Source organism: Arthrobacter sp. SAFR-044 (assembly GCF_051965175.1).
Lineage (GTDB): Bacteria > Actinomycetota > Actinomycetes > Actinomycetales > Micrococcaceae > Arthrobacter.
Genome location: NZ_JBQCMK010000011.1, coordinates 1 through 114065, shown reverse-complemented (window position 1 = coordinate 114065; position 114065 = coordinate 1). Strand labels below are relative to the sequence as shown.

Sequence of the window (114065 nt, the reverse complement as noted above, 5' to 3'; positions counted from 1 at the left end):
CCACCACCAAGCCATGGCCACCCGGTTTGTACCGAAGAGGCTCTCTTCCAGCCCGGCTCCGGCGTCCTCCGTGGCCACGGTTGCCGGCGGGCCGGCCTTCGAATCCCGCTGCTCCTTGAGCCGCTCCCAGAAGGAGGCGGCCGTGGCGTTCTCAAAGTCGAGCTTCCCGTCCCCGGAATACAGGTTTTCGCCGTGCTGGCGCAGCCAGATGATCAGGTCGGCCTCGTTGCTGCCATAGGCGGCCCCATAGGACTTCCCATCACCTGCGGCGCTGATCTTCGCCGCGGTGGCCTCGAAGTCCTGCCACGTCCAGGTCTTGTCGTCCGGGATGGGAACCCCCGCCGCTTCAAACACCTTGGTGTTGGCCATGATGACATAGGCGTTCCCGCCGGTGCTCAGCCCGTACTGCGCGCCGTCATACTGGCCCGAGGCAAGGGCCTCCTTGTCCAGTCTTGCGGTGTCGATGCCGTTTTGCTTGGCGAGGTCCAGCAGCGCGCCGCGGCCGCCGTATTCGGCAATATACTTCTGGTCCATCTGGATGACGTCGGGTGCATCGTTGGCGGCAGTCTTTGTTGCCAGTTTGTCCCAGTAGCTGGACCATTCTCCGGGCTCGGCCTTGATCTTGATGTTCGGGTGGGAGGCTTCGAACGCGGCGATGACCTTGTCCGTCTGTCCGTTCAGGTACTCGTTGCCCCACTGCAGTGCCTTTCTCAAAACTGCGCGGGAGCGTCAGAAACCGCTTTCTCGCACGATGTTGCGATTGTTTCGCGCATTCCAGGGCACGTCAAGAATGTTTGGTAAACGTTTTCCTGCGGGCGGTTGGTACGCGTGTCAGTTGCTTCTGGCAGGATGGACCGGTGACGATTACTGCAGCGGCTGATGGTTCGGCCTTGGGAAACCCCGGCCCGGCCGGCTGGGCCTGGTATGTGAATGACGATTGCTGGCGCGCGGGCGGTTGGCCCCACGGGACCAACAACCAGGGAGAGCTGATGGCTGTCCTTGACCTGCTGCGCGCCACGGCCCACCTGCCCGGGGAAGACCTGCGCATTCTTTGCGACAGCCAGTACGTGATCAACTCCATTACCAAATGGATGCCCGGATGGAAGCGCAAGGGCTGGCGCAAGGCCGATGGAAAACCCGTCCTGAACGTGGAACTGCTGAAGGAACTTGACCGGGAATTGGCCGGCAGGACCTACACCTTCGAATGGGTCAAAGGGCACGCCGGCCATGACCTGAACGAGGCAGCCGACGAGCGTGCCAGGGCGGCCGCCACGGCCTACCAGCAGGGGGTGGCAGCAAGGTCGGGTCCGGGGTTCCCGGGCGGCCACCACCCTGGCACCTCCGGGCGTCCAGCGGCCGCGCAGCCTGCATCCGGCGTCGGACTCCCGTCCGCCACGCTGGACATTCCGTCCACTGGGCAGGCCCGCCCCGCGGCAGCGCCGGCCGGCAGGGCGCCTGCAGCCGGCGTCAACGTTCCTGCAGCTGGCGGCGCTGGTGCCGCGGGAACGCCGCGGGCAACTCCTGCCCCGGTCTCAGCCTTCGAGGAACTTGACCTGTTCAGTGAACTCGGAAACGAAGCCCTTGAAGTTGCGGAGGCAACCCAACATGCCGGCTCCATCCCGCCCGAAGCGCTGGTGGAAGAGCTCGAACGTGAGCTGCTGGGCCCCCTGGTGCGGGGAGACATCGGCCGGACCGCCGTCCTGCTCCACCCCGACTTCATGGAGATCGGCAGTTCGGGAAGGGTGTGGACCCGGGATGCCATGATGATGGCCCTGGAAGAGGACCCGGGCGAACGGACCGATATTGAAATCCTGGGTGCTGACCGCATCGGCACCGGCGCGGTCCTGCTGACGTACCGAAGCTTCGCACGTTCCGGCACGATCCTCCGCAGCTCGCTGTGGGTTCTCGACGGGGGCCGGTGGCGGCTCCGGTTCCACCAGGGAACTCCGGAGGCCTGACGGTACCCTCAGGCCATGGCGTCAGCTGAACCGCTGCGCGTTTCCCTGCTCCGCCTGGGCATAGGTGGCGGCGGCGGACGCCAGTGCCGCGTTGATGGAGGCGAGAGATGCCTCCACCCTGCCCTGGGTGATGGTCCACTCGGTCACGAGCGCCTGGAAGTTGGTGGCTGCGGCACCCCGCCACGAACCCTGCAGCTCGTCCAGTCCGCGCTTCATGGATTGCACGTCCGCGCTGATCCGGTCCACGGTTGCCTGCACGTTGGCGGACTTCAGCTGCAGTAATTCTGTGTCGACGGAAATGATGCTCATGGCTGTGCCTTTCGGATTCGGCGGGCGGAGCGCCCCGCGCCCGGGGGTTCCCGGCTGCTGGGACGAGCCTACGGAGCAGCGGCAGGCCTGGGCGATGGCCGGTTGGCTATATGTGGATAACCGATCCGTCGCTGCCCTTGGCGCCTGCGGTACTGCCGGCGGATGCTTCCTGTCCGTCCACGCTGCCCTCCCGTGGCGCGTCTTCGCGCCGGGGCAGGCTGACCACCAGGGTGGCGCCGCCGCCGTCGGTCTTCTCAACCCGCACCGAGCCTCCGTGGGACCCCACGATTGCCGCCACGATGGCGAGCCCAAGGCCGCTGCCTCCTGTCTCCCTGGTGCGGGACGTATCCGCCCGGTAGAAGCGTTCAAAGACCTTGGCTGCGTCCTCTTCCGAGATGCCGGGTCCGTGGTCCCGCACCTCGATGACGGACCGCTCCCCGCCGTCAGTCCTGCGGACTCCGACGGCGAGTTCGATGGGGCTGCCTTCGGGGGTGTAGCGCAAGGCATTGCCCACGAGGTTTCCCACCACTTGCCGCAGCTTGGCCTCATCGCCGAGCACCGGGGAAGGCGCCGCCGGTCCGCCGTCGAGCCCGGTCAGCGAGATCACCCTGGAACGGTCACTGGCCTGCGTGTCCACCACGGCATCGTGGGCGATGAGCTGCAGGTCCACCGGCTTTTGCTGCAGGGGACGCTGCTCGTCAAGCCGCGCCAGCAGGAGCAGATCCTCAACCATGGACCCCATGCGCTTGGCTTCGCTTTCGATCCGGCCCATGGCCGTGGCCACGTCCTCATCCGTTGCCAGGGCGCCGTGGCGGTACAGCTCGGAGAAACCGCGGATGGTGACCAGCGGAGTGCGCAGCTCGTGGGAGGCGTCGGCGGCGAAGCGGCGCATCCTTGCTTCCGAGGCGGTCCGCGCTGCGAACGCGGTCTCGATATGGGCCAGCATGGCGTTCAGGGAGCTGCTCAGCCGGCCCAGCTCGGTGGTGGGGTTTTCCACCTCCACGCGGCGGGAGAGGTCGCCCGCGGCAATGGCGGCGGCCGTTTTCTCAACCCGGGCAAGAGGCCGGAAGGAACGCGACACGGTCCAGCTCGCAATGAGCGATGCCAGCAGCAGCGTCAGCAGGCCTACCCCGGTGACCACCAGGGTGGCATGCTTGAGGACGTCGTCCACGCTCTCCAACGGCAGCCCAATCACCACCACGGCAGTGCTTTGGCCGTTCTGGACCGTCACCGCCACTACGCGCCAGTTCTCCCCGTCCGTCCCACGGACCTGGAAGGGGGCCAGCCCGCGGGCCTGCGCCTGCTCCACGGTCATGGAGCTGATATCCGGGTGGTCGTCGGGATCGCCGCCGAACGTGTACGGCTGCTCGCCCGGAGCGAAGAGCATCAGCGAATAGTCGGTGGGTATGGAACTGGGAGCCTGCAGCTGGGTGAAGGAGCGTTGTTTCCGGGCGGAGTCGACGGCGGCGTTCAGTTTGTCATCCACCTGGCCCTGGAGGTAGCTGTGCAGCAGTGTCAGGGTCACTGCGCCGGTCACCGTCAGGGCCACAATCAGCAGGGCCATGATCATGGCCACCAGCTGCGACCTGAGTGAGGCCGACTTCCACCGCTTCAGCAAGGTCAGCGCTTTTCAGCCGTCCGCAGGACGTAGCCCACGCCGCGCTTGGTCTGGATCAGGGCCGGCGCCTCGGGGTCGATGTCCACCTTCCGCCGCAGGTAGGAGATATAGGACTCCACGATGGACGCGTCGCCGTTGAAGTTGTACTCCCAGACGTGGTCCAGTATCTGCGACTTGGACAGGACCCGGTTGGGATTGAGCATGAGGTAGCGCAGGAGCTTGAACTCGGTGGGGGAGAGCTCAATGACGGTGCCGCCGCGCCGCACCTCGTGGGCGTCGTCGTCGAGTTCGAGGTCGTCCACGCGGATGACCGCGTCGTCGTCGAGCAGGGGCTGCGTGCGGCGGAGCACGGCCCGGATCCTTGCCACCACTTCGTCGAGGCTGAAGGGTTTGGTGACATAGTCATCGCCGCCCACCGTCAGGCCGGTGACCTTGTCCTCCGTGTCATCCTTGGCGGTCAGGAAGAGAACGGGGAAGTGCTTGCCCGAGGCGCGAAGCCGCCGGGTCACGGTGAAGCCGTCCATGTCGGGGAGCATGACGTCCAGCACGGCCAGGTCAGGGGCGTGGGTGTCGGCCGCGGCGAGGGCGTCGCGGCCGTTTGCGGCGGAAACCACTTCAAAGCCGGCGAACCGCAGCGACGTGGAGAGGAGCTCGCGGATGTTGGGTTCATCATCGACGACGAGCAGCCTGGCTTCTGGACCGTTCTTGTTCATGCTCCCATCATGCTCCCAGTCTCTGGGAGTTGTCTGGATATTGCTTGTGAGCATGATGGAGATGGGCTTGCGGTTACCAGCCCATGGTTCCCGGCTCGCCCTTGAACGGGCCCACCACACGGGCGGTGATCCAGCCGCCGTAGAAGCGGCCGGGCTGCGGCTTGACCCGCTCTCCATCCACTTCGCAGTAGTCCATCCGGCCGGGGTAGACGGCCACCCGGTCCGCGAGCGCCTCAAAACCGGACGCGGGGTCAGGATAGGACCAGGCGGCGCTGTCCGCTTCCTTGCCGCCGCCGCGAACGGTCAGGTACTTTGCCGAGCCTTTGAACTCGCAGAAGCTGCTGCCCGAGGCAGGCTCCAGTGCGCCGGCGGCGAATGCAGACTTGGGGACGTAGTACACCGGCGGGTGGCTGGTTTCGAGGACGCGCAGGGAATCGGTCGTATCGAGAATCAACTCACCGCCCAAAACAATGCGTATCCGTTCACTGCTGGGTTCGATCCGCGGGGGCCGGGGATAGTCCCACACGGACTCCTGCCCCGGCCCGGGCACAGCCGGAATGACTCGTATGCTCATGCTTCCAGTGTGCGCTCCGGCGGCTGCTGTGCGCACCGGCGGATTCCTACTCCGAGGCGTGCACGTCCTTCGCGTCCATGATCCGGTAGGCGTAGCCCTGCTCGGCAAGGAACCTTTGGCGCTTGGCGGCGAACTCCTGGTCGAGGGTGTCCCGTGCCACCAGGGAGTAGAAACGGGCGGCCCGGCCGTCCTTCTTGGGCCGCAGGAGCCGGCCCAGCCGCTGCGCCTCCTCCTGCCGGGACCCAAAGGAGCCCGAGACCTGGATGGCCACGGAGGCCTCGGGAAGGTCGATGGAGAAGTTGGCCACCTTGGACACCACCAGGGTCTGCAGCTCCCCGGTACGGAACGCATCAAAGAGCTTCTGCCGGACCTTGACCGAGGTATCACCCTTGATCACGGGCGCCTGCAGCCGCTCCCCAAGGTCATCCAGCTGGTCGATGTACTGGCCGATCACCAGCAGCTGCTCCCCGGAGTGCCGTGCCACCAGTTGTTCCACCACCTGGGTCTTTGACTCCGACGTGGCGCACAAACGGTACTTGTCGGCGTCATCCGCCATGGCATAGGCAACCCGCTCATCCTTGGGCAGGTCCACCCGGACCTCCACGCAGTCCGCCGGGGCGATGTAGCCCTGCGACTCGATGTCCTTCCAGGGCGCGTCATACCGCTTCGGCCCGATCAGGCTGAAGACCTCGCCCTCGCGGCCGTCCTCCCGGACCAGGGTGGCGGTCAGCCCAAGCCGGCGGCGGGCCTGCAGGTCGGCGGTCATCCGGAAGATCGGTGCCGGAAGGAGGTGCACCTCGTCGTAGATGATCAGGCCCCAGTCGTGGCCGTCCACCAGTTCCAGGTGCGGGTAGATGCCGCCGCGCTTGGTGGTGAGCACCTGGTAGGTGGCGATGGTCACCGGCCGGACCTCCTTCAGGGCGCCGGAGTACTCACCCACCTCGTCCTCGGTAAGGGAGGTGCGCCGGAGCAGTTCGTCCTTCCACTGCCGGGCAGCCACCGTGTTGGTGACCAGGATCAGCGTGGTGGTGGAACCGGTGGCCATGGCCGCGGCGCCCACCAGGGTCTTGCCGGCGCCGCAGGGCAGGACCACCACGCCGCTGCCGCCTGCCCAGAAGTTTTCGCTGGCCAGGCGCTGGTACGGCCGGAGCTGCCAGCCGTCCTCGTTGAGCGAAATCAGGTGCGGGGTGCCGTCCACGTACCCGGCGAGGTCCTCCGCAGGCCAGCCGATCTTCAGCAGCAGCTGTTTGAGCTGGCCGCGCTGGGAGGCGTGCACCACCACCGTTTCGCCGTCGATCCTCGGCCCCAGCAGCGGCGCGATCTTCTTGGCCCGGATCACTTCCTCCAGGACGGGGTAGTCGTCGGTGCGCATGACCAGCCCGTGCCGGGGGTCCTTTTCGAGGCGCAGCCGGCCGTACCGGGACATGGTTTCCTCGACATCGATCAACAGGGAATGCGGCACCGGGAAGCGGGAGTATTTCAGCAGCGCGTCCAGCACCTTTTCCGCGTCCAGCCCGGCGGCACGTGCGTTCCACAGCCCAAGCGGGGTCAGCCGGTAGCTGTGCATGTGCTCAGGTGCCCGTTCCAGCTCGGCGAACGGCGCGATGGCGTGCCGGGCCTCGGTGGCGAGTTCGTGGTCCACCTCGAGGAGGATGGTCTTGTCGCTTTGGACAATCAGGGGTCCGTCGGTCACGCGGGGGATTCCTTCACTGGCGCAGTTCCTCTGCCGCCTCGATATCGATAATGCGGTGCACGGACAGGACCCGCTCCGTGTCCTTGGCAGGATCGAAGACGCGGACCCTGCCCCCGCTCACAGAGAGCGGAACAACGACTTCCTGGCTGGCATTCCCCAGGCTGTCCACCACGTTCATGTGGATCCGTTGCTTCAGCCGGATGGCCCTTTGCAGTGCCTCAAGCCCCAGCTGCGTCGCGGCCTCGCTGCCGGCAGCGGTGCCGGGGTGGTGCCCGACGCCGGCACCCGCCTGCCGCAGGACGTCCAGTTGGGCGTCGACTTCCTCCGCCGGGGGCGCCATCCGCGGGGCGGTGTAGACGGGGCGGGAGGTTTCCTGCGGCGTGGAAGGGCGGCGCAGATGCGTGACCGGTTCGGCCCCGTCCACGGACGGGGACAGGCCCAAGCTGCGAAGCGCGGCGGCGAGTTCACGCGGCGGCGACGAGGAGGCCACCACCGTGGGTGAGAGGCTGACCAGGCCCAGCTGGGTGGCTTTCGGTCCAGCCAGCAGCTCGCGCAGGGCCGCTTCATCGTCGCTTTGGATGAAGCTGGCGGCCTGGCCCACGCGGAGGCTGCCGTGGCGGGAGGCCGTGTCCTCCACCAGGTACTCCAGCGGCTGCGGTAGGGCGGTGGCCGAGTGTTCACGGAGAAACGCCAGCAGGCCGGAGGCGTCGTAGCCGTGGTCGAGTGCCCGCTTGATGGTCTCCGCGGAGAACCGGTAGATGGTGGCCGGTCCCTGGCCCTCCGCGTCGGCCATGACCAAGAGCTTTTCGGTCAGGGCCGGGGCGAGGTAGCCCGGCGCAACGGCTGTGAGGTCCGCCTGCAGCAGCACGTGGTTCAGGGCTGCAGGCAGGTGCTCGCCCAGGATGGCAATGGCAGCATCCGGGTTGTCCTCGGCGATGGCGCTGCCCAGCTGGCTCAGGGCACCCGAACCCACCAGGCCCAGTATTTCGGCTTCGGCGAGGACCCCGCGGATCAGCGAGCTGAACCGCCTGGCCATCCGCGGCTGCGACCACTCCGCGCGCTGCAGGACGGCGGCGGCGTCCAGAACGGGCGCCGCACCGTCGGCCGCAGGCGCCTCCTGGGTGAGCTCGTGCAGGATCTCGAGGATCCGCTTGCGGACCACGGGAGCGTCGGGCCGCTGCGCTCCGGCGGACAACGCGGCGATGGTGGTTCCCGACGCCGAGCGCCCGGCCGGTGTGCCCGGAGCCGAATTCACCGGCTGGCCCACCATCGAGGGCACGCGCTCGCTGGCCAGCCAGGCGTTCACCAGCCACAGCCATTGTTCCTGCCGGGGAAGGACCAGCCATTCCAGCTGCGGCGGCTGCACCCATGATGAGGAGTCGACATCGAGCCGGATGAGGCCGGCCAGCCCGCACAGCTCCAGCAGCAGGTTCACCCTGCCCTGGTCAACCCGCAGGTGCTCGGCCAGGCGGCGGATTTCGCGGACTCCCACGCCTCCGCTGCGCAGCGTTGCCAGCGGATGTTCCTTGACCGCGTGGAGCAGCTCGGCGGCCAGCCGCAGGGTGTCCGAGATGGCGCTCAGGGCCGCATTCCGGCGCAGCGCGGCCGTGGTCCGGCCCAGCTCGGGGACCGGTGGCGCAAGGGTGAAGTCGTTGATGATCGCGCCGCCGCGCAGGGCCAGTCCCACGCTGTGGGGCAGTTCCACGTGGGCGGCGTCGAGCGGAACCAGCAGCCCGCGGGCGAGGAGCCAGTCAACGGGCCCGACGTCGGCCCCCTCCGTGGTGACCGACGCTTTCCGCTGTGCCTGGGGGACGGCACCCATGGCCCAGTTCCGGAACCTGGCGAGCAGCGCCGTCGTCCGTTCCGGGGCGCCGGCGAGGATGTCCTGCAGTGCCTCGGGGGAGGACGTCCAGTGCTGAAGGGCCAGGGCAGCCTCCATGGGCGTGGTGGCTTCGTGGATTGCGAACCCGCTGCGGTGCAGTTCGGACACCAGCTGTACCGCCCGCTGGGCGAAGGCGGGTTGCAAGCGGACCAGTTCGGTATAGCTGCGGCCCAGGCCGGCCGGGTAGATTCCCACCACGTCCTTGAGTGACCCCACCGGAAGGTAGAAGGGCTGGCCGGCGGCCGGGGAAGGGGTGCCGTGCGGGGGAGCGGCGGGGTGCACCAGCGCCAGCTCCTGCAGGGTGCCCAGGATCTGGTTGACTGTGGCCAGGGCGGAGCCGTGGATTAGTTTGTGCACCCCCTCAGCGGAGGCACTGTGCCCGGTGTCGGTGTTGGTGCACAGATGCAGGGTCTCCAGGACCTGCATCTGCGGCCGGTTGAGCCGCTCAAGGGCGCGCTGGACGCTGACGCGGGATGTGGCCCGTGCCGCCAGGGCAGCGAAGTCCGGAACGGAAGGGGAAATGAGGTCCGGCCGCGCGGCGAACAGCGCACGCAACGAATCGTCGCTGCGTGCCTCCAGGTCCTTGCCAAGCGCGCGAATGAGGGACATCAGTCCAACGTTACCGCTGCTGCGTCCTTCCCGCCCGCCGCCGGGCGGCAACACCGTCCAGGACCAGCAGGAGCATCAGGATGAATGCCACCGGGAGGCCGTACAGCGCGGTGTAGGTGACCCAGGCAGGAGCCACCGAGCCGGCGAAGGCAAGCGCCATGACAGCTGCCACGGCTATCAGGGACAGCACGGCAACAACTGCGGCGAGGACCATCAGCGGCCGCCGGTAACGCGAGGGAGTCATGGACGCAACGCTACCGCGCCGGGAACGGCGCGGGTTAAAGCCGGGGCCTTGCGCCTGGGGCGGAACAGCGCTGCCCAACGCATCAATAGGCCATGCGGCAGGATAACCTTGAAGCATACAGACCAACACGGTTTACGTTTGCCATACCCTGAACCCGCACAACAATGCGGATGCGGTGGCAGCGGGCCGTGTCTCATGACAGCAGAACGAAGAAGGTTGATTACGTGCCTACCGGCAAGGTCAAGTGGTATGACAAGGACAAGGGCTTTGGGTTCCTGGCGGGCGAAGACGGCCAGGAGGTTTTCCTGCCCAAGTCGTCGCTGCCCGAGGGCGTTACGGAGCTGAAAGCCGGCACCCGCGTGGAGTTCGGAGTGGCGGACGGGCGCAAGGGTGCCCAGGCCCTGGGCCTGCGGGTACTGGACAAGACCCCTTCCATCGCCAAGGCCAAGCGTCCCAGCGCCAAGGACCTCGCCCCCCTGGTGCAGGACCTGGTGACCGTCCTGGACAACCTGTCCGGGACCCTGTCCAAGGGCAAGTACCCGGACGGCAACAAGGGCAAGGCCATTGCTGCCGCCCTCCGCAAGGTCGCCGACGAGCTGGACGTTTAGGCGCCCATGACTCCCGATTCTGAACAGCCGGGCACGCCAGTGCAGGAGCAGGCTGCCAAGACTCCGCCCAAGCGCAAGGCCGGCGTGCCCGTGTGGCGCACGGGCAAGCCGGATGCTTTCCTGGCTGCTGCGGTGGACACTGCCCGGGCCGCCGTGGAGGGCATCACGCCGGCGGCGACCGTCGGCGCGCACCTGGCGGCCAAGAGCGAGGGCGACCGGCTGGTCACGCACCTGTTCGAGTCCAGGCTGCCCGGTTACGCAGGATGGCAGTGGTACGCGGTATTGACCCGCAACTCGCGCTCCAAGGTGGTCACCGTCAACGAGCTGGGCCTGCTTCCATCCGAGGATTCGATCCTCGCCCCCGAGTGGGTGCCGTGGGCCGAACGCGTCCGCCCCGAGGACCAGCAGCAGGAGGAGGACCAGCAGCAGGAGTCCGAAGCCGACAGCGGGGAAGCAGCCGCCCCCGAAGCAGCCCGGCCTGCAGCGGACGGCCAGGAAACAGCGGAAGCGGCGGAGGATTCCACGGACGACGCCGGCACGCAGCCGGGAGCCTGACCGCACCTTTGCCGGGAAACCGGCCAGCCCTTGCGGGCGACAACGAAAACGGCGCCGTCCGGGAAGAACCCGGGCGGCGCCGTCGTACGTTACCTGTAGCTGCTGCCGTACCTACTTGCGCAGCTCGCCCACAACGTAGTCGATGCTGGACAGCAGGGCGGAGACATCGCTGGGCTCGATGGCCACGAAGGTGGCGATGCGGAGCTGGTTGCGGCCCAGCTTCCGGTAGGGCTCAGTGTCCACGACGCCGTTGGCGCGCAGGACCTTGGCAACAGCCGCGGCATCAACCGACTCGTCGAAGTCGATGGTGGCGATGACGTTGGAGCGTTCCTCCGCCTTGGCCACGAACGGGGTGGCAAAGTCGGAGGCCTCGGCCCAGCTGTAGATGCGTCCGGCCGAGTCAGCTGTGCGCGCTGCGGAAAAGTCCAGGCCGCCGTTGGAGTTCAGCCACTGGACCTGGGCGTCCAGCGTGACCAGCGTGGACAGCGAGGGCGTGTTGTACGTCTGGTTGAGGCGGGAGTTGTCGATGGCGGTCTGGAGATCCAGGAAATCCGGGATCCAGCGGCCGCTGGCCTTGATCCGTGCAGCACGCTCGATGGCGGCGGGGGAGAACAAGCCAAGCCACAGGCCGCCGTCGGAAGCAAAGTTCTTCTGCGGGGCAAAGTAGTAGACATCGCTCTGTGCAACGTCCACGTCCAGGCCGCCGGCCGCGGAGGTGGCGTCAACCAGGACCAGGGAGCCTTCGTCGGCTCCGGCTACCCGCTGGACCGGGGCGGCCACGCCGGTGGAGGTCTCATTCTGCGGCCAGGCGTAGACGTCCACCCCGGCCTCTGCCCGGGCTGCAGGGCGCGTGCCCGGCTCTGACGTGATAATCGAGGAGGCATCCAGGAAGGGCGCCTTGTTGGTGGCCGAGGCGAACTTGGAGCCGAACTCGCCGAAGGACAGGTGCTGGGCCTTCTTCTCGACGAGCCCGAAGCTCGCGATGTCCCAGAACGCCGTGGAGCCGCCGACGCCGAGGACTACCTCATAGCCCTCCGGGGCGCGGAAGAACTGGTTCAGCCCTTCCCGGACCGATCCAACCAGGTTCTTGACGGGCGCCTGGCGGTGGGACGTGCCGAGGATGGTCTTGGACGCTGCTGCCAGGGCATCGATCTGTTCCTGGCGGACCTTTGACGGGCCGGCGCCGAACCGCCCGTCCTTGGGCAGGAGGTCGGCGGGGATCGTGATGCTGGTGTCGCTCACAGGTGCTCCAATTCGGCGGGGACGAAAGCTTTGGTCCGGACGGGCGGGTTAAAGGTGGCCGGTGGCGCGCAGTGGCTGCGCAACAGGGCCTTCCCCATTCTGCCTGAATGGCAGTGGGGGCGGGAGCCGGAGGGATCAAAGTCCAGACAATGAGACGCGCCGCACGCTGTCAGGCTGCCCGGGGCGCGGCTATTCGGACAAAGTCAAAATAGGCTAAGCTGGCCCCCGGACTACCTCGCGGCAAGAGGCGATACGGTGGGACAACGCAAGGTACTGCGCTCGAGGAGCTGAGCTGGATGACGGATCTGATCGACACTACGGAGATGTACCTCAGGACCATCCTGGAGCTTGAGGAAGAGAACATCGTTGCCCTCCGGGCCCGTATCGCCGAGCGCCTGCGCCACTCGGGCCCCACCGTGTCCCAGACCATCGGCAGGATGGAACGCGACGGACTGGTTGTCGTCTCCGGTGACAGGCACCTGGAACTCACGGATACGGGCCGCAAGCGGGCCACCGAAGTCATGCGCAAGCACCGGTTGGCCGAGCGCCTGCTGGCCGACGTCATCGGACTGGACTGGGCCTACGTGCATGACGAAGCCTGCCGCTGGGAACATGTCATGAGCGAGCGTGTTGAGCGGCGCATTTACGAGATGCTGGACCATCCCACGGAATCGCCCTACGGCAACCCGATCCCCGGCCTCGCGGCGCTGGGCGGACAGCCGGCCACCGGGTTGGCCGACGGCGCCATCAGCCTGGTCGAGGCAATGAAGAGTTATGCGCCCGCCTCCGTGGTGACCATCAGCCGGTTGGCGGAACCGATCCAGGTGGAACCGGAACTGCTGGCGCAACTGGACGAAGGCGGAATCCGGCCCGGGGCTGCCGTAGGCCTGGAGCGCGTGGGGGATTACATCTCCGTGCGCGTCTCCGGAATCGAAGGCGCACTGGAGCTCCCGCCCGAGGTTGCAGCCCACGTTTTTGTCGCCATGCGCCGGTCCTGAGGCGGGCCCTATAGCCCAGCGCCGTCGTTCCACGCAAAGATAACGGAATTGTTACCTAGGGTCTTAAGGCCCTATAGTGGAACCAATCGTTGATACTTAAGCGTTACCCGATCCGGAGCCGAGCTCTGCCAGCGGATCGGGTGCACGAGTCGTTACTGGCAGAGGCGGGGGAACCACAAACGGCAGCGGGGGGCTGCCTTGGGGTGAAGTCCGTCAGCAGCAAGCCTCTCCAGTGAAGGATTCTTCCGGGAACACCCCTGTGCAGAAGCTTGCCCTGACGGGCCGGGTCTTTGATCTCTCTGACCCGAATCCGACAGCTAACTCCGCAGGCTTTTCCAGAGAGGAACCCTTCTTGACCATGCAGACCTCCCGGGGCCGGCGCCGCGCGGCCGGCACCCCTTCGGCACCCCGGGTTGTCGAAGATGTCGCAGCGGAGCGCCCCCGTGATCTGCATCGCGACGCGCGCCGGCGCCGGGGTCCGTTCCGGCAGGTGACGGAGTTTGCCGCCGCCAGCGGTATCGGCCAGAAAGCTGGAATCGCCCTGGCCGCCACCGGCCTGGTGCTGACGGTCACGGTGCCCGCCACCAGTCCTGTCATGGCAACGGACGCGTCAGGCAACGCGCCGTTGGCGGCCTCCGCCGTCAGTCCCCAGATTTCCGCTGATATCGGGGCCCAGATCGACTTCAGCCGCTCAGCCGTAGTGACCCAGGCCGACCCCGACGGGAAGCTGAAGCAACTCCTGAGCGCCCAGTCCGCCGGTTCCGTAACGCGGGCCGCGTCGGCCGGTACCCTGGCCGCGCCGCTGGCCTCGCTCACCACTGCGTCACCCTTCGGTTACCGGGTGAGCCCGATCACCGGTGGCTCCGGGGACTTCCACCGCGGCCAGGACTTCGTGGCCCAGTGCGGAACCTCCGTCCTTGCTGCCGCGACGGGCACCGTGACCTTCGCGGGCTGGCACCAGTTCGGCGGCGGAAACCGGGTGGTCATCGACCACGGCAACGGGCTCGAGACTACCTACAACCACCTGTCGTCCTTCAACGTCAAGGTGGGCCAGACGGTCTCCCGGGGCGACGTTGTGGCGCTCAGCGGCACGACAGGGGCGTCCACCGGCTGCCACCTGCACTTCGAGGTGCAGGTCAACGGCGAAGTGGTCGACCCGATGGGCTGGCTGTAACCAAATGATTGACCACTCTCAGATCGCATCCACGCGCTGTGACCTGAATGTGACATTGAAAGAAAACTGCTGTACCGTCTAACTCGCGTCAACTTTTCCGAAGTTGACGCTCTTGAGTGGATTGCCTAACTCTGCCACCGCTCAAGGTCCGTTCGCATTTCATCGTCTGGCAGGGGCGGGGGAACCAATTTTGGCCTTCACGTTCAGAAGGCCTTGGGGTTAAGTCACGAGCTTCCCAGGAAGCAGTGTGGCCGGGTGACTCCCATCCGAATCCGACAGCTCACCTCGCAGGCATTGGGAGAGGCTACCTTCGTGTCTTCACGCCATAATTCTGCGCGCCACCGTGCGCAAACGGTTCGCACCAGCCCCTTGGACGCCGTGTCCAAGGCCGTGAGTGCAAATGCCGGGCCCGTAGGCCGCCAGGCTGCCGTTGTGGCAGCGGCGTCGGGCCTCATCCTGAGCATGGGCCTGCCGGCCACCGCAGCAGACACCACCGCTGGTGTCTCTGCCTCCACCGAGTCCGGTTCGGCCCAGACGGCCCTCGCTGTCACCGCCGCCCCGACGGCCACGGTTTCCTTCGAGCGCCCCGTCGTCAAGACCACCGCCGCTCCAAAGGTGGAAGCGGTGCGTACCCAGTCCACCGCTACGGCCGAACGCGCTGCCACGGCCACCGCAGGCCAGGACGCTGCCCCGGCCGCGAAAGCCGCAGAGACCGTATCCGCGGCAACGTCCGGCATTGCAGCCATCGCCTACACCGGCATCGGACACTCCTACGTGTGGGGCGGCACCAGCCCCGTCACCGGCTGGGACTGCTCCGGGTTCGTTCAGTGGGTTTACGCCCAGGCCGGCATCAGCATCCCCCGCACCAACGCGTGGAACATCATGACCCCCACCTCCACCCCGCAGCCTGGCGACGTTGTCGTCCAGAACGGCGGCGCGCACGTGGGCATCTACGTCGGCAACGGCATGATGATCAGCGCACTCAACCCGTCCCAGGGCACGCTGCTGCACTCGCCTGCAGCCACCGGTACCTCGTCGTACTACCACCTCAACAAGTAGTTCTTGGACTTCATGCTCCAAGGGCTATTTCTTTGCCCAAAGCCTTTTCGCTAGAAACCACATCCCCGTTCGGGATGCGCCGGCGTACCCCCAAGATGCCGGCGCGTCCAGTTCCCTTTGCCTGCCTACACGCGGTCCGAAGGAAAAACGAAAGAGAGAACTCATGACGACTCGTGCTACCGCACGGCACCGCGCCGAGGTCACCAAAACCAACTCGATCGCAATCATTGCCAAAGCTGTCAGCGACAACGCCGGTGGCATGGGCCGCCAGGCTGCTGTTATCGCCGCGGCTTCCGGCCTGGTCCTGACCAGCGGAATTGCTGCGAACGCTGCCGACGCCAACGTCAAGCGCGATTCCGCTCCGGCATCCCAGCTGGAGGTTGAATCGGTCGTTGATGCTCCTATCTCCGCGGCTTCCACCATCGCCATCAGCTACGAGAAGCCTGCCGTCACCACCACGCCGGCTCCCGTCGCCGAGCCTGAGCCCCAGGTGGAGGTGCAGGAGGCTGCACCTGCTGCCCAGCCCGCTGCCGCTCCCAAGGTCACGGCCAAGGTTGCCACCGCTGCTGCTCCGGCTGCTCCTGCAGCCCAGGCTTCCGCGAGCGGGAAGGGTGCAGCCATTCTCTCCGCCGCCTATGCCCAGCTTGGCGTGCACCAGGACTGCACCATGCTGGTGACCAACGCCTTGGCCGCCGTTGGCATCCACTTCCATGACTGGCCTGCCGGCTACCTGTCACTGGGTGACACCGTGCCCATGTCCCAGGCCCAGCCCGGCGACCTCCTGTACTACGCTGATGGCGGCGGCGGCATGGCCCACATTGCCGTCTACGCCGGAAATGGCATGGCCGTGCACGGCGGCTACAACGGCAACGACACCGTGGTCTTCAGTGCCAATGTTGGTTCCGGACCCGTTGCCATCCGCGTAAGGTAACATTTTTCGTGCCGGCCTGAACCAGCGTCGGCCACGAATTGCAGCAAAGGACCCCTGCCGGAAGGCGGGGGTCCTTTTCGTTTTGAGCCTTCCGCGCCCGCATGGCTGCCTGTCCTTGTCTTTGGGGCTGGAACGGGCCCAGGGGCCGCGATTACCCGATTCTGCACTTCTTTGCTTACTCTTGTGATGTCGATCCATAGCCCGGACATGCCGGGGGCAGCCGGCCCTCGTGCCCCTGACGGGTGCGGCCGTGAAGAGGTAAGTGCATGCGCACTCTCGTTCTGAATGCTGGATATGAACCGCTGGCGGTAATCACTTTCCGCCGGGCGCTGGTGCTTGTGCTCACGGGCAAGGCAAGCGTGGTGGCCGAAGGGGACGACCCCGTGGTAGGCCCCACCGACGTACTGGGCCGCCCGTCCGTTATTCTCCTCAACCGCTACATCCGGCCCCGGTACAACCACTCCACGGCAGTCAGCCGCAGGGGTGTGCTCCGCCGCGACGGGCATAAATGTGCTTACTGCGGCAAAGCCGCGCACACGATCGACCACGTGCACCCGAAGTCACGGGGCGGGGCCGATTCATGGGAGAACCTGGTGGCTGCCTGCCTGCGGTGCAACAACGTCAAGGGCGACCACACTCCCGCTGAAATGGGTTGGACCCTTCGGTTCGTTCCTGAACCCCCGCACGGAATGATCTGGCAGATCAAGGAGCTTGAGAAGCCGACGCCCGCCTGGGATCCGTTCCTGCTGCCGGAGCGCGCTGCCTGATTACCTGCGCTGCATCACCACCTGCCCCGTGTGGCCAAGGCGCTCCCCGGCCACCTGCCGGTCACCTGACCCTATGATCCAGCCCCGGTCTGCGGCTTTGGCTGCCCGGTACCGTGTTGATCTATAGGCTGGGGGAGTGCAAGAGAACAGGTTGGCTTTCGACGCCTTGATCCTGGCCGGAGGGCGGTCATCCCGGCTGGGCGGCGTGCCCAAGCAGTCGCTTGTCTTCCAAGGTCAGACCCTGCTTGAACGTGCCATCGCCGCGGCGGAAGGTGCGCGGCACACCGTGGTTGTCGGCGATGCGGGGTCCCTGCCGGACGGGGCCCTGGCCGCCGGCCTGCTGCGCCCGCCGACCAGGCCTTCCCGCCTGCTGATGTGCCGGGAGGAGCCGCCGTTCGCTGGTCCCGCAGCTGCGATTGCCGCGGGCCTGGACGCCCTGGCCAGGAACGGCGAAGAGGCTCCCTACTCCCTTGTGCTGGCCTGCGACATGCCGCTGGCTTCCCTGGCGGTGACAGCGCTGCGGGATGTACTGGCGCAATCCGCTGCCGCAGGGGGTGGCGGGGACGGCGTGATCGCCTGTGCCCAGGACGGCCGCGTGCAGCCGCTGGCAGGTTTATACGGCACGGCTGGGTTAACAAAAGCCTGCAGGAACCTCGCTTCCCGCAACGCCCTGGTCAACGGCTCTGTCAGGGCGCTCCTTGCTAGTCTGGACGTGCAGCTTGTCACAGTCCCCGCCGGGTCCACTTCCGATGTGGATACCTGGGACGATGCTGCCGCGCTGGGGGTTGCCGCCGGGAAGCAGCGCGTATGCCAGGACCGGCAAGCGGGCGGAGACAACGTGGGAGGCAAGTCGTGAAAAGCCAGGACGAGACGCTGGAAGAGTGGTGCAGGGCGCTGCTCCAGGCATACAAGCTTGAGGATGCCCAGGTGGATGTCAATGCCGTACTGTCGCTTGCCGGCGTCGCTGCCCATGCGGTTGTCCGCCCGGCCGCGCCATTGACCACCTTCATCGCAGGCTTCGCAGCGGGACTGGCTGCCGCTCCAGGCAGGGAAATGGACGCAGCTTCGATGGACGCCGCGCTGGCCGTTGCCCGTTCACTGGCCGCAGACTACGACGCTGAAGCCGCCGGGACCGCCGGCGAATGACAGCAGAACCCCACGACGATCCGGAGGCGCCGCCGGGCAGTGAAGCAGAGGCGCACCCGGTTACAACTGAACAGGGGCATGCTGACCACCACCATGCGGCCCACACCTGGGAAGAGGCGCGGCAGGCTGCGTTCGATGCAGCCACGCCCATTCCCCCCGGACCGGTGGGGCTGCGGATAGCCGTGGGCCGCAAACTTGACCGGGACATCGTGGCCCTTCAGGACATGCCCCACTACGCGTCCTCAGCGATGGACGGCTGGGCAGTCAATGGAAGCGGCCCGTGGATTCCGGTGGAGCCCGGGACCCGGCTGGCACCGCACCAGGCGAGCCCCATTGCCACAGGTGGGCTGATCCCGCCCGGGGCCAAGGCTGTTCTGCGCACCGAGAATGCCGTCCTCGGCCAGGACGATGAGGGGCTCCCCGTCCTGATGACCGGCGGCAAGGCGCGACCCGGCGAGCCCCGCGCGGGGGAGCACATCAGGAAGGCCGGGGAGGAAGCCCTGGAAGGGGACACCCTGGTCAAGGCGGGGGTGGAACTCAACCCGGCACACCTGGCCCTGGCCGCCCTGGCCGGCTACGACGAAGTGCAGGTCCAGGGGAAGCCGGTGGTCCGGCTGGTGCTGACCGGGTCAGAGGTGGTTGAGCACGGCACGCCCGCCCCCGGCCAGGTGCGCGACACATTCGGCCCGCAGTTGCCGGACGTCGTTGCCATGCTGGGCGGCATCGCCGGCGGCCAGCAGCGGATCGGCGACTCCTACGCCGAATGGCTGGCGGCGCTTGAGGACGTACTGCCTGAGGTACCCGACGCTCCGGACCTGCCTGCCGACGTCGTCATCACCACCGGGGGCACTGGACGCTCGGGAACTGACCACCTCCGGCGGGCAGTGGCTGAACTCGGCGGCCGGCTCATCATCGACGGCGTGGCAATGCGGCCCGGACATCCGGCGGTTCTCGCGGAACTTCCGGACGGCCGCTTTGTCCTGGGACTTCCAGGCAACCCGCTGGCGGCCATGATGGCCCTCTCCACCGTGGGGGCTCCGCTGCTGGCCGCACTGGGGCACCGCGCCATGCCCCCAGTGGAGGAGGTGCCGTGCGGGACGATGATCGAGCCGGACCCCGGACGCACCCGCCTGATGCCGTTCCGGCTGCTGTACGGCATGGCCTCCCCGGCGCAGCATACGGGACCGGGCATGATGCGCGGGCTCGCCGCCGCCGACGGGGTACTGGTGGTGCCGCCGCACGGAGTCCAGCTGGGCGAAGTGGTGCCCGCCTTCGCGCTGCCGTGGGGGCCGCCCATTCCCCGTCCCCGCGAAGGGGGCGCAAAACCCCGAAGCAATGCCCGCACCGGCCAGCCCAAGGCCAAACCGGCACCCAGCGGGCCCGTCGACTGGAGCGCACTCCTGGGCTAAGGGGCCAGGCAGCTGGGGCTGGAGCGCTCGGGCCAAGCGCCCCGGGCTGCGCCTTTTGGGCAAGGGGAGGCTCTGTTGGTGCCATGATGGAGTAATGAACAGGCAGGGTGGAACATGGGACGAGTGACCCAGCGCCGCAAGGTGCACAAGTATCTTCTGGACGGTTCTCCGGCCGCCCTGGAGTACCCGGTCCGGCACCGCGAAGATGTCCTCGCCGTGGAGGAACCGCTGGAAATCCGGCTGGGCAGGCTTTCCTACTCTGTCACCATGCGGACACCCGGCGACGACTTTGACCTGGTGGCCGGATTCCTGGTGTCCGAGGGCGTTATCTGGGCGCCCGAACAGCTGGTGTCGCTGCGCTTCTGCGCCGGCGAGGACGAAAACGGCGTCCAGACATTCAACGTGGTGGAGGCCCAGTTGCGGCCGGACGTCCCACTCCCCGACACTGGCCGCAGGGTCTACACGTCCAGCTCCTGCGGCATCTGCGGAACGGACTCCATCGAAGCTGTCCAAAAGTCCTCCCACCACAGTCCTCAGGCGGACCCGCTGACGTTGGACGCCAAGGTCCTGGCCTCCCTGCCGGGGCTGCTGCGCGAGTCCCAGCGCGTCTTTGACGATACCGGCGGAGTACACGCGGCGGGCCTGTTCAGGATCGACGACGACGGCGAGCCACGGCTCCTGTGCCTGCGGGAGGACGTGGGACGGCATAACGCCGTGGACAAAGTGGTGGGCTGGGCGCTGCGCGAAGGCCTCCTGCCGTTGGCCGGGACAGTCCTCCAGGTGTCCGGCAGGGCGTCCTTCGAACTGGTGCAGAAAGCCTCGCTCGCCGGAATTCCCGTCCTGGCAGCCGTCAGTGCCCCTTCCAGCCTTGCCGTGGAACTGGCAGAGGCGAACGGGCTGACGGTGGCGGGATTCAGCCGGGGCGCCAGTTTCAATGTCTACGCCGGGAACGCCCGGATCCTGAGGCCCGAAGCGGCCGTTCCAAGAACGTAGGGGTGCCGACACCTGGGACGGTCCGCTGGATGTGCCCAGGGGGTTGGATGCAGTGCTGCCAGCGGGTAGATTTGTCCATCGAATGGACGCGATGATCCAGTCTCCAGCCTAAAGAGGACCTATATTGCATGACGACCGCAGGATCACGGAAGTCCGCCTCGCGAGATTTGTGCGCGAGCGCATTGTCCCTGCCGTTTACAGCAGGACAGTCCCGCTTACCCTGAGCAGCTGGGAAGTGCCCGGTGAACCGGTCCCCGCGCTCGAGGCGATGAGGCAGGAGTTCCAGCCGCAGGAGCACGGTGCGCCCTGGGGACGGCCGTGGGGCACCACGTGGCTGCGGCTTCAGGGGGAAGTGCCCGAATCCTGGGGCGGCGGCCCGGACACCACCGTGGAGGTGGTGGTGGACCTGGGGTTCACCACAGAAGCGCCCGGGTTCCAGTGCGAAGGCATCGCCTGGCGGTCCGACGGCAGCATCATCAAGGCAATATCGCCCCGCAACCAGTACATCCCGCTCAAGCTGCTGGGCAGCGGCATGGCGGTGGACTTCTACGTGGAAGCGGCTGCGAACCCGGACATGGCGCAGGGCTGGACCTTTGCCGCTACCCCGCTGGGGGACAAGGCAACCGCCGGGGACGCCCCGCAGTACCGGCTGGGAAACATCGCCATCGCCGAACTGAACCAGAGCGTGTGGGAACTCCAGCAGGACATCTGGACCCTTGCAGGCCTCATGGAGCAGCTTCCGGTCGAGCTCCCGCGCCGCCACGAGATCCTCCGGGCACTCGAACGCATGATGGACGTGATGGACCCGGACGATGTTGCCGGAACCGCCGCCGCCGGACGGCGGGCGCTCGCCGGCGTCCTGGCCAGGCCGGCGTACGCTTCGGCGCACCAACTGGTCGCCACGGGGCATGCGCACATCGACTCCGCCTGGCTGTGGCCGGTCCGGGAAACCATCCGCAAATGCGCCAGGACGTTCTCCAACGTGGTGGCCCTGATGGATGAAGACCCAGGCTTTGTCTTCTCCTGTTCGTCGGCCCAGCAGTTGGCCTGGATCAAGGAGCAGTACCCGGACCTGTTCAGCCGGATCCGGGAAAAGGTCCGGGCGGGGCAGTTCGTCCCGGTCGGCGGCATGTGGGTGGAGTCGGACACCAACATGCCCGGCGGCGAAGCCATGGCCCGGCAGTTCGTCGAGGGCAAGGGCTTCTTCCTGGCGGAGTTTGGCATCGAGTGCAGGGAAGCGTGGCTCCCGGATTCGTTCGGCTACAGTGCGGCCCTGCCGCAGATCGTGAAGGCCGCCGGCAGCCGCTGGTTCCTCACCCAGAAGATCTCCTGGAACCAGACCAACAGGATGCCCCACCACACTTTCAACTGGGAGGGAATCGACGGCACCCGGCTGTTCACCCACTTCCCGCCGGTGGACACTTACAACTCGGATCTCAGCGCCAGGGACCTGGCCCACGCGGAGCGGAACTACCGGGACCATGGCCGCGGCACGGTGTCGCTGGTGCCGTTCGGGTATGGCGACGGCGGCGGCGGTCCCACCCGCGAAATGCTTGCCGCCGCTGCTCGTACGGCCGACCTGGAAGGATCCGCGAAGGTCAGGATCGGCTCCGCGGAAAGCTTCTTCCGGCAGGCCGAGGAAGAGTACCCCGCCCTGCCGGTCTGGGTGGGTGAGATGTACCTGGAGCTGCACCGCGGCACCTACACCAGCCAGGCACGCACCAAGAAAGGCAACCGGCGCAGCGAGCACCTGCTGCGTGAAGCGGAACTCTGGTGCGCCACCGCTGCCGTGCGCGCCGGCGGCGCCTATGACTACCCCGGCGCCGAGCTCAAGCGACTTTGGCAGCTGGTCCTGCTGCAGCAGTTCCATGACATTCTTCCCGGCAGCGCCATTGCCTGGGTCCACCAGGACGCCGAGCGGAACTACCAGGCCATCGAAACTGCCCTCGAGTCACTGATCAACCGCGCCGCTGCGGCCATGCTGGGCTCCGGCGACCGCCAATTCCTGCTCAACGCCGCACCGCATGCCCGGGACGGGGTCCCCGCCCTGGCGGCGGGGGAGCCCGCGTTGAGGCCGGAGCCCGTGCAGGCCACGCCGCACGACGGCGGCTACATCCTGGACAACGGAATCATCCGGGCCGTGGTGGACGCCAACGGACTCCTCTCCTCCCTGCGCGACCACGCCAGCGGCCGCGAAGCGATCGCCCCCGGCCAACACGGCAACCTGCTGGAACTGCACCGGGATACCCCGAATGAGTGGGATGCCTGGGACATCGACGAGTTTTACCGGCGCAACGTCACGCCGCTGGTCCAGGCGGAATCGGTAGGGCTTGCCAGCGAAGGCGGCAGCGCCGTCGTTGTGGTGCAGCGGTTGGCGGGCACGTCGCCGCTGACCCAGCGCCTCACCCTCGCTCCCGGCAGTCCGTCACTGGAAATCACCACCTCGGTGGACTGGCAGGAGCGTGAGAAGCTGCTGAAGCTTGGGTTCGCCCTCGACGTGCGGGCGGACCGCTCGGCGGCCGAGACGCAGTTCGGCCACGTCTTCCGGCCCACCCACACCAACACCTCGTGGGAGGCCGCCAAGTTCGAAATCTGCGCCCACCGGTGGATCCATGTGGGCGAACCCGGCTACGGCGTGGCCGTGTCCAACTCCTCCACCTACGGCCACGACGTGGGCAGGAGCATCAGGGAAGCCGACGGCGGGACCACCACCACGGTGCGCCTTTCCCTGCTGCGGGCACCCAAGTTCCCCGACCCGGACGCAGACCGTGGACAGCACGAGTTGACGGTGGCCATCCGCCCGGGTGCCGATATTGCCGATGCGGTCCAGGAAGGCTACCGGACAAACCTGCGGCCCCGGCTGGTCAGCGGCGCCGCCGGCGTGGAGCCGCTTTTCTGCGTCAGCAATCCTGCCCTGGTCATTGAAGCGGTCAAACAGGCGCAGGACGGTTCGGGCGACGTGGTGGTCCGGCTTTACGAGTCACTGGGGCAGCGTTCCACGGGGAGTATTACGGCGAACTTCCCGGTGCGGGACATTGTGCCCACGGACCTCCTGGAGCGCGCCGCCGAAGCTCCTGGAGTTGAGCCCACCGGCACCGGTGCCGTGCTTACGCTCCGGCCGTTCCAGCTGGTGACGTTGAGGTTTGCCCGGAAGTAGTTGCCCGCCTGTGTGGGCCGGCCCTGCTGATATGGCCTGCTGAAAGGGGCCTTAAACAGGCTGAGTGGGGGCGGTCCCCAACGATCCGCCACCACTCATCCCCCCAATGTGTGCAAAGGCCCCCGGGCCGGCGGCGATTTGGAATTTATCCCCGTTCGAAAGCGCTTGGCGGCCCCGCCTTCACACATTCATGATTGTGTCACAGTCTAATGATTTTGTGAAAGCGGCAGGAGGTTATGTTTCAGAAGATGTCCTCTTGCGGGCCGTGCTGCGGCCGTTGACCACCCTTGCTGCCCAGATCAAGGCTAATCCGACGACGAAGCACAGGATCGCCGTGTAATTGATGATGAACTCAATTTGCCCCAGTTCGGGCGGGATCACCGGAAAGAGTAGCGTGAGGGCAACCGCCGCTCCGCCCAGCGCCAGCAGCCCGGCACCGGTGCGCACCAGGGCAGGAAGCCGGTCCCGCGCCGCCCCCACCAAGGCCGGAACCAAGGCCAGGGCCACATAGGCGGGATAAGCCCGGCCTGCCGCACCGTAGTACTCCACGAGCGCGAAGTGACGGGCGTCTTTCGCGGAAATGGCGCTTAGGCCCGCCGAGGAACCGGCCGTGTCCATCGAGAAGAACAGCGCCACCATAACCGTGGAGATCACCAAGAGAACCAGCATCCCCGTTTTCCCCGTGATATGCCGATAGGCGCCATCTGCACCGAAGCCCCTGGAGATGCGGATGCCCATGAAGTAGATGGCCCCGAAGATCACGAACCGCAGCAGCAGGTTGGCGAGGTTGATCCCTCCCAGCGCCTGGTCGATCACCAGATAGGGACCCTGGATGCTCAACAGGATGGCCAGCGTCATCATGGCAAAAATGCCAAACAGGGAGCGGTTCTCGCCGCGGAGGGTGCTGGGAACGCGGGCCACTGCAACGAATGCGCAGATGGCCAGCGTGGTCCATTGAAGGGTCTCGATCATCCCAGGTTCTCCCAAATCTTTTCTGTCTGCGCCTGGTCCTGCTCCTGCCGGCGCAATACTTTGCCCAGTGCCTGGAGCCTGTCTCCTGCAAGCGCGGTAAGTTCTCCGTCGGAGAGGCTGTCCAGTGCCGCCTGCCGGGCTCCGGGAGGCCAGCCGGCCTCCTCCTCCGTGATGACCCCGGTGGCCACCAGGCCGCCGGCAGGTCCCACCCCGGCCGCCGACGCCGTAGCCATGGCAAGCTCGGGGGACAACCGGTTGGCCGTCAACTGGGCGGAATAGTTTTGCGGGGCCACCCCGGTGGAGGCCGAAACGCGGTGCCGGACCTCGCCGTCGTCAATGGCGTCAACCCAGTTCTTCACGGAAGTGGCGTGCGGGGCGGGGCTGAGGGCGGGAGCCGCTGCTCCCCGGTCGGCATCCATGGCGGGGCGGGCCAGCAGCGCCCGGAGGAGGTCTGCGGTTGAAATCTGGCTCACCAGCTCGTTCCTGGTGGGCGGACGCGGCGGCCCAGCGAGGGCGCTGTAGGCGTCGAACCCGGCCAGTGCCGTGACGGGGTTGATCCTGTAGGCGCGGCTGATGCTGACCACAGTGCTCACGGAGACCTTGCCGCGGACCAGTTGCTGGGCCAGCGTGGTCCGCTTGATCCCCGAGACCCGGCAGACGTCTGCGGTGCTGGCATCTGGTGCGATGCCTTGCAGCCAGCGCTGGAACGCCTTGGCGGAAAGGGTCATGGAGGACTCTCTGCAGAACGGGTGGTGCTGACGATTTTACCGCGCCCGCGTGCGGCGTCCGGCCGGGCGCCGTGTACCTCGGATTTTGTCCATGGCCCACATTCGTCTATAGTTGATGGTCGAGCCCGTTGGTCCGTACACCCCCCAAGTCCGGACCAGCGGGTTCTTCTATGTCCTGCAGCCCCAGCGGCGCCGCGGCCCGCTTTTCGCCGCCTCTGCCGGCCGTCAACGGCTGTCCGGGCAGCGGCGAAAGGACGAATCGATGACTGCAACCCTTGTTGCCAAGGACATCTCCGGCGGGCACGGCCACCGCACGCTTTTTTCCGGGCTCTCGCTCTCAGTGGCTCCCGGTGACGTGGTGGGCGTCGTGGGCGCGAACGGCGCCGGAAAGTCCACGCTGCTGCGGCTCCTCGCAGCTGTGGACCAGCCCCAGCAGGGCTCTGTCAGCCTTGCCCCGTCGGATGCATTTGTGGGTTGGCTGCCGCAGGAACATGAACGCGTTCCGGGTGAAACAGTGGCCGCCTACGTCGCCCGCCGGACCGGCTGCGCGGAAGCCACCCTTGAGATGGAATCCACCGCGGAGGGTTTGGGCTCCGGTGCTCCCGGGGCAGATGATGCCTACGCCCGGGCGTTCGACCGCTGGATGGCCTCCGGCGCCGCCGACCTGGATGACCGCCTTCCTGCCGTGCTTGCAGAGCTGGGTCTGGACGCCGGCCCTGACGCACTCATGACCGGGCTTTCCGGCGGCCAGGCGGCCCGGGTGGCGCTGGCTGCCCTGCTGCTGAGCCGCTTCGATGTGGTGCTCCTGGACGAGCCCACCAACGACCTCGACCTCGCAGGCCTTGCCACCCTTGAAAACTTCGTGACGGGATTGCGCGGCGGGGTGGTCCTGGTCAGCCATGACCGTGAGTTCCTTGCCCGCTGCGTGACCAGGGTGGTTGAGCTGGACCTGGCCCAGAACAGCGTGGACGTGTACGACGGCGGCTACGACGCCTTCCTCGAAGAACGCGCAGTGGCGCGGCGGCACGCGCGCGAGAAGTACGAGGACTTCGCCGCCACCAAGGCAGACCTGGTGTCCCGGGCACGGACCCAGCGTGAGTGGAGTTCCCAGGGCGTCCGCAACGCCATGAAGAAGAACCCGGACAACGACAAGATCCGCCGCGCCGCCAGCACCGAGTCCTCCGAGAAGCAGGCGCAGAAGGTCCGGCAGATGGAATCCCGGATCGCCAGGCTGGACGTGGTGGAGGAGCCCCGGAAGGAATGGCAGCTCCAGTTCAGCATCGGCCAGGCACCCCGCTCCAGCGCCGTCGTCGCCACCTTGCGCAACGTGGTGGCACGCCAGGGCGACTTCACGCTGGGACCGGTCAACCTCCAGCTCAATGGCGGCGAACGGATCGGCATCACCGGCCCCAACGGCGCCGGCAAGTCCACGTTGCTGCGCCTCCTGCTGGGAACCCAGGCCCCGGACGACGGCGACGCCTCCATGGGTGCGTCCGTCGCCGTCGGCGAAATTGACCAGGCCCGCGGCCTGCTGGATGGCAGCCTGCCGCTGGGCGACGCCGTCGAAGCAGTGCTGGCGGACTGGACCGGCGCCGACGTCCGCACGCTCCTGGCGAAGTTCGGCCTCAAAGCCGACCACACGTCGCGGGCCGTGGATTCCCTGTCACCGGGGGAGCGGACACGGGCAGCCCTGGCCCTGCTCCAGGCCCGGGGCGTGAACCTGCTGGTGCTGGATGAACCCACCAACCACCTCGACCTGCCGGCCATTGAGCAGCTGGAAGAGGCCCTTGAAAGCTACGACGGCGCCCTGCTGTTGGTCACCCACGACCGCCGCCTGCTGGAAAACGTCCGACTCGACTATCGGTGGCACCTGGAAAACGGGAACGTCCAGGAACTCCACCACGCTGCTAGCCAGGAGAAATAACCATGAGCATGGACCGCGTGGCCTGGAGCTCGCTTTACAACATCAGCACCGCAAAGAGCGCTTCCAAGCCGTTCTCGAAGGAAACCCTGAAGCGGGTGCTTGCCTTCGCCGCCCCGCACAAGGGCAAGCTCATCGCCTTTGTGCTCTCCTCCATCGTGGCTGCCTTCCTGGCGGTCGCCACCCCGGTGCTCGCCGGACAGGTGGTGGACGCCATCATCGCCAAGGCAGGCGTTGACACGGTCATCTGGCTCGCGGTGCTGATTGCCATCGTGGCCGTCGGGGAAGCCGGGGTGGGACTGCTGACCCGTTGGCTGTCCTCCACCATCGGCGAGGGCGTCATCGTGGATTTGCGCACGCGGGTGTTCGACCACGTGCAGCGCATGCCCATTGCCTTCTTCACACGCACCCGGACAGGGGCGCTGGTCAGCCGCCTCAACAACGATGTCATCGGGGCACAGTCAGCCTTCGCCGGCACCCTCTCCGGCGTCGTGAGCAACTCGGTGGCGCTGGCACTGACGCTGGCCGTGATGCTCAATACGTCCTGGCTGGTGACCGTGCTCGCCATGGTGCTGCTGCCCATCTTCCTGATCCCGGCCCGGCGCATGGGCTCCAAGCTCGCAGACCTGCGCCGCGAAGCCGCCGCCCACAACGCCGCCATGGGCACCCAGATGACGGAGCGGTTCTCCGCGCCCGGCGCCACGCTGGTCAAGCTGTTCGGCCGGCCGGATGAGGAGTCGCGTGAATTCGCCGCCCGGGCGGGGCGCGTCCGTGACATTGGTGTCCGCATGGCGATGCTGCAGTTCACGTTCGTCACGGCACTGACCCTGGTCTCCGCGCTCGCACTGGCGCTGGTCTACGGCCTGGGCGGCTGGCTCGCCCTGGGCGGCCAGCTCGCGCCCGGCGACGTGGTGGTCCTGGCGCTGCTCCTGACCCGGCTCTACGCCCCGCTCACGGCGCTGTCCAACGCCCGGGTGGAAGTCATGAGCGCGCTGGTCAGCTTTGAACGGGTATTTGAAATCCTGGACCTGAAGCCGCTTATCCAACAGAAACCGGACGCCGTGGCGGTGCCGGCCGGGCCGGTATCCGTTGAGTTCGACAACGTCCGCTTCGCGTACCCTTCGGCGGACAAGGTGTCCCTGGCCTCCCTGGAAGAGGTCTCTACCCTTGACACCCGGGGCGGCGAGGAAGTGCTGCACGGCGTCAGCTTCCGGGTGGAGCCCGGCCAGACGGTGGCTTTGGTGGGTTCTTCCGGCGCCGGCAAATCCACCATCGCCCAGCTGCTGTCACGGCTGTACGACGTCGACTCGGGCGCTGTGCGGCTCGGCGGCACCATGCCGGGTACGGGCCTGGACGTCCGGGACGTCACCTTCGATTCCCTGCGGGACACCCTGGGCATGGTGACCCAGGACGGCCACCTGTTCCACGAAAGCATCGCCTCCAACCTCCGGCTTGCCCGGCCGGACGCCACGGACGAAGACATGTGGGACGTCCTGCGGCAGGCCCGGTTGGAGACCATGATCAGGTCTCTGCCGGACGGCCTGGAGACAGTGGTGGGGGAGCGCGGCTACCGGCTCTCCGGCGGTGAACGCCAGCGGCTCACCATCGCCCGGCTCCTGATCGCCCAGCCACGGGTCGTCATCCTCGACGAAGCCACCGCCGCGCTCGACTCCACGAACGAAGCCGCCGTGCAGGCAGCCCTGGGCGCCGCGCTCGAGGGCCGGACCGCCGTCGTGATTGCCCACCGGCTCTCCACTGTCCGTGCGGCCGATGCCATCCTGGTGGTGGAGGGCGGGCGGATCGTCGAACGCGGAACCCACACCGAACTCCTGGCAGCCGAGGGCCGCTACGCCGAGCTGTACCGGACGCAGTTTGCCGAGGCCACGGCAGTGGCGCAGGAAGCCGTCCCCGAGTTTTAGCCGGACTTCGTGGCCTGTGCCGCCAGCAGGGGCAGGATGTGGTCCGTCAGCAGCGGTGCGAGGTCCTGGGGGAGGGCCGTGCTGACGGCGGGTGGGCTGATGTCCAGCCACCGGATCTCGGCGATTTCGGCAGCAGGCGAGGCCTGCCAGGTACCCGGGGCGATGAAGACGGTGGCTTCGATGTCCGTGGCGGCCTCGTTGGCGGCGTCGGCGATCCACACCCCCATCAGTTCCAGCTCCCCGGGGTGGACGATGATGCCCACCTCTTCGGCGAGTTCCCTCGCAGCGGCCTGCACGGCCGTTTCACCCGGCTCGGGCTTGCCGCCGGGGTGCATGAACATGCCGGTCCCGCGCTTCCGCACCGTCAGGAGGCGCCCGGCCTTATCAAACACGCAGACGGCGGAGACCACGATCCGGTCCTTCACGGGGCGATCCTGGCAAGGCGCGAGACCAGCAGCAAATCCTTGCGGGGACCGGTCACGTCCCAGCTGTAGCTGAACGCGTCCGGGCCCAGGCGGGTGTAGGACACGCGGTACGTGTCGGGGTCGCACCAGTGGGTGTCCTGGCTGGTGTCCGGTGTGAAGCTCATGCGGTGGAACGGCCTGCCGTCGGGAAAGAACACGTCCAGCGCATCGGGCTCCGGCACGGGTTCCAGGACGTACTCACGCGAGGCGGGGCCGGTAAAAGCAGGCCAGCGCATGGTGCCTTCCTCGCGAAGGGCCAGGCTGCCGTCGTCAATTGGTGTGAAAGTGACGACGCCGGAAAAGGTTCCGCGGGTGCCGTCCGACCTGTCCAGCAGGTCCCGCTCCAGCCGCCAGCGGCCCGGGCGCCCGGGTTGGCCGGTTGGAGAGCTGCCCAGGAGGTAGGCGCGGAGGCTTGGCTCCGGGGAGGGAGAATTCAAGTGCCCTCGATTGGAATCGAACCAACGACACCGGCTTTAGGAGAGCCGTGCTCTATCCACTGAGCTACGAGGGCGGGTGTCCGGTGGGGTTCGGCGGGGCCGGTCCGTCCGGACACGGTTACAAGCATACAAGGTGCCGGGCCGTACTACGCTCAAGGCATGAGTCCAGCCCCCACTGCCGCTCCCGCCACTGCCTTCATCCCGAACATTGCGTCCACCCGGCAGTACATCGGCGCGTGGGCAGTGCTGAGCGTGCTGCAGTATTTCGCCGCTGAGGCAGCCGTGGCCATGGCCTGGGCGGGACCGCGTCCGTACGACCTGAGGACCGGGTACATCAGTGACCTGGGGGCGCTCCACTGCGGGATCTTTTCCGGCCGGGATGTCTGCTCGCCGTTGAACTGGCTGATGAACGCCTCGTTTGTGGTCCAGGGCCTGGGGCTGCTGCTGGGGGCGGTACTGCTGACGTCGGGACTGTTGCGCGTGGCCGCACGGCCTGGCACGCGGGTGGACTGGGGGCGCAGGGAGCCTTGGCTCGCGGCCTCAGCCGTCCGGCTGCTCACCGGAGCCGCCGGTGTTGGAACCGTCGTGGTGGGGCTGGTCCCCGAAGACGTTGGCTCCCCTTGGCACTATGCGGGAGCCGTCATGTACTTCATCACCGGGGGCACGGCACTGCTGGTGCTCGGCCTGCTGTGGCTGCGGAAGACAGGGATGGCGTGGTTCATCCTGGCGTGCGGCGGCGTCTCCGTGGCGGCAACAGCCACCGGGGGGCTTACCCACATGATGGTTCCCGAGTCAGGCACCCTGGAGCGGTTGATGGCCTATCCGGTAACCGTGGGAATGGCCGCCGCCGGGCTGGTCGTTGCGCAGCGGGTGCACAGGCACCGGAAGCAGCTGCGGGCAGCCGCTGCTGCTGCAAGGGCAACTGCCGCCTAGCGCTCTTTCCGTTTCCGGCTGTTGAGGAATACCGCCGCCGCCCCGGCCAGCAGGCTCAGCACCAGAAGCACCCAGCCTGCAACGGTGAGGCCGGACGCCAAGGCCACCTGGCCGGCGTCGGGACCTGCCGTGCCCAGCATGGCGTCGATGGCCACGTTGCCCCACAGCCGGACCACCACGAACAGCATGGGCAACGCCCAGAGCGCCCAGCGGACCGCCTTCCGTGCCACGTTGGTGCCAATGAGCAGCAGCCACGTGAACCCGAAGATCAATGGGAAGAGTGTGCCGGCGGTCTTGTGCACGTAGTTCAGCTGGCCCAGCGCATCGCCGTTCATGGCGCCCTGAAGCCGGCTGATGTAGCCGGCATCGAAACCGCCCACCAGCGAGTCCGGCATGGCCATGTCCTGGGAAAGCTGCGTGAGCTGGTTCAGGGTCAGCAGGTGCAGGTACCAGAAGAGGAACAGGCTGGCCACCACGCCGGCGATGACGATCAGGTTGCTGTTGCCCTGCGCCTTCTCCGGTGTTCGCGCCGTGGTGGGATTGACCACCGGTGGCAGGTGATGCTGCGGCACGGCCGCGTTGGCGCCGTGCTTTTTGATCCGCTGGGCAGGGGTTTTGGCCATGGCACCATTATCCCGCCCCATAAACTGAACGCATGACCACTGGCCGACACAGCGCAGCTGTTCTTGACCCCTCATTGAATGACTACGACCTGGCGGCCGCGCTGGTCCGTGAAGCGGGACAGCTGGCGCTCCTCATGCGCATGGCCGGGCTGGAGTCCGAGCAAAAAACTTCTGTCTCCGACGTGGTGACCGCGGCCGACCACGCCGCCGAGGCCTACGTGCTGGAACAGCTGAGGCGCTGCCGGCCGGAGGATGGGATCGTGGGCGAGGAAGGCGCCTCCGTCCAGGGGACCAGCGGCCGCACCTGGGTGATAGACCCCGTGGACGGTACCTACAACTTCCTGCACGGCTCCACCTACTGGTGCTCAGCCATCGCGCTCAAGGACCGCCGCGATGTGCTGCTGGGCGCTGTTTTCCAGCCTGAGGAGGACAAGTTGTGGCTTGGCGGCCATGACCGGCCTGCCACCTTGAACGGTGAAGCGCTGACGTCGTTTGCCGACGCCGGAGGCAGGCGCAACACCACCAGCGTTGCCGAACTTGGTGCTGCCACCTACATCCATCCCACGTGGCTGATGGACCCTATGTGCGCCATGCCCTGGCACGCCGCCGCGACCTCCGCCGCGTCCCTCCGCATGCTGGGATCCGGTTCGTGCGACCTGGGCCGGGTGGCCGACGGGCAGCTGGGGTGCTGGTTCCAGCACAGCTGTCCGGAATGGGACTGGCTCCCCGGAAAGGCCATCGTCCTTGCGGCCGGCGGTGCCGTGGACACCGTCCGGGTCAACGGGCTGGAGTGGTTTATCGCAGGAGGAACGACGGCGGTGCGCGAGTTGCGCGCGGCCCTTGAGTCAGCGTCGGTGGGCTAGGCATATGTTGCCCTGGCATGGGCGCATACCGTTTCCGGCCGGTGGATAAGGGCCAGTAATCCACAGGCTGGAAGGCGGTGTCGGTCCCACCGCCTAGACTTGTAGGCACCATGGATATGTTGTTTGACCCGTACTCTGACGGACCGTTCAAGGCCGCCCCCGCCGTCACCGCCCGCACCAGGACGGGGTCCGAGGGCGTTGTCACCACCGCCGGGCCGGGCGGAATGCCGGACCCGCAAGGCGGCGGCCAGCACCGCTCCGGCGGCTGGCAACAGTCCAACCCGAACGGCGGGAACAGGCACGACGACGGCGGCCACCATGGCAGCCGCCGCCCCGATGCTGCCCAGTTGCTGCAGGGGTTGAACCCGCAGCAGGAGGAAGCGGTCAAGCATGGCGGATCGGCGCTGCTGATCGTCGCCGGCGCCGGATCGGGCAAGACCCGCGTGCTCAGTAACCGGATCGCCTACCTGATTGCCACCGGCCGTGCCCACCACGGCGAGATCCTGGCCATTACGTTTACCAACAAGGCGGCCGCGGAGATGCGGGAACGCATTGAGGCGCTGGTGGGCGGACGCGCCAAGATCATGTGGATCTCCACGTTCCACTCCTCCTGCGTCCGGATCCTGCGGCAGGAAGCGGCGAACGTCGGCCTGAAATCCAATTTCTCCATCTACGACTCCGCCGACTCCCTGCGCTTGGTTACCCAGGTTTCCAAATCCCTTGACCTGGACCCCAAGAAGTTTGCGCCCAAGGCCATCCAGCACAAGATTTCCGCGTTGAAGAACGAACTGATCGACGCCGACTCCTTCGCCTCCGCGGCCAACTACAACGACCCCTTCGAACATGCGGTGGCGGACGTCTACAAGGGCTACACGCAGCGCCTGCGCCAGGCCAACGCCATGGACTTCGATGACCTCATCGCCGAGACGGTCTACATGTTCCGGGCCTTCCCGGCGCTGGCCGAGTCCTACCGCCGCCGGTTCCGCCACGTCCTTGTGGACGAATACCAGGACACCAACCACGCCCAGTACGCCCTGGTGCGCGAGATCGTGGGTGAGGGCCCCGGCGCGTCGGAGCTCACCGTCGTGGGTGACTCGGACCAGTCCATCTACGCCTTCCGCGGCGCTGACATCCGCAACATCGTGGAGTTCGAAAAGGACTACCCCGAAGCGCGCACCATCAAGCTGGAGCAGAACTACCGCTCCACCCAGAACATCCTGAGTGCCGCCAACTCCGTCATCTCCCGCAATCCCAACCGGCCCGAAAAGCGGCTGTGGACTGCCGAGGGCGAAGGCCACAAGATCATCGGCTACGTTGGCGAAAATGAACACGACGAAGCGCAGTTCATCGCCAAGGAAATCGACCGGCTCCAGGACGAAGAGAACCTCCGCCCCGGTGATGTGGCCATTTTCTACCGGACCAACGCGCAGTCCCGCTCCATCGAGGACGTGCTGGTGCGCGTGGGTTTGCCGTACAAAGTGGTGGGCGGCACGCGCTTCTACGAGCGCAAGGAAATCAAGGACGCGTTGGCCTACCTGCGCGTGCTGGTGAACCCGGACGACGACGTCAACCTCCGCCGGGTGCTCAACGAACCCAAGCGCGGCATCGGTGACCGCGCGGAAGGTGCCGTGGCGGCCCTCGCCAGCCGTGAACGCACCTCCTTCATGGCGGCCGCACGCCGCGCGGACCAGGCGCCCGCCATGGCCACCCGCTCGGTCAACGCCGTCCTGGGCTTCGTGAAAATGCTTGACGACCTCGCCGAGGTGGCCGCCGGGTCGGGGGCTGCCGCGGCCCTCGAAGCCGTGCTGGAACAGACCGGCTACCTTGCCGCACTCCGCTCCAGCACCGACCCGCAGGATGAGTCCCGCGTGGAGAACCTCGCCGAACTTGTGGCCGTGGTGCGCGAGTACGAGCAGGAGAATCCCGAGGGCAGCCTCGGCGCATTCCTGGAACAAGTCTCACTGGTGGCCGACGCCGACCAGATCCCGGATGCCCCCGGTGCGGACATCGACGCCGCCGTGGCCGAAGCCAAGCGGTTGGGCGTGGTGACGCTCATGACCCTGCATACGGCCAAGGGCCTGGAATTCCCGGTGGTGTTCCTCACCGGCATGGAACACGGGCTCTTCCCGCACCAACGCTCCGCCACCGACCCCAAGGAACTGGCCGAGGAACGCCGGCTGGCCTACGTAGGCCTCACCCGTGCCCGGAAGCGGCTGTACGTGACCCGGTCCGAGGTACGCAGCATGTGGGGCCAGAGCCAGTACAACCCTGCCAGCCAGTTCCTCGAGGAAATCCCCGCCGAGCTCCTGGAATGGAAACGGGAAGGAACCAGCCGGCAGTCGTGGGCAGGGGGCGGCTCGATTGGTTCGGGCCGGTACAGCGGATCGTTCTGGGGCGCCGGTACCGCCCGCGGAGCCGCGGCAGATTCTTCAGCCGGCTTCAATGCCGACGTCCCGGCGTTCATCGCCAAGAACCGGGTGCAGCCGCAGAAGGAAATCATCGCCGTCAGCGTGGGGGACAAGGTCAACCACACCAGCTTCGGCAACGGAACCGTCCTGGCCCTCGAAGGCGCAGGAGACAAGACCGTGGCAAAGGTGAAGTTCGACGTCGGTGAAAAGCGCCTGCTGCTGCGCTACGCCCCGCTCACCAAACTCGACGCCTAGAAACGCCCGCGCCCGCGCCGCCCTGCCAGCGTGGGGTCCGGTGGGTGCAGCATCAGCTACGTGCCGGGCAGGACCCGGCCACGAGGCGGCGGGCCATGGCCACTGCCCGGGCCCCGTACGCAGCGCCGTCCAGGACCGCGGCCGTGGCATATGCGCCGTTAAGGACAATGAGGAGTTCCTCGGCAAGCTGGTCGGGATCCTGGACGCCGGCGTCGGCCGCCAGTTCGCGGAACCAGTCGCGGACCTGCTGCTTGTGCGCGACGGCTGCCAGATGAGCCGGGTGCGACCCCTCGGGGAACTCGGTATTGGTGTTCAACATGGGGCACCCCCGGTAGCCGCTCCCGGCGCAGTCCGTGGCCAGTACTTCGAAGACGGCAACGAGCTTGTCCTGCGGAGCCGCTTCCCCGCCGGCGGCATCACGCATGCGTTCGAACCAGGCGTCGGCCCGGCCCTGGACGTAGGCGGTGGCCAGTGCATCCTTGGTAGGAAACTGCCGGTAGACGGTGGCGTTGCCCACCCCGCACTCTTTGACGACGGCATCCATTCCCACAGCCCGGATACCGTGCGCATAAAACAGGCGCGTGGCAACTTCCAGAACATTACGCCGATTTTCCTCAGCAGTCCTGCGCACCACAACACTCCTCTCGTTCGCTCCGACATCGACGCACCAAGTTTGACAGACGGAACGATCCGTCACAAACTTGAGAACGATCCGTCACATTGAGTGGGTGGACCACGCGCGAACAGGAGAACAGCATGAAGTCAGCAGTACTGGGGACCGGCATGGTCGGCCGGACCATCGCAGCACGCCTCGCAGAGCTCGGCCATTCCGTCACCGTCGGCACCCGCGATCCTGACGCCGCCATGGCCCGGAACGGGGCGGATGAAATGGGCAACCCGGCCTTCGCTGCCTGGGCCGCGGAACACCCGGACATCAAGGTTGCACGATTCTCCGACGTTGCGGCAGGCGCCGAGCTTATCGTCAACGCCACCAACGGCGGAGCATCCCTTGACGTTCTGGGGCAGGTTGGTGCTCGAAGCCTCGATGGCAGGGTGATCCTGGACATTGCCAACCCGCTCGACTTCAGCAACGGCATGCCGGCAACCCTTTTTGTGAAGGACACCGATTCGCTGGCTGAGCAAATCCAGCGTGCCTTCCCCACTGCCCGGGTGGTGAAGGCGCTGAACACCCTGAATGCGGACCTGATGGCCCGTCCCGGACTGCTGCCTGACCCTGGTTCCGTCTTCGTTTCCGGTAACGATGCGGAGGCGAAGGCCATTGTCACCGGGATCCTGAAGGACTTCGGCCACCAGGACGTCATCGATCTCGGCGACATTACTACCGCCCGTGGAACCGAAATGCTGCTGCCTGTCTGGCTGCGCCTTTGGGGTGCACTTGGAACGCCGGCCTTCAACTTCAAGATCGTCCGCTGACGGGCCGGACCCGGCAGTCACACGCGGGTTGCCTGAGGACCGCGCCGGCAAACACCAGCGGCTGAGCGTCCCCGACTTTCCGCGGCCGGGCATAATGGAGGCCATGCGACGGACTGTATGGGGGATGCTGGCCGCCCTTTTCCTGATCACCGCCACAGGCTGCACCGTGACCACCAAGGACCCGTCCTACGTTCCGCCGGCTCCTCTGCAACCCATGGAACAGCTGGAAAAGGCGCCACTGGCCGATGCGAAGACGTTCTCCAGCGGTGCAGATGTCCTCTCTTTCATCACCGCCGACCGGACCATCGCGTGCTCGCTCACGTCCGCCCGCGGGGAACACCTCAACCTCCCCTACGAGCAGAACCGCTACAGCGACGCCGCCAACAACAAGCTGCCCATCGTCCCGGTGGCCCACTGCGAGCTCGCCTCCTACCCGGCGCCCGAGCCAGGCGATATCAAGGACGACTGCGCCGGGACCCATCTTGGCTACCTGGGCGGTGTGGCCCTCCTGTCGCCGGACACCGCCCGGTACGGTGAATGCCGCTCCGGCGTCACATCCATGGAAGGAACCTACGGGCCCAAGGGGAACAAGCAGGGAGCGCTGACCCAGTTGCCTGTGCTTGCGGACGGGCAGAACCTGGAGCGCAACGGGCTCCGCTGCTCGGCCTACAACGGCGGGGTGGCGTGCGGAAATGTTTCCGGGGGCGTCGGATTCTTCGTTTCCCCCGAACGTTACGAGCTGGTTCCGGGGCCGGCCAAAAGCAGCCAGCCGCCGCAGCCGGAGGGTCAAAAAACCCCGTGATTCCGCGGTTTTTCTACGCCCCATAGAATAGTGTGCTTACTCACATAAGAGGTAGTCTGGGACGGCCCGGTCCCTCCAAAGGACTAGAGTTCCCCATGGAGCATTACGCCGCGTGGCTCGTTTCCAGACAGGCCGCCGGTGCGTGCAATCCGCAGCCCGGTCATCGTCTTTTCCGATGGTGTCCGACTGTACAGAAACTACTTCGACGTAGAAGGACACTAAACCGTGGACCTGTTTGAATACCAGGCGCGCGATATGTTCGAGGCGCACGGTGTACCCGTGCTTGCCGGCATCGTGGCGTACACCCCAGAAGAAGCAAAGGCAGCTGCCGAGAAGATCGGCGGCGTTACCGTTGTCAAGGCACAGGTCAAGGTAGGCGGCCGTGGCAAGGCCGGCGGCGTCAAGGTCGCAAAGTCCGCTGATGAGGCGTTTGAGCACGCCTCCAACATCCTCGGCATGGACATCAAGGGCCACACCGTCAAAAAGGTGATGATTGCCCAGGGTGCGGACATCGCCGAGGAGTTCTACTTCTCCGTCCTGCTGGACCGCGCCAACCGCAACTACCTGGCCATGTGCTCGGTTGAAGGCGGCATGGAGATCGAACAGCTCGCCGTCGAACGTCCCGAAGCGCTGGCCAAGATTGCCATCGATCCCGCCGTGGGCATCGACCAGGCCAAGGCCGACGAAATCGTCGCAGCCGCCGGCTTCGCCGAGGAACTGCGCGGCAAGGTCGCCGCCGTGATCCTCAAGCTCTGGGATGTCTTCAAGAAGGAAGACGCCACCCTGGTGGAGGTCAACCCGCTGGTCAAGACCGGCGCCGGCGACATCGTGGCACTGGACGGCAAGGTTTCCCTGGACGAGAACGCCGACTTCCGTCACGCCAAGCACGCGCAGCTCGAGGACAAGGACGCTGCAGACCCGCTTGAGGCCAAGGCAAAGGCGCAGGACCTCAACTACGTCAAGCTCGACGGCGAAGTGGGCATCATCGGCAACGGTGCAGGCCTGGTCATGTCCACCCTGGACGTCGTTGCCTACGCCGGTGAAAACCACGGCAACGTCAAGCCCGCCAACTTCCTGGACATCGGCGGCGGGGCCTCGGCAGAGGTCATGGCCGCCGGCTTGGACGTCATCCTGGGCGACGAGCAGGTCAAGTCGGTGTTCGTCAACGTCTTCGGCGGCATCACCGCATGTGACGCCGTCGCCAAGGGCATCGTCGGCGCACTGGCCGAACTGGGCCACACCGCGAACAAGCCGCTGGTAGTCCGCCTCGACGGCAACAACGTCGAGGAAGGCCGCCGCATCCTCAACGAGGCCAACCACCCGCTGGTTACCCTGGCCGCCACCATGGACGAGGGCGCCGACAAGGCCGCCGAGCTCGCCAACGCAGCGAAGTAAAGGGACGCACCATGTCTATCTATCTGAACAAAGACTCCAAGGTCATCGTCCAGGGCATCACCGGCGGCGAAGGCACCAAGCACACCGCCCTGATGCTCAAGGCCGGCACCAACATCGTTGGCGGCGTCAACGCCCGCAAGGCTGGCACCACGGTCCTGCACGGCGACAAGGAAATCAACGTCTACGGCACCGTCAAGGAAGCCATGGCTGAAACCGGCGCCGACGTCTCCATCGTCTTCGTGCCGCCGGCTTTCACCAAGAACGCCGTTGTCGAAGCCATCGAGGCCGGCATCGGCCTGGTCGTGGTCATCACCGAAGGTGTTCCCGTCCAGGACTCGGCCGAATTCTGGGCCCTGGCCCAGTCCAAGGTGGACGCCGACGGCAACCAGGTCACCCGCATCATCGGCCCGAACTGCCCCGGCATCATCACCCCCGGCGAAGCACTGGTTGGCATCACCCCCGCCAACATCACCGGCAAGGGCCCCATCGGCCTGGTCTCCAAGTCCGGCACGCTGACCTACCAGATGATGTACGAACTGCGCGACCTGGGCTTCTCCACCGCCATCGGCATCGGCGGCGACCCCATCATCGGCACCACGCACATCGACGCCCTGGCCGCGTTCGAGGCTGACCCCGAGACCAAGGCCATCGTCATGATCGGCGAGATCGGCGGCGACGCCGAAGAGCGTGCGGCCGACTTCATCAAGGCCAACGTCACCAAACCGGTCGTCGGCTACGTGGCCGGCTTCACCGCGCCCGAGGGCAAAACCATGGGCCACGCAGGCGCCATCGTCTCCGGCTCGGCCGGTACCGCACAGGCCAAGAAGGAAGCCCTCGAGGCTGCCGGCGTAAAGGTCGGCAAGACGCCGTCCGAGACCGCCAAGCTGCTCCGCGAGGTCTACGCAGCCCTGTAGGCAATACGTCGCAACGCGGGGCCACCCCGGTCCGTTCCCCCTCCACGGGACGGACTTACGGGTGGCCCCGCGTTTGTTGTTTAACGAATGACGACGACGGCGGGCGGCGCCTGCCCACCCCGGTCGAGTAATGTTGGGGAAGGAAAATCGGGGCGCCTTGGGCGCGCAGGCAGGGGAATGACGATGGCAGAAAAGCGACCCACTCTGGTCGACGCCGTCGTTGACAAGGTCCTCGAGCACATCATCAGCGGGGACATAAAGGCCGACGACGCCCTGCCGCCGGAGGCTGATATCGCCAAGGAATCGGGTGTCAGCAGGCTGACGGCCCGGGAAGCCATGAAGGTGCTCAAAGCGCAGGATGTTGTCTACGTCAAGCGCGGCCTGGGCACGTTCGTCAATCCGCCCGAGCGCTGGACCGGGTTGGACGCCATCATGCGCGCAGCCTCCAGGGGAGTGGCCTCGGACCAGGTGGCACTTCGCCTGCTCGAGGTCCGCCGGATGGTGGAGACCGGGGCAGCAGAACTCGCGGCCTCCCGCCATAGACCCGTTGACCTTGCCGCCCTGCAGGACAGCGTGGAGCAAATGGAAGCGGCGCACCAGGCCGGAGACGTCGATGCGCTGACAGTGGCCGATATCGCCTTCCATGACACCGTGCTGCGGGCGTCCGGCAATCCGTTCGTACCCGCACTGCTGGGCCAGCTTTCCACCCTGCTGTACGCCATGCGCAGGGAAACCTCCGCATTTCCGGACGTTCAGCGCCACGCCATCCATCACCACAAGATGGTCCTTGCCGCCATCGCTGCCGGTGATCCTGCCACGGCGCGCTCCACCATGGACGCCCATATCACGCAGACCTTTGAGGACTACGAGCAGTTCCTTGCCATGTCCAGCCGCCGGGGAACCACTGCCCGCTAGGCATGCCGCCCCCGCGGACCCGGGTTCGCCGCGCCTTCCCTCCTGGACCCGAGGGTGCTTCGCTTGTGTTGACGGCCGCATGGACCTGTGACTAGAATCTCAGTCAGACATCAGACATCTGATATCACCCCCCAAAATGCCGCCAGCCAAAGGAGTCTTCATGCGCGCGCATTCCCCTTTTGAGGGTCCCCGCACCACGACGGGAGGCACCCGATGACCTCCCGTGCTACCGCCCCCGCACTCAGCGAACTCGGCAGGACCACCCTCCGCAAGGTACGCCGGCGGCTGATGCCCCTGATCGTCCTTCTCTACTTCGTCGCCTACCTGGACCGGAACAATGTGGGCTTTGCCAAGCTCGGCATGCAGGGCGACATCGGCCTGACCGAGGCCGCCTACGGCCTGGGCGCCGGCATCTTCTTCCTGGGATACGCCCTGCTGGAGATCCCCTCCAACGGCGGCATGTACCGCTTCGGCGCCCGCAAGTGGATCGCCCGCATCCTGATCAGCTGGGGCATCTTCGCCACCGCCATGTTCCTGGTGAACGGCGAGGCCACTTTCTACGTCATCCGTTTCCTCCTTGGCGCGGCCGAAGCCGGCTTCTTCCCGGCGATCCTCTTCTACCTGACCCTCTGGTTCCCGGCCGCCCAGCGGGTGACGGTGCTTGGCATCTTCATCCTCGCCCAGCCCATCTCCAACGCCCTCGGTGCACCGGTGTCCGGCATGCTCCTGAACCTGGAAGGTTTGGCCGGCCTGCACGGCTGGCAGTGGCTCTACATCCTCGAAGGCATCCCCGCAATCATCCTGGGCATCATCACGCCGTTCGTCATGACGGACCGCCCGGAACACGCCAAGTGGCTCAAGCCGGAAGAGCGCGAATGGCTCTCCACCACCATGGCCGCGGAACTGGCCAACAAGCAAAAGGCCGGCAACCACAACTTCCTTGCCGGCCTGAAGGACCCCCGCACCATCGCCTACTCCGCGCTGTACTTCGGCCTGGTCTGCGGCATCTACGGCCTGGGGCTCTGGCTGCCCACCATCGTCAAGGCACTGGGGAAGTTCGACTCAACGCAGGTGGGATTCATTGTCTTCATCCCGTACGCCATCGCCGCGGTGTTCGTTTACTTCTGGAGCAAGCGCTCTGACCGCACCGGCAACCGCGTCTGGCATGCGTCCGTCAGCATGGTGCTCGCCGCCATCGGCCTCCTGGGCGCAGGGTTCCTGCTCCCCGTCAACGCCGTGCTCGCCATGGTCTTCCTGACCCTCGCGGCCATGGGCATCTACTCCGCGATTGCGCCCTTCCTGGCCATGCCTTCCGCAGCCCTCACCGGTGCCGCGGCAGCCGCTGGCCTGGCAATGGTCAACTCGCTCGGCAACCTGGGCGGCTTCGTGGCCCCCTACATCGTGGGCATCCTCAAGGACGCCACCGGAAACAGCCAGACCGGCCTGGTCTTCCTGGCCGCCTGCCTCGCCGTGACCGCCGTCGCCACCTACCTTTACGCACGCAAGCGGCCCGAAGGTGTCTCCGCGCCCGGAGCCACCGTTCCTGCCGCCGAAACCCACTAGGAAACAGCAATGACAACTCAGAACACTTTCCCCGCAGAACGTACCGCGGTCCTGACCGGGGCGGCATCGGCCCGCGGCATCGGCCGCGCAACCGCCGACCGCCTGGCCAGCGAGGGCTGGTCCATCGCCATCCTGGACATCAACGCCGAAGACGCCCAGGCGGCAGCGGCGGAAATTGGCTCCAGCCGTGCCGTCAAGGCCATCGGAGTGGGCGCCGACGTCTCGGACGAGGCGTCGGTGGACCGGGCCATCACGGAGATCGAGCAGTCCCTTCCGCCCATCGTGGGACTGGTCAACCTGGCCGGAATCAGTTCCCCCACTCCCTTCATGGAAACCACCGTGGCGGAATGGGACAAGGTCTTCGCCATCAACATGCGCGGCACCTTCGTGGTATCCCAGCGCGTCCTTAAGGGCATGATCGAGCGGGAACTGGGGCGGATTGTCAGCATCTCCTCCATCTCCGCCCAGCGCGGCGGAGGAACCTACTCCAAGGTTGCCTACAGTGCCTCCAAAGCCGGCATCCTCGGGTTTACCCGTGCGCTGGCGCGTGAAGTGGGCGAGCACAACATCACCGTGAACGCCATCGCGCCGGGCCCGATCGACACGGACATCATGGGCGGAACGCTGAGCGATGAGCGCAAAGCCCAGATGTCCGAGGGGATCATGATGGGCCGCGTAGGAACCCGCGAGGAAGTGGCTGCCCTGATTGCATTCCTCCTGGGCGAGGATGCGGGCTATATCACTGCCGCCACCTATGACATCAACGGCGGCCTGCAGGTCTCCTGACGCTCCTTGCGTTCCTGACCCACTGCGCAATGGTGCCGTGCGGATTACCCCCGCACGGCACCATTTCCGGAGCGCCGTCCTCCGCAACGTCCCGCCCCTTCAGCGGCTATAGGATTTCTACATGGCAACCAAGAACCAAGCCACCGGCGGGGTGAGCAGGCAGGTCCTCGCCGACCACGTCTACGAGGCGCTCTTGGTTGCCCTGATGGACGGCCGCCTGGAAGCAGGCACGCCGGTCAGTATCGACGGGATGGCCAGGGAACTGGACGTCTCACCGACGCCCGTACGGGAGGCGCTTGCCCGGCTGGAGGCCACCGGCATGGTCCGGCGGATGGCCCTGCGTGGCTACCGCGTGGCCCCGCTGTTCTCCCCGGAAGAGCTGGCAGACCTGATGGACGCCCGGCTGGTGATCGAACCCGCCAACGCCTTCATGGCCTGCAAGCACGCAGACCAGGAGCTGACAGGGCAGCTCCAGCAGGCCATCGAGGACTTGAAAGCCGCGCCGCGAGGCCCGTCGTTTGCCGAGTTCCGTGCCTACTGGGAGGCCGACGAACGTTTCCACCGTCTGATCGCCGAATCCGCGGATAACCAGTTCCTGCTGTCCGCCTACAACGCGCTGGGCGGCCAGGTGCAGCGTTTCCGCTTCTTCGGCGGCCTGGGCGTGACCGACGCCGACTACGCCATCGCCGAACACGCTGAGATCCTCAAAGCCATTGAAGCAGGCGACGCCGAGCTCGCCCGCCAAAAAATGATCGACCATATCGAGGGCGTTAAGCAGCGCTCGCAGCACGACAGCGAAGTCCGCAGCTAGCAGGACGCCCAGGGGCCGGACCGGCCCCTTCCTTCCTGGACTCCACAGCTGGAGTCCACAAACCAACCCTTGACAGGATCCCCAAGCAGCGTAGATCCTATAGGAAATGCGATTCTAGATCTGGAGTGACAATGCCGTACACAGCCGAAAACTGGCCCATCGCCGCAGCCCTGCTGCAGTTCCCCGGAACCAAACCCGATGGAACCGCCGTCCAGGACGCCCCTGCCAGTGACTGGCAGCAGGTCTTCGAGGAAGTGGCCGACGCCGGCTTCACCAACGCGGACCTCACCGACAGCTGGGTCCGCCCCGGTGACCTCTCCAGCGCACGCCTCGATGAGCTGAAGTCCGCAGCCACCGCCGCAGGCCTTGGATTGCCCTCCATCTCTGCCATCCGCCGCAGCGTGATCGAAGAGGGCAACTGGGAGGACAACCTGGCCTACACCCACCGCACCATCGAGGCCGCCGCACAGCTTGGCTGTGAGGTTGTCTCCATCGGGCTGCACCAAGCCATTACCCCGGAGCAGAAAAAGCAGCTGTGGTTCTGGACCGTCGAAGGCCACAAGGACCCCGTGGGGGACAAAGAAGCGTGGAACAACGCCGTCACCCGCATCCGCGAGGTGGGCAAGCACGCCGCCGAACTCGGCCTCCTGGTGTCCCTGGAGATGTACGAGGACACGTACCTGGGAACAGGGGACTCCTCCGTGCAGCTCGTCCAGGACATCGGCCTTGCCAACGTTGGACTGAACCCGGACCTGGGCAACCTGATCCGCCTGCACCGTCCCATCGAGGACTGGCGCGAACTGGTACACAAGACCCTGCCGTATTCCAACTACTGGCACGTCAAGAATTACATCCGCGATGAGGACCAGGCCCGGAACCAGTACGTGGCCATGCCGGCCCCCATGGAATCCGGCCTCATCAGCTACCGCGAGGCTTTCCAGTTCGCCATCTCCGTCGGCTTCCAGGGCGTCATCTGCACCGAGCACTACGGTGGCGACGGCCTGAGCGTCACCGCCGCCAACCAGGACTACCTGCGCCGCCAGGTCCTGCCCAAGCGCGACGGCTACGCCGTGGGCACCAGCCTCGTGGCCCAGGGCCGGCAGGCACCCGCAGCGGTTCCAGCACGCTAAGCCGCCAGGCATCCCAGCCGACCCAACCGGTTCAACGAGGAATCATGACAAAGATATTTGACGATCCAGCGCAGTTTGCAGACGACGCCCTCGACGGCTTCGTCGCCGCCAACCGCCAGTACGTGGCCCGCGTTGATGGCGGCGTGGTCCGCTCCACCGAGTCTCCGCAGGGCCAGGTGGCGCTGGTCATCGGTGGCGGATCCGGGCACTACCCGGCCTTTGCCGGCTTGGTGGGTGCCGGACTCGCGGCCGGAAGTGCCTGTGGAAACATGTTCGCTTCCCCCTCGGCGGGGCAGGTGTACCGCGTGGCCAAGGCCTCCCAGGCCGGCGGCGGCGTCCTGCTCAGCTACGGCAACTACGCAGGTGACGTCCTCCACTTCGGCCAGGCGCAGGACAAGCTGAACGCCGAGGGCATCGAAACCCGGACCGTCCTGGTCACCGATGACATCGCCAGCGCCCCGCTCGCAGAGATCGGCAAGCGCCGCGGCATCGCCGGCGACCTCACGGTCTTCAAGGTGGCCGGGGCGGCGGCGGAAGCCGGCCTGGACCTGGACGAGGTGGAGCGCCTTGCCATCAAGGCCAACCTCCACACCCGCTCGCTCGGCGTGGCCTTCGCCGGCTGCACCCTGCCCGGAGCAGGGGAGCCCCTGTTTACGGTGCCCGACGGCATGATGTCCGTCGGACTTGGCATCCACGGCGAGCCGGGTATTTCGGAGCAGCCGCTGCCCACCGCCAGCGAGCTTGCCAAGCTGCTGGTGGACGGGCTGCTGAAGGACAGGCCCCACGCCGCGGGCACCAGGGTGGTGCCCATCCTCAACGGCCTGGGCACGGTCAAGTACGACGAACTCTTCCTGCTGTTCGGCAAAATCGAGGCCTTGCTGACCGCAGCCGGACTTGAGATCGTGGAGCCCGAATGCGGCGAACTGGTGACCAGCCTGGACATGTCCGGACTGTCCCTGACGCTGTTCTGGCTGGATGAGGAACTGGAGAAATTCTGGGCCGCGCCGGCTGATACCCCCGCCTTCCGGAAGGGCAACCTGGCTCCCCGCCGGGCCCGTTCGCTGGAGGCCCTGGAAGACGCCGAAGCTACTCCGGCGCTGGTTGCCACGGCAGCCTCCACCGCCCTGGCGGCTACCGCGGTGGGCGCCCTGAAGGAGGCCCAGGCCGTCGTCGTCGAACACGAAGAGGCACTCGGGAAGCTTGACGCCATTGCCGGGGACGGGGACCACGGCATCGGCATGCGCCGCGGGGTGGATGCCGCCGTCGCCGCCGCTGAAAAATCCCACGCTGCCGGCGCCGGCCTCGAGGAACTCCTCGCGGCGGCGGGGGAGCAGTGGGCCGAACGTGCCGGCGGCACTTCCGGTGCCCTCTGGGGCGCGGCCGTCACCGCTGTCGGAAGGACCCTGGGCAGCAAGGATTCCTACACTGCCGCAGACGCAGCTGCAGCCGTCAACGCCCTCCGCGACGCCATTGTCACCCTGGGCAAGGCCGAAGCCGGAGACAAGACCATGGTGGACGCGCTGCTTCCCTTCGCCGACACCTTCACCAAGGCAATTGACGACGGCGGCAGCCTGGCCGGCAGCCTTCGTGCGGCAGCGCAGGCGGCGGCAGAGGCCGCTGACGCGACTGCCGCGCTCAGCCCGAAGAAAGGCCGCGCCCGGCCTTTGGCGGAAAAGAGCCTGGGCCACCCCGATCCCGGGGCAGTGTCCTTCGGCCTCATCGCCCGCCGGGTGGCCGAGTACGCCGCCTCGATCGAAAGCAACTAAGGAGACCCATGACTGAGAACACCCAGCCAGGCTGGCGCATCGTCGTCGGCAATGACGAAGCCGGCGTCGAATACAAGAACGCCCTGCGCGAATTGCTGGAGGCGGACCCCCGGGTCGCTTCCGTGGAGGATGTGGGAGTCGGCGCCGACGACACCACTGCCTACCCGCACCTGGCCGTCGCCGCGGCCCGCAAGGTGGCCGCCGGTGAAGCCGACCGCGCCCTGCTGATCTGCGGGACGGGCCTCGGTGTCGCCATTTCGGCCAACAAGGTACCGGGAATCCGGGCGGTCACGGCCCACGACAGCTACTCCGTGGAACGCTCCGTGCTGTCCAACAACGCCCAAGTGCTGACCCTGGGCCAGCGCGTCATCGGCCTTGAACTGGCCAAGAAGCTGGTGGGCGAGTGGCTCAACTACCGCTTCGATGAAAACTCCGCATCCGCGGCCAAAGTAGACGCCATCTGCTCCTATGAGGGCGCGTCGGAAGGACTTGAAACCAAATGAGCATCCGTAAAATCGCCGTCGTCGGTTCAGGCTACATGGGCGGCGGCATCGCCCAGGTCCTGGCACTCGCCGGAGCCCGCGTGGCCCTGGCCGACGTCTCGGCCGAAATAGCCCAAAGCAACTACGAACGGCTGCTGAAGGAATCCGACGAATTCGTGGCAGCCGGCCTCTTCCCTGCCAACGCCACGGACCTGCTCAAGGAGAACCTCTGGGCCGCCAAGGACATCGAAGAAGCGGTGGCGGACGCGGAGTACATCGAGGAGGCGGTGCCGGAAGTCCTCGAGATCAAGCACGCTACCCTCGGCCGGATCAGCGCCGCCGCCCGTCCCGACGCCATCATCGGCTCCAATACCTCCACCATCTCCATCGCCAAGCTGGCCGAGGTGGTGGACAGCCCGGAGCGCTTCCTGGGCGTCCACTTCTCCAACCCCGCGCCCTTCATCCCCGGCGTGGAAGTCATCCCGCACGAGGGGACCTCCGAGGCCACCGTGGAGGCCGCCCGCACCATCGTGGGGGAGACCGGCAAGGAAACCGCCACCGTCAAGGACGTCACCGGGTTCGTGCTGAACCGCCTCCAGTACGCGCTCTTCCACGAGGCTGCACAAGTGGTGGAGGAAGGCATCGCCACTGCCGAGGACGTGGACACGCTGGTGCGCACCACCTTCGGCTTCCGCCTCCCGTTCTTCGGTCCCTTCGCCATCGCGGACATGGCAGGGCTGGACGTCTACGCCTTCTGCTATAAGTCGCTGCAGACCGGCTTCCCCGAACGGTTCGCCACCCCGAAGATCCTGCAGGAAAAGGTCGACGCCGGCCAGCTCGGCACCAAGACCGGTTCGGGTTTCCTCGACGTCCCCGCCGACCGCACGGCAGCCTTGGTTGCCTACCGGAACAAGGCGTACGTCGCCATGCAGAAGCTCGTTGAGGAACTGGGCCCGGCCCCGCTGTCCTGAGTTTTTGGACTGCAGGCCGCCGGCCCCCATCAGAAGGAACACTTCATGACAGCATTTCCCGCAGACCGCACGGTGATCGTCACCGGCGCAGTCTCCGAACGCGGCATCGGCCGCGCCACCGCGGACTACCTCGCCGAGCGCGGCTGGAACATCGGCGTGATCGACCTTGACGACGCCGCCAGCAAGAACCTGGCCAAGGAACTGGCCGAAAAGCACGGCGTCAAGGCCCACGGAGCCGGAGCCAACATTGGCGACGAAGCCTCGGTCCGCGCCGCCATCGACGAGATCGAGGCCGAGCTTCCCCAGCTGGTGGCCCTGGCGAACATCGCAGGCGTCAGCTCCCCGGTTCCCTACCTGGAACTCGACGCCGCCGAGTGGGACCGCGTGGTGAACATCAACATGAACGGCGTCCACTACGCTACCCGCCGTGCGGCCGAATCAATGGCCAAAAACCGGCTGGGCCGGATCGTGAACATCTCTTCGGTCTCCGCGCAGCGCGGTGGCGGAACCTTCAGCAAGACCCCGTACTCCGTGGCGAAGGCCGGCGTCATTGGCCTTACCCGCGCCACCGCCCGGGAACTGGGCGAGTACGACATCACGGTCAACGCCATCTCACCCGGTCCGATCGACACCGACATCATGGGCGGCACCCTCAGCGAGGAACGCAAGGATGAACTCGTGAAGGATCTGGTGGTGAACCGTGTGGGCACCACCCGCGACATCGCGGCGGCCATTTCCTTCCTCATCGGCGAGGACGCCGGCTACATCTCGGGCCAGACGCTGAACGTCGACGGCGGCCTGTACATGCACTGACGGCACCCACGCGGGATGCCATAAGTCCCGCGGGCCGCCGGCCCGCGGGGAAACACCAACGTCACCACTCGAAGGAGAGTGTTGTGTCAGAAACCACCGCAACATCCAAGGAACTTCTGGCCCGTCCGGTCCTGAAGTCCGCGATTTCCAAGGCGGCCCGCCGGCTCATGCCGATGCTGGTCATCCTGTACGTCGTGTCATTCCTTGACCGCACCAACGTGGGCTTCGCCGAGGCGGCACTGGGTGCGGACAAGGGGGTGTCCGCCGCGGCTTTCGCCCTGGGCGCCGGCATCTTCTTCATTGGCTACGCGATCTTCGAAATCCCCAGCAACCTGCTGCTCAAGAAGGTGGGCGCCAAGATCTGGCTGGCGCGTATCGCCATCACCTGGGGCATCGTTTCGGCGTGCTTCGCGTTCGTGCAGGGCGAGACCTCGTTCGTGGTCCTGCGTTTCCTCCTCGGCGTCACCGAGGCCGGGCTGTTCCCCGGCGTCATCATGTACCTTGCCGAATGGTTCCCCAACAAGGTGCGTGTCCAGATGTTCGCCATTTTCTACCTTGCGCAGCCGTTCTCCCAGATGATTGGCAACCCGCTGTCCGGCTGGCTGATCAACATTGGCGACCAGGTGCCCGGCCTGCGCGGCTGGCAGGTCATGTTCTTCGTCGAAGGCCTCCTGGCCGTCCTGGCAGGCATTGCGGCCTTCTTCTTCCTCATCAACGGGCCGGAAAAGGCCAAGTTCCTCAACAGCGAGGAAAAGTACGCGCTGAAGGAGGTCATGGCGCTGGAGGACACCATCAAGGACGAGACCGGCCCCCGCGGCATCCTCGCCGCCATGCGCAACGGCCGCGTCTGGTACTTCACCGTCATCTACTTCTGCCTGCAGATTGCCGTCTACGGTGTGACGTTCTTCCTGCCGCAGCAGGTGTCATCCCTGACCGGGCAGAAGGTGGGACTCGCGGTGGGCCTGTTGATCGCCGTTCCGTGGTTCTTCGGCATCTTCTCCTGCTACTTCATCGGCAAGGCCGCAGACACCGTGGCCAAGCGCCGCAAGTTCGGCACCATCCTGTTCATCTCCACCGGCCTGTGCATCTTCGGCTCGGCCTGGGCGGGAACCAACCACCAGCCGGTCCTGGGCATGATCTTCATTACCCTGGCTGTCTGCAGCTTCCTGGCCGTCGGTCCCGTGGTGTGGTCCTATCCCACCGCGTTCCTGGCCGGATCCGCCGCTGCGGCAGGCATCGGGCTGATCAACTCCCTGGGCAACCTGGGTGGCTTCGTGGCGCCCATCCTGCGGACCGCGGTCAACGAGGCCACGCAGTCGCCAACGGGCTCAATGGGCGTCTATGCCCTGGGTGTCCTGCCGTTCGTGGCGGCAGCGATGATGTTCGCCACCAGGCGGTTCAAGAACAAGGCCGACGACCTGCTCGACTGAGCACGCCGCACTATCCACGCAAGGAATACCATGAGCACCTCCGGCAGCAGCACAGGCAAAGGCCCCCTCTACATCGGTGTCAGCACCAAGATGTACCTGGGTTACCAAACGAGCCTGCGGTGGCTGTCGGAGGTGCGTTCCATTGTTGACGAGAGGCCCGGACTCGGGGATTCCGCCGAAGGCGCCCCGGTCCGGGTCTTCGTCATCCCGTCCTTCCCGCTCCTCGAGGCCGCCGGCCGGATCCTGGCCGGGTCACCCGTGCTGCTTGGAGCGCAGAACTGCGCCTGGGGCGACGGGCCGCTGACCGGGGAAGTCAGCCCCGGCATGCTGGCCGAACTCGGCGTCTCACTCGTCGAGATCGGCCATGCCGAGCGCCGCCGGCTGTTCGGTGAGGACGATGCCGTGGTGGCACGCAAGGTGCGTGCCGCCGTCGGCCAGTCCCTGGCCCCGCTGCTCTGCATCGGCGAGCCGGACAGGCTCGACGCCGGAGCTGCCGCCGCCTTCTGTGTGGAGCAGGTCCGTGCCGCCACGGACGGCGACCCGGCCCTGCTGAACCGTGTGGTCCTGGCCTACGAGCCCGTCTGGGCCATCGGTGCGCAGGAGCCCGCCCCGCCGCACCACGTCAACGCCGTCCTGGCGCGGATCCGTGAGGAGCTTGGCTCGGCCTGCCCGCTGATCTACGGCGGCAGCGCCGGGCCCGGCCTGCTTCCGCGGCTGCCCGCCGCCGGCGGACTCTTCCTGGGCCGCTTCGCCCATGATGCCGCCAACCTTGGCCGCGTGCTGGACGAAGCCCTTCTGCTGCGTCAGACCGACGCGCCCGCCAACAGTTCGTCCAGCCGCTCATAGCCTTCGGACATGCCGCCCTCCATACCGGAGTGCAGCATGCCGTCGCGTGCCTCCATGCTCTGGTACATGGCGTGGCCCCGCAGCCGGCACCGGCCGCCGTCGAGCTCCTCAAATGTCATGGACTCCAGGCTCACCGAGTCCGGATAGCCGCCGAACTCGAAGGTCTGCAGGGCGAACTCGTTCTCGCGCACCGTATGGAAGATGCCGCGGAACTCGTATGGCACTCCCTCCGGGCCGGTATGGATGTACCGGTAGCTTCCTCCGGTGCGGAAGTCGTAGTGGTCCATCTCCATCTTCATGCCCCGCGGGCCGAGCCATTGGGCCACCAGTTCGGGGTCCTTATGCGCCCGGAACACGTCCGCCACCGGAAAATCGAACTCCCGCTCGAAGTCGATGTAGGGGAGTCCCTCGGGGGCGGTGATCTTCAGTTGGTTGGTCATTTTCAGTCCTTTGCCTTTGGCGCCGCTTGCCCGGCGCTGGATTCAAGCACCGCATCGAGGCTGCGGAACTGCCCTTCGCGGACCAGCCGGTACTGGTCGATCCAGGCGGTGAGCGCCTCCAGCCGTGCGGGGTTCAGATGGACGGGCCGGCGCTGGGCGTCCCTGCTGCGGGTAACCAGCTGCGCCTGCTCGAGCACCTGGATGTGCTTCGAGACGGCCTGCTTGGAAATCTCGAAGGGTTCGGCCAGGTCGTTGACGGTGGCCGGGCCGCGGCTTAAGCGGGCAATGATGCGTCGACGGACGGGGTCGGCCAGGGCCAGGAAAGCCACGTCCAAAGCCGCGTCATCATCAGACACCCTTCCGCCCCTCTTGTAATCAATTGTTTCGTTTATCAACCTTGTGGTTGATTAATGGTAGCCCTGCTGCTGCGCGCCGCGCAAGAGGTCTTGTATTCCTGAAATGCAGTTTGTTAGTATGTCAGTACAAACTATCTGAGGGAGAAGATTCATGCCGCTTGTTCGCGTTGACGTCAATGAAGGACGCACCGCCGAGGATCTGCAGCAGTTGAGCCGCGGCATCCACGACGCCATCCTCGCGGAGTACGGCATCCCGGAGCGGGACTACTTCCACATCCTTACCGAGCACCCGCAGGGCCAGATCTTCGCCCAGGATGCCGGGCTGGGCTTTGAACGCACCGGGGGAGTGGTGATGATCCAGATCTTTACCCAGGGCGGTCGGTCCCAGGAGGCCAAGCAACGGCTCTTTGCCGCAGTGGCCGAAAAGCTCGCCGCGGTGGGGGTTGCCGGCCAGGACGTCTTCATTGGCTATGTCGAAAACACTGCCGGCGACTGGTCCTTCGGGTTCGGCAGGGCGCAGTACGTCACAGGCGAGTTGGCGGTCCCGAAGAAGTAGCGCAAACGCACCCGTTGAATGGGGGACGGGTGCCTCCAACTTCTGTTGTAAGCATGTCAGTACAAACCTTTGACAGGACATTGGATCTAGGGCAAAGTAGTGCATGTGGCCCACGCCACGGCCTGCCAGTCCCGGAACTCCTGCTCTTCAAAGGATCCGAGTTCCACACCAGAAAGGTCCACGATTCCCGTGACCCACGAGCTTCTTACGATCGGGCGCATCAGCGTTGATATCTACCCGAACGACATCGGGGTTGGCCTGGAGGACGTTAATTCCTTCGGCAAATACCTTGGCGGTTCACCGTCGAACGTCGCTGTTGCCGCTGCCCGCCATGGCCGCAGGACGGGTGTCATCACCCGGACCGGGGACGACCCGTTCGGGGAGTACCTGCACCGCGAGCTGCGCAAGTTCAACGTGGACGACACGTTCGTCACGCCGGTGAAGGACTGGCCCACGGCGGTGACCTTCTGCGCGATCAAGCCGGCCACGGACGAGTTCCCGCTGTATTTCTACGGCCGGTTCCCCACGGCGCCGGACCTGCAGATCAAGGCTGAAGAGCTGGACCTGGACGCCATCCGCGAGGCCGGCATCTTCTGGTCTACCGTGACCGGCCTGTGCCAGGAACCTTCCCGTTCCGCGCACCTCGCCGCCCATGAAGCCCGTCCCCGTACCGACCTGGCCGAGGGACAGTTCACCATCCTGGACCTGGATTACCGGCCCATGTTCTGGGCGTCCGAGGACGAGGCCCGCGCAGAGGTGGCCAAGATCCTGCCGCACGTCACGGTCGCGATCGGCAATGACAAGGAATGCGCCGTCGCCGTAGGTGAAGGCACCCCCGACGAACAGGCGGACCGTTTGCTCGCTGCCGGCGTGGAAATCGCCGTCGTCAAACTCGGCGCCGAAGGCGTGATGGCCAAGACCCGCACCGAGCGCGTGGTCTCCGCCCCGGTCCCCGTCGAGACCCTGAACGGATTGGGTGCGGGCGATTCGTTCGGTGGCGCCTTCTGCCACGGGCTTCTTGCCGGCTGGCCGCTGGCCCAGGTCCTGGACTACGCCAACGCCGCCGGCGCCATCGTCGCCTCCCGCTTGTCCTGCGCGGATGCGATGCCGACGCCGGACGAGGTCACCTCCCTGCTGGCCGAACGCGGCCGTATTGTGCCAGGCGCAGTGCCCGGCGTTTCGCAGCTTGCCACCGAAGGAGCAGCACTGTGACCCTCACCCCGATTGCCTCAAACCACGTGGTGGATGATGATCCGCGCCGTTACGAGCACCTGAGCACCATCCGCCTCGAAGACCCGGACGCCGTGGCCCGCGCCGCGAAGGCCCGGCGCCGCCACCCCGGCGTGAAGGCCGGCCGGCAGAACTTCATTGTCGCCGCCGACCACCCGGCCCGGGGCGCCCTGGCCGTGGGCGATGACCCGGTGGCCATGGCGGACCGCCGGCAGCTGCTGGACCGTTTGCAGATCGCGCTGGCCAACCCCGCCGTCGACGGTGTCCTGGCTTCCCCGGACATCATGGACGACCTGCTCCTGTTGGGCGCCCTGGACGGCAAGCTCGTTTTTGGTTCCATGAACCGCGGCGGCCTCTCCGGCCTGGTGAACGAGTTCGATGACCGGTTCACCGGCCACACCGCCGCCGCCCTGGAAGCACTCGGCGCCGATGGCGGGAAGATGCTGACCCGCATCTGCCTGGGCGACCCGGACACGGTGGCGACCCTGGAGGCAACTGCCAAGGCCATCGACTCCCTGGCCGAGCGGAAGCTGATCGCCATGGTGGAGCCGTTCCTGTCGGTCCGGGAGAACGGCCGGGTCCGCAATGACCTGTCTCCCAACGCGGTGATCAAGTCCATCGCGATCGCCGAGGGACTGGGTTCCACCAGCGCGTACACGTGGATGAAGGTTCCCGTGGTGGCGGAAATGGAACGCGTCATGGCCGCGACCACCATGCCCACCGTGCTGCTGGGCGGGGACCCGGACGGGTCCCAGGACGAGGTCTTCGCTTCCTGGGGTGCCGCGCTGGCACTGCCCGGTGTCCAGGGCCTGACCGTTGGCCGGACGCTGCTCTACCCCGCGGACGGGGACGTCGCCGGCGCCGTCGCAGCTGCCGCCTCGCTCCTGCACTACAGCACAGAACTCCCGGAGAACTAGCTATGGGCACAACAACAGGAACGCGCAGAATGACGGTGGCGCAGGCCGTCGTCGAATACCTTTCCCAGCAGTACACCGTGGATACGGTGGGCGGTGTTGAGTACCGTGAGCGGCTCATTCCGGGCACCTTCGGGATCTTCGGGCACGGCAACGTGGCCGGCGTGGGCCAGGCGCTGAAGCAGTACCAGCAGCAGGACCCCACCCTCATGCCGTACTACCAGGGCCGGAACGAGCAGGCCCAGGTCCACCAGGCCGTCGGCTACGCCCGGCACACCCGCCGCCGCCAGACGTTCGCGATCAGCACCTCGATCGGCCCCGGTTCGTCCAACCTGCTGACCGGTGCCGCGCTGGCGACCACCAACCGGTTGCCGGTGCTGTTGCTGCCCTCGGACACGTTCGCCACCCGCGCCGCCGACCCTGTCCTGCAGCAGCTCGAGCAGCCCTACGCCTACGACCTGACGGTCAACGACGCGTTCCGGCCGCTGTCGAAGTTCTTCGACCGGGTGAACCGGCCGGAGCAGCTGTTCTCCGCGTTCCACCACGGCCTGCGCGTCCTGACCGACCCGGCCGAGACCGGCGCGGTCACGATTTCGCTGCCGCAGGACGTCCAGGCCGAGGCCTTCGACGTCCCGGCCGAGTTCCTCGCCGAGCGGGAATGGCGCATCCGCCGCCCCGACGCCGACGACGAGGACATCGCCCGCGCCGCCGCAGCCATCAAGGCGGCGAAGCGTCCGCTGATCATCGCCGGCGGCGGCGTCCTCTACGCCTACGCCAACGACGAACTCGCCAAACTGGCCGAGTTGACCGGGATCCCGGTGGGCAACACCCAGGCCGGCGTCGGCGTCCTGCCCTGGGACCACCAGTTCTCCCTCGGCGCCATTGGCTCCACGGGCACGACGGCGGCGAACGCCATCGCAGCCGAAGCGGACCTGATCATCGGCATCGGCACCCGCTACGAGGACTTCACCACCGCGTCCCGGACCGCATTCCAGAACCCCGACGTGCGCTTCGTGAACATCAACGTCGCCCCGATCGACGCCTACAAGCACGGCACCACCCTGCCGATCGTCGCCGACGCCCGCAAGGCCCTGGTCAAGCTCAACGCAGCCCTGGGCGGCTACCGGGTCGGCGCCGACCTGGAGCAGAAGATCGCGGCGGAGAAGAAGCGCTGGAACGCCACCGTGGAGGAGGCCTTCGACACCCGCTACACCCCGCTGCCGGCGCAGAACGAGATCATCGGTGCCACCAACCGGGCCATGGACGCCCGCGACGTGGTCATCTGCGCGGCCGGGTCCCTGCCGGGTGACCTGCACAAGATGTGGCGGGTCCGGGACCCGTTCGGCTACCACGTCGAGTACGCCTACTCCTGCATGGGCTATGAAATCCCCGGCGGGCTCGGCGTCAAGCGCGCCGCGATCGCCGAAGCAGCCAGTACGACGGCGGCAGGCGGGTCGGGTGACCCGGTGCGGGACGTCGTCGTGATGGTGGGGGACGGCTCCTACCTGATGATGCACACCGAACTGGTCACCGCCGTCGCCGAACGCATCAAGCTGATCGTGGTCCTGATCCAGAACCACGGCTACGCCTCCATCGGCTCCCTGTCCGAATCCCTGGGTTCGCAGCGGTTCGGTACCCAGTACCGGGCCCTGAACGAGGGGCAGCACAGCTTCGACGAGGGCGAGACCCTGCCCGTGGACCTGGCCCTGAACGCCGAGTCCCTGGGCGTGAAGGTCATCCGGATCGAACCGGGCGAGAAGGTCATCGCCGAACTCGAACAGGCCATCCGCGACGCCAAGGCCGCCCCGGAAAACAGCGGCCCGATCCTGATCCACGTCGAGTCCGACCCGCTCCTGGACGCCCCGTCCTCCGAGTCCTGGTGGGACGTCCCTGTCTCCCAGGTCTCCGAACTGGACTCCACCAAACAGGCCTTCCAGACCTACACCGACCACAAGAACCGCCAGCGCAAACTGCTGGGCTAAAACCTCTCTTTTACTACTCAAGGAAGAGTCCCATGACTGCCACCACCACCGAAACAACGGTTATCAACCACTTCATCGACGGCGCCGAGACCCCCGGTCAGGGCGACCGCACCACGAACGTGTACAACCCGGCCACCGGTGCCGTGTCCGCCACGCTGCGCCTGGCCAACCGGGCCGACCTGGACACCGCCGTCGCCGCAGCCCGCAAGGCCGCCGACACCTGGGGCGACATCTCCCTGGCCAAGCGCACCGCCGTGCTGTTCAAGTTCCGCGAACTCGTCGCTTCCCACATCGAGGAACTCGCGCAGCTCGTCACCGCCGAGCACGGCAAGGTCCTCTCCGACGCCAAGGGCGAGATCGGCCGCGGCCTGGAAGTCATCGAATACGCCTGCGGTATCCCCACCCTGCTCAAGGGCGACTACTCCGACCAGGTCTCCACCGGCATCGACGTGTTCAACTTCCGCGAACCCCTCGGCGTGGTCGCCGGCATCACGCCGTTCAACTTCCCCGTCATGGTGCCGCTGTGGATGGCCCCGATGGCGATCGCCACCGGCAACGCCTTCATCCTCAAACCCTCGGAGCGCGACCCCTCAGCATCGCTGCTGCTGGCCAAGCTCTGGAAGGAAGCCGGCCTGCCCGACGGTGTCTTCCAGGTCCTGCACGGCGACAAGGAAACCGTCGACGGGCTGCTGACCCACCCGGACGTGGACGGCATCTCCTTCGTCGGCTCCACCCCGATCGCCCAGTACGTCCACGAGACCGCCACCAAGCACGGCAAGCGCGTCCAGGCCCTGGGCGGGGCAAAGAACCACGCCATCATCCTGCCCGACGCCGACCTGGACAACGCCGCCGACCACCTCGCCGCCGCCGCGTTCGGCTCCGCCGGTGAACGCTGCATGGCCATCTCCGTTGCCGTGGCCGTCGGCGACGCCGCGGACCTGCTGGTCAAGAAGGTCGAAGAACGCGCCCTGGCCGTGAAGGTCAACAACGGCACCGAACCCGACGCCGAAATGGGCCCGGTCATCACCCCCGCCTCCAAGGAACGCATCGTACGGATCGTCACCGAAGCCGAAGCTGCCGGCGCAGCCATGGTCGTGGACGGCCGCGACCTCGTCGTCCCCGGCCACGAAGACGGCTTCTGGGTAGGCCCCACCGTCCTGGACCACGTCAAAACCGAAATGACCGCCTACACCGAGGAAATCTTCGGACCCGTCCTCGTGGTGGTCCGCGTCGACACCCTCGAAGAGGGCATCAAGCTGATCAACGCCAACCCCTACGGCAACGGCACCGCCATCTTCACCTCCTCCGGCGCCGCCGCCCGCAAGTTCCAGCGCTCCGTCACCGTGGGCATGATCGGTATCAACGTGCCCCTGCCCGTCCCGGTGGCCTACCACTCCTTCGGCGGCTGGAAAGCATCCCTCTTCGGCGACAAGCACATCTACGGACCCGAAGGCGTATCCTTCTACACCCGCGGCAAGGTAGTCACCTCCCGCTGGCCCGAAACCCACCACGCCTCCGGCGCCTCCTACAACTTCCCCTCCAACTGACCCCACCGCCACCCTCGCCTCGCAAGCTCGGCCAGGGAACCCTGGCGGCGGGGGCCCACCCACCACTTACCGTCGATTGCTCCGTAAACGCCGTTTTGAGCGTCCAAAACGACACCTGCGGAGCAATCGATGCAAAGGAAAAGACAAATGACTGAAAACAAGCTGATCATCGGCACGGCGCCCGACTCCTGGGGCGTCTGGTTCGCGGACGATCCCAAGCAGACCCCGTGGGAACGCTTCCTCGACGAGGTGGCCGAGTCCGGCTACAAGTGGATCGAACTGGGCCCGTACGGCTACCTGCCCACGGACCCCACCCGGCTGGCGGAGGAACTCAAGGCCCGTGACCTGCAGGTCACTGCCGGCACCGTGTTTACGGCCTTCCACCGGGGCCTGGACCAGTGGGAAACCGCCTGGGAGCCGGCCCGCAAGGTGGCCGAGCTGACGGCAGCAATGGGCGGTGAGCACATCGTGGTCATCCCGGCGATGTGGCGCGATGACGTCACCGGCGAAGCCGTGGAAAGCGGCACGCTAAGCGAGAAGGCCTGGAGTGACCTGTTCGCCGGACACAACCGCCTGGGCAAGACGCTCCTGGAAGATTTCGGCCTGAAGCAGCAGTTCCACTCCCACGCCGATTCCCACGTTGGCGCCCAGGAGGACATCGAGACGCTGCTGGCGGCCACCGACCCGAAGTACCTGAACCTCTGCCTGGACACCGGACACGCCGAGTACTGCGGCGCCTCCAGCCTGGAACTGATCAAGAACTACCCGGACCGCATCGGCTACCTGCACCTGAAGCAGATCAACCCGGACATCCTCAAGAAGGTCAACGAGGAGAACATGACGTGGGCCGCTGCCAACCTGGCCGGCGTCATGACCGAACCGCCCAACGGCCTGCCGGACCTGCGCGCGGTGATTGAAGCCGTGGAAGCCCTGGACCGTCCCATCTTCGGCATCGTGGAGCAGGACATGTACCCCGTGGCGTTCGACGTTCCCATGCCGATCGCCAAGCGCACCCGCAATTACCTGCTGTCCTGCGGCTCCCGCACCGCCGTCAGCTAATCCCGCCACAGACACCAGAAGGACAAAACAATGACTGAAACCCTCCGCGTTGCCGTCGTCGGCGCAGGCCGCATGGGCGCCGACCACATCCAGCGACTCAGCAAGCGCATCCACGGAGCCGAAGTTGCCGCGGTCGTGGACGTGGACCTGGCACGCGCCCAGGCTGCCATCGAAGGCATTCCCGGAGCAGTGGCCCTCGCCGACGCCGAGGAGGCCCTCAACAACGGTGACGTCAACGCCGTCCTGATCGCCACCCCCGGATTCCTGCACGAGGACATCCTGCTCAAAGCCCTCGCCAAGGACATCCCCATCCTCTGCGAAAAGCCCCTCACCCCCGACGCGGAATCCTCCTGGAAGATCGTGGAGGCCGAGGTGGCGCTGGGCCACAAGCGGATCCAGGTGGGCTTCATGCGCCGCTTCGACGCCGAATATGCCACCTTGGGCTCGATCATCCGCAACCACGAACTGGGCGAACTGCTGATGCTGCACCACCAGCACCGCAACCCGAGCACCCCCGCGGGCTTCACCAACGAGATGCTCATCAACGACTCCGTGGTCCACGAGTTCGACGCCATCCGGTTCTTCACCGGTGAGGAAATCACCAGCGTCCAGGTCCGCCTGGGCAAGGCCACCAGGAACGCGCCGTCCGGCCAGCACGATCCCCAGCACGTCCTGCTCGGGACCGAATCCGGCGTCCTGGCCGACGTCGAAATCTACGTCAACGCCAAGTTTGGCTATGAGGTGGCCACCCAGGCGTCCTTCGAGGACGGCATCGTCAGCATTGGCGGTGACAAGGGCCCGTATACCCGGAGCTCGGGCCGCTGGGGCGGCAACGTCACCCCCGGTTTCGAGGAGCGCTTCGGCGCGGCGTACGACGTCGAAATCCAGTCATGGGTGGACGCGGCACTTAAGGGCGAAATCGGTGGCCCCTCCGCCTGGGACGGGTACGCCACCGCCGCGTGCTGCGAAGCAGGCGTCGAAGCGCAGAAGAACGGCGAAAAAGTCGCCGTGAAGCTGGCTCCCAAGCCCGACCTCTACAAGTAGCACCGGAAAGGGGGCGGAGCCATCCGCCCCCTTTCGTGTCTCCACCCTTCCTGATCCACAATGGAGTGTTTACGTGAAAATCGCACTTGACCCTACCCCGTTCCACCACTCGCACAGCCTGCTGGAGTTCCCCCGGGTGGTGGCGGACCTCGGCTACAAGTACATGCAGATGACCCCGCACGCGGACTTCATCCCGTTCTACAACCACCCCAAAGCGGACGATGAACTGGTGGGCCAACTGGGCAGGGCCTGCAAGGATGCCGGGATTGAGATCGCCTCGATCCTCCCCGTGCTCCGCTGGTCCGGTCCGGACGAGGACGCCCGTGAAGCTGCCGTGCGCTACTGGAAGCGTGCCATCCAGATCGCCGTGGACCTGGGCGTCAGCACCATGAACACCGAGTTCAGCGGCCGGCCCGAGAAGGCGGAGGAGTCCGAGCGGGCGTTCTACCGTTCCATGGAGGAACTGCTGCCGGTCATCGAGCGGGAAGGCATCCACCTGCTCATCGACCCGCACCCGGACGATTTCGTAGAAGAAGGCCTGGCCGCCATCCGCGTGATCCGGGGCGTGAACTCGAAGAACGTGGGCATGGTCTATGTGGCGTCGCACAGCTTCCACATGAAGAACTCCCCGCTGGACATCATGCGCGCCGCGGGCGACAAGCTGCGCCTGGTCCACGTGGCCGACACCATGGACCACCACGCCTCGCACGGCCTGCGGTACATCACCAACCCGCCGGGCAACCCGGTCCGCGTCCACCAGCATTTGAAGATCGGCGACGGCGACGTTAACTGGGACGAATTCTTCGGCGGGCTGAAGGAGATCGGCTTCCTGGACCGCGACGACACCGTCATGGTGTCCAGTGTGTTCGCGGAGGACGAGAACGCCGACGAGGTCTCCCGCTACCAGCTCGAAACCATGAAGCAGTACGTCCAAAAGGTAAGCCTATGAGTTCGCCTGCGCATACCGCGCCGCGGGCCGGCAACCATCGACGGGCCCTGCGCACGGTCACCATCATTTCCACGTTCGGCGGCCTGCTGTTCGGCTATGACACGGGCGTCATCAACGGCGCCCTGCCGTACATGCAAGAGGACCTGGGCCTCACCCCGCTGACCGAAGGCCTGGTGACTTCGTCCCTGCTGTTCGGTGCCGCCTTCGGCGCCCTGTTCGGCGGACGGCTGGCAGACCGCAACGGCCGGCGCAGGATGATCATGGTGCTGGCAGTCATCTTCCTGGTGGGCACCATCGGCTGCACACTCTCGCCGAACACTGAGATGATGATCGCCGCCCGGTTCGTCCTGGGCCTCGCCGTGGGCGGGGCCTCGGTGACGGTTCCCGTGTACCTGGCCGAGGTATCACCCAGCAACCGGCGCGGCCGGATCGTCACCCAGAACGAACTCATGATCGTCACCGGGCAGCTGCTGGCGTTCATCTTCAACGCCTACCTGGGCAACTCGTTCGGCGAATCACACGGTATTTGGCGCTGGATGCTGGTCATCGCCACTCTGCCGGCCATCGCGCTGTGGATCGGGATGAACTTCATGCCCGAGAGTCCCCGCTGGCTGGCCTCCATGGGCAGCTTTGGCGAGACTCTCAGCGTGCTGCAGCGGATCCGGTCGCAGGCAGAAGCGCGGGCCGAGTTCGAGGAAGTCAAGGCCATGGCCGTGGAGGACTACAAGTCCAAAATGGGTTCCTGGAAGGACTTGGGCATTCCGTGGCTCCGCCGGATTTTCGTCGTGGGGCTCGGCCTTGCGGTGATCCAGCAGATCACCGGCGTGAACTCGATCATGTACTACGGGACCCAGATCCTGTCGCAGTCCGGTTTTGGGCGTGAAGCGGCACTGACTGCCAACATCGCCAACGGAGTCATCTCGGTACTGGCCACATTCGTCGGGATTTGGCTGCTGGGCAAGGTGGGGCGCCGCAGGATGCTGATCACCGGCCAGGTGGGTACCACCACGGCGTTGCTGCTGATCGGCTTCTTCTCCCTCATCCTGCCGGAAGGCTCCGCCCGGGGATTTGTCATCCTGGCCCTCACCGTAACGTTCCTGGCCTTCCAGCAGGGCGCCATCTCCCCGGTGACCTGGCTCATGCTCTCGGAGATCTTCCCGCTGAAGATCCGCGGCCTGGGCATGGGGGCTTCGGCCTTCCTGCTGTGGATCGTCAACTTCCTGATCGGGTTCGGGTTCCCGCAGCTGCTGGCGGCCATCGGCCTCTCCAACACGTTCTTCGTGTTTGCCGTCCTTGGCCTCGGTGCCATTGCGTTTGCCGCGAAATATGTTCCCGAGACCAAGGACAAAAGCCTTGAAGACCTGGAGCACTACTTCAAGTCCACGGCACAGGGGCATCCAGAACGCGTCACTGCCTGACAACTGCTGTGCTCCGTCAAGGGGAGGGAACCGGCCGGTTCCCTCCCCTTGACGTGCAGCTTGCTGCCTAAGGAGCGACCGCCAGTGATGCGCTGAGTGCGGCGTCCGCATCACGCAGGACCTTGGCGGCGACTTGGAGGCCTTCGATCCGCCCGAGGGAAGTGTCTTCGTGCTCGATGTTGACCAGCATGCCGGGGTCTATCGAGTACAAAGCCCGCAGGAACTCCGTCCAGTAGGCGGTGTCGTGGCCCCGGCCCAGGGCTACGAAGTCCCATGCGGAGTTTTTGGGCCATTCGTTGGCCCATTCGTCACCGCCCAGGTTGGTGCGGTTTTCCTCGGCCGAGAGCCTGCGGAAGCTGTTGTCGAGGACTCCGTACAGGGCGGCGTTGTCCCTGTTGATTCGCACGTCCTTGGCTGCTGCCTGGAAGACCAGCGGCCCCAGTTCGCGGACGACGGCCACGGGGTCCATCTGCTGCCAGAACAGGTGTGACGCGTCCAGTTCGACGCCGACGTGGGTTGCACCCGTGAGTTCGATGAGCTTGTGGACGTCGGCGGTGTTGAACACGATGTTTTGGGGGTGCAGCTCAAGTGCCACTTTGACGCCGTGGTCGGCGGCAAGCCGGTCGGTTTCCTTCCAGAATTTCGCAGCTATACCCCACTGGTAGTCGAGCACGTCGAGGGCGGCGGAGTTCCAGGCGTTGACCACCCAGTTGACCGTCGTGGCGCCCGGCTCACCACCTGGGAGGCCGGACATGGTCACAATGCGGTCCTGTCCCAGCCTTTGCGCCAGTCGGATGGAGCGCCGAATATCCTCCGCGTGCTTCAAGCCGATTTCCGGCTTGGGATGCAAGGGGTTGCCGTTGCAGTTAAGCCCTGCGATTGAGACCCCGCTGCCGGCGAAGATTTCCAGATAGTCGTCCCGGGCGGCGTCGCTTTCGAGGATCTGGTCCATCGTGGGGACGTGCACGGCCGGCAGGAAGCCTCCCGTATTGATCTCGATCCCAGTCAGGCCCAGGTCTGCGATGACCTTCAGGGCTTCAGGGAGGGGCCGGTCGTGCAGGATTGCATTGTAGACGCCGAGCTTCACAGCGTGACCTTCTTCCCGTTGTTCAAAGCGGATTCAGTGACGGCACCGAGGAGCTCCATGTTGCGGACGCCCTCGTCGAATGTGGCGCAGCGGGGGAGTGAGTTGTCTTCGCTGAGGCCGGCGACTTCTTCGAGGAATGCCCGGGCCTGGTATCCGAAGGCGTCATTTTGGCCGAACCCCACTTCGGGGGCGTCCATGGCCAGGCCACCGGCGATGTAGGGGTGCCCGGGGCCGAGGATGACCTGGCGGTAGCCGTTTTCGTTTCCGGAGCCATCGTTGAGGAACAGTTGGATTTCCGACGGGCGGCGTTGGTCGAACTTCGCCGCACCGTTTTCACAGAAGACTTCGAAGTTGAGGCTGTTGGCGTGCCCTGCCGCTACGCGCGATACTTCAAAGCTTCCGGCTCCGTTTTCGAACTCGGCCGAGAAGGCGGCGTAGTCGTCGTTTTCCACTGCCTCGTAGGTGTCACTGACGGCAGCGTGGTCGTGGCCCATGACCGCGCCAAGCGGCAGGGGCCGCTTGCCGATGACAGTGCTGAGACGGCCGCCCGTGATGGATTTGATGTCCCCGCAGAGGAACTCGGAAACGTAGGCCAAGTGGCTTCCCACGTCGGCCAGGGCGCCGGAACCCGGACCGCCCTTGTAGCGCCAGCTCATGGGGGCCGACGGGCTGAAACCGTAGTCTGTCCAGTAGCGGCCGCTGAAGTGCAGCACGTTCCCCAGGACACCGGTGCGGATGAGGTCCCGGATGTAGGCGATGCCGGGGGTGCGGCGGAAAGTGAAACCGATCCGGGCGATGGAGGAGGCCGCGCGGGCTGCATCAGCCATGGCACGGGCGTCCTCAAGTGAGTCACTCAGGGGCTTCTCGCACAGGACGTGCTTCCCTGCCGCCAGGAGCCCCTCGACCACTTCCCGGTGAAGGGAGTTCGCGATGACCACGCTGACCACGTCGACGTCGTCGGCCTCCGCGATCGCCTGCCAGGAGGTGTCGTTGCGCTCGTACCCGAAGCGGCGGGCGGCGAGGGAGCCGAACTCGGCATTCACGTCGCCGATGGAGACCAGCTTCACGGCTGGTAGAACGGGGCTGTAGAGGGTGGATGCGGTCCGGTAAGCGGCGGCATGCGCCTTCCCCGCCATCCCCGCGCCGATGACGGCCACCCCTAGGCTTGCAGCCATTGATTTCTCCTTTGAAAGTGCGTTCCGAGCAATCGCCGGTAACTTTTGGAGCGCTACAATTAGCGCTGGAGTCAAAGACTATTTATGTCCATATGTCCTGTCAATAGCCCGGCTCCCAACGGCCTTCAAGAGAGGAAGTGCTCCAGCATGCCAACCGGCGCTCCGGGTGCCCGTCGCCCGACCATCTATGACGTTGCCAAGCACGCCGGCGTCTCGCCCTCATTGGTGTCCCTCGTGCTGCAGGAGCCCGGCAGGGTCAGTGAGAAGCGGCGCGAGGCTGTCAAAGCGGCCATCGCCGAGCTTGGGTACCGGCCCAGCCGGGCCGCCACCGCACTCGCAAGCAGCCGGACCAAGAGCGTTGGCCTGGTCATTGATGATTACCGAAATCTCTGGTTCGTGGACCTGCTGCGCAGCATGCAGGCGGAGTTGTCCGGCCATGGCTACCAGGTCACGCTGGCTGATTCGCAGCCCGGGGAAGGCCGGATACAGGAGGCTGTTGGCGGGTTACTGGCCATGCACGTCGATGCGCTGGTGATCGCCGCCGAGCTGGAGGAAGCGCTGGCTGCCCCGGACGGACTGCCCCTGGTGGTGGCGGGCTGGCGTGAACAGGTACCTGGGCGGGCGGCCTTGATCGCCAGTGACGACGACGCCGGTGGAGGCATGGCCGCGGCATACCTGCTGGGGCTTGGCCACAGCGCCATAGCGCACCTTTCGGGAGCCGGCGGTGCCGCTGCGCACCGCCGCGACGGCTTTCGACATCGAATCCTGGAGGCCGGGCTTGAAGTGCGGATCGCTGGAGAGTCCGGTGGTACCTCGGAAGAAGACGGCTATGCCTCGGCCTGCTGGGTCCTGGATCGTTTTCCGGACACCACTGCCATCTTTGCTGCGAATGACACGATGGCCCTCGGGGTGTTGGCAGCCCTCAAAGCGCGCGGGTTGACGGTTCCATACGACGTGTCCGTCCTCGGGTATGACAACTCCGCGCTGGCCAAGTCGCGCTTCCTCGACATCACAACGATCGACAGCCGCAATGACCTGGTGGGCGTTGCCGCTGCCCGAATGCTCCTGGCGCGGCTCGGGAATCCCTCGCTCGGTCCTGACCGGCAGTTGATCGACCCGGAACTGGTGGTTCGGAGCACAACGGGACCACGAAATTTCCAACGATAGAGACGTAAAAACATTCTGATGTCAGGACAAAGTCTTGACAAAGTGTGATCCGACTCACGATGATCTCTGTAGAGGGCCTCGAGTTCCTGCAGTGAGGCAGGGCAGCAACCCTTATCAAAGGAGATATATCGTGAAGAAGTTTTCCTGGCGGAAGGCGACCCTTGTGGCGGCCGTCGTTCCGATGCTGGCACTGAGCGCTTGCTCCAGCAGCGGCGGCAAGGCAGAGACCGCCAACACCGGTGCTGCGGGCCAGGTGGCCGGCACCGCCCGTATCAAGGTGGCACTGATCACCCACGCAGCAGCAGGCGACACGTTCTGGGACATCGTCCGCAAGGGTGCGGAGGAAGCCTCGGCGAAGGACAACGTCGAACTGCTCTACACGTCCGACCCGGAAGCGGGGCGGCAGGCGCAGCTGGTCCAGCAGGCCATCGACCAGAAGGTTGACGGCATCGCCGTCACGCTTGCCACGCCTGACGCCCTGAAGGACGTTCTCAAAAAGGCCAGCGACGCCGGTATCCCAGTGGTGAGCCTCAACGCAGGTGAGAGCATCTCATCGCAGTTGGGCGCTTTCACCCACTTCGGCTCAAATGAAAAGCTCGCCGGCGAAGCTGTGGGTACCCGGCTTGCCGGCGAGGGCTACAAGCACCCTGTATGCGTGATCCAGCAGCAGGGCCACGTGGGCCTTGAAGCGCGGTGCGCAGGCGTGAAGGCGAAGGTCGCCGGAACAGAAATCCTCTACGTCGACGGCAAGGACATGACCGCAGTGCAGTCCACAGCCACGGCCAAGCTGCAGGCGTCCAAGGACGCCGACGTCATCATTGGCCTCGGCGCACCCATCACCCTCACCCTCCTCAAGTCCGTTACCGACGCCGGCAGCTCCGCCAAGGTTGCCAGCTTCGACCTGAACGCCGACCTTGCGCAGAAGATCGTCGACGGCGCCGTCATTTTCACCGTGGACCAGCAGCCGTGGCTCCAGGGCTACATGTCCGTTGACTCGCTGTGGCAGGCCAAGCGTGGCGGCTTCAAGCTCGGCGGCGGACAACCCGTCCTGACCGGCCCGACCATTGTGGATAAGTCCAACGCGTCCGACGTCCTCAAATTCGCCCAGCAGGGCGTTCGCTAAATCCGGGAACCAGGCCGCGCGGCTAGTTCAGGCCGCGCGGCCTGACCAACAAGGCATTACCAACAAGGAGTCCTTCCTATGGCAAACACAGCAACCCTGCCCCCGGCACCCGCGCCGGCGGCCCCTGGGCGGCACGGCGATGAACGGATCGGCCGGCGCAGCCCGTTCCAGAAGCTCCTGGGGCGGCCTGAGGTGGGCGCGCTCGTGGGAGCGGTGGTCCTCTTCGTCTTTTTCGCACTCGTTTCGGGCACCTTCACGCAGCCCAACGCGCTGGCCACGATCCTGTATGGATCCTCGACCATCGGGATCATGGCGGTAGGCGTATCGCTGTTGATGATCGGTGGGGAATTCGACCTTTCCACCGGCGTGGCCGTGATCTCGTCCGCGTTGACGGCCTCGCTCTTCAGCTGGAACTTCTCAATGAACGCGTGGGTCGGTGTCGTGCTGGCCCTGGTCGTTTCCCTGGGCATCGGCTTCATCAACGGATGGATCCTCATCAAGACGAAACTGCCCAGCTTTATCGTCACCCTCGCCACGTTCCTCATGCTGACCGGTTTGAACCTGGCGCTGACCCGCCTCATCGGCGGCAGCGTGTCCTCGCCGTCCATTTCCAAGCTGGACGGGTTCGACTCTGCCCGGGCTGTCTTCGCTTCCTCCATCAGCATTGGCGGTGTTGAGGTCAAGATCACCGTGTTCTTCTGGATCGTCCTTGTTGCCGTCGCGTCCTGGGTCCTGCTGCGGACCAGGGTGGGTAACTGGATCTTCGCCGTTGGCGGCGACGACAACGCCGCCCGTGCTGTAGGGGTGCCGGTGAACAAGACCAAGATCGGCCTGTTCATGGCCGTTGGCTTCTGCGGCTGGATCCTGGGTATGCACAACCTGTTCGCGTTCGATGCCGTGCAGTCGGGGGAGGGTGTGGGCAATGAGTTCCTGTACATCATCGCGGCCGTGATCGGCGGTTGCCTGCTCACGGGCGGCTATGGCTCGGCCGTGGGCGGTGCGATCGGTGCGTTCATCTTCGGCATGGCCAACAAGGGCATCGTTTATGCGCAGTGGAATCCCGACTGGTTCAAGTTCTTCCTGGGCCTGATGCTGCTGCTGGCCACCATCGTCAACCTGATCGTCAAGCGCCGAGCAGAGCTCAAGTAAGGGGCAGATCCATGAATGGCAACCAGATTGACCAGCAAACGCTGCTCAAAGACGAAAAAGATCCCCTGACCCACACCCCGGTCCACTTGCTGTCACTCGAGGGGGTGGGCAAGCATTACGGCAACATCATCGCCCTGCGCGATGTCACCATGGCCGTGGACAACGGCCGCGTCACCTGCGTGCTGGGCGATAACGGCGCCGGTAAGTCCACCCTCATCAAAATCATTGCCGGCCTGCACCAGCATGACGAGGGCACCTTGAACGTGATGGGGGATGCCCGGAAGTTTTCCTCGCCCAGGGACGCCCTGGACGCCGGGATCGCCACTGTCTACCAGGACCTCGCGGTGGTTCCCCTGATGCCGATTTGGCGGAACTTCTTCCTCGGTTCCGAACTGACCAGCGGCTTCGGTCCGTTCAAGAGCATGGATGTCCAGAAGATGAAGGACATCACCAAGCATGAGCTGTCCGAGATGGGCATTGACCTGCGCGACGTGGACCAGCCCATCGGCCAGCTGTCCGGCGGTGAGCGCCAGTGTGTGGCTATTGCCCGTGCGGTGTACTTCGGTGCGAAGGTGCTCATCCTGGACGAACCCACCGCGGCGCTGGGCGTCAAGCAGTCCGGCGTGGTGCTCCGGTACATCCTCCAGGCCCGCGACCGGGGCCTGGGCGTCATCTTCATCACCCACAACCCGCACCACGCCTTCCCTGTCGGTGACCGGTTCCTGCTCCTCAAACGCGGCAAGTCCATCGGCTACTACGACAAGAAAGACATCACCCTCGACGAACTCACGGCCCAAATGGCCGGCGGCGCCGAACTGGCCGAACTCGCCCACGAACTCGAACAGCTCGGCGGACACGGTGAGATCGTCAAGGAAGTAAAAGCCGAAGTCGCGGAAGTAGCCGAGGTCAGCGAAGCCCGCTGACGCCTGGGTATCAGCGCAAGGAAGCCTGCCCGTCCTTACGCAACCGCGACCGGGGCCCGCCGGAACTCCGGCGGGCCCGGCAAAGGTGTCCGGCAGGCTGAATGGAAGCAAGAATCAGACGGGAAGAAAGCATGCCGATCCGAGTGGGCGTCATCGGCGCCGGCGTCATGGGCGCGGACCACATCAGGAACCTTAACACCAGCGTCAGCGGGGCGGAAGTCAGCTATGTGGCCGACCTTGACGCCGACCGGGCGGCAGCCGTTGCGCCACCGTCCGCACGCATAACCACCGATCCTTCGGAGCTCATCAACTCCAGCGAGGTGGACGCCGTGGTGGTTGCGTCGCATGATTCCACCCACGCCGGGCTTGTATTGGAGTGCTTTGAGGCGATGACTCCGGTGCTGTGTGAAAAGCCGTTGGCCCCTACGCTCCTGGAAAGCATCGAAGTAGTGGAAGCCGACGCCGACATGGTGGCCGCCACCGGAGCGTCGCTCTTGTCCCTGGGCTTCATGCGGCGGTTCGACCCGGGCTACCTGGCGTTGCGGGAGGCCGTCACTTCCCGTGCCCAGGGTGATCCCCTGATGGTCCACTGCACCAGCCGGACCGCCGCCGCCGGACCGGGAACCAGCTCGGAATCCGCGATCACCAATTCGGCAATCCACGAGCTCGACATCCTTCCGTGGCTCCTGGACTCGCCCATCACGGAAGTTTCGTGGCAGGCGGGCCGGAGTTCCCGGCACAGCCTGGAGGGACTCCGGGACCCTGCATTCATGCTGCTGAGGACGGCGGACGGCACGCTGTCCACCCTCGAGCTTTTCCTCAACGCCCGCTACGGCTACACGACTGGTTGCGAGGTGGTTTCGGAGCTGGGCACCACCGCCCTCCCTGAACCCCCTGCCCTCGCCCTGAGGGAAGACGGGCAGCGCCGCGCCGGAATCCCGGCTGACTGGCGACCGCGTTTCGCCGACGCCTACCGCCTGCAGCTGCAGGCCTGGATCTCTGCGCTCGAAAAGGGGGAACCGGCACCCCTGGCTACGGCACAGGACGGTTTGCGTGCCGCCCAGGTTGCCCAGGCCATGACACGTTCACTGCACAGCGATGGTGCCTTCACCAAGGTGGCCTACTGATGGTGCATCCATCGCTGCCCGCATCCCGGGTCAAAGAGCCACGTGATGCCCCCGTACTTCGCTGGGGCATCATGGGCCCGGGCTGGATCGCTGAGCGCTTCACGGAATCCGTCCAGGCGCACACAGGGCAGGTGATCGCCGCTGTCGGTTCCCGTTCCCTGGAACGGTCGAAAGCATTCGCCGATACTTTCGGCGTGCCGGCCGCCTATGGAAGCTATGAGGAACTGGCCTGTGCTCCGGACATCGACATCGTCTATGTCTGCACGCCGCACAACTTCCACCACGGGGCAGCCGTGCTCGCCGTCGACGCCGGAAAGCACGTGCTGGTGGAGAAGCCCATCGGTGTTAATGCAGGGCAGGCCCGGGACATCGCCCGCCGGGCCGGGACCGCCGGGGTGTTCGCAGCGGAAGCCATGTGGAGTTTCTTCCTCCCCAAGTTCGACGTCATCCGGCAGGTGCTTGACGACGGCATCCTCGGAACGGTCACTACCGTCTTTGCGGAGTACGGCGAACACTTCCAGGCAAGCCACCGCATTTTCGATGCCAAACTGGCCGGGGGACCGCTGCTTGACCTTGGCACCTACCCGCTTGCCCTCATTACCGAGGTCCTGGGATCGCCCACCGGCCTGCACGCGTTTGGCCAGCCGCACGAATCCGGAGTGAACGCGCAAGTGTCCGCCGTGCTGCAGTTCGCGGACGGAAGCCAGGCCATGACCAACACCCAGCTGCACAACTTCACGCCTGCCACGGCCACGATCGTGGGCACAAAAGCCACGCTGACTATCGACGGCCCCTTCAACATGCCGGGCGGGTTCGAGGTCCGGTTCCCCGACGGTAATCGGCTTCGCTACGACGAGCCGGCCGGAGCCCACTTTGAAGGGCTGCACTATGAGGCCGCTGCCGTCGCCCGTGCGGTCGCAAGCGGTGAAACCCAGGTTCCGCAACGCCCCCTTGCCGCCTCCATCCGGACCCTTGAGGCCGCTGACGAAATCCGCCGCCAGCTGGGCATAACCTTTCCCGGCGAAGACCGGCCCCTCTGACTGACCCATAGCACCATCGACCGAAAGGACAGGCCCTTGGCCTACATCGAACAGCACACCCTCCAGGCCTCCGTTCCTGTGCGCCTGGGCCTCATTGGCTCCGGCTGGATGGGAGCCTTCCACGGCGAGAGCATTGCACGCCGGATACCGGGTGCGGTCCTCGCTGCCGTTGCCGACCCCAACGTGGAGTCCGCATCCTCCGTGGCCGCGCAGCTTGGCGCTGCAAAGGTCACCGCGGACGCCGCGGACATCCTGGCGGACCCCGACATCGACGCCGTGATCATCGCCAGCCCTGCCCGCTTCCACGCCGACCTGATTTCCCGGGCCGCGGCCGCCGGTAAGCACGTGTTCTGTGAAAAGCCCGCCGGGCAAAGCCTGGCAGAGCTTGATGCAGCCCTGCTCGCCGTCGAAAACGGCGGCGTCCACTTCCAGATCGGCTTCAACCGCCGCTACGCAGCCGACTTCCAGGCGGCCAAGAAGGACCTTGCAGAAGGAATCGTCGGAGAACCGCAGCTCCTGCGCTCGCTGACCCGGGACCCAGGCACGGGAAGCATTGGGCACGCTGCCAGGATTCCCGCCTGGACCATCTTCCTTGAAACCCTCATCCACGACTTCGATACGCTCAACTGGTTTAACGAGGGAGCCGAACCTGTGGAGGTCTACGCCGTCGCGGACGCCTTGGTGGAGCCTGGCCTGCGCGACCAGGGGTTCCTGGACACTGCCGTAGTCACCATCCGGTACAGCAATGGTGCGTTGGCGGTAGCAGAAGCAAACTTCAGTGCGCTCTACGGTTACGACGTCAGGGGAGAAGTGTTCGGCTCCAAGGGCATGGTCCAGGCCGGACGGCCCACCGAAACGGCAGCCCTGCGGTTCACGGCAGACGGGCTCTCAGCCGACACTCCGCGGCTGAATGTGGAGTTGTTCCGTGACGCCTACACAGACGAACTCGCTGACTTCACCGCAACGGTGCGGGCACTCCGGGATGGCGACGTGCCGCCGGGCGCCTTCACCCTCACGCCTGGTGCCTCCGACGCCCACCGGGCCCTGGCCATCGCGCTCGCCTGCATCGAATCCGTCCAGCAGGGCCGGCCGGTGGCTGTTCCGGCCCGCGCAGCCGCAGGCGCTGCAAAGGACGGTGCCTGATGCGGCTGGCAGTCTGCGCGGAAATGGTCTTCACGGGTTTGCCGTTCACCGAACGGGTGCGGCTGATCTCCGAGGCCGGGTTCGACGTCGAACTCTGGGATTCGAGGACCAAGGACATCCGTGCACTCAAGGCAACGGGCGCCGAATTTTCCTCCATGACCGGCTACACCGCCGGCAGCCTCGTGGACCCGGACACGGCCGATGACGTGGTGCGCACGGCCGAAGCGCTGGTTCCCACCGCCCTGGAACTCGGCGTCAAGCGGATGGTGGTGCATTCCGCGGAGCTCATCGACGGCAAGGCAGCCAGGCCCGCCTACCGTTCCACCGGCAGCATGTGGATCACCGGAGCCCGGACTCTCGAACGCCTGGGTGCGCTCGGCGAAAAGCACGGGCTCACGTTCTGCCTGGAGAACCTCAACACCGTCCTGGACCACCCGGGGATCCCGCTGGCACGGGCCAAGGACACCCTGACACTGGTGGAGGCGGCGGGGCACCCGAACGTCAAGCTCATGCTGGACCTTTACCACGCACAGTTGGGCGAGGGGAACCTGATCGAACTGGTCCGCAGCGCGCTGCCGCATATCGGCGAGATCCAGGTGGCGGACGTCCCCGGCCGCTGCGAGCCCGGCACCGGCGAGGTCAATTATGCAGCAGTGGCCCGGGCCCTGGCCGCCGCCGGCTATGACGGAACAGTGGGCATGGAGGCCTACGCCAGCGGCGACGACGGCGCCGCGCTTGAGGCTTTCCGCCGGGCCTTCACCGTCCCCGGCCCCGTGACCGCCCCTGGGCCGGATTCAACCCCTGTTTCCGCGGGGGCAACACTGTGAAGCACGTCGTTCTTGGCCTGGTCGGGGTGGGGCGCATCGGAGTGATGCACGCCCGCAACATCGCATCACTCAATGGGAAACTGAATCCGCAGGGCATCGCCGTGGGGTTGCGGCTCACTGACGTGGCGGCGGACCACGCCCGATCTGTGGCGGCGGAACTGGGCGCGGAATACCTCCCCTCCGTGGAAGCCCTGATTGCTTCCGGCATCGATGGCCTGGTCATTGCCACCGGGACCGGAACCCACCCGGAGCTGATCCGTGCAGGCGTGGAAGCAGGGATACCGGTGTTTTGTGAAAAACCGGTGGCCATGTCCGTGGCTGATGCCCTTCCTGTGCTTGATGACATCCGGGACCGGCAGGGTGTGGTGCAGATCGGCCACCAGCGCCGGTTCGACGCAGGCTACCTGGAAGCGAGGCGGGCCTACCAGGCGGGGGAGCTGGGCTGGATCCATTCCCTGCGGGCAGTCACCTGCGACATGACCCCGCCGCCTGTGGAGTTCCTCGCCACCTCAGGGGGCCTGTTCCGCGACTGCTCCGTCCACGACTTCGACATCCTCCGGTGGTTGACGGGCCGCGAAATCGTGGAGGTCTTCGCCAAGGGGTCCAACAACGGAGACCCGGCCATCGGTGCCGTGGGGGACGTGGACACGGCGCTCGCCGTGGTGACATTCGACGACGGTACGGTAGGTACCGTTTCGGCCAGCCGCTACAACGGGGCCGGCCACGACGTCCGGCTGGAAATCCAGGGCTCGCGGAGCTCCCTCATGGTGGGCCTGGATGACAAGGCAGCCATGGCGTCCGCAGAGACCGGGGTAACGTTTCCGGCGGGCCATCCCCACCAGACATTCGCGGAACGTTTCGACCAGGCCTACCGCTCCGAGATGGAGGCCTTCGTGGAGGTCATCCTGGGGCAGCGGGAGAACCCGTGCACGCCCGAGGACGCGGTTGCGGCCTCAAGGGTGGCCGATGCAGCCCAGGAGTCGCTGGCGACTGGTTTGCCCGTGAGCCTCGCCCGGACAGCCCTCGCGTAGCCAGCCGGCTCTCAGCGCACAGCGGGGACAGTGGAGTTTCGCACCACAAGGGACGGGGCCAGTTTCTCGACGACGGCTGGCCCCGTCCGCCCGTCCAGGCGCTCAAGCATGAGCCGGGCAGCCACCCGGCCCAGTTCGCCGGCGTGCTGGTCGATGGAGGTCAGCCCGATCAGGGGAGATGCTGCCACTTCGATGTTGTCGCAGCCCATCACCGCCACATCCCCAGGTACCGCAATGCCGCGGGAGGCCAAGGCTTCCATGGTGCCCAGTGCGGTGAGGTCGTTATGGGCAAAGACAGCTGTGGGCCGGGTGCCGCCTGAGTCGAGGAACTGCTCCATCACCGCCCGGCCGCCGCGTTCGGTCATGTCGCTGTGCACGAGCTGCGGCTCCAGCCCGAATTCCCTCATCGCGTGCAGGTAGCCTTCCCGCCGGGCAGTGTAGGGGAGCCAGTCGGAAATGCCCATGTGCGCGATCCGCCGGTGCCCGAGTCCATACAGGTGCTCCACGGCCAGCGCTCCGGAACGGAAGTCGTCGGTCAGGACGGAATCGACGCCGTCGACATCCATCTCCCTTGTGATGACGACGCCGGGCGTCCCGCGCAGGGCGGCTGCCAGTTCCTCCGATGAGCCGGTGTAGCCGGCGAGCAGCACACCGTCCACGCGCAGGTCCACGAAGGAGCGGACGGCCTCCAGTTCGGTTCCGGGATCAGCGGAGCCGACGGCGACCATCACCTGGTTGCCGCTGCCCGCCAGTCCTTCGGTGATGCCGTCATAGATGTCGGCAAAGACCGAGTTGTGCAGGTCGAGGAAGAGGACGCCCAGTGTGTTGGTCCGGTGACTCGCCAGCCGGCTCGCCAGCCGGTTGGGGGAATAGCCCAGGGCGGCGGCGCTTTCCAGCACCGCCGCCCGCTTCGCAGGTGAGACCTTGGGCGAGTCCCGCATCACCAGGGAAACCAGGGCGCGGCTCACGCCGGCGTCACGCGCCACGTCCTCCATGGTGACTGAACGCGAGGCGGGGAACGTCTGCTTCACAGGGCCTCACTTTGCCTGGCGGAGCGGTATCAGGCGCCGAACGGCAGTCGGGGATCGATGTTCTGGCTTTCCCAGGTCTGCCGGACCCAGCCGTGGTGCGGGTCGTCGCTGATCAGCCATTCGCGCACGGGGCCCGGGCCTGCCATGACGTTCAAGTAGTAGAGGTCGTAGCCGGGTGCGGCCATGGCTGGGCCGTGCCAGCCGTAGGGGACCAGGACGACGTCTCCGGTGCGGACTTCCGCGGCCACGTCTATGGGCCGCTCGTCCGAGGCGTAGACGCGCTGGTAGCCGATGGCATCGGTGTCAGCGGGTGCGCCCAATCCGACTGAAACCTGGGTCTCGAAGTAGTAGATCTCCTCGAGGTGTGTCTCGCCGTCCTTCTCCTCGTCGTGCTTGTGGGGAGGGTAGGAGGACCAGTTCCCGGCGGGCGTGAGGACTTCGCAGACGATAAACCGGTCTGCTTCCAGGGCGGCCGGAGTGCCGAAGTTGTGGACTTGGCGTGAGCAGTTGCCGGCCCCGCGCAGTTCCACCGGGGTCTCCGCGGCGGACACCAGGCGGGTGGGGTACGAAGCCTTGGCGGGCGCGGTTGCCACGGCCACGCGTCCGCCGTCGGCCGAACTGATGCTCACGGCGCGCCCGGTGCCCGAGTACAGCACGTCGCTGGGGCCCGAAAAGGCCGAGCGGCGTCCCGCAAGCGGGTAGTCCGTGCCGTCCACGGTCACGGTAAAGGACCCGTTGAGGGGCACCACGATGCGTTCCTCGTCCGCTGCGGGAAGATCGACGGCGGCGCCCGCCGGCAGGGTGGCCACCTTCAGGCCAGTGTGTGCCCAGCCGTCCACGGTGAGGGAGGAATCGGAGGTTCCGATCGAAACGTCCCATTTGCCGTCGGTGGCGGTGCCCAGGGGGTAGACCCAGTTGGTCATGAAAAGTGCTCCTTGCGGTTAGCGCTGTACGAGTGTCATTTCGAAGCTGTAGGAATCGGCCCGGTATACGTGCTGGCCGGTTTCCACCCTGCGGCCGGTGTCGTCCACTGCCGTGCGCTCCATGGTGACCAGTGCTGATCCCGGCGCGGTGTCCAACATGGAGGCCTGGTACTCGTTGGCTGTCACTGCCCCGATCCGCTGGGTTGCCAGGCGGAAGTTGACCCCGCCCCGGCGGAGAATGGAATAGAGGCCCTCCGCGCCAAGGGTTGCCTCGTCCATGTCGGCGATGTCGTCGCGGACCCAGTTCTCCATCAGCGCCAGCGGTTTGCCGCCGACCTTCCGCAGCCGGGTGAAATGGTAGACCTTGGATCCGGCGGGAAGCTGGAGCGTGCTCAGGATGGCTTCGTCCGCCTCCACATGCGAGAAGCTCAGGACTTCGGTGGTGGGCTTCTTGCCGTTGTTGGTGAGGTCGTCGTAGAGGCTGGACAGCTCCAGCGGTCGCCGGACCTGGCTGGAGACCACCTGCGTTCCCACGCCACGTTTGCGCACCAGCAACCCCGAGCGGACCAGTTCATCCATGGCCTTGCGCATGGTGGGCCGCGAGAGGTTGAGCTGGGCGGCGAGGTCGATCTCGTTATCCAGCCGGCTGCCGGGCTCCAGGACCCCGCTGTAGATGGCGGCCTCGATGCCCTGGACCACCTGGTGGTACAGGGGGACAGGGGAGGAGCGGTCAATACTGAGACCCAAGTTGTTCGCCACGATGCGTTCCCTCATGTTGTTTGGCAGCCCCTTTGTCCAGCCAGGACGCCGGTGCCGTCGGCGCTAGGCCGCATATGTCCGCTTGATAGGACATACTTTCTCCCTTGATCGTAGCAGGCGTCCATGGCGGGTCAAGGGATCAGGCCATGCGACCTGCAAAGCCGGGACGAAACCCTATTTGTTCTGACATTAGGACTTTTGCTTGACCGTGGCGTTAGAGCGCTCTAAAGTGGGTGTCACGCATCACATTCCTGGCCGGTCGTTCCGGTCCCCGAGAGAATTTGAGAGGCAACAATGCTGTTGCAGAAACAAACCATGGGCGCCACCGGCAGCAGGCGCCGCGGATACCTTGCCCGGCTCACCGTCATCTCCACCCTTGGCGGCCTGCTCTTTGGGTACGACACCGGCGTCATCTCCGGCGCCCTGCTGTACATGAACGACTCCCTCAACATGACTTCCGTCGAGGAAGCAACTGTGGTGAGCGCACTGCTGTTCCCTGGTGCCGCCGTCGGCGCCCTCACCGGCGGCCGCATGGCCGACAAGCTGGGCCGGCGCGGCTCGCTGCTGGTCTGCGCACTGCTCTTCCTGGTCGGGGCCATGGGTTGCGCCCTTGCGCCCACCGTGACCTTCATGATTGCCGCCCGCATCGTGCTCGGCCTGGGCGTGGGCGCCGCCGCCGTGACCTGCCCGCTGTACCTGGCGGAGATGGCCCCCGCCAACCTCCGTGGCCGGATGGTCACCATCAACGAGCTCATGATCGTGACCGGCCAGATGCTCGCCTTCGCCATCAACGCCCTCCTGGACGCGCTCATCCACGACAACGAAGTCTGGCGCACCATGCTGGGCATCGCCTCCGTCCCTGCCATCGCACTTCTGGCGGGCATGCTGATGCTCCCCGAATCCCCGCGGTGGTACGCCATCCGTGGCCGCCTGGAAGACAGCCGCCGCGTCCTTAACCTGAGCCGCAGCCCGGAAGAAGCCGCTGCCGAATTCGAAGAAATTGCCTTGGCAGCGCGCACGGCGAAGGAAGAACGGGGCCATGCCCTGCGCGACCTCCGCAACAACCCCTGGATGCGGCGTCTGCTCTGGATCGGCATCGGCCTGGCTGCCGTCCAGCAGGCCACCGGCATCAACACTGTGAACTACTACGCCCCCACCATCCTGGAAAAGAGCGGGCTCGGCGTCAGCGCATCACTCGTTGCCACCATCGGCGTGGGCGTGACCTCGGTGCTGATGACCATCCTGGGCATCTGGCTGCTCGGCTTTGTTGGCCGCCGCCGGATGCTGGTCATCGGATTCTCCGGAGTGGTCGGCTCCCAGGCCCTGCTGGCCATCGTCTTCCTCCTCCCGCAGTCCGACCTGGCCAGCTACACCATCCTGGCCGCCATGATGCTTTTCGTGGCCTTCGTCCAGTGCTTCATCGGCACCTGCGTCTGGCTCCTGCTCTCCGAAATGTTCCCGCTGGCCATCCGCGGCTTCGCCATGGGCATCGCGGTCTTCGCACTGTGGACCGTCAACGCGGCCATCTCCTTCCTGTTCCCCATCGTGGTCAACGCGCTGGGTTCCACGGGCACCTTCGGCCTGTTCGTCCTGGTCAACCTCGCCTCCCTGGCCTTCGTCATCAAGTTCGTTCCGGAGACCAAGGGCCACTCGCTCGAGGACCTCGAGGCGCACTTCCGCGACGGTGAGGTTCCGGCAAAGGTCACCGCCTAACCGCTTCTCCACCTGGCACTGAACCAGCAACGCGGGGTTCGGACCCAGCTCTTCCGGTACCAACCGGAGGGCCGCGGTCCGGCCCCGCTTTTGCGCCGGTTGGCCTAGGCTGGCTCCATGACCAGGACCGGGCTGACCTTCGCCGCGAGGCAGCCATGAACTTCGCCGGAAGCCTTGGTCCCCGCCCCCGCAACCTCGAAGTCCAGGACCTGGCCAGCTTCGACCGCTTGGTGGCCGGTGGCGCCGTCAACCTGCACGGCTGGCATGCGCAGTCGCTGGACCTGCGCGGCCGGTCCGCGGCGCTCAAGAGCGTCAGCGTCGAGGGCGCGATGTTCCTGGGCTGCATCTTCGATGACGGCATGGAAACCAACCTCCGCAGCCGCGGCGCCCTCATCTTCCCCAGGCTTGAAGGCGTCCCGTTCGACCCGTACCGTGGTTCGTTGTATTCCCCGGCCGAACTGTACGCCGGACTGGCAACTTCGCCCTATGAGGAGCTGCCGGATGCGCGCATCTACCACTGGAGCATCCAGCCCGGCCAGCGCCACCGGGTGGACTCAACGCTGGCCTCGGCACTGCACGACCATGCAATCGGCGACGCACTGGATGAGCTGACCCGGTCCGGGGCCTGGCCCCGCCGGACCATCGTCGGCGTGATGGGCGGCCACGCGGCACCCCGCGGCAGCAGGGATTTTGCGGAGGCGGCCCGGCTGGGCAGGCTGCTGGCCCTCGACGGCCACTCGGTGGCCACCGGCGGTGGCCCCGGAGCCATGGAGGCAGCGAACCTCGGGGCCTACCTCAGCCAGGCGTCCGACGGCGACGTGCAGGCAGCCCTTGCCACGCTCGCCTCTGTTCCCGGGTTCCGTCCCTCGGTGTCGGCGTGGGCACGTGCGGCCGCCGCCGTCGTCGAACGCCATCCGGACGGTACGCCGTCCCTCGGGATCCCCACCTGGTTCTACGGACATGAACCGCCCAACTACTTCGCCACGCACATTGCCAAGTACTTCGCCAACGCCATCCGCGAGGCCATCCTGCTGGAACTGTGCCATGGCGGAATCGTCTTCCTGCCGGGAGCGGCCGGCACCGTACAGGAGATTTTCCAGGACGCCTGCGAGAACTACTATGGCGCCCGCGAGAAGGTGGCACCCATGGTGCTGGTGGGGCGCCGGCACTGGGAGCAGGAGTATCCCGCGTGGCCCATGCTCCGCAGCCTTGCCGCCGGCCGGGCCATGGCGGACTACATCCACCTGGTGGACACGGTGGAAGAAGCAGTGGAGGTCCTCCGGCAGCGCTGAACGCTGCCCGAGGACCTCCATGAAGTGTCCTTTGACTGGGACTAGCCGACCGCCGTGCCGAAGAGCAGGCCCAGCAGGTACGTGATGGCTGCCGCGCCCAGGCCGATGGCAAGCTGCCGCAGGCCGCGGGTCAGCGGGGAAGTGCCGGACAGCAGGCCGACGGCGGCACCGGTCGCCAGGAGTGCGATACCCACCAGTGCGCCTGCCACCACGAGGGCAGCGACACCGGTGAGGCCGAAAAGGAACGGCAGGATGGGGACGATGGCGCCGGAGGCGAAGAAGCAGAAGCTGGACAGCGCCGCGCCCCAGGCCGTGCCCACCGCTTCGTGCTGGTCTTCTTCCTCCGGCAGGTCCGGCTGCAGTGACAGGCTGGGATCGCAGTCGCAGGGCAGCAGGCCCATGCGCTCGGCCACCCGGTGTTCCGCCGCCTCCCGGGACATGCCGCGGGCCAGGTACACCAGGAGCAGTTCGTTGTGTTCGAGGTCAAGCTGGGGCGCGGCCGCCAGCGTGACCTGCGTGGGCCGGGTGGCGGCCAACAGTTCGCGCTGGGAGCGCACGGAAATGAATTCGCCGGCGCCCATGGACATGGCACCGGCCAGGAGCCCCGCGATGCCGCTGAGCAGCACCACGCTGCTGGCCACGCCGGACGCGGCCATGCCCATCACCAGCGAGAGATTGCTGACCAGGCCGTCGTTCGCGCCAAAGACCGCGGCACGGAAGGTGCCGGCCAGGCGGTTGCGGCCGCGGGTTGCCAGTCCCCGCACCACTTCCTCATGGATCTGCTCATCGGCAGCCATGGCGGCGGTGGCGTTCGGGTCCTTGGCGTAAGGGGAACGGCCCTCGGCGCGCTGGGCCAGGGCCAGGACGAAGACGGAGCCGAAGTGGCGGGCCAGGAACCCAAGGAACCGGCTGCGGGCGGACGCCCTTTTCGGTTTGCCCGCCTGGTCGCCCAGCAGCGCCAGCCAGTGGGCCTCGTGCCGGCCCTCGGCCTCGGCCAGGGCAAGGAGGATGGCCCGTTCCTCGCCCTCGCGGTTCTGGGCCAGGTCCCGGTAGACCGCGGCTTCCGCGCGCTCGTCGGCCAGGTACTGGCGCCACCGCTTGATGTTCGACGGCGAGGGCTGGGCTGGGTCGGCGGACTCCGGGGGCGTAGCGTGGGATTCGGGCTGGGCGTGCTGCGACACTGAAACTCCTGGGCTGGAAAGGGCATGAACTCGCGCCTTTGCCCTGCCAGCCTACTGCGGATTCCCGCGGATTTTTGGCTGGCAAACCTCGCTGGGAAGTTTCGGTTGACCGTAAAACCTGCGGTTCTCTGCATCGCCGTGATGCGGTCCTTGGGGGACTGTTGTGGCTATTGACCCGTCCGCCCGGCCGGTGCTGTGATGAAGGTGTGGCGCAGGCTGCGCCCTACCTGAAAGAGCACGTCAGGCGAACACACGGAGGTTGAATCATGAGCACCACCGGACAGCACCCGGACATGCCGCACCTGGACGCCGTGGAAGCGGACCCCGCCTACGATTACGCCGAGGATGCACCGGTAGACGACGCGGACTGGGACGCGGAGGACGACTTGATCGACGAGGAAGAGCCGGTGGTCCAGCCGGCGCCGGTAGTCATCGACGCCGAGGACCGCGAGGTCCCGATGGATGACGAAGAGCGCGACACGGGGGAGTAGGACTGACGACGGCGGCACCTCCCCGCGCTGTCGAGCAAAAGGAGGTGCCGCCGTCGTACTTTTAATCGCTGCAGGTCAGCGGCCGGCGGGGACTTCCTCGGGAGTGGCTTCCTGCTCCTGCCCGGCAACGCGGAGCTGCCAGGCGCGCATGATCGTGGGAGCGGTGGGACTCGTCAGCAGCGAGGTGGCGACATACACCACGGCGGAGGTCAGCAGGCCGTAGTAGATCGGTTCGTTGGCGTAGATGCCGTCCAGCGGGACCTCGGCGTTTATCTCAAGGATGATCATGGTGCCGAGGGTGACGACCGAGCCGACGGCCATCGAAGCAGCGGCGGCGATGCCGGTGCCGCGCTTCCACACTAGGCCGCCGAGGATCGCGACCAGCAGGCCGCCCACCAGGATGTCGTAGGCGATGGTGAGCGCGGCGACTACGTCCTTGGTGATGATGGCGATGACGATCGCGACGATGCCCAGGCCAAGGACCCAGAGACGGTTGGCCTTGACGTCGTGCTCCGGGTTGTCCGTGTCGTCGGTGCTGATGGTCTTGCCGAACCAACCGGCGACGAAGGGCACGACGTCGGCACGGGCCACCGTGGCGGCCGCGATCAGCGCGCCGGACGCTGTGGACATCATGGCGGCGACTGCGGCGGCCAGCACCAGGCCGCCGATGCCGATGGGCAGCAGGTTGGTGGCTACCTCCGCGTACACAACGTCCTTGCCAAGGGCCTTCACATCGATGGCGGGCAGCGCCACTCGGGCCCCCAGGCCGATCATCGCGCCGGCGGCGCCGTAGAGGATGCAGTAGATGCCCGCCGTCGAACCGCCCCACCGGGCCACCTTGGGAGTCTTGGCGGTAAACACGCGCTGCCAGATGTCCTGGCCGATCAGCAGGCCCAGGGTGTAGACCACGAAGTAGGTGATGATCGTCTGGACGCCGATGCCGTCGATCTGGAAGAAGCTGGCATCCACCCGGCTGCGGATTCCGTCGAGGCCGCCGGCGGCGTTCAGCGTGAAGGGCAGCATCAGGAAGAAGATGCCTACGGTCTTGATGACGAACTGCACCTGGTCGGCAAGGGTGATGGACCACATGCCGCCGATGGTGGAATAGACCACGACGATGGCGCCGCCGACCGCGATGGCCAGCGCCCGGTCCCAGCCGAAGAGGACGACGAAGATGGTGGCGTAGGCCCCGGTGGAGGTAGCGCAGAGCATCAGCGTGTACGCGAGCATGACGATGCCCGACGCCTCGGTGGCCCTGCTTCCGTAGCGGAGGGTGAGCATTTGGGACACCGTATAGATCTTCAGCTTCTGGATGGTCCCGGCAAAGAGCAGGCTCAGCAGCAGGACACCGGCGCCGATGGCCACCACCAGCCACATTCCTGAGATTCCAAACTTATAGCCCAGCCCCACGCCGCCCACGGTCGAGGCTCCGCCCAGGACGACGGCGGCCATGGTTCCGGTGTAGAGGAACGGGCCCAGGCGGCGGCCGGCCACCAGGAAGTCGCTGTTGTTCCGGGTGCGCGACTTGCCCCACCAGCCGAAGGCCAGCATTGCGAGCAGATACACCACCACAATGGCGATGTTGATGGCACTTGCATCCATAAAGGGCTCCTTGGAGCTGTTGGGGCCGGGTGTGGGACCTTGCGCGGGTACGCCCGGAACCGCCGCGGACAAATACGGGGACCGTCCTGTAATTGCCTTATAGGCAACAGGAGTTTCCAAAGACTAGGGTGTGACGTGGACGACAGTCAAGGAGGTCCCGCCTGCGGCGCGGGGTGTGTGGCATGGGCGCGTCACAAAAGCCGGGCCTATTAGGATGGCTCGAGAGTGGAGCCGGACTGCCGGCCATGAAAGGTTCGTAGATGAAGGCACTGCCAGTTGAGCCGAGCAATGTCCCTGTTGCCATTGGCTCCAGGATCCGGGCCGCCAGGCAGTCCCAGCGGCTCACCATTGAACAGGTGGCGGACGCCACCGGGTTGACCAAGGGGTTCCTCAGCCGGGTGGAGCGGGACCTGACGTCCCCGTCCGTGGCTTCCCTGGTGACGCTCTGCCAGGTGCTCTCCATCTCCATCGGCGACCTTTTCGTGGCGCCGGAAACCCACCTGACCAAGCGGAACGACGGTCCGCGCATCTCGCTCGGCGGCCAGGGCATCGTGGAGCGGCTTCTGACAGCCCGCTCCGAACGCCGGGTCCAGATCATCCAGGCGGTGATCGAGCCGCGCGGCCGCGGTGAGTCCGAGCTGTACGCGGTGGACTGCGACGTGGATGTCCTGCACGTGATCAAGGGGTCCATCAAGCTGATCCTCACCAATGAGGAATACGACCTCGACACGGGCGATACCGTGACTTTCCCGGGCCGGGAGCCCCACACCTGGGTCAATCCCACGGACAAGCCGGTCGAGGTGCTCTGGGTCCTGGTGCCCGCGGCCAGCCGCTGATCCGCTAATTGCACGCTGCCGGCCTTGATCGGCGTCACGTGGAGCACTCTTTGGGCGCTTGCCTGCCTGGCTTTCCTTTAGAACCCGGGTTTCCTACAGCTTCCGGCTGCCCAAAAAGTGCTCTGCGTGACGAGGTATCCCAGGGTCGGGTCGGTTGGTAAACACTTGGTGCTCATTGGAAAACCGGGGTGTATGATGGCCGTCACACCGTCCCTCAACTCCTCGAAGGAGTGGCCTCCATTGGAAGAGCTGCGCATTGAAGCCAACGGCCACCTTGGCCCCATCGATTCATCCCGGATCCCCCGCTATGCCGGAGCTGCCACGTATGCCCGCCTCCCGCGGCTGGACCAGGTGGCCAAGGCTGATGTGACAGTGGTCGGCGTACCCTTCGACTCGGGGGTTTCCTATCGTCCTGGTGCCCGCTTCGGGGCAAACCACGTCCGCGAGGCCAGCCGTCTTTTGCGCCCCTACAACCCCGCCTGGGACGTTAGCCCGTTCGAGAACATCCAGGTGGCCGACGCTGGGGACATGGCGGTTAACCCGTTCAACATCAACGAAGCAATCGAAACCATCCAGCAGAACGCGCTGGACCTCACGGCCGCGGGCAGCAAGCTGCTGACCCTGGGTGGCGACCACACCATCGCCCTGCCACTGCTTCGCGCCGCCGCCGAGCGCGCCGGTGGTCCCATCGCCATGCTCCACTTCGACGCCCACCTGGACACCTGGGACACCTACTTCGGCGCCGAATACACCCACGGCACGCCCTTCCGCCGTGCGGTGGAGGAAGGCATCCTGGACACCGAAGCCATCAGCCACATCGGCACGCGCGGCCCCCTCTACGGCAAGAAGGACCTCGACGACGACCACCGCTTTGGGTTCGGCATCGTCACCTCCGCGGACGTCTACTACCAGGGCGTCCTGGAAACCGTTGCCAAGGTCCGGGACCGGATCGGCAACCGCCCGCTCTACATCTCGGTGGACATCGACGTCCTGGATCCCGCCCACGCGCCCGGCACCGGGACCCCCGAAGCCGGCGGCATCACCAGCCGCGAACTCCTGGAAATCATCCGGGGCTTCCGCGGCATGAACCTGGTGGGCGCCGACGTCGTCGAGGTATCACCGGCCTATGACCACGCCGAGATCACGGGCGTTGCCGCCAGCCACGTCGCCTACGAACTGGTGACCCTCATGGCGGACAACGCGGCGCCCGGCAGCCGTTTCGGAGCAGGGACGGGATACCAGGCCCAGGCCCTCGGCCAGGAAGCCCGCCGCCCCGCCGGCTTCGCTGCCGCCACCAAGGAGTAGGCCGTGACGGAATTGGCCACGCCCGCCCCGGTACAGGCAGGCGGTGTCCGCAACGGCGGGGACCTCGTCGTCGAGACCCTTGAAGCGCTGGGTGCGAAGACTGTTTTCGGCATCCCCGGCCAGCATGCACTGGGACTCTTCGACGCCATGGGCCGAGGCAACCTGCACTTTGTTTCCTCCCGGGTGGAGAACAACAGCGCCTTTGCGGCGGACGGGTATTCCCGCGCCACCGGCGAGGTGGGGGTGCTGTTCCTGTCCACCGGCCCCGGCGCGCTGACCTCGCTGGCCGGCCTGCAGGAGGCCTATGCCACCGGCGTGCCCATGGTGGTGGTGGCCAGCCAGATTCCCCTGGAGGGACTCGGCGCCCGGCGCAAGGGAATGCTGCACCAGCTCGATGACCAGAAGGCCTCCGCCGCCAATGTCACCAAGAGCCAGCGGCTGATCCAGCACGCCTCCGGGATCCCGTCGGCCATCCAGGACGCCTGGACCGAGGCCATCTCCTCCCCGCAGGGCCCTGTGTGGCTCGAGATTCCGCAAAACGTGCTCCTGGATCCGATCATGGTGCCGCCGGTGGAGGACGCGCTCGCCGAGGCAGCGGACAACCCGCCCCGGATTGAGCTGGTCCGCGAGGCCGTGAAGTGGTTGGAAGCGGCCAAACGCCCCGCCATCATCGCCGGCGGCGGCACGCGGCGCGGCAAGGCGGAGAAGTCCCTGCTTTCCATTGCCGAAAAGCTGCGGGCGCCGGTGATCTGCACTCCCGGCGGCAACGGCGCGTTCCCGTGGAACCACGAACTGTCCCTGCAGTCCTGGATCGAGGACCGGCACATGACCGACCTCCTCGAGGACGCGGACGTCCTGGTGGTCATCGGTTCGTCCCTGGGCGAGGTCACCTCCAACTACTTCACCTTCGAACCGCGCGGCAGGATCATCCAGATCGACGCCGAGCCCCGGGTCCTGGAGTCCAACCGCCCAGGTTTGGGGATCCGCGCCGACGCCGGCCAGGCCCTCGCTGCCCTGGACGAGGCCCTGGACGAGGCCCTGGATGTGGCCGGTGAGGCGGTCGTTGAGCCGGGCAGGACAACCACGCCGGACTGGCACGGCAGCACCCCGGAAGAGCTGGTCAGGAAGTCACTCGCCAAGGTCCGGGCCCGGCTGGAGTCGCAGGACCTGGCAAAGGAGCTGAAGTTCATGGCCGACATCCGCGAGGCCGTGCCCGCGGAGATGCAGACGTTCTGGGACATGACCATCGCTGCCTACTGGGGCTGGTCCTGCTGGGACGCGCGTGACGGCCAGTTCCACTCCGCCCAGGGCGCCGGTGGCCTGGGCTACGCGTTTCCCGGTGCCATCGGCGCGGCCGTGGGCCTGGAGACGCTGGGCAGGCCGGCTGGTTCTGCTCGCGTACTCGCTGTCTCCGGCGACGGCTCGTCCATGTACTCCATCGCCGAACTCGCCACCGCCAAGCAGCACAACGTGCCGGTCACCTGGCTGATTGTGGACGACGGCGGCTACGGGATCCTGCGCGAATACATGGTGGGTGCCTTCGGAAAGGCCACCGCCACCGAACTCGCCCGGCCGGACTTCGTGAAGCTCGCGGAATCCTTCGGCGTACCTGCCGTCCGGGTGGCCCCGGAGGATGTGGGGGACGCGCTGAGGGCAGCATTCGCTGCTGAGGGGCCCAACGTCGTCGTGGTTGAAACCCTCCTGAAGATGTTCGGCCCCACCCACCTGGCCCCCTGACCCAGCCGCCACCTGCAAGCTCCCTCACTTCCTGGACCCCGTCCGGCTGAAGCGGGGGAGCTTGCTGTTTAAGATCAACCGCAACAACTTCGTTTCCCTAAGCAACCTTTTTCTGATACAGTTGCTTGCAGCAACTAATTCTTTAGGGAGCATCATGTCTGTCGCACCGGCCACCGCAGCCGATCTCGTCGGCCATATCTTTGACCTCCAGCGCGCACTGCGCTGCGTGACCATGGTCAACGTGAAGGGCCAGGACACCGGCATCGCCCTCCAGGGCGTGCTCAAGTTCATCGGCGAAGGGGAAACCCGCGCGGCGCACCTGGCGGAGCGCCTGGGCGTCAGCCCGCCGGTGCTCAGCCGGCACATCGCGGAACTCGCCGACGCGGGCCTGGTGGTCAGGACGCCGGACCCGGACGATGGCAGGGCCCAACTGCTGGCCCTGTCACCACGTGGCAAGGAGAAGCTCGCGGAGCTCATCCAACACCGGGCAGAGACGCTGCAGGGCTATCTTTCCGACTGGAACGAGGACGACGCCGTGGCAACGGCCGCAATGCTGAACAAGCTGACAGCTTCACTGAAGAATTCCATCCGGGCAAGGGCGGCCGGAACCACCACCGAACACAAAACGCAGGAGTCCATCAATGGCTAACGTCACCGCCGCCGCGGACCAGGAGCAGGAGCGCCAGCGCGAACGCACCGCCAGACAGGAATCGCGGCAGTCCAAGCGCCACGAACCCGGCGCACCCATGAACCACCGGCAGATCATGGAGGCACTGACCGGCCTCCTCGCTGCCTTCTTCACCGCCATCCTCAGCAGCACCATCGTTGCCAACGCGCTGCCCACCATCATGTCCGAGCTCAAGGGCACCCAGACGGACTTTGCGTGGGTCATCACTGCGGCGCTGCTGGCCAACGCGGCCACCACCCCCATCTGGGGCAAGCTCGCCGACCTCTTCGACAAGAAGGTCCTGGTCCAGCTGAGCATCGTGATCTTCGTTGCCGGGTCCGTCATGGCAGGTTTCTCCGAGAACATCCCGTTCCTGCTCACGGCCCGCGTCATCCAGGGCATCGCCATGGGTGGCCTCACCGCCCTGGCGCAAGCCATCATCGGCTCCATCATCCCGCCGCGCGAACGCGGCAAGTACTCCGGCTACATGGGTGCAGTCATGGCCGTTGGCACCGCCGGCGGCCCGCTGTTGGGCGGTTTCATCGTGGACAGCTCGCTGGGCTGGCGCTGGACCTTCTTTGTCTGCGTGCCGCTGGCCGTCGTCGCCCTGATCCTGCTCCAGATCACGCTGAAGATTCCGCACGTCAAACGCCCCGCCAAGATCGACTGGCTCGGTGCCATCCTGCTGACCTCCGGCGTCAGCCTGCTCCTGATCTGGGTTTCCTTCGCCGGCAAGGCCGACTACTACGACTGGTGGTCCTGGCAGTCCGCGGTCATGGTGGGCGGCGGCGTCCTGCTGCTTGCACTGCTGGTGCTGGTGGAGTCCAAGGTGTCCGCACCGATCATCCCGCTGAAGATCATCTCCGAGCGCACCACCGCGCTGGCCATCGTCGCCTCCGTGGCTGTGGGTATTGCCATGTTCGGTTCCTCCACCTTCCTGGGCCAGTACTACCAGGTTGCCCGCGGTGCAACACCCACCGAGGCCGGCCTGCTGACCCTGCCCATGATCGCCGGCAACCTTATCGGGTCGGTCGTCTCCGGCCAGCTGATCAGCCGCTACGGCAAGTGGAAGCGCTTCCTGATTGGCGGCACCGTCTTGCTGATCGGCGGCCTGGCACTCGCCGGCACCATGGACCACACCACCGAACTCTGGCTGACCGGCCTGTACACCGGCATCTTCGGCATCGGCCTGGGCATGCTCATGCAGAACCTGGTCCTCGCCGTCCAGAACACCGTCCAGGCCAAGGACATCGGCTCCGCCAGCGCCTCCGTTGCCTTCTTCCGTTCCGTAGGCGGTGCCATCGGCGTGTCCGTCCTGGGCGCGGTCATGGCCAACCATGTCAAGGACCTGGCCACCGACGGACTGTCCAAGCTGGGCATCCAGCCCGGCGGCAACAGCGGTGCCACGCTGGACCTCAAGGACCTGCCCGCACCGATCGCGGACGTCATGCGCGCCGCCTACGGTGACGCCACGGCCGGCATCTTCATGATCTCCGCCGTCGTCAGCGTGGTTGCCCTCATCGCCGTGATCTTCATCAACGAAGTCCCGCTGCGCAAGACCGTTGACATCACCCCCAAAGCCACCCTGCAGGCCAACGCCGCCGGTGAAGCGGGCATGACCGCCATGACCGGCCAGTTGCCGATGGTGTCCAGCTCGGCGCCGGACGGGGACGTTCCCGCCGGCGCCATGGCTGCCCGGAGTTCGGTGCGTGCGGCCGCGGCCCCCGCAAAGGTGTACGACGGCGGTGCTGCCGCTGCGGCAGCAGCGTCCGGGAGGGTTGCCACGGACGACTTCGAGGAAGCCTTCGCACGAAGCTTCCGCTCCGAAGAGCTGGACCTGCGGTCCGCTGACAATGCGGACAAGGCCGCCGACGCGATCGCCAGCGCCGCTGCGACCCTGCAGAAACTGCAGGACACCCAGCACCTGCTGGCCCGGCAGCAGGCTGAACTCGGAACGCTGGTGCTGGACATCCAGGAACAGCTGCGCTCCCAGCAGGACGTGGCTGCCCGCCAGGCAGCCACTGCGGCAGAGCTCAGCCGGCTGCAGCGAAAGCTCCTGAAGGAACGCAAGATCCAGGCGGCAGCGGCGCTGTACCTGGCCGGGCACGGCAAGCACAGTGCCGCAGCCCCGACACCGTCCACCGCAGGCGCTGCCGAGCCGGCCCAGGGACAGTAGGCGGAGAGCAGGCCGTCCCGGGGGCTGGCCAAGCCCTCGACGGACAAGCAGGAAAGCCGCAGCCCGTACCCGGAAAACCATCCGGATGCGGGCTGCGGCTTTCCTGCATGCTGCGCCTCGTTCGCCGCTTGAACCCGACATCGAACTGCCTGTTCCACTCGGAAAAGATGCTTCCACGGGACCCAATTGTCGGTGGTCATTACTAGAGTTGAGTCCATGCTCCTCACCCTCATACGGCGCTACTCCAAACCGTATTTGCCGTATATCGCTGCTGTCGTGATTTTCCAGCTCGCATCCACCATCGCCGCGCTGTACCTGCCCAGCCTGAACGCCCAGATCATCGACGAAGGCGTGGCCCGCGGGGACACCGATTTCATCTGGCGCACGGGCGCGGTGATGCTCCTGGTGGCCTTCGCCCAAGTGGCTGCGGCCATCGCGGGCGTCTACTTCGGCTCCCGCACGGCCATGGCCGTGGGCCGGGACCTCCGCCGGGCCGTATTCCGCAAGGTCACCAGCTTTTCCGCCAGGGACGTCAACGCGTTCGGCGCCCCCACGCTGATCACCCGGGGCACCAACGATGTCCAGCAGGTGCAGATGCTCCTCCTGATGGCGCTGAACTTCATGGTGGCCACTCCCATCATGTGCATCGGCGGCATCATCATGGCGCTGCGCGAGGACCTCAATCTGTCCTGGCTGGTCTGGGTGTCCGTCCCCCTCCTGGCGGTCGTGGTCGGATACCTGGTGGTCCGGCTCATGCCGCTCTTCCGCTCCATGCAGCGGAAGATCGACCGCATCAACGCCGTCTTGCGCGAACAGATCATCGGTATCCGCGTGGTCCGGGCCTTCGTGCGCGAACCCTACGAGACGGACCGCTTTGGCGGTGCCAACAAGGAACTTACGGACGTCTCGCTTCGGATCGGGGCCCTGTTCGTCCTCATGTTCCCGGCCATCAGCATGATCCTGCACCTGTCCACCGCCGCCGTGCTCTGGTTTGGCGGGCAGCGGGTGGACGCCGGCGCCATGCAGGTGGGGTCGCTCACCGCGTTCCTGCAGTACCTGCTGCAGATCCTGATGGCCGTCATGATGGGCACCTTCATGGCCATGATGATCCCGCGCGCCTCCGTTTGTGCCGACCGCATCGGCGAGGTACTCGACGTCGAGCCCTCCATCCACGACCCCCGACGCCCCGAAGCCCCGGCGTCCCTGACCGGGATGGTGGAGTACCGCAACGTGACCTTCGCGTACCCAGGCGCCGAGTCCCCGGTGCTCAGCAACATCAGCTTCACCGCGCGGCCGGGACAGACCATCGCCATCATCGGGTCCACGGGCGCCGGTAAGACATCCCTCCTGTCCCTCCTGCCACGGCTCTATGACCCCGTCGAAGGCCAGGTGCTGCTGGACGGTGTGCCTGTGGACAGGCTGGAACGTGCCGAAATCACCAAACGCGTGGCCCTGGTGCCGCAGCGTCCGTACCTGTTCTCCGGCACCATCGGGCACAATCTCCGGTTCGGCAAGACCGAGGCAACGGACCAGGAACTGTGGGACGCCCTTCGGGTAGCCCAGGGCGAGTCCTTCGTCCGCGACAAGAAGAACGGCCTGGACTCCCGGATCTCCCAGGGCGGCACCAACGTCTCCGGCGGCCAGCGCCAGCGCCTCTGCATCGCACGGGCCCTGGTGACCAAACCGCGGGTCTACCTGTTTGATGATTCTTTTTCCGCCCTTGACGTCGCTACTGACGCCCGGCTCCGCGCCGCCCTCAAGCGCACCACCTCAGATGCCACGGTGATCATCGTGGCCCAACGGATTTCCACCATCACCGAGGCCGACCAGATCCTGGTGCTGGACAACGGACGCATCGTTGACCGCGGCACGCACGAAGAACTCCTGGAAACCTCGCCCACCTACCAGGAAATTGTCGAATCCCAGCTGAGCGTGGAGGAAGTGGCATGAGCCCCAGCAGGAAGGACACCGCTTCCGTGGAACAGACCACGCAGCCCGCACCGCCGCCTGAAGACGATGACTACTTCGAGGAGGAATTCACGCCTTCCGAGGCGGACGGGGACATGTTCGGCGGCATGCCCGCCAAGAAGGCCCAGTACTTCTGGCCTTCAGCAAAGCGGCTTATGGGCCTGCTGAAGCCCGAGGCTATGGGCATTTACGCGGTGGTGGGCCTGGTGGTCATTTCCGTGGTCCTGAACGTGATTGCGCCGAAGATCCTTGGCCAGGCCATGGATGTCATCTTCGCCGGGGTCGTGGGCAAGCAACTGCCTGCCGGCGCCAGCCAGGAGCAGTTCGTGGCAGGCCTGCGCCAGCAGGGCCAGGACAACTTCGCCGACATGGTTTCCAGGATGGAACTGGTGCCCGGCACTGGCATCAACTTCGGCAAGCTCAGCATGCTCATCGCCATCGTCCTGCTCATGTACTTTGTGTCCAACATCTTCATGTGGCTGCAGGGGTACGTGCTGAACCGCATCGTCATGAAAGTGATCCGGCGGCTCCGCGACGATACCGAAAGCAAACTGAACCGCCTGCCGCTGAACTACTTCGACACCCGGCAGCGCGGCGACGTGCTGTCCCGCGTGACCAACGACGTCGACAACATCCAACAGGCACTCCAGCAGGCGTTCGCGCAGCTGGTGAACTCCGTGCTGACCGTGGTGGGCATCGTGATCATGATGTTCATCGTCTCCTGGCAGCTGGCGCTGATCGCCCTGGTCGCGCTCCCGCTGTCCGGGGTGGCGGCCGGCCTGATCGGTGCCCGGAGCCAGAAGCTCTTCGCCGCCCAGTGGAAAAACACCGGGTCACTGAACGGCCAGATCGAAGAATCCTTTTCCGGCCACGACCTGGTCCGCGTCTTCGGCCGGGACGCGGACATGCTGGCCCTGTTCGAGGAACGCAACGAGGCGCTGTACAAGGCAAGCTTCGGGGCGCAGTTCGTCTCCGGAATCATCTTCCCCGTGATGCAGTTCGTGTCCTACCTCAGCTACGTGGGCATCGCCGTGGTGGGCGGACTCCGGGTGGCTTCCGGCGCCATGTCCCTGGGCGATGCCACCGCGTTCATCCAGTACTCCCGGGAGTTCACGCAGCCGTTGGGCCAGATGGCGGGCATGGCCAACATGCTCCAGTCCGGCGTTGCTTCCTCGGAGCGCGTTTTCGAATTCCTGGACGCCGACGAACAGGACGTTGAAACGGCCACCGAACACCTGCCCGGCAAGACCGACGGGCACGTGGACTTCAGGGACGTCACCTTCAGCTACACCCCTGACAGGCAGCTCATCGAGAACCTGTCCTTCACCGCAGAGCCGGGCAACACAGTGGCCATCGTCGGGCCCACGGGAGCCGGCAAAACCACCCTGGTGAACCTCGTGATGCGCTTCTACGAGCTCAACGCCGGCTCCATCACGCTGGACGGGGTGGACATCACCCACCTCAGCCGCTCCGAACTGCGCTCCAAAGTGGGCATGGTGTTGCAGGACGCGTGGCTGTTTGGCGGGTCCATCTACGACAACATCCGCTACGGCAACCTTGACGCCACAGAGGAGCAGGTCATGGCAGCCGCCAAGGCCACTTTCGTGGACCGCTTCGTCCGGGCCCTGCCCGAGGGCTACAACACCGTGATCGACGAGGAGGGCAACAACGTCAGTGCCGGCGAGAAACAGCTGATCACTATCGCCCGCGCGTTCGTGGCCAACCCGTCGCTGCTGATCCTGGACGAGGCCACCAGTTCCGTGGACACCCGCACCGAGCTCCTGGTGCAGAAGGCCATGGCGGCGCTGCGCTCGGACCGGACCAGCTTCGTCATCGCGCACCGGCTCTCCACCATCCGGGATGCCGATACGATCCTGGTTATGGAGAACGGACGAATCGTGGAACAGGGCAACCACCAGGTGCTGCTCGCTGCCGGCGGGGCCTACCACCGCCTCTACATGTCGCAGTTTGCCGGTGCGGACGCCGGGGACGCGCCGGTTGACGATTCGACGGCGGTGCGCAGCTGAGCGCGCACGGCAGCCAGCGGATCGAGGTGCTGGTGCCGATGCGCTGGGGCGACATGGACGCCTATGGCCACATCAACAACGTCCAGATCGTGCGGATGCTGGAGGAGGCCCGGATCGCAGCTTTCGGACCCCCGCGCGGTGCGGGCCTTCAGGGCATTGAGCCGCCGGTGTCGCTGTTCAACGATGTCCCAACCGGGACGCTTGCCCTGGTGGTGGACCACAAGATCCGTTACGTCCGGACACTGGAATACCGCAACGTTCCGGCGGTGGTCCAGGTATGGATCGGCGCCGTCAAGGGCGCCAGCTTCGACATCCACTACCTGCTCCAGGACCCCGTCACGGGGGAGGATTGCGTGAAGGCAAGCAGCCACCTCGCATTTGTGGATGAGGCCACGGGCCGGGTGCAACGGCTTACGCAGGAGCAAAAAGACCGGATGGCCCCCTACAGGCACTAAGACTCTGGACAGGACTGCACCGCACCCACTGGACTGGAACCACGTTTGTACAGCGAAAGGAAGCCCCATGGCCAGCAACAAGAACCGTACCGCCCGGAAGAAGAAGACCTGGAAGGAAATGTCACCTTCCGCCAAGGTGGGCACCATTGTGACGGCGTTCGTGCAGCTGTCCCTGCTGGTTGCCGCCCAGCGGGACATTTCCCGGCGGCCGGCAGAACTCATCAACGGGCCCAAGGCCGCATGGCGGGCGGCGTCCTTCGTCAATTTCATAGGGCCCATGGGGTACTTCATCTTCGGCCGGAAGCACTCCGCCACCGGCAAGTAGCCCTGTCCGGCGGGAGGACGGCTGCCCGGGTGGAGCGGCCGCCCAGCTTGACCCTGTAAATTTGAGGGCATGACCCCCACTGCCACTGTTGCCATGACCCGCGCCCTCGGCATCTCCAAGGAGATTGAGGATGCGGCGTGGTTCGTGCTGGGTCCCGGCCTCCAAGGCAAGGCCTCGCCCCTGGACGGCCGCACCAGGACATGGTCCGTTCCCGCGGCGACGGAGCTGCTGGACCGGCTGGATCGCGGCATCGCGGACCCCAAGGCCCCGATGATGACCAACCTCCGGGAAAACCTGGACGGTGCCACGCGCGGGGCCAAACAGCTGGCCGTCGAGCTGCTCTTCCTGCAGTCACTTCCGCTGGCCCACGAAGTGAAGTCACTCAAGGTCAAGCGCGCCCGCGTGGCCGAAGCCGCCGGCTGGCTGGAGCCGCCGCTGGAGCTTCCCGAGGAGTTGTACGCGGGGATGACCGACCACGGCGTGATCCGGGACCGGACCGCCGAATTCAACTGGACCATCTGGGACCACCTGAAGTGGCTGTGCCGGTTCGTGCGGAACGTCGCCCAGCGGCCGGCCGCGGTGGTGCAGGCGGCCATCAAGGACCCCTTGCAGTTCCACCGCCTCGCCGCTTCCACGCCCGACGACCAGCCCGCCATCCGCCGGAGCATCGAATTCCTGGCCTGGCCCAGCTACTTCGAGCCCGTGGTGGCGGACGTGGAGCGGCAGGAGATCCGCGACGCCTTCGCCTCCCTGGTGGGCGGGGCCAAGGGCGACACCGAAGAGGACATCACCGCGGACATCCACCGCATCCGGCTGCACCTGGACGAACAGGCGGGCCAGCGAATCGACTGGTACTCGCGCCAACTGGTCAGCCAGTGGCGCAAAGTGGGCGACCCCGGCCGGCGCGCCTGGCTGCTCCGGACCCACAGCGACCACGCCGAGCTGCTCACCGCCTGGCACGGCGAGGAGAAGGTGACCCTCGACGTCGAACATCTCCGGACGCTGGACCCCGGTGTCACCGCCGGCCTGGTCCAGCACGCCGTGGACGAGGACTACAAACACCTCGGTTACGTGGAACGCGAGGACACCAAAACCGCGGTCTTTGCCTTCCTGACCGTCATGAAGCCCGGCGACCTGGTGCTGTACCAGCACGCCGGAACCGTACGGCTGGGCGGCGTCCTGGGCGAGCCCGAGTACAACGACGACAACCGGCGCCTGCGCCGCAAGGTGCGCTGGTTCGACGACGGCCACACCGCCACCACCCTTCCCCGCCACGTTCAGCGTCAGCTCGCCACTCCCGGCATCGTGGTGGACGTGACCCGCGTGGTCCAGGCGCTGCAGGCGCTGCTGCCGGCCGAGGCGGAAACCGAGCCCGACGGCGATACGGACGGCGCCGCCGTCGTCCTCCCTGTGCAGGAGGGCTTCCGCCCGCTGACGCAGGAATTCGCGGCCTCGCTGCACATGGAGCTGGAACCGCTCCAGGAGATCGCCGACCTGCTTGAGGAGAACCGCCAGATGGTCCTCTACGGCCCTCCCGGCACGGGCAAGACCTACCTGGCCAAGCACCTCGCCGCGGAACTGGCGGATGACACCACGGACGAACGCGTCAAACTGGTCCAGTTCCACCCGTCCTACGCCTACGAGGACTTCTTCGAGGGCTACCGGCCTGATAAGACGGACGAGGGGCAGGTGTCCTTCAAGCTGGTGGCCGGGCCGCTGCGCAGGCTGGCGGAGGAAGCCGCGAAGCCAGGGAACGAGAAGAAGCCGTACTTCCTGATCATCGATGAGATGAACCGCGCCAACCTGGCCAAGGTGTTCGGCGAGCTGTATTTCCTGCTGGAGTACCGCGATGACCGGATTTACCTGCAGTACAGCCCCAACGAGCCGTTCACGCTGCCGGACAACCTCTACATCATCGGCACCATGAACACCGCGGACCGGTCCATCGCCATGATGGACGCGGCCATCCGTCGCCGTTTCTCCTTCATTGAGCTGCACCCCCAGACGGAGCCGGTCAAGGGCTCCCTGCTCCGGTTCCTGCAGGCCAGGCAGCTGGACACCACGCCGGCGCTGCTGCTGGACGCACTGAACGGCGCCATTGACGAGTGGGACCGGGACCTGATGATCGGCCCGTCCTACTTCATGAAGCCGGCAGCCCAGACCCCTGCCGGATTGCGGCGGATCTGGAAGTACGAGCTCATGCCGCTGCTGGAGGAGCACTACCACGGGCAGCTGACGCGGGCGCAGCTGGAGGAGCGGTTCGGGCTGGACCAGCTGCTGGGACGCATTGCAGCGCGCTGACCCCAGGACGTCCGTCCGGCACCTGGTCCTGGACGAGCTGTCCAGCGGGATGGTGGAACGGTTGGATGCGTCCACCGCTTCCACCCTGAACTCCAGTGGCCTGGCCAAGGCTTCCCCCATGGGGCTGGGGCTGTACCGGATCGAGCCGGTGGGCAAGGTGGGCTCGGTGCGCACCTCAACGGTCCAGCTGGACGTCCGGCCCAAGGACCGGCTGGGGCTCAGCCGGCTCCTGTTCCTGCTCAGCTACGCGGGGGAGCAAGGGTTCAGGCCCGAGCTGGTGGCGGCGGACGAAGACCGGGAGCTGTGGAGCGCGCTGGCGGAGTCGTTGGCCCAGTTGGCCGAGCGGGCCCTGGGCCGCGGCGTCCTGCAGGGCTACCTCACCGTGGACGAATCCCTGCGCACCGTCAAGGGACGGATCCGCATCTCGGACCAAATCTCCCGCCGCCCCGGGATGCTGGTTCCCCTGGAGGTCTCCTATGACGAGTTCACCGAGGACATCGCCGAAAACCGGCTCCTGCGCGCAGCCCTGGAACGGATGGGGCAGGTGCCGGGGGTCCGGCCCGAGGTTCTGGGGCGGCTGCGCCAGCTGAAGGGAAAGCTCGACGCCGTCACCCGCCTTCCAGCGGGCGCTCCAGTGCCGCCGTGGACGCCGACCAGGATGAACCTGCGTTACCACGCAGTGCTGCGCCTGGCGGAGCTGATCCTGCGCAATGCCTCCGCGGAAGCGGGTGCGGGGAAGCAACAGACGGCCTCGTTCGTGGTGGACATGGCGCAGGTTTTCGAGGACTTCGTGGGAACGGCACTGCGCAGTGCGATGGCTTCCTATCCGGGGGAGCTGCGGCTGCGGTACAACGCCCTCCTCAGCGAGGCCGTGCGCGATTCCGACCGGCTTTCCGTGCGCCCGGATGCCGTCCACATGCTCGGCGGACGCCCGGTGGTGGCCTACAACGCCAAATACCGTGCTGCGTCGGACGCCGGCGCGTCGCTGACCGCCGACCACTACCAGATGCTGGCGCACTGCACCGCCCTGGCCGTGCCCACCGCCTGGCTGGTCTACGCGGGAAAGGGCGAGATGAAACTCCGCCGCATCCTGAACACCGACATCGACATAGTGGAGTTTCCGCTGGACCTCAGCCAGCCGCCGTCGGCCATCCTGGCATCAATCCGGGAGCTTGCCTCCCAGTCCTGGGGCGAGGTGCTCAGGACAGCGGGAGATTGAAACTGCCGAAAGTCAGACCGGTACCCGGAAGGTAAACGTCGTCCCCTCGCCCAGCGTGCTGTCGACGTCGATGGTCCCGCCGTGCGCCTCCACGATCGCCTTGCTGATGGGCAGGCCCAGGCCCACGCCGGGAATGGCCGTGCGCCGGACGTTGCTGGTGCGGAAGAACTTGGCGAAGACCTCGGACGCGTCCTCCGGGCTCATGCCCATCCCGGTGTCCGTGACCCGGCAGGCCAGGTGCCCGTCTTCCTGTGCCAGCGATACCACTACCTCGCCGCCGTCCGGTGAGTACTTGATGGCGTTGGACACCAGGTTGTCCAGGACCTGGGAGATCCTGGCGCCGTCCACGCGGGCCTCCAGCCGTTCCGGGGTTTCCGCCCGCAGTTCGACGCCGGCTGCTGCTGCGCGGGGCATGGCCGAGGACACGCTGCTGCGCACCAGTTCGGCAACATCCGCGGCGTCCGGCGAGACGATCAGCTGGCCGTTCCGGCTGGCCAGCAGGTCTGACACCAGGGTCAGGAGCCGCTCGGAATTCCGGTGGATGATCTCCAGCATCCTGTGCTGGGGCTGGTCCGGTTCATCGGCCAGCAGCATCTCCACGTAGCCCAGGATGGACGTCAGCGGGGTGCGGAATTCGTGGGAGACGCTCGAGACGAAGTCGTCCTTGGCGGAGAGCGCGTTGACCAGGTCCGTGACGTCGCTGAAGGCGATCACGGAGCCGGTGAAGTTGCCGTCGGAGTCCCTCATGGCCCGTGCCGTGGTCACCACCGCCCTCTGGTCCTTACCGTCGCCCAGCCAGACCAGGTAATCGGTGAAGGTTTCCCCCAGGACGGCGCGGCGCACCGGTCGCTCCTGGACGGGGACCAGGGTTTTCCGGTCCGGCCCGTAGACCAGCAGCTGTGGTTCATTGGGGTCCGCAACGTTCCTTGGCCGGGCCAGTTCATGGTTGGCCCGCTGCTTCCGGTTCATCAGGATGTCATGGCCGTCGGCATCAACAGCAAGGACCCCCAGGTGCACGGTGTCCAGCACCGTGTTCAACAGGGATTCCTGGCGCTTGCTGGTGCGCAGGTTGGCCTGGAGCTGCTCGTCCTTTTCTTCGAGCTGCTCCTGCTGGCGCATCATGCTCAAGGTCAGGACGCTCACGGATACACCGATGCCCAGCATCATGACGGGCAGCAGCAGGGAACGGGCGAAGTCCTGCGGCATGTAGTTGCCCTTCAGGAGCAGCGGCACCCAGATGATGGCCAGCGGGCCAAGGAAGGAGAACCACAGGGCAGCGCGGGGGTAGTACCCGGACGCACAGAGCCAAATGACGGGGAACACGGCAAGGAGGGTGATGCCCGTCAGGCTTTCCTGGCCGCCTTCCCTGCCCGCTGCGATGGAGACGAAGTCCAGCAGCGGGATCACCAGGAAACTGGTGTAGGGCAGGCGTTCCCAGGGGATGGCGTAGCAGAGCGCCATGAGGGCCAGCTGCGAGACGAGGAACGTGACGAACAAGGGGCTGTTCATCGTGGCTGGGAAGAATGCCCACATGAGCACGGCCGTCAAGATGGTGGTCACGAACAGCGGCATCTGGCTCATGGCCACCCGGTCCGTCAGCCGGTATTCGTGGAAGGGCCGTTTGAAAAACTGCAGCCTTCCCGAGGACCAGGCCGTGCGGCTGCTCATGGCTCGGAGGACGCGGACGTCGTGGTGTGCGGGACCATACCAGCAGGATATCCGCAGCCAGCTATACTTCTGACGTTGGCACTGAGGGGGCTCTATGAGTGAGGCACGTGTGGGTCTGGTCATCGAGGATGACCACGACATTCGGGAACTGGTTCGCACTGTGCTGACCCAAGCTGGATTCGACGTGTCCGTCGCCAGCGGCGGCGCCGAGGGCGTCCTGATGGCCAAGAGCCTGAATCCCGATGTCATCACCCTTGACCTGGGCCTGCCGGACATCGACGGCTTTGAGGTCTCGCGGCAGATCCGCGAGTTCTCGGATGCCTACATCGTGATGCTGACGGCGCGCACCGAGGAACTGGATACCCTGATCGGGCTCGAGTCCGGGGCTGACGACTACCTCACTAAGCCGTTCCGGCCGCGGGAACTGCGTGCCCGGGTGGCGGCCATGATGCGCCGGCCGCGGTCCGTTCCGGACCCGCGCGAGGTTGCCGTTGACGCTTCCGCTGACAGCGCCGCCCACCCCGAGCGGGGGAACTTCAACCACAACGGGCTTGAACTCAGCTACGCCTCCCGCACCGTCATGGTGGACGGCAAGGAGATGAACCTGACCCGCACGGAGTTTGAACTCCTGTACGCGCTCCTGGAAGCCGGGCGGACGGTCAGGACGAAGTCCGACCTGGTACGCCGGCTCCGGGATGAGGATTACGACGTCGGCAGTTACATCAGCGAGGCCGACGAACGTTCCGTGGAGGTCCACATGGGAAACCTGCGCAAGAAGCTGGGTGACTCGCCGCAGCAGCCGCGGTGGCTGCAGACAGTTCGCGGGGTGGGCTACCGCTTGGCGCCCGGGCAGCACTGAGCCTGCAGCCGGTGGGTGGTTTGGCGGCTGCACTGGGTAACGGGCCGCAGATATGTGGCCGCCAACCTGGGTAACGCTACCGCCATGTCAGCGTGGCGGGCCTCCGCCCGGATTTCGTTCTCCAACTCGAGGGCCAGTCCTGCCAGGCGCTCCGCCCCCACCATTTGGCTCGAGGTCTTCAGGCTCAGGACCGCGTCGATGGATCCCTCAAGGTCTCCGGTGGTCAGGGCTAGCCGAAGCCGGTCCAGCCGCTGCGGCAGGTACGCGATGAAGTTTCCCACGAAGACCATCGTGTACCCCTCTTCCTCCTCGAGTTCTTCGCGCAACCGGTCCAGGACGGACTGGTCCACCAGCGGCCTCGGCGCATCGTCTGACGTGCTCATGACACTCCTTTCCGCCGGAATCGCGGTCCCTGGAATCAACGCGGTTGTGCGTGGCTGCTTGCTGTTTTTTCAGGTTAGGACCGTGTGCCTGAGGTGGCAGGAGACCGGGCAAGAATTGTGGTTTTCTTGATGGGAGTGCGGTGTTTGGCCGAGTAGTGGGGCCGAGGACCTCAGGTGTTCTTCGTCAGGCCGGCGTCCAGGAAATGGACCAGCTGGGCTTCGAGGGCTGAACGGTCCTTGAGTTCGCATTCCCAGACGGTCAGCACCTCCCAGCCGGCCGCTTCGAGCTCGCGGCGCTGGCCGGCGTCCCGCTCGCGGGTCCGGGTGCGTTTGGCAGCCCAAAAGTCAGCATTGGCTTTGGGGGCGTGCAGGCCCACCCTGCAGTCGTGGAAATGCCAGAAGCAACCGTTCACGAAGATCACCTTGTGGCGCCCCGCGAACACGAGGTCAGGATTGCCGGGAAGTTTTTTGCTGCCGGACCTTCCGTGCAGGCGGTAGCGGTAGCCTTTGGCGTGAAGGAGCCGGCGGACCAGCAGTTCGGGTTTGGTGTGCTTGCCGCGGATCCGGGACATGTTCCAGCTGCGTTGCTCTGGGGTGAGCTTGTCCGCGCTGGTTGCGTCGGTGCTGGAAGTGTCCGGCATTCCTCCAGTCTAGGAGCGCCTAGATCTCCCGTTCCGGTTGTTCGCCGAACACGAAGTGCCGGCCGCTGACCGACTTCGGCTGGATCTCCACATAGAAGTCCTTGAGCGTGGGTACCCACGTCTTCAGGCCAAGCTCTTCAATGGCTGCAAGCTCACTCGAGTTGCTGAGGACCCGCGCTGTTCCCCGGAGGACAACGGACCAGGCCTCCTGCGACAGGATGCCGTCGGTTTCGAACAACACCTGGTCGTTGATGGTCAGTTGTGCGAGCTTGTTCCCGGGCGCCGTGCGCAGGTAGAGCTTCCGGTTGGACGTCACATAGTTGACCGGGAAGATGTCCGGTTCCCCTGCAACGGAGACCACCAGCCGACCATGTTGGGTTGCAGCAAGGAGGCGCCATGACTGATCATCATCAAGTTCCAGGACGGGATTGCCGTCTGCGTGTTCAAACATCATGCGGCCATTCTTCACAGCCGGGCAGGAACGCACCAGAGGCCGGAGGCCCCTTTACGAAGCGTTCCTGCCTTTACCGGGCGTTCATGCCGTGCCGCGCGCAACTGGCCCACCACCCCATGGGCGAGACCTGGACTTTGAGCCGGCGCCCGCAGGACGCGCAATAGCGCGGCGGTTCCAGCTGCAGAAGGTCAGCGCACCTGGAGTGCTGGTACGACGGCGGTGCGTCGCCGCCGTCGTACTTTTCCTCCTTGGGCGCGTCCTTCTGCCGGGAGGACGGCTGAAGCGGAAGGCCGCAGAGTTCGCAGTAAGGGGTTTCGGCCGTGTGGGGCTGGCTTTGGGTGCTCATAGGGTTTTCTGGAGTTCCTTGATGGGCATGTTGAGGTCCACCAGGAGGTCGAGGTCGGCGGCGGCGGGGCGTCCCAAGGTAGTCAGGTAGTTGCCCACGATCACGGCGTTGATGCCGCCGAGCAGGCCACCGCGGGTGCCGAGGTCGCCGAGGGTGAGTTCCCTGCCGCCGGCATAGCGCAGGACGGTGCGGGGCATGGCCAGCCGGAAGGCCGCGATGGCGCGCAGCGCGTCTTTGCCGTCCATGATTTCCTGCTTTTCCAGCGGCGTACCGGGTCTCGGGTTGAGGAAGTTGAGGGGAACCTCGTGCGGCTCCAACGCTGCAAGCTGGGCGGCGAGCTCGGCGCGCTGCTCCAGCGTTTCCCCCATGCCGATCAGCGCGCCGCAGCACAGCTCCATTCCGGCGTCCTTGACCATGGCGCAGGTCTCCAGCCGTTCCTCATACGTGTGGGTGGTGACCACGTGGGGGAAGTAGCTGCGCGCGGTTTCGAGGTTGTGGTTGTAGCGGTGCACGCCCCATGAGGCCAACTGGTCCACTTGCTCCTGCGTGAGCATGCCCAGGGAACAGGCGATGTTGATGTCCACTTCCTGGCGGATGCGGTCGATGGCGAACTTGATTTGGTTCATCAGCTTGATGTCGGGCCCCCGGACTGCCGCCACAATGCAGAATTCGGTGGCGCCGGTTGCGGCGGTTTCCTTTGCGGCCCTGACGAGCTCGGGGATATCCAGCCAGACGCCGCGGACGGGGGAGTCGAACACCCCGGACTGGCTGCAGAAGTGGCAGTCTTCGGGGCAGCCGCCCGTCTTGATCGAGATGATGCCTTCAACCTCCACGTCCTCACCACAGTGTCGCAGGCGCACCTGGTGGGCCAGCTCCAAGGCGGCCGGGAGGGCGGCATCGGGGAGGCGGAGGACTTCCAGGAGCTGTTCCTCGGTGAGGCCGATGCCCATTTCGAGGACCTGTTGGCGGGCTGCTTCCAGGATTGGGTGGCCCTGGTGGTTTGGGGAGAAGTTCATAGCCGTCCTTTTGGCTTTGGGATATGTCTTCTTTGACGCTAGTTCCGCTGTGCCATCCCGATTTTGTGGGCTGCCCACAATGCGTGCGGGCACCTTTTGTTGACAATGTGAGTCAAGGCTTTACAGAGCTGAAACAAAACGGTGATCAGCCTGTCTTGTCGGGTGGATAGCGTCGGTCGCAACCTTCGAACCTCGAACGAAAGCGACGCACCAAAATGGCCAATGACTCGGAGACAACGCAACTACTGGAACCGTCCGCACCGCCGGGTGCCGCCGTCGTCGGACGTTCTCCGGCAATCCCCACGGCGGGCAACACCTCAGCTCTGAACGCCACCAAAGAGAGTCTGGAGGACTACACTCTGCGGTTCGCGCCGCGGTCGTACCGCAAATGGAGTGCAGGTGTGGTGGCCACCAGTGCGCTGGGCGGCATAGCCTACCTGGCGGACTTCTCCATCGGGGCGAACATTGGCATCTCCTACGGCACGGTCAACGCGATCCTGGGCATCCTGGTGGCCGCCGTGGTCATCTTCGCCACGGGCTTTCCCCTGGCGTACTACGCGGCCCGCTACAACATCGACCTGGACCTGATCACCCGCGGCTCCGGCTTTGGCTACTACGGGTCGGTGGTCACCAACGTCATTTTTGCCACGTTCACTTTCATCTTCTTCGCGCTGGAGGGCTCCATCATGGCGCAGGGGCTGGAACTGGGGCTGGGGATTCCGCAGTGGCTGGGGTACTTTGCGTCGACGGTCATCATCATGCCGCTGGTCATCTACGGCATGAACACGCTGGCGAAGCTGCAGGTATGGACCACTCCGTTGTGGCTGCTGCTGATGGTGGTGCCTGTCGGTTACCTGCTGATCTCGCACCCGGAGAGCATCGACAGCTTCTTCGCGTACACCGGTGCGACAGGCGACGGCGGCCCGAATCTGGCCTCCGTCATGCTCGCCGCCGGCGTGTGCCTGTCCCTGATGGCGCAGATCGCCGAGCAGATCGACTACCTGCGGTTCATGCCGCCGCGCACCGACGCCAACCGGGGCGCGTGGTGGCGGGCAGTGATCCTGGCCGGGCCGGGATGGGTGATTTTCGGGGCGATCAAGCAGATCGTCGGCCTGTTCATCGCCATCTATCTCATTGCCACGCTGGACCCTGCCGCCTCTTCCACGGCGAACGAGCCCGTCCACCAGTTCCTGGGGGTGTACCAGGAGATGATGCCCGCGTGGCTGGCGATGACGCTGGCGGTGGTTTTGGTGGTCATCTCACAGATCAAGATCAACGTCACCAACGCGTATTCCGGCTCCCTGGCGTGGACCAACTCCTTCACGCGCATCACCAAAACGTACCCCGGCCGCATGGTGTTCGTGGCCGTGAACCTGCTGATCGCTCTGGTCCTGATGGAAGCCAACATGTTCGACTTCCTCAACACCATCCTCGGTTTCTACGCCAACTGCGCCATGGCCTGGGTGGTCACCGTGGCGTCCGACATCGCCATCAACAAGTACCTGCTCAAGGTTTCCCCCAAGGTGCCGGAGTTCCGCCGCGGCATGCTGTACGCGGTGAACCCCGTTGGCTTCGTGTCCATGCTGGTGTCCGCAGGGGTTTCGATTGCCGTGTTCTTCGGGGCCTTCGGTGCCGCGATCCAGCCGTACTCACCGATCTCCGCGGTGGGGCTGGCGTTGGTGCTGCCGCCGGTCCTGGCCGTGCTGACCCGCGGTAAGTTCTACCTGCGGCGGATTGACGATGGAATCGACCTACCGATGTTCGATGGCGACGGGAACCCGAGCGACGCCAAGCTCCTCTGCCACGTGACCGGCCTGGAGTTCGAACGGCCGGACATGGTGCGCTCCGCGCAGGACGCGGCCGACGGCGGCCCGCAGTATGTTTCGTCGCTCGCCTTGTCCACGGACAAGACGGGGGAGTTGGTGCTGCCCGCCCAAAAGTAGGGTTTTTCTTCTGAAGGAAGCCGGTGCAATTCCTGCACCGGCTTCCTTCATGAATTTTTGCTTTCCGGGCTGGTGGTAGAACGTTTGGCGGTGCCTGTGGATAAGCCTGACCACCGGATTGTGACGTGGGCTACCCTTAAGGCACTGTTCGGAGCAAGCCGTCTTGAAAGTACTGGGGGAATAGCGGCCCATGACATCACAGAGCTTTTTTACTTCCCGCTTTTCAGGGTCCAGTGTTGCGCGGTCCCGTGTTGGGCGGTCAAGTGCGGCGGCGGCGCTTGTTATTGGTTGTGCGCTCGCTTTGTCCGGCTGCAACTCCGGCGGCTCGCCGGGGCCGGGCAGTACTTCGTCCCAGGTGGCTGCCGAGACACCTACTGCCAGCGCCACGGCTACTCCCACACCCACGCCAACAGCCGTCTATAAGCCAGCCGACGCGACCGGTCCCGCCCAGAACGTCCCGGTCCCCGTGCTTCCCGAGGTGGCCAAGACGGAGACGAAGGAAGGGCTTGAGGCGTTCACACGGTACTGGTTCGAGCTCCTGAACTATGCGTACCAAACAGGCGACATAGCGCCTGTTCAAGCTGTAACTTCACCAGCCTGTGAGTTCTGTTCGAACATTACTAGTTCCCTGACAACGAACTACCGGGGGGACCGGTGGCTTGCTGGAGGCAGAATTACAATTCCAGCCGCAAGCACCTCTTTCGAGCGCTCAGCAGACGCCAACTACCAAGTGATCCTCCAGGTTCTGCAAGACACGATCACCTATTATGAGAGAGGCGGATCAGAATTTAGGGCGGCCACGAAGTCGTCAAATACCGGCAATGTAATTCTGGTTGGATTTGAGAACTCGGCATGGCGTGTCAACGGCCTGCACCCGCTTCGCTAATGAGTACTTCAAATGTGGGCCGGGGCGTTGTACAAACTGTTTTGGTTTTTGTCATCATGCTCACCGCGCTTCAACCGGCGATCGCAGATAGCGGTACTGATTCCGGTTTCATCGACAACGGGGTGGGCGTTGATACTTGGGTCGTTGACAAAAACACGGGTAAGGGGACCTTGGAAACGCCAAGCTCAGGAGTTGACGACCCCAACGAGTACAAATATGAACTTCAATGCCATCTCGGCGGGGGCGACTTTGATACGCCCTGCCTTGCCCGCCAGCTCGACTGCAAGGACCGGGAGGACGGCGCCAAAGGCATTCCGGTCATGTGGCTGTCACGGCCGCGAGGCGTACCGGGTGCGGTGTGGGCGCATCACTCCGGCCCTACCTGCCTCTATGATCCGAAGCCCGAGGACCTCCTGCCCCGGATCGCCGCGGATATCCAGCGGCAGTTCCAGAACCTGCCGGTGAACGCCGGGGTGGTCGTGGCCCAGCCCAGCCCCAACACGTTGCGCGGCGCCGAGACGAACTTTTACGCGGAAGCGGTTGAGCAGCAGTTCGACATCACCATGTTTGGCCAGAAGGTTCACGTTGTGGCGACGCCGGTGCAGTACACGTGGAACTACGGTGACGGCACAGTGTTCGGCCCGCAGCCTTCCATGGGCGGCCCGTTGCCGCAGGATCGGTGGGGCGAGAAGACCCGGACCAGCCACGCGTACGCCTCAACAGGGGATTTCCAGGTTGTCCTGACCACCTCGTTCCAGGGCACCTACTCGGTTAATTCCGGGCCGCCGCTGCCGATCCCCGGTCAAGGCCAGTTCAACGCCCCACCCCAAGGGATCAGTGTGTGGCGCTCGCTCACCCGCAACTACGCCGACGACTGCAACACCAATCCACAGGGCCAGGGATGCCCGGGTGTTGGAGGATAGCCCAGGAACAGAAGGGAGCATGTGATCCCGATCCCACCGGTCAAAGACCGGAATAGTTGCACGGGCCCCAAAGTTGGCAAAGACAGTACGTCTTCAGCCTTCGAAAGGAACTGCGCATGCTGTTTTCTCCACTCACCCTCGGCGAACTTGAACTTCCCAACCGACTGGTGATGGCACCCCTGACCCGCCTCCGCGCGGGTGAGAAAGGTATCCCCGGCCCGCTCCTGGCTGAGCACTACCGCCAGCGCGCCTCCCTGGGCCTCATCGTCAGCGAGGGCACGTACCCCGCCCCTGCCGGCCAGGCGTACCCGGGCCAGCCCGGCATCGTCACCGAGGAACAGGTTGCCGGATGGAAGAAAGTTACCGACGCCGTCCATGCCGAGGGCGGGCGCATGTTCGCTCAGATCATGCACGGCGGCCGGGTGTCCCACTCCGACATCACCGGCGGCCTGCCCATCGTCGCTCCCAGCGCCGTGGCCATTGGCGGCGTGGTCCGGACACCGGCCGGCAAGAAGCCGTATCCAGTTCCGCACGCACTGACCACCGACGAACTCCCCATGGTGATCCAGGAGTTCGTCAACGCTTCCCTGAACGCCATTGAGGCAGGGTTCGACGGCGTGGAGCTGCACTCGGCCAACGGTTACCTCCTGCACGAATTCCTGGCGCCGAACTCCAACGTCCGGACGGACAGCTACGGCGGATCGCCCGAGAACCGCGCCCGCTTTGTCATCGAAACCATCAATGCCGTGGTGGCAGCCCTGGGTGCCAACCGCGTGGGCGTGCGGATCTCCCCTGAGCACAATGTGCAGGGCATCGCGGAGACGGACGCGGCGGACGTCCGCGCCACCTACGAGGTCCTCGTGGACAGCATCGCACCGCTCAACCTGGCATACCTGAGCATCCTGCACCACGAGCCGGCGGGCGACCTTGTCCAGGACCTCCGTGCGCGCTTCGGCGGGACCTTCCTGGTCAACACCGGCTTCGGCGTCATCACCACACGGGAAGAAGCCGTGAACCTGGTGGCGGAAGGCCACGCTGACGCCGTTGTAGTGGGCCGGCCCGCGATCGCCAACCCGGACCTTGCACGGCGCTGGAAGGAAAGCCTCCCCCTCAACGAGCCGGATGCCTCCACGTTCTATGCGGATGGCGCCACTGGTTACACGGACTACCCGCTGTACCAAAGCTAAGCGCGGTCCCACCAGCCAACCTGCTGAATAAGACGACGACGGCGGCACCCATCACGGGTGCCGCCGTCGTCAGCTGTCAGGGGTGCTGGTCCCGGGCAGCGGCGCCGAAGGCCATCCGACGACCTCCGGCTCAAGACTTGTGTGGCCCGCCGGACTCCACTGGAAGCCGGCGGTGATCAGATGCTACTCCAACGAATGGACTCTTACCAGAGCCAGTTTTGCCACCTGGGAAGTTGGCTACAGAACAGCTTCGCGGCCAGTGCCTTCCTTCATCAGCAGGCGCCCGTCCTCAATCGATACCAGCACGCTTTTGGGTTTCCCACTGACCTTGGTAATGGCCTTCAGCCCCCGGTTGGTAACCTCGACTCCCACCTGTGCGCCCTTTGCCGGTAACTCCACGGACACCTCGGATGCGATGCCGAGCAACGGGTTGGTGGAAACCCCCAGGTCCCGGCGCACCTCCTTGCCGTTGACCGTCACGGTGATGTTGGCCTCGTCGAACCCCTCCTGAAAAACCACAAGCAGTTCCCGCATGATCGCCTCTTCCTCGAGCGTCGGCGCCAGTAACGGCATGTCCACTACAGCACTTTGCAGGGCCCAGCGGAATACCCTTTCTTTCCCCGCTGCACCCTCGTCAGCACACCGTTCGGTGGAGCCCGGCTGGCCGGTAGGGCAAGATGTTCTGGTGACTCAACTGCCTGCTCCCTCCGCCGTTCCCACCTCCTCCCGCGCATCGGAGGAGGACGCAATCTTCGACCAGATCGCTGCCGAGTTGGGCGTCAAGGCCTGGCAGGTGAAGGCGGCGGTTGGATTGCTCGACGGCGGGGCGACGGTCCCCTTCGTCGCCCGGTACCGCAAGGAAGCCACCGGCACGCTGGACGACACCCAGCTTCGCGACCTCGACGAACGGCTGCGCTACCTCCGCGAACTGGCAGACCGTCGTCGTGCAGTCCTCGAAGCGATTGAGGGGCAGGGCCAGCTGACGCCTGAACTGCGCAAGGCAATCCTGGCAGCGGACACCAAGTCGCGGCTCGAAGACATCTACCTGCCGTTCAAGTCCAAGCGCCGGACCAAAGCCCAGATCGCCCGGGAAGCAGGTTTGGAGCCGCTCGCGGACACCCTGCTGAAACGGCCGGACCTGGATCCCGAACACGAGGCCGGGAAGTACCTCAACAGTGAGCACGCCATCGGTGACCCCGCCGCCGCGCTCGCAGGTGCACGCGCCATCATGGTGGAGCGGGTGGCCCAGGACCCTGACCTCGCCGCGACCCTGCGGGACAGGATGTGGACCCAGGGCAGGATGGTCTCCCGCGTCAAAAAGGGCAAGGAAGCCGAAGGCCAGAAATTCGCGGATTACTTCGAGTTCGCTCAGGCACCAGACCGGATGCCCTCGCACCGGACACTCGCGCTGTTCCGCGGCGAGAAGGACGGCGTCCTTGAACTTGACCTCGCCGAAGCCGACCCGTCGGACGACGCCGCCCTCACCGCCGCCCGCGCCCGCTACGAGTCCGCAGTGGCCAGGTTCCTCGGGGTCGCCGACCGTGGCCGTCCCGCCGACGCCTGGTTGATGCAGACAGCCCAGGTGGCCTGGCGCTCACGCGTGCTGGCCCGGCTCACCTCCGACCTCCGCGCCAGGTTGTTCGCAGCAGCTGAGGACGAAGCCGTCAGGGTGTTCGCCGCTAACCTCCGCGACGTCCTGCTGGCCGCCCCTGCCGGCAACCGTGCCACCCTGGGCCTGGACCCCGGCCTGCGGACCGGGGTAAAAGTCGCGGTGGTGGACGGCACCGGCAAGGTAGTGGCCACTGACACGGTCTACCCGCACGCCCCGGCGCGGAAATGGGACGAAGCCCTGGCCACCCTGGTGCGCTTGGCGCGGCAGCACGCCGTCGAACTTGTGGCTATCGGCAACGGGACGGCGTCGCGCGAGACAGACAAACTGGCTGCCGAACTGATCAAGCTGCTCCCGGAGGTGGACCGGAAACCCCAGAAAATCGTGGTGTCCGAGGCCGGTGCGTCCGTCTACTCCGCCTCCGCGCTCGCCGCCGCTGAACTGCCGGGAATGGACGTTTCGCTGCGCGGCGCCGTGTCCATTGCCCGGCGCCTGCAGGACCCGCTCGCCGAACTCGTCAAGATCGATCCCAAGTCCATCGGCGTGGGGCAGTACCAGCATGACGTGACAGCGTCCAAACTGGACCGCAGCCTGGACGGGGTGGTGGAGGACTGCGTCAATGCCGTGGGTGTTGACGTCAACACCGCCTCGCCCGCACTGCTGAGCCGCGTGGCCGGCGTCGGCCCCCTTCTGAGCGAAAACATCGTGGCCTACCGGAACGAGCACGGACCCTTCAGGAAGAGGACCGACCTCAAGAAAGTGCCGCGGTTGGGCGCCAAGGCGTTCGAACAGTGCGCAGGATTCCTGAGGATTACCGGGGGAGCGGAGCCCCTGGACGCATCAAGCGTGCACCCCGAGTCTTATGCGGTGGCGAGGAAGATCCTCGTGGCCGCCGGTTCGGCACCTGCCTCCTCCCTGGATCCGCAGAAATTCGTGGACGGCTCGGCCGGCCTTCCCACCGTCAAGGACATCCTCGCTGAGCTGGATAAACCGGGACGCGACCCACGTCCCGCCTTCACTACCGCCACGTTCTCGGAAGGCGTTGAGAAGATCTCGGACCTGGTGCCGGGCATGGTTCTCGAAGGAACGGTAACCAACGTGGCCGCGTTCGGCGCATTTGTGGACGTTGGAGTCCACCAGGACGGCCTGGTCCACGTGTCTGCCCTGTCCAACCGCTTTGTGTCCGACCCGCGCGAGGTGGTGAAGTCCGGCCAGGTGGTCCGGGTCAAGGTACTGGAGGCTGATCCGGAGCGGAAGCGGATTTCCCTGACGTTAAGGCTCGACGACGAACCAGCCGGCGGCGGTGCAGGTTCCGGGCGGCGGGACGCAGACGGCCGAAAGGCTGGGCGCGTTGGACGCCCCGACCGCCAACAAGCGGGGCAGCAGGGATCGACCACTGGTGGTGGCCGGCCGGGTCCCAAACCCCAGCCCGCCAATACGGCCATGGCCGAGGCACTCCGCAAGGCCGGCCTGGGCAAGTAGTCCGCGGGCCTTTTGACGGTGGCGGCTTTTCTGCAAGGGTGGGGTATGACCTACTTCCTGGAGTACACCGTTCCTGTTGCCCCCGGTGATGCCGAGTTCGCGTTCCCCAACGATGAGATCAACGCAGGCACCACGGTCCCGCTGACCCAGACGGAGGCCGACGTGGTGCACACGACGGTTCTTCCGGCGCGTACCGGGATTATCGGCGCAACGGTACCCGAGGCGAAGCTGGAGGCCGAGCAGCTGATTACGCACAGCCGGGCATCGGAGGGGGCCTTGTACTTCGATCCCTCCGACTCCCTCCAGGCTGGTGTGGGTACGTTGGTGAGCAGGTTCAGCGAAGGCCAGGGCTGGCAGGATGTCCAGGAGACTGGTCGCTAGCCGGCAGTCCCCAGGATGCGCGGCCTGCCGAATCTTGTCCGGACTCCAGGGGAGTAGAGGACCGACTCTGGCGGGCCGCTGACGCTGATGCCGGCAGCTCTCACCAATCCATCGCTGAGATGGTGGACCTCGGCGCCGAAGAGGGGCCATTCGTGGTGGGTGTTCGGAACGTAGATGGTTCTGCCCCGGAAGCGTCCGTGCATGCCATACCTGGCGGTCAGGAAGATGGACAACGGGTCGGCAGCCGCGGTCTGCAGCCTGGGAATGACCACGAACTTGCTGCGGGCGGCGGTGGCGCCAAACCGGTGGACCGAGTAGCCGACCGGAAGTTCCCCGCGCTGCCGGCTGTGGTCCGGCTGCTGCCATCCTGACGCCCGCTGTCGCTGCCCGGAAAGGGTTGCACCTGCAAAATACGCGACCACACGTAAGGGATTCCGGCAGCCCGGGTGGCCAGCACGACCGGCAGCCGGTTTGCGTCCAGGGTCAGGAACACCACCCCGCGGGTCCCATCCGGCTCACGGGAGTAAAGCCGGACATTGACCTCGTTGAAGCTTCCGAGGTAGGGAATGCCGGGACCGTGGCCGAGCCCGGCCTGCACCATGCGGAATCCGATGAGACCTACCCACGAACTCCCGTCGAAGACATCCGGTTGGAGCCCGTACGGCATGAACGTGGCCGCTAATGCTTCAGGGATCCGCCAGTGGAGGAACACTGCGTCAAGCCACCGCTGGTCGGAAAATACCGGCGTTGGCAATTCCGGCGGGCGCGGCCACAGGAAAGCCGCAGTCAGGTTCTTGGTCAACGTTCTTCCGCTCCTTTCTGGCCTGGCGCGACGGAGACCCGGATCATTGGGCCAGGCAGCGCTTAGCTCAGCGGGCGTGTGTCTTCGGGTAGCTGGCCACCGGCGAGAAGCTTGGCGGCTGTGTCAGCCAGGGCTGTCAGGGCTACCCGCTGCGTCCAAGGGCCGTACGAGATGCGTGCAACACCCAGTTCCTGCAGCTTGGCCGGCGGCAGGGAGCCGGGGACGCTAATGACCGAGATTTTGTTCCAGCCGATGCCCTCTACCAGTGCGGTGACCGTGGGCTCGTCCAGGAGCCCAGGGACAAAAACTGAGGTGGCGCCGACGTCCAGGAACGCCTTGCCGCGTTCGATCGCATCTGCAAGTACATCCTGAGGCTTACGGTCCTTCCCCTTGAGGAATGCGTCGGTCCGGGCGTTCAGGACGAAGCCGACTCCTTCTGCAGCGCCGGCATGAACAACGGCTGCCATCTGGTTGACGGCATCTGTCAGCGGGCGCATCTGGTCCTCTATGTTTGCGCCGACGATTCCGACTCCGATGGCCTTGCGGATGGTCTCGCCCGGATTGCCGTAACCGGATTCAAGATCGGCGCTGACAGGAAGGTGGGTGGCTGCGGCGATGCGCCCCACAAAGCCGATCATCTCGTCGACGGGAATGTTCTCGCCGTCCTGGTAACCCAGTGTTGCGGCGATGGAGTGGCTTGCCGTTGCCAGGGCAGTGGTTCCAGGAACGTCCGTTATGACTTTGGCCGTGATGGCATCCCACACGTTGACCACCTGGAGGATCTCAGGGGCCTCGTGGAGGCGGAGAAGTTCGGTGGCTTTTGCACTGCTGGTATCGGTCATGGGTGAAGCCTAACGGAGACTCTTTGGACACTCTTCATTGTCGTTGGTGGGGTGGTGGGGGTGGTTTGAAGTAGTGGTTTTGTTGGGGTGTTTGGGTGGGGTCGATGTGGGGTGGGGGGATGAATGTG

105 protein-coding genes, 1 tRNA gene, 1 pseudogene and 2 riboswitches (1 of these 109 running past the window's edge) are annotated in these 114065 nt (G+C 66.0%); of the genes and pseudogenes, 72 read left to right on the top strand and 35 right to left on the bottom strand.

The features are described from left to right. Positions 1 to 714, bottom strand: the 5' portion of a protein-coding gene (locus ACTHQS_RS16820) for an ABC transporter substrate-binding protein (RefSeq protein WP_440171212.1). Its footprint begins 480 nt before the window's first position; only the first 714 of its 1194 coding nucleotides appear in the window; its start codon is at positions 712 to 714; its stop codon lies beyond the left edge, outside the window. Positions 715 to 857: 143 nt separating this feature from the next. Between ACTHQS_RS16820 and ACTHQS_RS16815 the strand changes: the two genes are divergently transcribed. After that, positions 858 to 1958: an RNase H family protein gene (locus ACTHQS_RS16815; protein WP_440171211.1), complete on the top strand. Its 1101-nt coding sequence runs from the start codon at positions 858 to 860 to the stop codon at positions 1956 to 1958. Between the two features lie 21 nt (positions 1959 to 1979). Here the strand turns inward: ACTHQS_RS16815 and ACTHQS_RS16810 are convergent, their stop codons facing one another. From ACTHQS_RS16810 to ACTHQS_RS16780, 7 genes are all read right to left on the bottom strand, one after another. Continuing rightward, on the bottom strand, positions 1980 to 2267 hold the full coding sequence (locus tag ACTHQS_RS16810; protein WP_440171209.1) for a WXG100 family type VII secretion target: 288 nt from the start codon (positions 2265 to 2267) through the stop codon (positions 1980 to 1982). A gap of 106 nt (positions 2268 to 2373) precedes the next feature. After that, the gene (locus tag ACTHQS_RS16805) at positions 2374 to 3885 is read right to left on the bottom strand and encodes a sensor histidine kinase (RefSeq protein ID WP_440171207.1); all 1512 of its coding nucleotides are present in this window, start codon (positions 3883 to 3885) and stop codon (positions 2374 to 2376) included. Positions 3886 to 3887: 2 nt separating this feature from the next. Then, complete coding sequence (locus ACTHQS_RS16800; protein WP_056331118.1) at positions 3888 to 4598, bottom strand: response regulator transcription factor; 711 nt, start codon at positions 4596 to 4598, stop codon at positions 3888 to 3890. 73 nt (positions 4599 to 4671) lie between these two features. Beyond that, on the bottom strand, positions 4672 to 5172 hold the full coding sequence (locus ACTHQS_RS16795) for a DUF427 domain-containing protein (RefSeq protein ID WP_440171205.1): 501 nt from the start codon (positions 5170 to 5172) through the stop codon (positions 4672 to 4674). A 46-nt stretch (positions 5173 to 5218) separates the two neighbouring features. Next, positions 5219 to 6865 carry a DNA repair helicase XPB gene (locus tag ACTHQS_RS16790; protein WP_440171203.1) on the bottom strand — a complete coding sequence of 549 codons (1647 nt, stop codon included), beginning with the start codon at positions 6863 to 6865 and terminating at the stop codon, positions 5219 to 5221. Positions 6866 to 6878: 13 nt separating this feature from the next. After that, positions 6879 to 9356, bottom strand: coding sequence for a helicase-associated domain-containing protein (locus ACTHQS_RS16785; protein ID WP_440171201.1), 2478 nt, complete (start codon positions 9354 to 9356; stop codon positions 6879 to 6881). Positions 9357 to 9366: 10 nt separating this feature from the next. Then, positions 9367 to 9600, bottom strand: coding sequence for a hypothetical protein (locus ACTHQS_RS16780; protein WP_440171199.1), 234 nt, complete (start codon positions 9598 to 9600; stop codon positions 9367 to 9369). 224 nt (positions 9601 to 9824) lie between these two features. On the opposite strand from ACTHQS_RS16780, the gene ACTHQS_RS16775 reads away from it, so the two are divergent. Beyond that, positions 9825 to 10208 carry a cold-shock protein gene (locus tag ACTHQS_RS16775; protein ID WP_018762148.1) on the top strand — a complete coding sequence of 128 codons (384 nt, stop codon included), beginning with the start codon at positions 9825 to 9827 and terminating at the stop codon, positions 10206 to 10208. A gap of 6 nt (positions 10209 to 10214) precedes the next feature. Continuing rightward, complete coding sequence (locus ACTHQS_RS16770) at positions 10215 to 10763, top strand: DUF3027 domain-containing protein (RefSeq protein WP_440171197.1); 549 nt, start codon at positions 10215 to 10217, stop codon at positions 10761 to 10763. Between the two features lie 111 nt (positions 10764 to 10874). Here ACTHQS_RS16770 and serC read toward each other — a convergent pair whose 3' ends face one another. Continuing rightward, complete coding sequence (gene serC, locus ACTHQS_RS16765) at positions 10875 to 12005, bottom strand: phosphoserine transaminase (RefSeq protein ID WP_440171195.1); 1131 nt, start codon at positions 12003 to 12005, stop codon at positions 10875 to 10877. 296 nt (positions 12006 to 12301) lie between these two features. Between serC and ACTHQS_RS16760 the strand changes: the two genes are divergently transcribed. From ACTHQS_RS16760 to ACTHQS_RS16715, 10 genes are all read left to right on the top strand, one after another. Beyond that, positions 12302 to 13003, top strand: coding sequence for a metal-dependent transcriptional regulator (locus ACTHQS_RS16760; RefSeq protein ID WP_440171193.1), 702 nt, complete (start codon positions 12302 to 12304; stop codon positions 13001 to 13003). Between the two features lie 116 nt (positions 13004 to 13119). Next, positions 13120 to 13349, top strand: a riboswitch (cyclic di-AMP (ydaO/yuaA leader). Between the two features lie 12 nt (positions 13350 to 13361). Further along, the gene (locus ACTHQS_RS16755; protein ID WP_440171243.1) at positions 13362 to 14177 is read left to right on the top strand and encodes a M23 family metallopeptidase; all 816 of its coding nucleotides are present in this window, start codon (positions 13362 to 13364) and stop codon (positions 14175 to 14177) included. A gap of 128 nt (positions 14178 to 14305) precedes the next feature. Continuing rightward, a riboswitch (cyclic di-AMP (ydaO/yuaA leader) is annotated at positions 14306 to 14485 on the top strand. A 70-nt stretch (positions 14486 to 14555) separates the two neighbouring features. After that, the gene (locus tag ACTHQS_RS16750; protein ID WP_440171241.1) at positions 14556 to 15236 is read left to right on the top strand and encodes a C40 family peptidase; all 681 of its coding nucleotides are present in this window, start codon (positions 14556 to 14558) and stop codon (positions 15234 to 15236) included. A 163-nt stretch (positions 15237 to 15399) separates the two neighbouring features. After that, on the top strand, positions 15400 to 16167 hold the full coding sequence (locus ACTHQS_RS16745; protein ID WP_440171191.1) for an NlpC/P60 family protein: 768 nt from the start codon (positions 15400 to 15402) through the stop codon (positions 16165 to 16167). 266 nt (positions 16168 to 16433) lie between these two features. Then, positions 16434 to 16934 (top strand): HNH endonuclease, encoded by a 501-nt coding sequence (locus tag ACTHQS_RS16740; protein ID WP_440171190.1) that lies wholly within the window; start codon positions 16434 to 16436, stop codon positions 16932 to 16934. A 136-nt stretch (positions 16935 to 17070) separates the two neighbouring features. After that, positions 17071 to 17790, top strand: a complete 720-nt coding sequence (gene mobA / locus ACTHQS_RS16735; RefSeq protein WP_440171188.1) for a molybdenum cofactor guanylyltransferase — start codon at positions 17071 to 17073, stop codon at positions 17788 to 17790. Further along, positions 17787 to 18080, top strand: coding sequence for a DUF6457 domain-containing protein (locus ACTHQS_RS16730; RefSeq protein WP_440171186.1), 294 nt, complete (start codon positions 17787 to 17789; stop codon positions 18078 to 18080). The genes mobA and ACTHQS_RS16730 overlap by 4 nt, the downstream gene beginning before the upstream one ends. Then, positions 18077 to 19489 (top strand): molybdopterin molybdotransferase MoeA, encoded by a 1413-nt coding sequence (locus ACTHQS_RS16725; RefSeq protein ID WP_440171184.1) that lies wholly within the window; start codon positions 18077 to 18079, stop codon positions 19487 to 19489. The genes ACTHQS_RS16730 and ACTHQS_RS16725 overlap by 4 nt, the downstream gene beginning before the upstream one ends. Positions 19490 to 19603: 114 nt before the next feature. Continuing rightward, entirely contained in the window at positions 19604 to 20482 is an 879-nt protein-coding gene (fdhD, locus tag ACTHQS_RS16720) for a formate dehydrogenase accessory sulfurtransferase FdhD (protein ID WP_440171182.1), read from the top strand. Between the two features lie 124 nt (positions 20483 to 20606). After that, positions 20607 to 23639, top strand: coding sequence for an alpha-mannosidase (locus ACTHQS_RS16715; RefSeq protein ID WP_440171181.1), 3033 nt, complete (start codon positions 20607 to 20609; stop codon positions 23637 to 23639). A gap of 234 nt (positions 23640 to 23873) precedes the next feature. Here the strand turns inward: ACTHQS_RS16715 and ACTHQS_RS16710 are convergent, their stop codons facing one another. Next, entirely contained in the window at positions 23874 to 24611 is a 738-nt protein-coding gene (locus ACTHQS_RS16710) for a hypothetical protein (RefSeq protein ID WP_440171179.1), read from the bottom strand. Further along, positions 24608 to 25339, bottom strand: coding sequence for a hypothetical protein (locus tag ACTHQS_RS16705; RefSeq protein ID WP_440171177.1), 732 nt, complete (start codon positions 25337 to 25339; stop codon positions 24608 to 24610). The genes ACTHQS_RS16710 and ACTHQS_RS16705 overlap by 4 nt, the downstream gene beginning before the upstream one ends. Before the next feature lie 262 nt (positions 25340 to 25601). Here ACTHQS_RS16705 and ACTHQS_RS16700 point away from each other — a divergent pair, with 262 nt between their 5' ends. Together ACTHQS_RS16700 and ACTHQS_RS16695 are read left to right on the top strand one after the other, a co-directional pair. After that, complete coding sequence (locus tag ACTHQS_RS16700) at positions 25602 to 27263, top strand: ABC-F family ATP-binding cassette domain-containing protein (protein ID WP_440171175.1); 1662 nt, start codon at positions 25602 to 25604, stop codon at positions 27261 to 27263. Between the two features lie 2 nt (positions 27264 to 27265). Next, on the top strand, positions 27266 to 29179 hold the full coding sequence (locus ACTHQS_RS16695) for an ABC transporter ATP-binding protein (protein ID WP_440171173.1): 1914 nt from the start codon (positions 27266 to 27268) through the stop codon (positions 29177 to 29179). Here ACTHQS_RS16695 and ACTHQS_RS16690 read toward each other — a convergent pair. The 3 genes from ACTHQS_RS16690 to ACTHQS_RS16680 all read right to left on the bottom strand — a co-directional run bounded on the left by ACTHQS_RS16690 (position 29176) and on the right by ACTHQS_RS16680 (position 30154). Further along, complete coding sequence (locus ACTHQS_RS16690; RefSeq protein WP_440171171.1) at positions 29176 to 29604, bottom strand: NUDIX hydrolase; 429 nt, start codon at positions 29602 to 29604, stop codon at positions 29176 to 29178. The two genes, ACTHQS_RS16695 and ACTHQS_RS16690, sit on opposite strands and share 4 nt — an antisense overlap. Then, a complete protein-coding gene (locus ACTHQS_RS16685; RefSeq protein WP_440171170.1) occupies positions 29601 to 30080 on the bottom strand; it encodes a DUF6314 family protein in 480 nt (159 codons plus the stop codon). Before ACTHQS_RS16685 ends, ACTHQS_RS16690 begins: the two co-directional genes overlap by 4 nt. A 1-nt stretch (position 30081) precedes the next feature. Next, positions 30082 to 30154 (bottom strand) — tRNA-Arg (locus ACTHQS_RS16680). A gap of 85 nt (positions 30155 to 30239) precedes the next feature. On the opposite strand from ACTHQS_RS16680, the gene ACTHQS_RS16675 reads away from it, so the two are divergent. Next, positions 30240 to 31013, top strand: coding sequence for a DUF998 domain-containing protein (locus tag ACTHQS_RS16675; RefSeq protein ID WP_440171168.1), 774 nt, complete (start codon positions 30240 to 30242; stop codon positions 31011 to 31013). Here ACTHQS_RS16675 and ACTHQS_RS16670 read toward each other — a convergent pair. After that, positions 31010 to 31636, bottom strand: a complete 627-nt coding sequence (locus ACTHQS_RS16670) for a hypothetical protein (RefSeq protein WP_440171166.1) — start codon at positions 31634 to 31636, stop codon at positions 31010 to 31012. The genes ACTHQS_RS16675 and ACTHQS_RS16670 overlap by 4 nt on opposite strands. 32 nt (positions 31637 to 31668) lie before the next feature. Between ACTHQS_RS16670 and ACTHQS_RS16665 the strand changes: the two genes are divergently transcribed. Next, positions 31669 to 32499: an inositol monophosphatase family protein gene (locus ACTHQS_RS16665; protein ID WP_440171165.1), complete on the top strand. Its 831-nt coding sequence runs from the start codon at positions 31669 to 31671 to the stop codon at positions 32497 to 32499. A 116-nt stretch (positions 32500 to 32615) separates the two neighbouring features. Continuing rightward, entirely contained in the window at positions 32616 to 35162 is a 2547-nt protein-coding gene (pcrA, locus tag ACTHQS_RS16660) for a DNA helicase PcrA (RefSeq protein ID WP_440171239.1), read from the top strand. 52 nt (positions 35163 to 35214) lie between these two features. On the opposite strand, the gene ACTHQS_RS16655 is transcribed toward pcrA, so the two are convergent. Next, positions 35215 to 35793: a TetR/AcrR family transcriptional regulator gene (locus tag ACTHQS_RS16655; RefSeq protein WP_440171164.1), complete on the bottom strand. Its 579-nt coding sequence runs from the start codon at positions 35791 to 35793 to the stop codon at positions 35215 to 35217. A 125-nt stretch (positions 35794 to 35918) separates the two neighbouring features. Between ACTHQS_RS16655 and ACTHQS_RS16650 the strand changes: the two genes are divergently transcribed. From ACTHQS_RS16650 to ACTHQS_RS16580, 15 genes are all read left to right on the top strand, one after another. Next, a complete protein-coding gene (locus ACTHQS_RS16650) occupies positions 35919 to 36596 on the top strand; it encodes an NADPH-dependent F420 reductase (protein ID WP_440171162.1) in 678 nt (225 codons plus the stop codon). Between the two features lie 94 nt (positions 36597 to 36690). Next, positions 36691 to 37398, top strand: a complete 708-nt coding sequence (locus ACTHQS_RS16645) for a hypothetical protein (RefSeq protein ID WP_440171160.1) — start codon at positions 36691 to 36693, stop codon at positions 37396 to 37398. A 225-nt stretch (positions 37399 to 37623) separates the two neighbouring features. After that, the gene (gene sucC / locus ACTHQS_RS16640; protein ID WP_440171157.1) at positions 37624 to 38793 is read left to right on the top strand and encodes an ADP-forming succinate--CoA ligase subunit beta; all 1170 of its coding nucleotides are present in this window, start codon (positions 37624 to 37626) and stop codon (positions 38791 to 38793) included. An 11-nt stretch (positions 38794 to 38804) separates the two neighbouring features. After that, positions 38805 to 39707 carry a succinate--CoA ligase subunit alpha gene (sucD, locus tag ACTHQS_RS16635; protein ID WP_018769572.1) on the top strand — a complete coding sequence of 301 codons (903 nt, stop codon included), beginning with the start codon at positions 38805 to 38807 and terminating at the stop codon, positions 39705 to 39707. A 183-nt stretch (positions 39708 to 39890) separates the two neighbouring features. Continuing rightward, positions 39891 to 40622 carry a FadR/GntR family transcriptional regulator gene (locus ACTHQS_RS16630; RefSeq protein ID WP_440171154.1) on the top strand — a complete coding sequence of 244 codons (732 nt, stop codon included), beginning with the start codon at positions 39891 to 39893 and terminating at the stop codon, positions 40620 to 40622. 213 nt (positions 40623 to 40835) lie between these two features. Further along, positions 40836 to 42185: an MFS transporter gene (locus tag ACTHQS_RS16625; protein ID WP_440171151.1), complete on the top strand. Its 1350-nt coding sequence runs from the start codon at positions 40836 to 40838 to the stop codon at positions 42183 to 42185. Positions 42186 to 42194: 9 nt separating this feature from the next. After that, positions 42195 to 42971, top strand: coding sequence for an SDR family NAD(P)-dependent oxidoreductase (locus ACTHQS_RS16620; RefSeq protein ID WP_440171148.1), 777 nt, complete (start codon positions 42195 to 42197; stop codon positions 42969 to 42971). Positions 42972 to 43092: 121 nt separating this feature from the next. Then, on the top strand, positions 43093 to 43782 hold the full coding sequence (locus ACTHQS_RS16615; protein WP_440171145.1) for a GntR family transcriptional regulator: 690 nt from the start codon (positions 43093 to 43095) through the stop codon (positions 43780 to 43782). Between the two features lie 131 nt (positions 43783 to 43913). After that, positions 43914 to 44912: a sugar phosphate isomerase/epimerase family protein gene (locus ACTHQS_RS16610; RefSeq protein WP_440171142.1), complete on the top strand. Its 999-nt coding sequence runs from the start codon at positions 43914 to 43916 to the stop codon at positions 44910 to 44912. A gap of 44 nt (positions 44913 to 44956) precedes the next feature. Next, complete coding sequence (locus ACTHQS_RS16605; RefSeq protein ID WP_440171140.1) at positions 44957 to 46678, top strand: dihydroxyacetone kinase family protein; 1722 nt, start codon at positions 44957 to 44959, stop codon at positions 46676 to 46678. Between the two features lie 8 nt (positions 46679 to 46686). Then, positions 46687 to 47181: a ribose-5-phosphate isomerase gene (locus ACTHQS_RS16600; RefSeq protein ID WP_440171137.1), complete on the top strand. Its 495-nt coding sequence runs from the start codon at positions 46687 to 46689 to the stop codon at positions 47179 to 47181. Then, complete coding sequence (locus tag ACTHQS_RS16595; protein ID WP_440171136.1) at positions 47178 to 48131, top strand: 3-hydroxyacyl-CoA dehydrogenase family protein; 954 nt, start codon at positions 47178 to 47180, stop codon at positions 48129 to 48131. The genes ACTHQS_RS16600 and ACTHQS_RS16595 overlap by 4 nt, the downstream gene beginning before the upstream one ends. A gap of 45 nt (positions 48132 to 48176) precedes the next feature. After that, a complete protein-coding gene (locus ACTHQS_RS16590) occupies positions 48177 to 48944 on the top strand; it encodes an SDR family NAD(P)-dependent oxidoreductase (RefSeq protein WP_440171134.1) in 768 nt (255 codons plus the stop codon). Between the two features lie 83 nt (positions 48945 to 49027). Beyond that, entirely contained in the window at positions 49028 to 50374 is a 1347-nt protein-coding gene (locus ACTHQS_RS16585) for an MFS transporter (RefSeq protein ID WP_440171131.1), read from the top strand. Positions 50375 to 50404: 30 nt separating this feature from the next. Beyond that, a complete protein-coding gene (locus ACTHQS_RS16580) occupies positions 50405 to 51220 on the top strand; it encodes a triose-phosphate isomerase family protein (RefSeq protein ID WP_440171128.1) in 816 nt (271 codons plus the stop codon). Here ACTHQS_RS16580 and ACTHQS_RS16575 read toward each other — a convergent pair. Next, complete coding sequence (locus tag ACTHQS_RS16575; protein ID WP_159632825.1) at positions 51178 to 51660, bottom strand: SRPBCC family protein; 483 nt, start codon at positions 51658 to 51660, stop codon at positions 51178 to 51180. The two genes, ACTHQS_RS16580 and ACTHQS_RS16575, sit on opposite strands and share 43 nt — an antisense overlap. Before the next feature lie 2 nt (positions 51661 to 51662). After that, entirely contained in the window at positions 51663 to 52016 is a 354-nt protein-coding gene (locus tag ACTHQS_RS16570) for an ArsR/SmtB family transcription factor (RefSeq protein ID WP_440171125.1), read from the bottom strand. 151 nt (positions 52017 to 52167) lie between these two features. Between ACTHQS_RS16570 and ACTHQS_RS16565 the strand changes: the two genes are divergently transcribed. From ACTHQS_RS16565 to ACTHQS_RS16525, 9 genes are all read left to right on the top strand, one after another. After that, on the top strand, positions 52168 to 52572 hold the full coding sequence (locus ACTHQS_RS16565) for a tautomerase family protein (RefSeq protein ID WP_440171122.1): 405 nt from the start codon (positions 52168 to 52170) through the stop codon (positions 52570 to 52572). Between the two features lie 189 nt (positions 52573 to 52761). After that, complete coding sequence (gene iolC / locus ACTHQS_RS16560; protein ID WP_440171120.1) at positions 52762 to 53784, top strand: 5-dehydro-2-deoxygluconokinase; 1023 nt, start codon at positions 52762 to 52764, stop codon at positions 53782 to 53784. After that, the gene (locus tag ACTHQS_RS16555) at positions 53781 to 54719 is read left to right on the top strand and encodes a Cgl0159 family (beta/alpha)8-fold protein (RefSeq protein WP_440171118.1); all 939 of its coding nucleotides are present in this window, start codon (positions 53781 to 53783) and stop codon (positions 54717 to 54719) included. Before iolC ends, ACTHQS_RS16555 begins: the two co-directional genes overlap by 4 nt. Before the next feature lie 29 nt (positions 54720 to 54748). Then, positions 54749 to 56698, top strand: a complete 1950-nt coding sequence (iolD, locus tag ACTHQS_RS16550; RefSeq protein ID WP_440171115.1) for a 3D-(3,5/4)-trihydroxycyclohexane-1,2-dione acylhydrolase (decyclizing) — start codon at positions 54749 to 54751, stop codon at positions 56696 to 56698. Between the two features lie 32 nt (positions 56699 to 56730). After that, complete coding sequence (locus ACTHQS_RS16545; protein ID WP_440171113.1) at positions 56731 to 58245, top strand: CoA-acylating methylmalonate-semialdehyde dehydrogenase; 1515 nt, start codon at positions 56731 to 56733, stop codon at positions 58243 to 58245. Between the two features lie 147 nt (positions 58246 to 58392). Further along, entirely contained in the window at positions 58393 to 59304 is a 912-nt protein-coding gene (locus ACTHQS_RS16540; RefSeq protein WP_440171110.1) for a sugar phosphate isomerase/epimerase family protein, read from the top strand. Between the two features lie 30 nt (positions 59305 to 59334). Then, positions 59335 to 60348, top strand: a complete 1014-nt coding sequence (locus tag ACTHQS_RS16535) for a Gfo/Idh/MocA family protein (protein ID WP_440171108.1) — start codon at positions 59335 to 59337, stop codon at positions 60346 to 60348. A gap of 73 nt (positions 60349 to 60421) precedes the next feature. After that, positions 60422 to 61297, top strand: coding sequence for a sugar phosphate isomerase/epimerase family protein (locus ACTHQS_RS16530; protein ID WP_440171106.1), 876 nt, complete (start codon positions 60422 to 60424; stop codon positions 61295 to 61297). After that, entirely contained in the window at positions 61294 to 62715 is a 1422-nt protein-coding gene (locus tag ACTHQS_RS16525; RefSeq protein ID WP_440171103.1) for a sugar porter family MFS transporter, read from the top strand. Before ACTHQS_RS16530 ends, ACTHQS_RS16525 begins: the two co-directional genes overlap by 4 nt. 67 nt (positions 62716 to 62782) lie before the next feature. Here the strand turns inward: ACTHQS_RS16525 and ACTHQS_RS16520 are convergent, their stop codons facing one another. Further along, positions 62783 to 63802, bottom strand: coding sequence for a sugar phosphate isomerase/epimerase family protein (locus tag ACTHQS_RS16520; RefSeq protein WP_440171101.1), 1020 nt, complete (start codon positions 63800 to 63802; stop codon positions 62783 to 62785). Continuing rightward, positions 63799 to 64977 carry a Gfo/Idh/MocA family protein gene (locus tag ACTHQS_RS16515; RefSeq protein WP_440171099.1) on the bottom strand — a complete coding sequence of 393 codons (1179 nt, stop codon included), beginning with the start codon at positions 64975 to 64977 and terminating at the stop codon, positions 63799 to 63801. The genes ACTHQS_RS16520 and ACTHQS_RS16515 overlap by 4 nt, the downstream gene beginning before the upstream one ends. Positions 64978 to 65124: 147 nt before the next feature. Here ACTHQS_RS16515 and ACTHQS_RS16510 point away from each other — a divergent pair, with 147 nt between their 5' ends. The 9 genes from ACTHQS_RS16510 (at position 65125) to ACTHQS_RS16470 (ending at position 74507) form a co-directional block, all read left to right on the top strand. Continuing rightward, positions 65125 to 66144, top strand: a complete 1020-nt coding sequence (locus ACTHQS_RS16510) for a LacI family DNA-binding transcriptional regulator (protein WP_440171097.1) — start codon at positions 65125 to 65127, stop codon at positions 66142 to 66144. 130 nt (positions 66145 to 66274) lie between these two features. Continuing rightward, positions 66275 to 67267 carry a substrate-binding domain-containing protein gene (locus ACTHQS_RS16505; protein WP_440171094.1) on the top strand — a complete coding sequence of 331 codons (993 nt, stop codon included), beginning with the start codon at positions 66275 to 66277 and terminating at the stop codon, positions 67265 to 67267. Between the two features lie 78 nt (positions 67268 to 67345). Next, positions 67346 to 68416 carry an ABC transporter permease gene (locus tag ACTHQS_RS16500; protein WP_440171092.1) on the top strand — a complete coding sequence of 357 codons (1071 nt, stop codon included), beginning with the start codon at positions 67346 to 67348 and terminating at the stop codon, positions 68414 to 68416. 11 nt (positions 68417 to 68427) lie between these two features. Next, positions 68428 to 69339 (top strand): ATP-binding cassette domain-containing protein, encoded by a 912-nt coding sequence (locus ACTHQS_RS16495; protein ID WP_440171090.1) that lies wholly within the window; start codon positions 68428 to 68430, stop codon positions 69337 to 69339. Positions 69340 to 69470: 131 nt separating this feature from the next. Next, on the top strand, positions 69471 to 70466 hold the full coding sequence (locus tag ACTHQS_RS16490) for a Gfo/Idh/MocA family oxidoreductase (RefSeq protein ID WP_440171088.1): 996 nt from the start codon (positions 69471 to 69473) through the stop codon (positions 70464 to 70466). Next, positions 70466 to 71506, top strand: a complete 1041-nt coding sequence (locus tag ACTHQS_RS16485) for a Gfo/Idh/MocA family protein (protein ID WP_440171086.1) — start codon at positions 70466 to 70468, stop codon at positions 71504 to 71506. Before ACTHQS_RS16490 ends, ACTHQS_RS16485 begins: the two co-directional genes overlap by 1 nt. 36 nt (positions 71507 to 71542) lie before the next feature. Continuing rightward, entirely contained in the window at positions 71543 to 72649 is a 1107-nt protein-coding gene (locus ACTHQS_RS16480) for a Gfo/Idh/MocA family oxidoreductase (protein ID WP_440171084.1), read from the top strand. Then, complete coding sequence (locus ACTHQS_RS16475; protein ID WP_440171081.1) at positions 72649 to 73476, top strand: TIM barrel protein; 828 nt, start codon at positions 72649 to 72651, stop codon at positions 73474 to 73476. The genes ACTHQS_RS16480 and ACTHQS_RS16475 overlap by 1 nt, the downstream gene beginning before the upstream one ends. Further along, positions 73473 to 74507: a Gfo/Idh/MocA family oxidoreductase gene (locus tag ACTHQS_RS16470; RefSeq protein ID WP_440171079.1), complete on the top strand. Its 1035-nt coding sequence runs from the start codon at positions 73473 to 73475 to the stop codon at positions 74505 to 74507. Before ACTHQS_RS16475 ends, ACTHQS_RS16470 begins: the two co-directional genes overlap by 4 nt. Before the next feature lie 11 nt (positions 74508 to 74518). Here ACTHQS_RS16470 and ACTHQS_RS16465 read toward each other — a convergent pair whose 3' ends face one another. Genes ACTHQS_RS16465 through ACTHQS_RS16455 form a run of 3 tightly spaced genes read right to left on the bottom strand, consistent with a single transcriptional unit; the run spans position 74519 to position 77220 of the window. After that, positions 74519 to 75538 (bottom strand): LacI family DNA-binding transcriptional regulator, encoded by a 1020-nt coding sequence (locus ACTHQS_RS16465; protein ID WP_440171076.1) that lies wholly within the window; start codon positions 75536 to 75538, stop codon positions 74519 to 74521. Between the two features lie 29 nt (positions 75539 to 75567). Continuing rightward, positions 75568 to 76461, bottom strand: coding sequence for a 5-deoxy-glucuronate isomerase (gene iolB, locus ACTHQS_RS16460; protein ID WP_440171075.1), 894 nt, complete (start codon positions 76459 to 76461; stop codon positions 75568 to 75570). Between the two features lie 18 nt (positions 76462 to 76479). Next, positions 76480 to 77220 (bottom strand): GntR family transcriptional regulator, encoded by a 741-nt coding sequence (locus ACTHQS_RS16455; protein WP_440171073.1) that lies wholly within the window; start codon positions 77218 to 77220, stop codon positions 76480 to 76482. A gap of 315 nt (positions 77221 to 77535) precedes the next feature. On the opposite strand from ACTHQS_RS16455, the gene ACTHQS_RS16450 reads away from it, so the two are divergent. Both ACTHQS_RS16450 and ACTHQS_RS16445 read left to right on the top strand, forming a co-directional pair. Beyond that, positions 77536 to 78933, top strand: coding sequence for a sugar porter family MFS transporter (locus tag ACTHQS_RS16450; protein WP_440171072.1), 1398 nt, complete (start codon positions 77536 to 77538; stop codon positions 78931 to 78933). A 155-nt stretch (positions 78934 to 79088) separates the two neighbouring features. Continuing rightward, positions 79089 to 80225 (top strand): LOG family protein, encoded by a 1137-nt coding sequence (locus ACTHQS_RS16445; protein ID WP_440171070.1) that lies wholly within the window; start codon positions 79089 to 79091, stop codon positions 80223 to 80225. A gap of 41 nt (positions 80226 to 80266) precedes the next feature. Here ACTHQS_RS16445 and ACTHQS_RS16440 read toward each other — a convergent pair whose 3' ends face one another. Beyond that, positions 80267 to 81406: a VIT1/CCC1 transporter family protein gene (locus tag ACTHQS_RS16440; protein WP_440171067.1), complete on the bottom strand. Its 1140-nt coding sequence runs from the start codon at positions 81404 to 81406 to the stop codon at positions 80267 to 80269. Between the two features lie 266 nt (positions 81407 to 81672). Here ACTHQS_RS16440 and ACTHQS_RS16435 point away from each other — a divergent pair, with 266 nt between their 5' ends. Further along, complete coding sequence (locus ACTHQS_RS16435) at positions 81673 to 81897, top strand: hypothetical protein (RefSeq protein WP_440171065.1); 225 nt, start codon at positions 81673 to 81675, stop codon at positions 81895 to 81897. Between the two features lie 75 nt (positions 81898 to 81972). Here the strand turns inward: ACTHQS_RS16435 and ACTHQS_RS16430 are convergent, their stop codons facing one another. Beyond that, entirely contained in the window at positions 81973 to 83499 is a 1527-nt protein-coding gene (locus ACTHQS_RS16430) for a sodium:solute symporter (RefSeq protein WP_440171063.1), read from the bottom strand. A gap of 260 nt (positions 83500 to 83759) precedes the next feature. Here ACTHQS_RS16430 and ACTHQS_RS16425 point away from each other — a divergent pair, with 260 nt between their 5' ends. The 11 genes from ACTHQS_RS16425 (at position 83760) to ACTHQS_RS16375 (ending at position 98515) form a co-directional block, all read left to right on the top strand. Continuing rightward, positions 83760 to 84335 carry a helix-turn-helix domain-containing protein gene (locus tag ACTHQS_RS16425; protein ID WP_440171060.1) on the top strand — a complete coding sequence of 192 codons (576 nt, stop codon included), beginning with the start codon at positions 83760 to 83762 and terminating at the stop codon, positions 84333 to 84335. A 240-nt stretch (positions 84336 to 84575) separates the two neighbouring features. Further along, positions 84576 to 85640, top strand: a complete 1065-nt coding sequence (gene speB, locus ACTHQS_RS16420; protein WP_440171237.1) for an agmatinase — start codon at positions 84576 to 84578, stop codon at positions 85638 to 85640. A gap of 3 nt (positions 85641 to 85643) precedes the next feature. After that, positions 85644 to 87377 (top strand): thiamine pyrophosphate-binding protein, encoded by a 1734-nt coding sequence (locus ACTHQS_RS16415; RefSeq protein WP_440171057.1) that lies wholly within the window; start codon positions 85644 to 85646, stop codon positions 87375 to 87377. Between the two features lie 154 nt (positions 87378 to 87531). Continuing rightward, positions 87532 to 88026 (top strand): MarR family winged helix-turn-helix transcriptional regulator, encoded by a 495-nt coding sequence (locus ACTHQS_RS16410; RefSeq protein ID WP_440171054.1) that lies wholly within the window; start codon positions 87532 to 87534, stop codon positions 88024 to 88026. Continuing rightward, positions 88019 to 90220, top strand: coding sequence for an MDR family MFS transporter (locus ACTHQS_RS16405; protein ID WP_440171052.1), 2202 nt, complete (start codon positions 88019 to 88021; stop codon positions 90218 to 90220). The genes ACTHQS_RS16410 and ACTHQS_RS16405 overlap by 8 nt, the downstream gene beginning before the upstream one ends. Before the next feature lie 216 nt (positions 90221 to 90436). Further along, positions 90437 to 92170 (top strand): ABC transporter ATP-binding protein, encoded by a 1734-nt coding sequence (locus ACTHQS_RS16400; RefSeq protein ID WP_440171049.1) that lies wholly within the window; start codon positions 90437 to 90439, stop codon positions 92168 to 92170. Continuing rightward, positions 92167 to 94215 carry an ABC transporter ATP-binding protein gene (locus tag ACTHQS_RS16395; protein WP_440171047.1) on the top strand — a complete coding sequence of 683 codons (2049 nt, stop codon included), beginning with the start codon at positions 92167 to 92169 and terminating at the stop codon, positions 94213 to 94215. The genes ACTHQS_RS16400 and ACTHQS_RS16395 overlap by 4 nt, the downstream gene beginning before the upstream one ends. Before the next feature lie 38 nt (positions 94216 to 94253). Next, the gene (locus tag ACTHQS_RS16390) at positions 94254 to 94670 is read left to right on the top strand and encodes an acyl-CoA thioesterase (protein ID WP_440171045.1); all 417 of its coding nucleotides are present in this window, start codon (positions 94254 to 94256) and stop codon (positions 94668 to 94670) included. A gap of 67 nt (positions 94671 to 94737) precedes the next feature. Continuing rightward, positions 94738 to 94995 carry a PLD nuclease N-terminal domain-containing protein gene (locus tag ACTHQS_RS16385; RefSeq protein WP_440171042.1) on the top strand — a complete coding sequence of 86 codons (258 nt, stop codon included), beginning with the start codon at positions 94738 to 94740 and terminating at the stop codon, positions 94993 to 94995. Positions 94996 to 95064: 69 nt separating this feature from the next. After that, positions 95065 to 97296 (top strand): McrB family protein, encoded by a 2232-nt coding sequence (locus tag ACTHQS_RS16380; RefSeq protein WP_440171039.1) that lies wholly within the window; start codon positions 95065 to 95067, stop codon positions 97294 to 97296. Continuing rightward, positions 97283 to 98515, top strand: a complete 1233-nt coding sequence (locus ACTHQS_RS16375; protein WP_440171036.1) for a 5-methylcytosine restriction system specificity protein McrC — start codon at positions 97283 to 97285, stop codon at positions 98513 to 98515. The genes ACTHQS_RS16380 and ACTHQS_RS16375 overlap by 14 nt, the downstream gene beginning before the upstream one ends. A 12-nt stretch (positions 98516 to 98527) precedes the next feature. On the opposite strand, the gene ACTHQS_RS16370 is transcribed toward ACTHQS_RS16375, so the two are convergent. After that, positions 98528 to 100183: a sensor histidine kinase gene (locus tag ACTHQS_RS16370; protein WP_440171035.1), complete on the bottom strand. Its 1656-nt coding sequence runs from the start codon at positions 100181 to 100183 to the stop codon at positions 98528 to 98530. Between the two features lie 94 nt (positions 100184 to 100277). On the opposite strand from ACTHQS_RS16370, the gene ACTHQS_RS16365 reads away from it, so the two are divergent. Continuing rightward, complete coding sequence (locus ACTHQS_RS16365; RefSeq protein WP_440171033.1) at positions 100278 to 101042, top strand: response regulator transcription factor; 765 nt, start codon at positions 100278 to 100280, stop codon at positions 101040 to 101042. Here the strand turns inward: ACTHQS_RS16365 and ACTHQS_RS16360 are convergent. The 5 genes from ACTHQS_RS16360 to bioB all read right to left on the bottom strand — a co-directional run bounded on the left by ACTHQS_RS16360 (position 101015) and on the right by bioB (position 103882). Continuing rightward, positions 101015 to 101425 (bottom strand): Hpt domain-containing protein, encoded by a 411-nt coding sequence (locus tag ACTHQS_RS16360; RefSeq protein WP_440171031.1) that lies wholly within the window; start codon positions 101423 to 101425, stop codon positions 101015 to 101017. The two genes, ACTHQS_RS16365 and ACTHQS_RS16360, sit on opposite strands and share 28 nt — an antisense overlap. A gap of 170 nt (positions 101426 to 101595) precedes the next feature. Further along, on the bottom strand, positions 101596 to 102066 hold the full coding sequence (locus ACTHQS_RS16355) for a very short patch repair endonuclease (protein ID WP_440171028.1): 471 nt from the start codon (positions 102064 to 102066) through the stop codon (positions 101596 to 101598). 19 nt (positions 102067 to 102085) lie between these two features. Further along, positions 102086 to 102520: a pyridoxamine 5'-phosphate oxidase family protein gene (locus ACTHQS_RS16350; protein ID WP_440171025.1), complete on the bottom strand. Its 435-nt coding sequence runs from the start codon at positions 102518 to 102520 to the stop codon at positions 102086 to 102088. A 70-nt stretch (positions 102521 to 102590) separates the two neighbouring features. Further along, positions 102591 to 102866, bottom strand: coding sequence for a biotin synthase auxiliary protein BsaP (gene bsaP / locus ACTHQS_RS16345; RefSeq protein ID WP_440171023.1), 276 nt, complete (start codon positions 102864 to 102866; stop codon positions 102591 to 102593). Beyond that, on the bottom strand, positions 102863 to 103882 hold the full coding sequence (gene bioB, locus ACTHQS_RS16340; protein WP_440171020.1) for a biotin synthase BioB: 1020 nt from the start codon (positions 103880 to 103882) through the stop codon (positions 102863 to 102865). Before bioB ends, bsaP begins: the two co-directional genes overlap by 4 nt. A 215-nt stretch (positions 103883 to 104097) precedes the next feature. On the opposite strand from bioB, the gene ACTHQS_RS16335 reads away from it, so the two are divergent. The 4 genes from ACTHQS_RS16335 (at position 104098) to ACTHQS_RS16320 (ending at position 108821) form a co-directional block, all read left to right on the top strand. After that, positions 104098 to 105825: a purine-cytosine permease family protein gene (locus tag ACTHQS_RS16335; RefSeq protein ID WP_440171018.1), complete on the top strand. Its 1728-nt coding sequence runs from the start codon at positions 104098 to 104100 to the stop codon at positions 105823 to 105825. A 190-nt stretch (positions 105826 to 106015) separates the two neighbouring features. After that, positions 106016 to 106711, top strand: coding sequence for a DUF6318 family protein (locus tag ACTHQS_RS16330; RefSeq protein WP_440171016.1), 696 nt, complete (start codon positions 106016 to 106018; stop codon positions 106709 to 106711). A gap of 41 nt (positions 106712 to 106752) precedes the next feature. Continuing rightward, positions 106753 to 107634, top strand: coding sequence for a PKD domain-containing protein (locus tag ACTHQS_RS16325; protein ID WP_440171014.1), 882 nt, complete (start codon positions 106753 to 106755; stop codon positions 107632 to 107634). A 116-nt stretch (positions 107635 to 107750) separates the two neighbouring features. Beyond that, on the top strand, positions 107751 to 108821 hold the full coding sequence (locus ACTHQS_RS16320; RefSeq protein ID WP_440171012.1) for an alkene reductase: 1071 nt from the start codon (positions 107751 to 107753) through the stop codon (positions 108819 to 108821). A gap of 237 nt (positions 108822 to 109058) precedes the next feature. Here ACTHQS_RS16320 and ACTHQS_RS16315 read toward each other — a convergent pair whose 3' ends face one another. Next, entirely contained in the window at positions 109059 to 109355 is a 297-nt protein-coding gene (locus tag ACTHQS_RS16315; RefSeq protein WP_440171235.1) for a hypothetical protein, read from the bottom strand. A gap of 160 nt (positions 109356 to 109515) precedes the next feature. On the opposite strand from ACTHQS_RS16315, the gene ACTHQS_RS16310 reads away from it, so the two are divergent. After that, the gene (locus ACTHQS_RS16310) at positions 109516 to 111912 is read left to right on the top strand and encodes a Tex family protein (protein ID WP_440171233.1); all 2397 of its coding nucleotides are present in this window, start codon (positions 109516 to 109518) and stop codon (positions 111910 to 111912) included. A 45-nt stretch (positions 111913 to 111957) separates the two neighbouring features. Next, positions 111958 to 112293 carry a hypothetical protein gene (locus tag ACTHQS_RS16305; protein ID WP_440171010.1) on the top strand — a complete coding sequence of 112 codons (336 nt, stop codon included), beginning with the start codon at positions 111958 to 111960 and terminating at the stop codon, positions 112291 to 112293. On the opposite strand, the gene ACTHQS_RS16300 is transcribed toward ACTHQS_RS16305, so the two are convergent. The 3 genes and pseudogenes from ACTHQS_RS16300 to ACTHQS_RS16290 all read right to left on the bottom strand — a co-directional run bounded on the left by ACTHQS_RS16300 (position 112290) and on the right by ACTHQS_RS16290 (position 113937). Further along, positions 112290 to 112715, bottom strand: a complete 426-nt coding sequence (locus tag ACTHQS_RS16300; RefSeq protein WP_440171007.1) for a DUF2071 domain-containing protein — start codon at positions 112713 to 112715, stop codon at positions 112290 to 112292. The genes ACTHQS_RS16305 and ACTHQS_RS16300 overlap by 4 nt on opposite strands. 35 nt (positions 112716 to 112750) lie before the next feature. Further along, a pseudogene (locus ACTHQS_RS16295) lies at positions 112751 to 113005 on the bottom strand (DUF2071 domain-containing protein); the annotation flags it as partial. 152 nt (positions 113006 to 113157) lie between these two features. Continuing rightward, positions 113158 to 113937 carry an isocitrate lyase/PEP mutase family protein gene (locus ACTHQS_RS16290; protein WP_440171005.1) on the bottom strand — a complete coding sequence of 260 codons (780 nt, stop codon included), beginning with the start codon at positions 113935 to 113937 and terminating at the stop codon, positions 113158 to 113160. Between the last annotated feature and the right edge of the window lie 128 nt (positions 113938 to 114065).

Coding starts and splice junctions, on each gene's coding strand:
- ACTHQS_RS16610 (WP_440171142.1), top strand. CDS start 43,914: ATGCCGTACACAGCCGAAAACTGGCCCATCGCCGCAGCCCTGCTGCAG.
- bsaP (WP_440171023.1), bottom strand. CDS start 102,866: ATGAGCACCCAAAGCCAGCCCCACACGGCCGAAACCCCTTACTGCGAA.
- sucD (WP_018769572.1), top strand. CDS start 38,805: ATGTCTATCTATCTGAACAAAGACTCCAAGGTCATCGTCCAGGGCATC.
- ACTHQS_RS16605 (WP_440171140.1), top strand. CDS start 44,957: ATGACAAAGATATTTGACGATCCAGCGCAGTTTGCAGACGACGCCCTC.
- ACTHQS_RS16770 (WP_440171197.1), top strand. CDS start 10,215: ATGACTCCCGATTCTGAACAGCCGGGCACGCCAGTGCAGGAGCAGGCT.
- ACTHQS_RS16785 (WP_440171201.1), bottom strand. CDS start 9,356: ATGTCCCTCATTCGCGCGCTTGGCAAGGACCTGGAGGCACGCAGCGAC.
- ACTHQS_RS16500 (WP_440171092.1), top strand. CDS start 67,346: ATGGCAAACACAGCAACCCTGCCCCCGGCACCCGCGCCGGCGGCCCCT.
- ACTHQS_RS16320 (WP_440171012.1), top strand. CDS start 107,751: ATGCTGTTTTCTCCACTCACCCTCGGCGAACTTGAACTTCCCAACCGA.
- ACTHQS_RS16670 (WP_440171166.1), bottom strand. CDS start 31,636: ATGGCCAAAACCCCTGCCCAGCGGATCAAAAAGCACGGCGCCAACGCG.
- ACTHQS_RS16675 (WP_440171168.1), top strand. CDS start 30,240: ATGAGTCCAGCCCCCACTGCCGCTCCCGCCACTGCCTTCATCCCGAAC.
- ACTHQS_RS16540 (WP_440171110.1), top strand. CDS start 58,393: ATGACTGAAAACAAGCTGATCATCGGCACGGCGCCCGACTCCTGGGGC.
- ACTHQS_RS16565 (WP_440171122.1), top strand. CDS start 52,168: ATGCCGCTTGTTCGCGTTGACGTCAATGAAGGACGCACCGCCGAGGAT.
- ACTHQS_RS16665 (WP_440171165.1), top strand. CDS start 31,669: ATGACCACTGGCCGACACAGCGCAGCTGTTCTTGACCCCTCATTGAAT.
- ACTHQS_RS16615 (WP_440171145.1), top strand. CDS start 43,093: ATGGCAACCAAGAACCAAGCCACCGGCGGGGTGAGCAGGCAGGTCCTC.
- ACTHQS_RS16535 (WP_440171108.1), top strand. CDS start 59,335: ATGACTGAAACCCTCCGCGTTGCCGTCGTCGGCGCAGGCCGCATGGGC.
- ACTHQS_RS16795 (WP_440171205.1), bottom strand. CDS start 5,172: ATGAGCATACGAGTCATTCCGGCTGTGCCCGGGCCGGGGCAGGAGTCC.
- ACTHQS_RS16760 (WP_440171193.1), top strand. CDS start 12,302: ATGACGGATCTGATCGACACTACGGAGATGTACCTCAGGACCATCCTG.
- ACTHQS_RS16710 (WP_440171179.1), bottom strand. CDS start 24,611: ATGATCGAGACCCTTCAATGGACCACGCTGGCCATCTGCGCATTCGTT.
- ACTHQS_RS16385 (WP_440171042.1), top strand. CDS start 94,738: ATGGCCAGCAACAAGAACCGTACCGCCCGGAAGAAGAAGACCTGGAAG.
- ACTHQS_RS16590 (WP_440171134.1), top strand. CDS start 48,177: ATGACAGCATTTCCCGCAGACCGCACGGTGATCGTCACCGGCGCAGTC.
- ACTHQS_RS16600 (WP_440171137.1), top strand. CDS start 46,687: ATGACTGAGAACACCCAGCCAGGCTGGCGCATCGTCGTCGGCAATGAC.
- ACTHQS_RS16625 (WP_440171151.1), top strand. CDS start 40,836: ATGACCTCCCGTGCTACCGCCCCCGCACTCAGCGAACTCGGCAGGACC.
- ACTHQS_RS16745 (WP_440171191.1), top strand. CDS start 15,400: ATGACGACTCGTGCTACCGCACGGCACCGCGCCGAGGTCACCAAAACC.
- ACTHQS_RS16545 (WP_440171113.1), top strand. CDS start 56,731: ATGACTGCCACCACCACCGAAACAACGGTTATCAACCACTTCATCGAC.
- ACTHQS_RS16740 (WP_440171190.1), top strand. CDS start 16,434: ATGCGCACTCTCGTTCTGAATGCTGGATATGAACCGCTGGCGGTAATC.
- ACTHQS_RS16360 (WP_440171031.1), bottom strand. CDS start 101,425: ATGAGCACGTCAGACGATGCGCCGAGGCCGCTGGTGGACCAGTCCGTC.
- ACTHQS_RS16410 (WP_440171054.1), top strand. CDS start 87,532: ATGTCTGTCGCACCGGCCACCGCAGCCGATCTCGTCGGCCATATCTTT.
- pcrA (WP_440171239.1), top strand. CDS start 32,616: ATGTTGTTTGACCCGTACTCTGACGGACCGTTCAAGGCCGCCCCCGCC.
- bioB (WP_440171020.1), bottom strand. CDS start 103,882: ATGAACTTCTCCCCAAACCACCAGGGCCACCCAATCCTGGAAGCAGCC.
- ACTHQS_RS16425 (WP_440171060.1), top strand. CDS start 83,760: ATGAAGGCACTGCCAGTTGAGCCGAGCAATGTCCCTGTTGCCATTGGC.
- ACTHQS_RS16350 (WP_440171025.1), bottom strand. CDS start 102,520: ATGATGTTTGAACACGCAGACGGCAATCCCGTCCTGGAACTTGATGAT.
- ACTHQS_RS16650 (WP_440171162.1), top strand. CDS start 35,919: ATGAAGTCAGCAGTACTGGGGACCGGCATGGTCGGCCGGACCATCGCA.
- ACTHQS_RS16450 (WP_440171072.1), top strand. CDS start 77,536: ATGGGCGCCACCGGCAGCAGGCGCCGCGGATACCTTGCCCGGCTCACC.
- ACTHQS_RS16335 (WP_440171018.1), top strand. CDS start 104,098: ATGGCCAATGACTCGGAGACAACGCAACTACTGGAACCGTCCGCACCG.
- ACTHQS_RS16395 (WP_440171047.1), top strand. CDS start 92,167: ATGAGCCCCAGCAGGAAGGACACCGCTTCCGTGGAACAGACCACGCAG.
- ACTHQS_RS16705 (WP_440171177.1), bottom strand. CDS start 25,339: ATGACCCTTTCCGCCAAGGCGTTCCAGCGCTGGCTGCAAGGCATCGCA.
- ACTHQS_RS16630 (WP_440171154.1), top strand. CDS start 39,891: ATGGCAGAAAAGCGACCCACTCTGGTCGACGCCGTCGTTGACAAGGTC.
- ACTHQS_RS16810 (WP_440171209.1), bottom strand. CDS start 2,267: ATGAGCATCATTTCCGTCGACACAGAATTACTGCAGCTGAAGTCCGCC.
- ACTHQS_RS16510 (WP_440171097.1), top strand. CDS start 65,125: ATGCCAACCGGCGCTCCGGGTGCCCGTCGCCCGACCATCTATGACGTT.
- ACTHQS_RS16445 (WP_440171070.1), top strand. CDS start 79,089: ATGAACTTCGCCGGAAGCCTTGGTCCCCGCCCCCGCAACCTCGAAGTC.
- ACTHQS_RS16475 (WP_440171081.1), top strand. CDS start 72,649: ATGCGGCTGGCAGTCTGCGCGGAAATGGTCTTCACGGGTTTGCCGTTC.
- ACTHQS_RS16575 (WP_159632825.1), bottom strand. CDS start 51,660: ATGACCAACCAACTGAAGATCACCGCCCCCGAGGGACTCCCCTACATC.
- ACTHQS_RS16305 (WP_440171010.1), top strand. CDS start 111,958: ATGACCTACTTCCTGGAGTACACCGTTCCTGTTGCCCCCGGTGATGCC.
- iolD (WP_440171115.1), top strand. CDS start 54,749: ATGACGGTGGCGCAGGCCGTCGTCGAATACCTTTCCCAGCAGTACACC.
- ACTHQS_RS16725 (WP_440171184.1), top strand. CDS start 18,077: ATGACAGCAGAACCCCACGACGATCCGGAGGCGCCGCCGGGCAGTGAA.
- ACTHQS_RS16315 (WP_440171235.1), bottom strand. CDS start 109,355: ATGCGGGAACTGCTTGTGGTTTTTCAGGAGGGGTTCGACGAGGCCAAC.
- ACTHQS_RS16355 (WP_440171028.1), bottom strand. CDS start 102,066: ATGCCGGACACTTCCAGCACCGACGCAACCAGCGCGGACAAGCTCACC.
- ACTHQS_RS16390 (WP_440171045.1), top strand. CDS start 94,254: ATGCGCTGGGGCGACATGGACGCCTATGGCCACATCAACAACGTCCAG.
- ACTHQS_RS16370 (WP_440171035.1), bottom strand. CDS start 100,183: ATGAGCAGCCGCACGGCCTGGTCCTCGGGAAGGCTGCAGTTTTTCAAA.
- ACTHQS_RS16620 (WP_440171148.1), top strand. CDS start 42,195: ATGACAACTCAGAACACTTTCCCCGCAGAACGTACCGCGGTCCTGACC.
- ACTHQS_RS16330 (WP_440171016.1), top strand. CDS start 106,016: ATGACATCACAGAGCTTTTTTACTTCCCGCTTTTCAGGGTCCAGTGTT.
- ACTHQS_RS16780 (WP_440171199.1), bottom strand. CDS start 9,600: ATGACTCCCTCGCGTTACCGGCGGCCGCTGATGGTCCTCGCCGCAGTT.
- ACTHQS_RS16515 (WP_440171099.1), bottom strand. CDS start 64,977: ATGGCTGCAAGCCTAGGGGTGGCCGTCATCGGCGCGGGGATGGCGGGG.
- ACTHQS_RS16700 (WP_440171175.1), top strand. CDS start 25,602: ATGACTGCAACCCTTGTTGCCAAGGACATCTCCGGCGGGCACGGCCAC.
- ACTHQS_RS16525 (WP_440171103.1), top strand. CDS start 61,294: ATGAGTTCGCCTGCGCATACCGCGCCGCGGGCCGGCAACCATCGACGG.
- ACTHQS_RS16405 (WP_440171052.1), top strand. CDS start 88,019: ATGGCTAACGTCACCGCCGCCGCGGACCAGGAGCAGGAGCGCCAGCGC.
- fdhD (WP_440171182.1), top strand. CDS start 19,604: ATGGGACGAGTGACCCAGCGCCGCAAGGTGCACAAGTATCTTCTGGAC.
- ACTHQS_RS16695 (WP_440171173.1), top strand. CDS start 27,266: ATGAGCATGGACCGCGTGGCCTGGAGCTCGCTTTACAACATCAGCACC.
- iolB (WP_440171075.1), bottom strand. CDS start 76,461: ATGACCAACTGGGTCTACCCCCTGGGCACCGCCACCGACGGCAAATGG.
- ACTHQS_RS16580 (WP_440171128.1), top strand. CDS start 50,405: ATGAGCACCTCCGGCAGCAGCACAGGCAAAGGCCCCCTCTACATCGGT.
- ACTHQS_RS16490 (WP_440171088.1), top strand. CDS start 69,471: ATGCCGATCCGAGTGGGCGTCATCGGCGCCGGCGTCATGGGCGCGGAC.
- ACTHQS_RS16380 (WP_440171039.1), top strand. CDS start 95,065: ATGACCCCCACTGCCACTGTTGCCATGACCCGCGCCCTCGGCATCTCC.
- ACTHQS_RS16485 (WP_440171086.1), top strand. CDS start 70,466: ATGGTGCATCCATCGCTGCCCGCATCCCGGGTCAAAGAGCCACGTGAT.
- ACTHQS_RS16800 (WP_056331118.1), bottom strand. CDS start 4,598: ATGAACAAGAACGGTCCAGAAGCCAGGCTGCTCGTCGTCGATGATGAA.
- ACTHQS_RS16495 (WP_440171090.1), top strand. CDS start 68,428: ATGAATGGCAACCAGATTGACCAGCAAACGCTGCTCAAAGACGAAAAA.
- ACTHQS_RS16430 (WP_440171063.1), bottom strand. CDS start 83,499: ATGGATGCAAGTGCCATCAACATCGCCATTGTGGTGGTGTATCTGCTC.
- ACTHQS_RS16290 (WP_440171005.1), bottom strand. CDS start 113,937: ATGACCGATACCAGCAGTGCAAAAGCCACCGAACTTCTCCGCCTCCAC.
- ACTHQS_RS16365 (WP_440171033.1), top strand. CDS start 100,278: ATGAGTGAGGCACGTGTGGGTCTGGTCATCGAGGATGACCACGACATT.
- ACTHQS_RS16755 (WP_440171243.1), top strand. CDS start 13,362: ATGCAGACCTCCCGGGGCCGGCGCCGCGCGGCCGGCACCCCTTCGGCA.
- ACTHQS_RS16435 (WP_440171065.1), top strand. CDS start 81,673: ATGAGCACCACCGGACAGCACCCGGACATGCCGCACCTGGACGCCGTG.
- ACTHQS_RS16595 (WP_440171136.1), top strand. CDS start 47,178: ATGAGCATCCGTAAAATCGCCGTCGTCGGTTCAGGCTACATGGGCGGC.
- ACTHQS_RS16645 (WP_440171160.1), top strand. CDS start 36,691: ATGGAGGCCATGCGACGGACTGTATGGGGGATGCTGGCCGCCCTTTTC.
- ACTHQS_RS16400 (WP_440171049.1), top strand. CDS start 90,437: ATGCTCCTCACCCTCATACGGCGCTACTCCAAACCGTATTTGCCGTAT.